Source organism: Williamsia sp. D3 (genome assembly GCF_000506245.1).
In the GTDB taxonomy this organism is placed as follows: Bacteria; Actinomycetota; Actinomycetes; order Mycobacteriales; family Mycobacteriaceae; genus Williamsia; species Williamsia muralis.
The window spans coordinates 56,080-171,422 of sequence record NZ_AYTE01000014.1; the positions used below are offsets into that span (position 1 = coordinate 56,080).

105 protein-coding genes, 7 pseudogenes and 1 riboswitch (2 of these 113 only partly in view) are annotated in these 115,343 nt (G+C 63.1%); of the genes and pseudogenes, 58 read left to right on the forward strand and 54 right to left on the reverse strand.

Translation table 11 applies throughout. From position 1 onward, the window contains the following. Positions 1-206, forward strand: the 3' portion of a protein-coding gene (gene atzF, locus W823_RS39210; RefSeq protein ID WP_038252800.1) for an allophanate hydrolase. 1,546 nt of this gene lie to the left of the window's left edge; only the last 206 of its 1,752 coding nucleotides appear in the window; its start codon lies beyond the left edge, outside the window; its stop codon occupies positions 204-206. A 3-nt stretch (positions 207-209) separates the two neighbouring features. On the opposite strand, the pseudogene W823_RS39215 reads toward atzF, so the two are convergent. After that, positions 210-1,047, reverse strand: a pseudogene (locus W823_RS39215) (alpha/beta fold hydrolase). Between the two features lie 176 nt (positions 1,048-1,223). Here W823_RS39215 and W823_RS39220 point away from each other — a divergent pair. After that, positions 1,224-1,439, forward strand: coding sequence for a zinc-ribbon domain-containing protein (locus W823_RS39220; protein ID WP_023956709.1), 216 nt, complete (start codon positions 1,224-1,226; stop codon positions 1,437-1,439). A 4-nt stretch (positions 1,440-1,443) separates the two neighbouring features. Here the strand turns inward: W823_RS39220 and W823_RS59240 are convergent, their stop codons facing one another. Beyond that, the gene (locus W823_RS59240; RefSeq protein ID WP_369792600.1) at positions 1,444-2,076 is read right to left on the reverse strand and encodes a GyrI-like domain-containing protein; all 633 of its coding nucleotides are present in this window, start codon (positions 2,074-2,076) and stop codon (positions 1,444-1,446) included. Beyond that, a pseudogene (locus W823_RS59245) lies at positions 2,053-2,193 on the reverse strand (MerR family transcriptional regulator); the annotation flags it as partial. The gene W823_RS59240 and the pseudogene W823_RS59245, both read right to left, overlap by 24 nt. A 439-nt stretch (positions 2,194-2,632) precedes the next feature. Here W823_RS59245 and tatA point away from each other — a divergent pair. The 5 genes and pseudogenes from tatA to W823_RS0128620 all read left to right on the forward strand — a co-directional run bounded on the left by tatA (position 2,633) and on the right by W823_RS0128620 (position 7,575). Continuing rightward, positions 2,633-2,896 (forward strand): Sec-independent protein translocase subunit TatA, encoded by a 264-nt coding sequence (gene tatA, locus W823_RS39230; protein ID WP_023956716.1) that lies wholly within the window; start codon positions 2,633-2,635, stop codon positions 2,894-2,896. Positions 2,897-3,379: 483 nt separating this feature from the next. Further along, positions 3,380-4,330, forward strand: a complete 951-nt coding sequence (locus W823_RS39235) for an enoyl-CoA hydratase (protein ID WP_081729687.1) — start codon at positions 3,380-3,382, stop codon at positions 4,328-4,330. Next, positions 4,330-5,505 (forward strand): acyl-CoA dehydrogenase family protein, encoded by a 1,176-nt coding sequence (locus tag W823_RS39240; protein ID WP_023956720.1) that lies wholly within the window; start codon positions 4,330-4,332, stop codon positions 5,503-5,505. Before W823_RS39235 ends, W823_RS39240 begins: the two co-directional genes overlap by 1 nt. Then, positions 5,506-6,481: pseudogene (locus W823_RS57185) on the forward strand (acyl-CoA dehydrogenase family protein). It begins immediately after the preceding gene. Next, positions 6,478-7,575 (forward strand): acyl-CoA dehydrogenase family protein, encoded by a 1,098-nt coding sequence (locus W823_RS0128620; RefSeq protein ID WP_031331872.1) that lies wholly within the window; start codon positions 6,478-6,480, stop codon positions 7,573-7,575. The pseudogene W823_RS57185 and the gene W823_RS0128620 overlap by 4 nt, the downstream one beginning before the upstream one ends. Before the next feature lie 10 nt (positions 7,576-7,585). Here the strand turns inward: W823_RS0128620 and W823_RS39245 are convergent, their stop codons facing one another. Together W823_RS39245 and W823_RS39250 are read right to left on the reverse strand one after the other, a co-directional pair. Further along, positions 7,586-8,326: a GntR family transcriptional regulator gene (locus W823_RS39245; protein ID WP_023956723.1), complete on the reverse strand. Its 741-nt coding sequence runs from the start codon at positions 8,324-8,326 to the stop codon at positions 7,586-7,588. Positions 8,327-8,354: 28 nt separating this feature from the next. Then, positions 8,355-9,509, reverse strand: a complete 1,155-nt coding sequence (locus W823_RS39250; protein WP_023956725.1) for an acyl-CoA dehydrogenase family protein — start codon at positions 9,507-9,509, stop codon at positions 8,355-8,357. A gap of 154 nt (positions 9,510-9,663) precedes the next feature. On the opposite strand from W823_RS39250, the gene W823_RS39255 reads away from it, so the two are divergent. From W823_RS39255 to W823_RS39280, 6 genes are all read left to right on the forward strand, one after another. Next, the gene (locus W823_RS39255; RefSeq protein WP_023956727.1) at positions 9,664-10,698 is read left to right on the forward strand and encodes a MaoC family dehydratase; all 1,035 of its coding nucleotides are present in this window, start codon (positions 9,664-9,666) and stop codon (positions 10,696-10,698) included. Between the two features lie 150 nt (positions 10,699-10,848). Further along, positions 10,849-11,973 carry a VOC family protein gene (locus W823_RS39260; RefSeq protein WP_023956729.1) on the forward strand — a complete coding sequence of 375 codons (1,125 nt, stop codon included), beginning with the start codon at positions 10,849-10,851 and terminating at the stop codon, positions 11,971-11,973. Further along, complete coding sequence (locus tag W823_RS39265; protein WP_023956731.1) at positions 11,970-12,914, forward strand: fumarylacetoacetate hydrolase family protein; 945 nt, start codon at positions 11,970-11,972, stop codon at positions 12,912-12,914. The genes W823_RS39260 and W823_RS39265 overlap by 4 nt, the downstream gene beginning before the upstream one ends. Continuing rightward, entirely contained in the window at positions 12,911-14,476 is a 1,566-nt protein-coding gene (locus W823_RS39270; protein ID WP_023956733.1) for a bifunctional 3-(3-hydroxy-phenyl)propionate/3-hydroxycinnamic acid hydroxylase, read from the forward strand. The genes W823_RS39265 and W823_RS39270 overlap by 4 nt, the downstream gene beginning before the upstream one ends. After that, complete coding sequence (locus W823_RS39275; RefSeq protein ID WP_023956735.1) at positions 14,473-15,642, forward strand: cytochrome P450; 1,170 nt, start codon at positions 14,473-14,475, stop codon at positions 15,640-15,642. Before W823_RS39270 ends, W823_RS39275 begins: the two co-directional genes overlap by 4 nt. Positions 15,643-15,723: 81 nt before the next feature. After that, positions 15,724-16,398 carry a TetR/AcrR family transcriptional regulator gene (locus W823_RS39280; protein WP_023956737.1) on the forward strand — a complete coding sequence of 225 codons (675 nt, stop codon included), beginning with the start codon at positions 15,724-15,726 and terminating at the stop codon, positions 16,396-16,398. Here the strand turns inward: W823_RS39280 and W823_RS39285 are convergent. After that, positions 16,338-17,564: a hypothetical protein gene (locus tag W823_RS39285; protein WP_023956739.1), complete on the reverse strand. Its 1,227-nt coding sequence runs from the start codon at positions 17,562-17,564 to the stop codon at positions 16,338-16,340. The two genes, W823_RS39280 and W823_RS39285, sit on opposite strands and share 61 nt — an antisense overlap. Positions 17,565-17,766: 202 nt before the next feature. Here W823_RS39285 and W823_RS39290 point away from each other — a divergent pair, with 202 nt between their 5' ends. The 3 genes from W823_RS39290 to W823_RS39300 are packed head-to-tail and all read left to right on the forward strand — an operon-like array spanning position 17,767 to position 20,943. Next, positions 17,767-18,822, forward strand: coding sequence for a 2,3-butanediol dehydrogenase (locus W823_RS39290; protein ID WP_023956741.1), 1,056 nt, complete (start codon positions 17,767-17,769; stop codon positions 18,820-18,822). Next, the gene (locus tag W823_RS39295) at positions 18,819-19,586 is read left to right on the forward strand and encodes an acetoin reductase (protein ID WP_023956743.1); all 768 of its coding nucleotides are present in this window, start codon (positions 18,819-18,821) and stop codon (positions 19,584-19,586) included. The genes W823_RS39290 and W823_RS39295 overlap by 4 nt, the downstream gene beginning before the upstream one ends. A gap of 34 nt (positions 19,587-19,620) precedes the next feature. After that, positions 19,621-20,943, forward strand: a complete 1,323-nt coding sequence (locus tag W823_RS39300; protein WP_023956745.1) for a GAF domain-containing protein — start codon at positions 19,621-19,623, stop codon at positions 20,941-20,943. A 40-nt stretch (positions 20,944-20,983) separates the two neighbouring features. Here W823_RS39300 and W823_RS0128625 read toward each other — a convergent pair whose 3' ends face one another. The 4 genes from W823_RS0128625 to W823_RS39310 all read right to left on the reverse strand — a co-directional run bounded on the left by W823_RS0128625 (position 20,984) and on the right by W823_RS39310 (position 23,976). Beyond that, entirely contained in the window at positions 20,984-21,685 is a 702-nt protein-coding gene (locus W823_RS0128625; RefSeq protein WP_031331875.1) for a cation diffusion facilitator family transporter, read from the reverse strand. Then, the gene (locus tag W823_RS0128630) at positions 21,685-22,032 is read right to left on the reverse strand and encodes an ArsR/SmtB family transcription factor (RefSeq protein WP_369792597.1); all 348 of its coding nucleotides are present in this window, start codon (positions 22,030-22,032) and stop codon (positions 21,685-21,687) included. Before W823_RS0128630 ends, W823_RS0128625 begins: the two co-directional genes overlap by 1 nt. Before the next feature lie 55 nt (positions 22,033-22,087). Beyond that, complete coding sequence (locus tag W823_RS39305) at positions 22,088-23,305, reverse strand: Ig-like domain-containing protein (protein ID WP_051406456.1); 1,218 nt, start codon at positions 23,303-23,305, stop codon at positions 22,088-22,090. Positions 23,306-23,433: 128 nt separating this feature from the next. Then, positions 23,434-23,976, reverse strand: coding sequence for a hypothetical protein (locus W823_RS39310; RefSeq protein WP_023956749.1), 543 nt, complete (start codon positions 23,974-23,976; stop codon positions 23,434-23,436). A gap of 154 nt (positions 23,977-24,130) precedes the next feature. Between W823_RS39310 and W823_RS39315 the strand changes: the two genes are divergently transcribed. Then, on the forward strand, positions 24,131-24,559 hold the full coding sequence (locus W823_RS39315; protein WP_023956751.1) for an MmcQ/YjbR family DNA-binding protein: 429 nt from the start codon (positions 24,131-24,133) through the stop codon (positions 24,557-24,559). 36 nt (positions 24,560-24,595) lie between these two features. Here the strand turns inward: W823_RS39315 and W823_RS39320 are convergent, their stop codons facing one another. Then, the gene (locus tag W823_RS39320) at positions 24,596-24,967 is read right to left on the reverse strand and encodes a helix-turn-helix domain-containing protein (RefSeq protein WP_023956753.1); all 372 of its coding nucleotides are present in this window, start codon (positions 24,965-24,967) and stop codon (positions 24,596-24,598) included. Between the two features lie 80 nt (positions 24,968-25,047). Between W823_RS39320 and W823_RS39325 the strand changes: the two genes are divergently transcribed. Next, complete coding sequence (locus W823_RS39325) at positions 25,048-25,458, forward strand: RidA family protein (RefSeq protein WP_023956755.1); 411 nt, start codon at positions 25,048-25,050, stop codon at positions 25,456-25,458. A 31-nt stretch (positions 25,459-25,489) separates the two neighbouring features. Here the strand turns inward: W823_RS39325 and W823_RS39330 are convergent, their stop codons facing one another. Genes W823_RS39330 through W823_RS39340 form a run of 3 tightly spaced genes read right to left on the reverse strand, consistent with a single transcriptional unit; the run spans position 25,490 to position 29,162 of the window. Further along, complete coding sequence (locus W823_RS39330) at positions 25,490-26,707, reverse strand: oxygenase MpaB family protein (RefSeq protein WP_031331880.1); 1,218 nt, start codon at positions 26,705-26,707, stop codon at positions 25,490-25,492. Beyond that, a complete protein-coding gene (locus W823_RS39335) occupies positions 26,658-27,323 on the reverse strand; it encodes a TetR/AcrR family transcriptional regulator (RefSeq protein ID WP_023956759.1) in 666 nt (221 codons plus the stop codon). The genes W823_RS39330 and W823_RS39335 overlap by 50 nt, the downstream gene beginning before the upstream one ends. A 48-nt stretch (positions 27,324-27,371) precedes the next feature. Beyond that, complete coding sequence (locus W823_RS39340) at positions 27,372-29,162, reverse strand: FAD-dependent oxidoreductase (protein ID WP_023956761.1); 1,791 nt, start codon at positions 29,160-29,162, stop codon at positions 27,372-27,374. A gap of 228 nt (positions 29,163-29,390) precedes the next feature. Between W823_RS39340 and W823_RS39345 the strand changes: the two genes are divergently transcribed. Further along, entirely contained in the window at positions 29,391-30,533 is a 1,143-nt protein-coding gene (locus W823_RS39345) for an acyl-CoA dehydrogenase family protein (protein ID WP_023956763.1), read from the forward strand. Between the two features lies 1 nt (position 30,534). On the opposite strand, the gene W823_RS39350 is transcribed toward W823_RS39345, so the two are convergent. The 3 genes from W823_RS39350 to W823_RS39360 form a co-directional block, all read right to left on the reverse strand. Then, positions 30,535-31,914, reverse strand: coding sequence for an FAD-binding oxidoreductase (locus tag W823_RS39350; RefSeq protein WP_023956765.1), 1,380 nt, complete (start codon positions 31,912-31,914; stop codon positions 30,535-30,537). Then, positions 31,911-33,395: an APC family permease gene (locus W823_RS39355; RefSeq protein WP_023956767.1), complete on the reverse strand. Its 1,485-nt coding sequence runs from the start codon at positions 33,393-33,395 to the stop codon at positions 31,911-31,913. The genes W823_RS39350 and W823_RS39355 overlap by 4 nt, the downstream gene beginning before the upstream one ends. 156 nt (positions 33,396-33,551) lie before the next feature. After that, a complete protein-coding gene (locus tag W823_RS39360; RefSeq protein WP_023956770.1) occupies positions 33,552-33,935 on the reverse strand; it encodes a response regulator transcription factor in 384 nt (127 codons plus the stop codon). Positions 33,936-34,352: 417 nt separating this feature from the next. On the opposite strand from W823_RS39360, the gene W823_RS39365 reads away from it, so the two are divergent. Continuing rightward, positions 34,353-34,955: a TetR/AcrR family transcriptional regulator gene (locus tag W823_RS39365; RefSeq protein ID WP_023956772.1), complete on the forward strand. Its 603-nt coding sequence runs from the start codon at positions 34,353-34,355 to the stop codon at positions 34,953-34,955. Between the two features lie 106 nt (positions 34,956-35,061). On the opposite strand, the gene W823_RS39370 is transcribed toward W823_RS39365, so the two are convergent. Beyond that, complete coding sequence (locus tag W823_RS39370) at positions 35,062-35,613, reverse strand: TetR/AcrR family transcriptional regulator (protein ID WP_023956774.1); 552 nt, start codon at positions 35,611-35,613, stop codon at positions 35,062-35,064. A gap of 116 nt (positions 35,614-35,729) precedes the next feature. On the opposite strand from W823_RS39370, the gene W823_RS39375 reads away from it, so the two are divergent. Further along, positions 35,730-36,692, forward strand: coding sequence for an alpha/beta hydrolase (locus W823_RS39375; protein WP_023956776.1), 963 nt, complete (start codon positions 35,730-35,732; stop codon positions 36,690-36,692). 73 nt (positions 36,693-36,765) lie between these two features. On the opposite strand, the gene W823_RS39380 is transcribed toward W823_RS39375, so the two are convergent. Continuing rightward, positions 36,766-37,542: an SDR family oxidoreductase gene (locus tag W823_RS39380; RefSeq protein ID WP_023956778.1), complete on the reverse strand. Its 777-nt coding sequence runs from the start codon at positions 37,540-37,542 to the stop codon at positions 36,766-36,768. Positions 37,543-37,628: 86 nt separating this feature from the next. Here W823_RS39380 and W823_RS59545 point away from each other — a divergent pair, with 86 nt between their 5' ends. The 3 genes from W823_RS59545 to W823_RS39390 all read left to right on the forward strand — a co-directional run bounded on the left by W823_RS59545 (position 37,629) and on the right by W823_RS39390 (position 40,570). Beyond that, on the forward strand, positions 37,629-38,168 hold the full coding sequence (locus tag W823_RS59545; RefSeq protein WP_023956780.1) for a MerR family transcriptional regulator: 540 nt from the start codon (positions 37,629-37,631) through the stop codon (positions 38,166-38,168). Positions 38,169-38,382: 214 nt separating this feature from the next. Next, positions 38,383-39,765 (forward strand): alpha/beta fold hydrolase, encoded by a 1,383-nt coding sequence (locus tag W823_RS39385; protein WP_161633989.1) that lies wholly within the window; start codon positions 38,383-38,385, stop codon positions 39,763-39,765. Positions 39,766-39,847: 82 nt separating this feature from the next. Then, positions 39,848-40,570, forward strand: coding sequence for a Clp protease N-terminal domain-containing protein (locus tag W823_RS39390; protein ID WP_023956784.1), 723 nt, complete (start codon positions 39,848-39,850; stop codon positions 40,568-40,570). A gap of 48 nt (positions 40,571-40,618) precedes the next feature. Here the strand turns inward: W823_RS39390 and W823_RS39395 are convergent, their stop codons facing one another. From W823_RS39395 to W823_RS39405, 3 genes are all read right to left on the reverse strand, one after another. Further along, positions 40,619-40,978: a metalloregulator ArsR/SmtB family transcription factor gene (locus tag W823_RS39395; protein ID WP_023956786.1), complete on the reverse strand. Its 360-nt coding sequence runs from the start codon at positions 40,976-40,978 to the stop codon at positions 40,619-40,621. A 5-nt stretch (positions 40,979-40,983) separates the two neighbouring features. After that, on the reverse strand, positions 40,984-42,213 hold the full coding sequence (locus tag W823_RS39400) for an MFS transporter (RefSeq protein ID WP_023956788.1): 1,230 nt from the start codon (positions 42,211-42,213) through the stop codon (positions 40,984-40,986). An 83-nt stretch (positions 42,214-42,296) separates the two neighbouring features. Next, positions 42,297-44,288 (reverse strand): heavy metal translocating P-type ATPase, encoded by a 1,992-nt coding sequence (locus W823_RS39405; RefSeq protein ID WP_023956790.1) that lies wholly within the window; start codon positions 44,286-44,288, stop codon positions 42,297-42,299. 92 nt (positions 44,289-44,380) lie between these two features. Here W823_RS39405 and W823_RS39410 point away from each other — a divergent pair, with 92 nt between their 5' ends. From W823_RS39410 to W823_RS39445, 9 genes are all read left to right on the forward strand, one after another. Further along, positions 44,381-44,743, forward strand: coding sequence for a helix-turn-helix transcriptional regulator (locus W823_RS39410; RefSeq protein WP_023956792.1), 363 nt, complete (start codon positions 44,381-44,383; stop codon positions 44,741-44,743). A 63-nt stretch (positions 44,744-44,806) separates the two neighbouring features. Then, positions 44,807-48,259 carry an AAA family ATPase gene (locus W823_RS39415; protein WP_023956794.1) on the forward strand — a complete coding sequence of 1,151 codons (3,453 nt, stop codon included), beginning with the start codon at positions 44,807-44,809 and terminating at the stop codon, positions 48,257-48,259. A 279-nt stretch (positions 48,260-48,538) separates the two neighbouring features. Next, the gene (locus tag W823_RS39420; protein WP_235189474.1) at positions 48,539-49,687 is read left to right on the forward strand and encodes an amidohydrolase family protein; all 1,149 of its coding nucleotides are present in this window, start codon (positions 48,539-48,541) and stop codon (positions 49,685-49,687) included. Next, positions 49,684-50,556: an alpha/beta hydrolase gene (locus W823_RS39425; protein ID WP_023956796.1), complete on the forward strand. Its 873-nt coding sequence runs from the start codon at positions 49,684-49,686 to the stop codon at positions 50,554-50,556. Before W823_RS39420 ends, W823_RS39425 begins: the two co-directional genes overlap by 4 nt. A 119-nt stretch (positions 50,557-50,675) precedes the next feature. Then, positions 50,676-51,914 carry a CdaR family transcriptional regulator gene (locus tag W823_RS39430; RefSeq protein WP_023956798.1) on the forward strand — a complete coding sequence of 413 codons (1,239 nt, stop codon included), beginning with the start codon at positions 50,676-50,678 and terminating at the stop codon, positions 51,912-51,914. A gap of 339 nt (positions 51,915-52,253) precedes the next feature. Further along, positions 52,254-53,267, forward strand: a complete 1,014-nt coding sequence (locus W823_RS39435) for an MFS transporter (protein WP_235189475.1) — start codon at positions 52,254-52,256, stop codon at positions 53,265-53,267. A gap of 20 nt (positions 53,268-53,287) precedes the next feature. After that, entirely contained in the window at positions 53,288-53,596 is a 309-nt protein-coding gene (locus tag W823_RS58740) for a hypothetical protein (RefSeq protein ID WP_051406447.1), read from the forward strand. A gap of 189 nt (positions 53,597-53,785) precedes the next feature. Next, positions 53,786-55,093, forward strand: coding sequence for an FAD-binding oxidoreductase (locus W823_RS39440; protein ID WP_023956800.1), 1,308 nt, complete (start codon positions 53,786-53,788; stop codon positions 55,091-55,093). Positions 55,094-55,198: 105 nt separating this feature from the next. Then, positions 55,199-56,575: an FAD-binding oxidoreductase gene (locus tag W823_RS39445; protein ID WP_023956802.1), complete on the forward strand. Its 1,377-nt coding sequence runs from the start codon at positions 55,199-55,201 to the stop codon at positions 56,573-56,575. 10 nt (positions 56,576-56,585) lie between these two features. On the opposite strand, the gene W823_RS39450 is transcribed toward W823_RS39445, so the two are convergent. Then, positions 56,586-57,746, reverse strand: a complete 1,161-nt coding sequence (locus W823_RS39450) for an acyl-CoA dehydrogenase (RefSeq protein WP_023956804.1) — start codon at positions 57,744-57,746, stop codon at positions 56,586-56,588. Between the two features lie 100 nt (positions 57,747-57,846). Here W823_RS39450 and W823_RS39455 point away from each other — a divergent pair, with 100 nt between their 5' ends. After that, on the forward strand, positions 57,847-58,518 hold the full coding sequence (locus tag W823_RS39455) for a TetR/AcrR family transcriptional regulator (protein ID WP_023956806.1): 672 nt from the start codon (positions 57,847-57,849) through the stop codon (positions 58,516-58,518). Positions 58,519-58,606: 88 nt separating this feature from the next. On the opposite strand, the gene W823_RS39460 is transcribed toward W823_RS39455, so the two are convergent. Both W823_RS39460 and W823_RS39465 read right to left on the reverse strand, forming a co-directional pair. Further along, the gene (locus W823_RS39460) at positions 58,607-60,547 is read right to left on the reverse strand and encodes an FAD-dependent oxidoreductase (protein WP_023956808.1); all 1,941 of its coding nucleotides are present in this window, start codon (positions 60,545-60,547) and stop codon (positions 58,607-58,609) included. 35 nt (positions 60,548-60,582) lie between these two features. Continuing rightward, positions 60,583-62,157, reverse strand: coding sequence for an MFS transporter (locus W823_RS39465; protein ID WP_023956810.1), 1,575 nt, complete (start codon positions 62,155-62,157; stop codon positions 60,583-60,585). A gap of 123 nt (positions 62,158-62,280) precedes the next feature. Here W823_RS39465 and W823_RS39470 point away from each other — a divergent pair, with 123 nt between their 5' ends. Then, positions 62,281-63,318 carry an NADP-dependent oxidoreductase gene (locus tag W823_RS39470; protein WP_023956812.1) on the forward strand — a complete coding sequence of 346 codons (1,038 nt, stop codon included), beginning with the start codon at positions 62,281-62,283 and terminating at the stop codon, positions 63,316-63,318. Between the two features lie 18 nt (positions 63,319-63,336). Here the strand turns inward: W823_RS39470 and W823_RS39475 are convergent, their stop codons facing one another. Both W823_RS39475 and W823_RS39480 read right to left on the reverse strand, forming a co-directional pair. Beyond that, the gene (locus W823_RS39475) at positions 63,337-63,663 is read right to left on the reverse strand and encodes a hypothetical protein (protein ID WP_235189491.1); all 327 of its coding nucleotides are present in this window, start codon (positions 63,661-63,663) and stop codon (positions 63,337-63,339) included. Positions 63,664-63,707: 44 nt separating this feature from the next. Further along, complete coding sequence (locus tag W823_RS39480; RefSeq protein ID WP_023956816.1) at positions 63,708-64,091, reverse strand: nuclear transport factor 2 family protein; 384 nt, start codon at positions 64,089-64,091, stop codon at positions 63,708-63,710. 190 nt (positions 64,092-64,281) lie between these two features. Here W823_RS39480 and W823_RS58745 point away from each other — a divergent pair, with 190 nt between their 5' ends. The 15 genes from W823_RS58745 (at position 64,282) to W823_RS39550 (ending at position 77,428) form a co-directional block, all read left to right on the forward strand. Continuing rightward, positions 64,282-64,860 carry an acyl-CoA dehydrogenase family protein gene (locus tag W823_RS58745; protein WP_235189476.1) on the forward strand — a complete coding sequence of 193 codons (579 nt, stop codon included), beginning with the start codon at positions 64,282-64,284 and terminating at the stop codon, positions 64,858-64,860. 80 nt (positions 64,861-64,940) lie between these two features. Then, positions 64,941-65,327: an acyl-CoA dehydrogenase family protein gene (locus W823_RS58750; RefSeq protein ID WP_235189478.1), complete on the forward strand. Its 387-nt coding sequence runs from the start codon at positions 64,941-64,943 to the stop codon at positions 65,325-65,327. 116 nt (positions 65,328-65,443) lie between these two features. Continuing rightward, positions 65,444-66,232, forward strand: a complete 789-nt coding sequence (locus tag W823_RS39490) for an enoyl-CoA hydratase/isomerase family protein (RefSeq protein ID WP_023956818.1) — start codon at positions 65,444-65,446, stop codon at positions 66,230-66,232. Positions 66,233-66,270: 38 nt separating this feature from the next. Further along, positions 66,271-66,648 (forward strand): Zn-ribbon domain-containing OB-fold protein, encoded by a 378-nt coding sequence (locus W823_RS39495; protein ID WP_023956820.1) that lies wholly within the window; start codon positions 66,271-66,273, stop codon positions 66,646-66,648. Further along, on the forward strand, positions 66,645-67,796 hold the full coding sequence (locus W823_RS39500; RefSeq protein WP_023956822.1) for a thiolase family protein: 1,152 nt from the start codon (positions 66,645-66,647) through the stop codon (positions 67,794-67,796). Before W823_RS39495 ends, W823_RS39500 begins: the two co-directional genes overlap by 4 nt. Beyond that, positions 67,793-69,001 (forward strand): acyl-CoA dehydrogenase family protein, encoded by a 1,209-nt coding sequence (locus W823_RS39505; protein ID WP_023956824.1) that lies wholly within the window; start codon positions 67,793-67,795, stop codon positions 68,999-69,001. Before W823_RS39500 ends, W823_RS39505 begins: the two co-directional genes overlap by 4 nt. Further along, positions 68,998-69,966 carry a phosphotransferase family protein gene (locus W823_RS39510; protein WP_031331894.1) on the forward strand — a complete coding sequence of 323 codons (969 nt, stop codon included), beginning with the start codon at positions 68,998-69,000 and terminating at the stop codon, positions 69,964-69,966. The genes W823_RS39505 and W823_RS39510 overlap by 4 nt, the downstream gene beginning before the upstream one ends. 24 nt (positions 69,967-69,990) lie before the next feature. Then, the gene (locus W823_RS39515) at positions 69,991-71,193 is read left to right on the forward strand and encodes an acyl-CoA dehydrogenase family protein (RefSeq protein WP_023956828.1); all 1,203 of its coding nucleotides are present in this window, start codon (positions 69,991-69,993) and stop codon (positions 71,191-71,193) included. Continuing rightward, on the forward strand, positions 71,190-71,948 hold the full coding sequence (locus W823_RS39520) for an SDR family NAD(P)-dependent oxidoreductase (RefSeq protein WP_023956830.1): 759 nt from the start codon (positions 71,190-71,192) through the stop codon (positions 71,946-71,948). Before W823_RS39515 ends, W823_RS39520 begins: the two co-directional genes overlap by 4 nt. A 13-nt stretch (positions 71,949-71,961) precedes the next feature. Continuing rightward, on the forward strand, positions 71,962-72,750 hold the full coding sequence (locus W823_RS39525; RefSeq protein WP_023956832.1) for an SDR family NAD(P)-dependent oxidoreductase: 789 nt from the start codon (positions 71,962-71,964) through the stop codon (positions 72,748-72,750). Continuing rightward, complete coding sequence (locus W823_RS39530) at positions 72,750-73,835, forward strand: NAD(P)-dependent alcohol dehydrogenase (RefSeq protein WP_081729706.1); 1,086 nt, start codon at positions 72,750-72,752, stop codon at positions 73,833-73,835. Before W823_RS39525 ends, W823_RS39530 begins: the two co-directional genes overlap by 1 nt. Before the next feature lie 17 nt (positions 73,836-73,852). Beyond that, on the forward strand, positions 73,853-75,346 hold the full coding sequence (locus tag W823_RS39535) for a class I adenylate-forming enzyme family protein (protein WP_031331897.1): 1,494 nt from the start codon (positions 73,853-73,855) through the stop codon (positions 75,344-75,346). Positions 75,347-75,387: 41 nt separating this feature from the next. Further along, positions 75,388-76,011, forward strand: a complete 624-nt coding sequence (locus W823_RS39540; RefSeq protein WP_023956838.1) for a TetR/AcrR family transcriptional regulator — start codon at positions 75,388-75,390, stop codon at positions 76,009-76,011. A 68-nt stretch (positions 76,012-76,079) separates the two neighbouring features. Continuing rightward, positions 76,080-76,412: an EthD domain-containing protein gene (locus W823_RS39545; RefSeq protein ID WP_023956840.1), complete on the forward strand. Its 333-nt coding sequence runs from the start codon at positions 76,080-76,082 to the stop codon at positions 76,410-76,412. Positions 76,413-76,480: 68 nt separating this feature from the next. Continuing rightward, the gene (locus W823_RS39550) at positions 76,481-77,428 is read left to right on the forward strand and encodes an MBL fold metallo-hydrolase (protein ID WP_051406460.1); all 948 of its coding nucleotides are present in this window, start codon (positions 76,481-76,483) and stop codon (positions 77,426-77,428) included. A gap of 53 nt (positions 77,429-77,481) precedes the next feature. Here the strand turns inward: W823_RS39550 and W823_RS39555 are convergent, their stop codons facing one another. From W823_RS39555 to W823_RS39605, 12 genes and pseudogenes are all read right to left on the reverse strand, one after another. Further along, complete coding sequence (locus tag W823_RS39555) at positions 77,482-78,246, reverse strand: SDR family NAD(P)-dependent oxidoreductase (protein WP_023956845.1); 765 nt, start codon at positions 78,244-78,246, stop codon at positions 77,482-77,484. 24 nt (positions 78,247-78,270) lie between these two features. Further along, entirely contained in the window at positions 78,271-79,998 is a 1,728-nt protein-coding gene (locus W823_RS39560) for an iron ABC transporter permease (protein ID WP_023956847.1), read from the reverse strand. Continuing rightward, positions 79,998-81,160: pseudogene (locus W823_RS39565) on the reverse strand (ABC transporter ATP-binding protein). Before W823_RS39565 ends, W823_RS39560 begins: the two are co-directional and overlap by 1 nt. A gap of 1 nt (position 81,161) precedes the next feature. After that, a pseudogene (locus W823_RS39570) lies at positions 81,162-81,940 on the reverse strand (SDR family NAD(P)-dependent oxidoreductase). Between the two features lie 43 nt (positions 81,941-81,983). Next, positions 81,984-83,020: pseudogene (locus tag W823_RS39575) on the reverse strand (ABC transporter substrate-binding protein). Positions 83,021-83,095: 75 nt separating this feature from the next. Further along, positions 83,096-83,788, reverse strand: a complete 693-nt coding sequence (locus tag W823_RS39580; RefSeq protein ID WP_023956853.1) for an alpha/beta fold hydrolase — start codon at positions 83,786-83,788, stop codon at positions 83,096-83,098. 100 nt (positions 83,789-83,888) lie between these two features. Beyond that, positions 83,889-85,265, reverse strand: coding sequence for an FAD-binding protein (locus tag W823_RS39585; RefSeq protein WP_023956855.1), 1,377 nt, complete (start codon positions 85,263-85,265; stop codon positions 83,889-83,891). 47 nt (positions 85,266-85,312) lie between these two features. Then, positions 85,313-86,353, reverse strand: coding sequence for an extracellular solute-binding protein (locus W823_RS0128670; RefSeq protein ID WP_031331899.1), 1,041 nt, complete (start codon positions 86,351-86,353; stop codon positions 85,313-85,315). 218 nt (positions 86,354-86,571) lie between these two features. Then, positions 86,572-87,459: a DUF5996 family protein gene (locus tag W823_RS39590; RefSeq protein WP_023956857.1), complete on the reverse strand. Its 888-nt coding sequence runs from the start codon at positions 87,457-87,459 to the stop codon at positions 86,572-86,574. Between the two features lie 50 nt (positions 87,460-87,509). Then, positions 87,510-87,893, reverse strand: coding sequence for an ACT domain-containing protein (locus W823_RS39595; protein WP_152538027.1), 384 nt, complete (start codon positions 87,891-87,893; stop codon positions 87,510-87,512). A gap of 122 nt (positions 87,894-88,015) precedes the next feature. Further along, positions 88,016-88,405, reverse strand: a complete 390-nt coding sequence (locus W823_RS39600; RefSeq protein ID WP_023956862.1) for a hypothetical protein — start codon at positions 88,403-88,405, stop codon at positions 88,016-88,018. Positions 88,406-88,451: 46 nt separating this feature from the next. Next, positions 88,452-89,708 (reverse strand): DUF1254 domain-containing protein, encoded by a 1,257-nt coding sequence (locus W823_RS39605; protein ID WP_023956868.1) that lies wholly within the window; start codon positions 89,706-89,708, stop codon positions 88,452-88,454. A 270-nt stretch (positions 89,709-89,978) separates the two neighbouring features. Between W823_RS39605 and W823_RS39610 the strand changes: the two genes are divergently transcribed. Continuing rightward, entirely contained in the window at positions 89,979-91,019 is a 1,041-nt protein-coding gene (locus W823_RS39610) for an ABC transporter substrate-binding protein (protein ID WP_023956870.1), read from the forward strand. 81 nt (positions 91,020-91,100) lie between these two features. On the opposite strand, the gene W823_RS39615 is transcribed toward W823_RS39610, so the two are convergent. Next, positions 91,101-91,487, reverse strand: coding sequence for a DUF202 domain-containing protein (locus W823_RS39615; RefSeq protein ID WP_081729692.1), 387 nt, complete (start codon positions 91,485-91,487; stop codon positions 91,101-91,103). Further along, positions 91,484-91,864 (reverse strand): YidH family protein, encoded by a 381-nt coding sequence (locus W823_RS58755; protein WP_023956874.1) that lies wholly within the window; start codon positions 91,862-91,864, stop codon positions 91,484-91,486. The genes W823_RS39615 and W823_RS58755 overlap by 4 nt, the downstream gene beginning before the upstream one ends. Positions 91,865-91,956: 92 nt before the next feature. Between W823_RS58755 and W823_RS39625 the strand changes: the two genes are divergently transcribed. Then, positions 91,957-93,258, forward strand: coding sequence for a DUF1214 domain-containing protein (locus tag W823_RS39625; RefSeq protein WP_023956876.1), 1,302 nt, complete (start codon positions 91,957-91,959; stop codon positions 93,256-93,258). Here the strand turns inward: W823_RS39625 and W823_RS39630 are convergent. The 4 genes from W823_RS39630 to W823_RS39650 all read right to left on the reverse strand — a co-directional run bounded on the left by W823_RS39630 (position 93,251) and on the right by W823_RS39650 (position 97,000). Further along, positions 93,251-94,057 (reverse strand): amidohydrolase family protein, encoded by an 807-nt coding sequence (locus W823_RS39630; protein WP_235189483.1) that lies wholly within the window; start codon positions 94,055-94,057, stop codon positions 93,251-93,253. The two genes, W823_RS39625 and W823_RS39630, sit on opposite strands and share 8 nt — an antisense overlap. 387 nt (positions 94,058-94,444) lie before the next feature. After that, on the reverse strand, positions 94,445-94,825 hold the full coding sequence (locus tag W823_RS39635) for a hypothetical protein (protein WP_152538029.1): 381 nt from the start codon (positions 94,823-94,825) through the stop codon (positions 94,445-94,447). Positions 94,826-95,014: 189 nt separating this feature from the next. Further along, positions 95,015-95,968 (reverse strand): alcohol dehydrogenase catalytic domain-containing protein, encoded by a 954-nt coding sequence (locus W823_RS39640; RefSeq protein ID WP_081729693.1) that lies wholly within the window; start codon positions 95,966-95,968, stop codon positions 95,015-95,017. A 210-nt stretch (positions 95,969-96,178) separates the two neighbouring features. Next, positions 96,179-97,000, reverse strand: coding sequence for an alpha/beta fold hydrolase (locus W823_RS39650; protein ID WP_235189484.1), 822 nt, complete (start codon positions 96,998-97,000; stop codon positions 96,179-96,181). 422 nt (positions 97,001-97,422) lie between these two features. Here W823_RS39650 and W823_RS39655 point away from each other — a divergent pair, with 422 nt between their 5' ends. Together W823_RS39655 and W823_RS59550 are read left to right on the forward strand one after the other, a co-directional pair. Beyond that, positions 97,423-98,256 carry a mycofactocin-coupled SDR family oxidoreductase gene (locus W823_RS39655; protein WP_023956892.1) on the forward strand — a complete coding sequence of 278 codons (834 nt, stop codon included), beginning with the start codon at positions 97,423-97,425 and terminating at the stop codon, positions 98,254-98,256. Positions 98,257-98,491: 235 nt separating this feature from the next. Continuing rightward, the gene (locus tag W823_RS59550; protein ID WP_369792601.1) at positions 98,492-98,797 is read left to right on the forward strand and encodes a response regulator transcription factor; all 306 of its coding nucleotides are present in this window, start codon (positions 98,492-98,494) and stop codon (positions 98,795-98,797) included. On the opposite strand, the gene W823_RS39665 is transcribed toward W823_RS59550, so the two are convergent. The 9 genes and pseudogenes from W823_RS39665 to gcvP all read right to left on the reverse strand — a co-directional run bounded on the left by W823_RS39665 (position 98,783) and on the right by gcvP (position 110,964). After that, positions 98,783-99,409, reverse strand: a complete 627-nt coding sequence (locus tag W823_RS39665; RefSeq protein ID WP_023956897.1) for a PolC-type DNA polymerase III — start codon at positions 99,407-99,409, stop codon at positions 98,783-98,785. The genes W823_RS59550 and W823_RS39665 overlap by 15 nt on opposite strands. After that, positions 99,409-101,238 carry a putative nucleotidyltransferase substrate binding domain-containing protein gene (locus W823_RS39670; RefSeq protein WP_023956899.1) on the reverse strand — a complete coding sequence of 610 codons (1,830 nt, stop codon included), beginning with the start codon at positions 101,236-101,238 and terminating at the stop codon, positions 99,409-99,411. The genes W823_RS39665 and W823_RS39670 overlap by 1 nt, the downstream gene beginning before the upstream one ends. A gap of 63 nt (positions 101,239-101,301) precedes the next feature. Further along, positions 101,302-102,849, reverse strand: coding sequence for an APC family permease (locus tag W823_RS39675; RefSeq protein WP_023956901.1), 1,548 nt, complete (start codon positions 102,847-102,849; stop codon positions 101,302-101,304). Positions 102,850-103,010: 161 nt separating this feature from the next. Continuing rightward, a complete protein-coding gene (gene rarD / locus W823_RS39680; RefSeq protein WP_038252823.1) occupies positions 103,011-103,943 on the reverse strand; it encodes an EamA family transporter RarD in 933 nt (310 codons plus the stop codon). Beyond that, positions 103,940-105,327, reverse strand: a pseudogene (locus W823_RS39685) (L-serine ammonia-lyase). The gene rarD and the pseudogene W823_RS39685 overlap by 4 nt, the downstream one beginning before the upstream one ends. Beyond that, positions 105,324-106,607, reverse strand: a complete 1,284-nt coding sequence (gene glyA, locus W823_RS39690) for a serine hydroxymethyltransferase (protein ID WP_023956905.1) — start codon at positions 106,605-106,607, stop codon at positions 105,324-105,326. The pseudogene W823_RS39685 and the gene glyA overlap by 4 nt, the downstream one beginning before the upstream one ends. Further along, positions 106,607-107,008, reverse strand: a complete 402-nt coding sequence (gene gcvH / locus W823_RS39695) for a glycine cleavage system protein GcvH (protein ID WP_023956907.1) — start codon at positions 107,006-107,008, stop codon at positions 106,607-106,609. Before gcvH ends, glyA begins: the two co-directional genes overlap by 1 nt. A 33-nt stretch (positions 107,009-107,041) precedes the next feature. Then, positions 107,042-108,148, reverse strand: coding sequence for a glycine cleavage system aminomethyltransferase GcvT (gene gcvT, locus W823_RS39700; RefSeq protein WP_023956909.1), 1,107 nt, complete (start codon positions 108,146-108,148; stop codon positions 107,042-107,044). After that, positions 108,145-110,964 carry an aminomethyl-transferring glycine dehydrogenase gene (gcvP, locus tag W823_RS39705; RefSeq protein ID WP_031331908.1) on the reverse strand — a complete coding sequence of 940 codons (2,820 nt, stop codon included), beginning with the start codon at positions 110,962-110,964 and terminating at the stop codon, positions 108,145-108,147. The genes gcvT and gcvP overlap by 4 nt, the downstream gene beginning before the upstream one ends. Before the next feature lie 127 nt (positions 110,965-111,091). Beyond that, a riboswitch (glycine riboswitch) is annotated at positions 111,092-111,184 on the reverse strand. A gap of 316 nt (positions 111,185-111,500) precedes the next feature. On the opposite strand from gcvP, the gene lipA reads away from it, so the two are divergent. The 4 genes from lipA to W823_RS39725 form a co-directional block, all read left to right on the forward strand. Further along, positions 111,501-112,424 (forward strand): lipoyl synthase, encoded by a 924-nt coding sequence (lipA, locus tag W823_RS39710; RefSeq protein WP_023956913.1) that lies wholly within the window; start codon positions 111,501-111,503, stop codon positions 112,422-112,424. Between the two features lie 104 nt (positions 112,425-112,528). Then, positions 112,529-113,854 (forward strand): Tm-1-like ATP-binding domain-containing protein, encoded by a 1,326-nt coding sequence (locus tag W823_RS39715; protein WP_161633990.1) that lies wholly within the window; start codon positions 112,529-112,531, stop codon positions 113,852-113,854. Positions 113,855-113,921: 67 nt separating this feature from the next. After that, positions 113,922-115,085, forward strand: a complete 1,164-nt coding sequence (gene iolM / locus W823_RS39720; protein ID WP_023956917.1) for a scyllo-inosose 3-dehydrogenase — start codon at positions 113,922-113,924, stop codon at positions 115,083-115,085. A gap of 23 nt (positions 115,086-115,108) precedes the next feature. Continuing rightward, a protein-coding gene (locus tag W823_RS39725) for a creatininase family protein (protein WP_023956919.1) crosses the window boundary here: on the forward strand, positions 115,109-115,343 show its beginning. It continues 623 nt past the right edge of the window; the window shows 235 of its 858 coding nt (coding positions 1-235); its start codon is at positions 115,109-115,111; its stop codon lies off the right edge, out of view.

The following is a 115,343-nucleotide window of genomic DNA, read 5'->3' on the forward strand; positions in this document are numbered from 1 at the left end:
CCACATTGCCCGCGCCGATGATGCTGGGATCGGTGCAGCTCACCGGCGGACGGTCGATGATCGGATTCAGTTGCGAGCGTGCGGCTTTGTGCGACGCTACGGACATCACCCGGTTCGGTGGATGGCTCGCGTACCGGGCAGCGGAACCGGCAACCGCCAGTGCAACATCTCTGAGGAAGGCCTTGGCCGGATTGACGACGAACTGACGATCAGACCGCAAGCATGGCGGAAGCGACTCGGTCGGTGGCCGCATGTGGCAATGCGGTACCCATGTCGTCGAGCACCAGCAGTCGGGCGCCAGGGATTTCGGCAGCGAGGACCTCGCCGTTGCCGACGGGGAAGAACGGGTCCTGGAGACCGTGCACCACGAGGGTGGGCAGGTCGAGTCCACCGAGCCGCTCCCGCCATCGTGGGGCACAGTCGATGTGGGAGAACACCATCCCGAGCTGGTTCGCCTGTTGCACCGGCGGTTCGGTCGACGGAGTCCGATCCCAGATCCGCATCGCCGTGGACCGCGCCTCGGCTGGGTCGTTGCGCAATGACTCGGCACCCTTGGCCGCGAACGTCCCGACGGCCTCCCTGTCACTCCAATCCGGCATCGGGCGAGAGAACAGTTCGGCCATGACCGCTGCGTCGTGTTCGGGCAGATCCTCGTCTGCCGGACCCGGCGCCACCGGTCGGGTGCCGACGAGGGTCAACGCTGAGAACACATCGGGATGGTCGAGCGCGGCGACTTGAGCAACCATGCCCCCGACACCGATTCCGCCGAGATCTGCGCGTTTTCCCGAGCGCCCCTGCCAACGCGGCCGCGTCTGTGGCCAGATCCCGGAGGTTGTAGGCAGGGTTGTCCGGGTCGAGGGTGGTCGACGTCCCTGAGTCACGCAGGTCGTAGCGCACCACGTGCCGACCACCGGTTGCGAGGCGTTCACACAGTGCGTCCGGCCACGACAACATCGTGGTGCCGCCGACCAGGAGGATCAGCGGGTCGGCCTCGCGGCCGAAGCTCTCGACGCCGAGTTGTACACCGTTGGCCTGCACCGAGGTCATGCCGGCGCGCGTTGCACCTGTCATATCTGCATTCCTGCCTGTCGATGTACCCGGAGGGGTAGACCGCGGGTCAAGACAGAAGTCATCGGTTGCGCGACGGCCGGCCATCGGGTCAGCCCGCACCCCGATCGATCTGCAACCACCGCAGACACGCGGCCGGCTTCGAAGGAAGCTATATGCTGGGCTTCGTGTTCTTCATCTTTGGTTTCGGCACCAAGCAGAAACACCTCGGCCCGGGGCAAACCCGCACATGTCCTCACTGCCACAACACCACGCAGTGGGCACGTATCAGGCAGTACCAACAATTCACGTTGTTCTTCATCCCGATCGCGCGCTGGAAGCGGCGCCAATTCGAGCAATGTGGCATCTGCGGCACCGTCGCCGCGGTGTGAATGGTCAAATCCTTGTGCTCGAAGCAGTGATAGGCCAGCCGATCTCGGTTGTCCCGTCTCGTCCGGGAGTGCCGTCGAGGTAGGTTTCTCGCACCGGACCGGCCGCGCCGATACCGTGTTCGTTGACGTAAGCACCGAGGTCTGCGTACACCTCGCCGATGGTCGCATCGTTGCCCCGGTGCGTCGCCACCGCCAGCGTCGCGGCGGGCAGTGATTCCAGTACGACCCGGCCGCCTTCGGGCGGTGCACTCGCGGGCACAACCGGTTGATATAGGGCACATTCGCCGTGTTCGTCCAGGAACAACTCGGTCGACCACAGTCCACCGCGCGGCCCATCGGTGGGGATGCTCGATCGCGTGACAACGTCATCGAGGCCCGCGTTGGCACTTGTGAACCAAGCGCCCAGATCAGCCAGATCGATGGTGTCGCGGATGACCAACGCAGTCATGTTCGCGATGTCACGTCGTTCGATCCGCACCGGCTGTGTGCGGTCCGTCAACAATCGACGTAGCGACTTCACTGCGGACTGTGTGTGCGCCAGCCGTTCTTCCATACGCTGCAGATGGTCGGCGATGATGGCGTTCTTTGCCTCTTCGTCGGATGCCTGCAGCGCTCGGTGGATGTCCTCGACAGGCATGTCGAGCGAGCGGAGATGGTGAATGACCCGTGCATCCTCGATCTGTCCCCGACCGTAGTAGCGGTACTGGTTGTTCGGGTCCACGGCAGCGGGTTCGAGCAGGCCCACACGGTGATAGAACCTGAGCGCGGTTCACGGTGAACAAAGCGAAACAGACCAGTTCCTTGACGATCGAGCCGGCGACGAAAGGCTAGCCCGTCACCCTCGTCCACCAGCTGCTCTTGGCCGGCACCTCATCGGTGGCATCGAGCAGTTGGGTCGGCGTGGCGGGGTTCGGGCGGACGTGGTGGTCCGAAGTCCCGTTCATCGACCGCAAACAGATGACTTTGCAAGCTGCCGCACGGAACGAATCCGGCCGCCTCGGCGCCCGAAAAGACCTGCACTAGTCGCAGCCCTCTGAAAAGGATTCTCACTACATCTTGTGACTGCTGCCACATCGTGCTACTCATGTTACATAGAAACAGTCTGCGTATCACTGAACCAGTCGGGGTGAATGTGTGCACAACTGACAGAATTCCGCATTGGCGCGAAAACTAATCAGTACACAGGGGGATCAATGAACGCTCTTCAACCGTGGCATATCGTCCTCGTCGTTCTTGTTTTCTTGATTCTTTTCGGATCGAGAAAACTACCCGACGCCGCACGCGGACTCGGTCGCTCGATGCGAATCTTCAAGAGCGAGATCAGCGAGATGAACAACGACGACAAAACCGCCGGAGATCCTGCACAACCCAATTCGCATCCCGCCCTGAACAGCGGTGACGCCGTGAGGACAGGTACCGACCCGGAACACACCAGCCGAACGCAACGGCCCGCATAGATCACGAGTTCCCGGCCCAGAAACCTTATCAACTACGAAAGGAGAAACGTGCTGTCAACATTCTTTTACCTCATCGAAGTAATCGGAAACACTTTCGGCGTTATCGCGCAGGCTGTAGCAACCGGAAGCGCCGGATGAGCACGCCCGTATCGCAGGCCGCCACAGATATACGGCGGCCTGCGGTGCGGCCGCAGCCAGAATTACGAGGGCAGGAAATGTCTTCCGCTTTTGAACCCGTCTCGGTGAACACCCCGCCGCCACCGCCAGGCCGGTCGAAGACCGGAGAGCCAAGGATGTACGGCCCCGGCAACCCAGCCGCAGGCGGCCCGTGGAGATCGCTGATGGCCACGCGCCGCAATGTGGCCCACTGGTTGTTTCCCGGACGACTATCCGAGTGACCCTCCGTCCGTGAACCGCCCAGATAGCGGTGATGGTGGAACTTCCTGACTGAATGGCCCGCGCAGAGCGACGACGCGGGCGACCATGCCCGATCTCACAGCGCCATTTACCAACCAAGCACTTGCTAGGTATGGTGTCGAGGTGACTATCCCGAGCCCTCTCACCGCTTCCGAGCTTGGCGTCGACACCTCCCCGGTGGCGTACGAGACCGTGGGCGCTGTCGCGTACGTGACGTTGAACCGTCCCGACTATCGCAACGCGCAGAACTCGGTCATGACGTACTCCCTAGACGCGGCGTTCGTGCGCGCCGTCAACGATGCCGACGTCAAGGTCATCGTCCTGCGTGCAGCGGGCAAACACTTTTCCGCCGGTCACGACATCGGCACGCCTGAACGCGACTTCCACGTCGAATACCCGAACACCGCCACCCTGTATTGGGACCACACCGACCGCACCGGCGGTGACCAGCGCCTGGCCCGCGAAGTCGAGGTGTACATGGGGATGTGTCGCCGCTGGCGGGAGATCCCCAAACCCGTGATCGCACAGGTGCATGGTGCCTGCATCGCCGGCGGGATGATGCTGGCCTGGATCTGCGACTTCATCGTCGCCTCGGACGACGCGTTCTTCTCCGACCCGGTCGCCCGGATGGGCATCCCCGGGGTCGAGTACTTCGCCCACGCATTTGTGCTCGGCCCACGCCGCGCCAAGGAGATCCTCTTCACCGGCCAGCGGTTCGGAGCCAAGGAAGCTCTCGACTGGGGCATGGTCAACCACGTTGTCCCCCGCGACGAACTGGCCGCGAAGGTCGACGAGATCGCCGGGAACATCGCCGAGATGCCCCAGCTGGGACTCGCGCTGTGCAAGAAGGCCGTCAACATCTGTGAAGACCAGATGGGCATGCGAAACGCGATGGACTCGGTCTTCGGCTGGCACCACTTCGCACACAGCGCCAATGCCGAAGCGCCCGAGGGTGACCCCTTGGGCGGCATGGACGCCAAGTCGATGAAGTCCAGCGCTACCAAGCAGGAGTCCTGATGGATCTGCTCTTCGACGACGCGGCGAACACCTTTCGCGACGAGGTCCGGGGCTGGCTGTCCGAGAACGTCCCGGAAAAGCCGCTGCGCTCCATGGACAGCGCCGAAGGCTTCGAACAGCACCGACAGTGGGAGGCCACCATGGCCGATGCCCGCATGTCGGTGGTCAGCTGGCCCGAAGAGTTCGGTGGTCGCGACGCACCGCTGCTGCACTGGCTGATCTTCGAAGAAGAGTATTACCGCAGCGGGGCTCCGGGCCGGGTCAGCCAGAACGGCATCTTCCTGTTGGCACCAACGCTTTTCGAACATGCTCACCCTGATCAGCTGACACGGATCATGCCGCGGATGGCACGGGCCGACGACATCTGGGGTCAGGCATGGAGCGAACCCGAGGCCGGCAGCGACCTCGCGTCGCTGCGATCCACCGCAACTCGTACCGAAGGCGGCTGGCTGCTCAACGGTCAGAAGACCTGGAGCTCACGATCGAGCTTCGCGGACTGGGGTTTCGGCCTGTTCCGTTCCGACCCCGACTCGGTTCGGCACCGCGGGATCACCTACTTCATGTTCGATCTGCGCGCAGAGGGTGTCACCGTCCGGCCCATCAATCAGCTCGACGGCGAGCCAGGATTCGCAGAGCTGTTCCTGGAGAACGTCTTTGTTCCCGACGATCCCGATCAGCCCGGCGAGTCCGGAGTGATCGGCGAGGTGAACAACGGCTGGAAGGTGGCCATGAGCACCGCGGCCAACGAACGTGGACTCTCCCTCCGCTCCCCCGGCCGTTTCCTTGCCACCACCGACCGGCTGCTGAACCTGTGGCGCGACACCGCACCCGAGCTGCGCGCCGGGCTCGGTGACCGCGTGGCCGATGCGTGGATCGGTGCCCGCGCGTATGAGCTGTCCACGTTTGCCACCGTCAGCAGACTGGCCGAGGGCGGACAGCTGGGCATGGAATCATCGATAAACAAGGTGTTCTGGTCACAGTGGGACATCGCAACCCACGAGACAGCGTTGGATCTGTTGGGACCGGAATCCGAAGTTGCGCTCCGGCACCGGTCCGGCGACTGGACCGACGGGTACCTGTTCTCACTGTCGGGGCCGATTTATGCCGGTACCAACGAGATTCAGCGAAACGTGATCGCCGAACGACTGCTCGGACTTCCGCGAGGGGACCGCTAGATGAGATTTCTGCTGGAAGACGAGCACCGCGATCTCGCGTCGTCGATCGACGCCATGCTCGCCAAAAGTGATCTGCCCGCGGTGATTCGCGCGTGGAACACCGGTGACCTCGAACCAGGGCGCAAGGTGTGGTCGAAGCTGGCCGAGACTGGCGTCAACGCACTGCTGATCTCCGACGACAATGGCGGCATGGGCGCCGGCGCCGTCGAGATGGTCGTCGCGGTCGAGACACTCGGCCGTTACGGAGTGCCCGGGCCCGTTGTCGAAACTGTTGCTGCAGTGCCGGTTCTGCTTGCCGATGCCGCCGTGACCGAACCGTTGGCCGCATTGGCAGAAGGTGCACTGGCCACGCTGGCACTGCCTCCCGAGGTTCCTTTCGCCGTCGATGTGGAAGTCGCCGAACAGACCTATCTCGTCGACGGCTCGACCTTGAGCACCGGGGTGGGTACAGACCCGCGCCCGTCGGTGGATCTGGCCCGCACGCTCTCGGTCGTGCAGGCCAGCGAACGGCTGGCCGATGTCGATGCCTCCCGCGCATTCGACTTCGGTGCCCTGGCGACGGCGGCGCAGCTCATCGGCCTCGCGCAGACCATGCTCACCCTCACCAGCGAGTACGCGAAAAACGCGGAAGCAGTTCGGCAGGGAAATCGGTTCATTCCAGGCTGTGAAACACCATCTCGCCGATGTGGCGATCGCCGTCGAGATGGCACGGCCACTCGTGCACGGAGCAGCACTCACCCTGGAAGGACAAGTACCCGAACCACAATTCGCCTCGCGCGATGTGTCAGCTGCGAAAGTCGCCGCGGGAGAGGCCGCCTACCTCGCATCCCGAGTCGGCCTGCAGGTGCTCGGCGCAATCGGCTACACCCAAGAGCACGACCTGTCCCTGTACCTGACGAAGACACGAGCCCTGCTGTCGGCGTGGGGTACGCCGGCCGTTCACCGGTCCCGAGTTCTGGAGTCGATCAGCGCATGAGCATCTACTCCCCCGGAATCGACACCGAAGAGCAGTCCGCGTTACGTGATTCGGTTGCCGCGCTGCTACGCCGCAGTGGCGACTCCGCAAGCGTGCGAGCGGCGATGTCGTCGGAGAACAGGCACGACCAGGCTCTGTGGTCCACCCTGTGCGAACAGATCGGCGTCGCCGCACTGGCGATCCCGGAGCAGTTCGACGGTGTGGGCGCCACGCTCACCGAAACCCATGTGGTTCTCGAAGAACTGGGCAAACACCTCTCCCCTGTTCCGATGCTCGGTTCTGCGGTTCTCGCCACGCAGGCCCTGCTCCTCAGCAGAGACGACGAGGCCTGCGCACGTACCCTTCCTGACCTGGCATCGGGCGAGAAGGTGGCCGCACTGTGCTGGGCAGGCGAATCCGGCTGGAACGAACCCGGAGTGGAGGCGAGCAGCGGGATTCTCTCCGGTACGAGCCACTACGTGCTCGACGGCGAGTATGCCGACGTGTTGCTGGTCCTGGCCCGCTCGGGTGAGCACGTCACGCTGCATCAGGTGGATGCGAACGCCGACGGCATCACTCGAGTAGCCCGTCCCACCATGGACCCCACGAGGCCGCTGACAACCGTCACCTTCGAGGATGTCGATGCCATCGCCATCCCGACGGCCGAGAATCTGGTGGACAACCTCCGCGCGACCGCATTCGTCGCGATCAGCGCCGAACAGGTGGGGGCAGCTCGCGCAGCGCTCGACCTGACCGTCGAATACACGAAGTCGCGCAAACAGTTCGGTCGGGTCATCGGCTCGTTCCAGGCACTCAAGCACCGGATGGCCGACATGTACGCGCTCACCGAGACCGCGCATTCCATCTCCTACGCAGCCGTCGACGCACTCGTCAACGGAACCGACGAAGCGCTCGCGCTCGCCGACGCTGCCCGGGTGTACTGCTCGGACGCGTTCAACCACATTGCCTCCGAGACCATTCAGCTCCATGGCGGAATCGGCATCACGTGGGAGCACGACGCGCATCTGTACTTCAAGCGCGCACATGGGACCGCTCAGCTGATCGGTCAGCCGCACCATTCGCTGGGACGACTGGCACAAGCGGCCGGCCTTTGAGTTTTGCACCTCAGACGCGCTGCAGTGTGACGCGATAGGTGTAATGCTCTGGGAGATAGTGGCTTACAGAGAGTTCGCGGGTGGCACCGGCATCGTCGCTGTAAAGACGGTCGATGCGGAGAACGGGATGGCCGGGGCGACATCCGAGGTGCGCAACATCGAACGAATCGGCGGTGTCCACTGTGATCGACTGCGCGGCCTCAGAGATCGGCGACGATAGATACGGCTCGAGCAGACCGATCACCGTGTACGTACTGACCGCGCCTGTGGCCATCTCGGGTGCATCGAGGATGAGTCTGGCCGTGTCCTCGGGCAGGTGCACCGTCGTCAGCACAAAAGGCACGCCTTCGTGGAAGCGTCGGAACACCACCGAATAGACCACGTCGCTGTCCAGTCGTAGCCGGCTGGCCGCTTCGACGTCGATTCGGCGCTGTAGAGCACTCATGACTTCCATCGTGGTGTCGGTCGATAGGTTCAGCAGGTCCTCGATCGAACCTTGGTGGCGTAGATAGCGCCCACCGGCTTCGTTCACGAAGGTCCCTCTGCCCGGGACGCGGTAGACGATGCCTGCGGCCACCAGGTCGACGAACGCTCGCCGTACCGTCTGCCTACTGACCTCATAGCGTTCAGACAGTTCCAATTCGGTGGGCAGACGAACGCCGTTGTCGTAATTGCCTGCGGCTATGTCCTGGCGCAACTGTCTTGCCAACGCCTGATACGCGGGTTCGGCGTCGCGCCTCTTTCCGGTCATGAAGCCCCGCGATGGTACGGGCGCACCCTCATAACCCGCCCCGCGATACCAACTGAGCGGCAATGACGTTGCGTTGGATCTCGTTGGTGCCCTCTCCGACGATCATCAGCGGTGCGTCACGGAAGTAACGCTCGACGTCATACTCGGTGGAGTAGCCGTAACCGCCATGGATCCGCACCGCGTTCAATGCGATCTCCATGGCCGTCTCCGACGCGAACAGCTTTGCCATACCGGCTTCCATATCGCATCGCTCACCGGAGTCGAACTTCTCAGCGGCGTACCGGGTGAGCTGACGGGCGGCGGTCAGTTTGGTTGCCATGTCTGCCAGGTAGTTACCGATCGACTGGTGTTTCCAGATGGGTTGGCCGAAACTCTCCCGCTGTTGCGCGTATGCCAGCGCATCTTCGAGCGCCGCGGCGCCGACACCCAGTGCGCGCGAGGCAACCTGGATTCGCCCGGTTTCCAGGCCCTTCATCATCTGGGCGAAACCCGCACCGGGTGTGCCTCCGAGGACGGCCGACGCCGAGGCCCGATAGTTGTCGAATGACAGTTCGCATGACTCCACGCCCTTGTAACCGAGCTTGGGTAGGTCCCGCGAAACAACAAGCCCCGGTCCGTGTTCCACCAGAACGATCGACATCCCCCGGTGACGCGGGGTCGCGGCCGGATCGGTTTTGCACAGCAAGGCGATGAGTCCGGAACGTCGCGCGTTGCTGATCCATGTCTTCGACCCGTTGATCACGAGGTCGTCGCCATCGACCTTTGCGACCGTCGCCATTGCTTGGAGATCCGATCCCCCACCCGGTTCGGTCAGGGCCATCGTTGCGCGGAGCTCGCCGGTTGCCATCACCGGGAGGTACCGCCGCTTCTGCTCTTCTGTTCCGAACGTGGACAGCAACTTGGCCACCACGGTGTGCCCACCCATTGCCCCCGCCAGGCTCATCCAACCGCGCGCCAACTCCTCGGTCACCTGGGCGTAGCACGGCATGGACACCGGCGAGCCGCCATGCTCCTCGGCGACGGCTAGCCCATAGATGCCGATCTGCTTCATCTGCTCGATCCACGCCTCGGGGTACTCGTTGGCGTGCTCGACCTCGCGAACCGATGGCTTGACCTCACGATCGACGAAGTCGCGAACCGTCTTCACCAGGAAAGCCTCTTCGTCGTTCAGGTCGTGTTTCATCTGCCCTCCGTCGGCCGAAACTTTGTACGGCCATATTTCGCTGCCACCTTCGCCTTGTCAATCGAATGCTTGACACCGGGCGAGCTTTGCTGCCAGCATCAGCGGTGACTTTGGCCGTACATAGACGCGCGCGCTGGCACAGGAGACCGAGACGATGACGGAGCTCGAGCCCGCCGGCACCATCGCCGTCGGCGGCCCCTACTTCGATGAACTCGCAGTGGGCCAGGTATTCGACACCGCCCCCTCGATGACACTCACCAGCGGCGCCGCGGCGCTACATCGGGCCATCCTCGGCGATCGTTTGAGACTTGCGCTTGACGCCCACCTGTCCGAGAAGGTCACCGGACGGTCAACCCCTCTGGCACATCCCGGGCTCGTCTGTGATGTTGCCATCGGACAATCGACACTCGCCACCCATCACGTGAAGGCGAACCTCTTCTACCGAGGACTGCGTTTCCATTCCTTCCCGCATGTCGGCGACACCCTCAGCACTCGCACTGAAGTGGTTGGGCTACGTGCCAATTCGGCGAAGCCCGGACGACGGCCCACCGGGTTGGCGGCCCTGCGGATCGTGACCACGGATCAAGATGGCCGCAAGGTGCTCGACTTCCACCGGTGCGCGATGATCCCGGTGTCCGATGAGCCGGGAAACGACCGTCCAGTGCCGGCGGACGACCTCGGGCTGATCGGCCCGGACAGCGAGGCGAGCTTGTCTATCCCTGGGTGGTGGAACCTGTCCGCTCTCCCGCCATCGAGTCCAGAATGGACCGCCGCACGTACCGGCATCACGTTCTCCAGTAGCGCTGACGTGGTGTCGAGCGCACCAGAACTCGCCCGGTTGACATTGAACATTGCTGCGACACATCATGATTCCCGCGTGAACGGCGGCCGGCGGCTCGTCTACGGCGGCCATACGATCGGGATCGCGTTGGCCCAGGCGACCCGCGCGCTACCGAATATGGTGACCGTACTCGGCTGGCAGTCCTGCGATCATCTCGGACCCGTGCACGAAGGCGACACCATCACCAGTCAGTTGCAGGTGGAGTCATGCGAATCGATCGGCGGCGCCGCAGTGGTGCGGCTGAGGTCGATTGCCTACGTGGTGCCCGATGACACGGGTGGTGTGTCCGAGCGCCCCAACACGGGTGTGCCGGTGCTCGACTGGCGGTTCACCGTGTTGACAACCTGACCCACTTCGCGCGATCGCTCACCGCTGGCTCGACGGATTGATGAGCTGGCGAAGATCCGTCAGTCCTGACGAAATTCCAACACGTCATACCCCTTGACTGCCGGTTTACTCATAAGTGACGATTTACTCAATTACTTGAGGAGGTCACTTATGACGGTGCCGGCACACACCCCGCATGCCGATCTGCACAGTGGCGACGGCGCTCGCCCTGGCGATCCCGGGGACCGAGCGGCGGCGCCCGTTGTCAAGGTTGTCGACCTCGCCTGGCTCGAGTTCGAGAAACCGAACATCGCGCAGGCGGAACGGTTTGCTCACGACTTCGGTTTCACCACCGTCTCCCGGACCGCTGATCAGCTGTCCCTGCGCGGCACATGGTCCGGAGCGCCCTGCGTCCTGATCCGGCGATCACATCGATCGAAGTTCATCGGACCGGCGTTTCGTGCGTCCGATCGCGATGACCTGCTGCGACTGTCTCGCGAAACCGGGCGGCGCGTCTACCCTCTCGGCGATCTCGGTGGCGCGGCCATCGACCTCACCGACCCGTCCGGGATGCCGATTCGCGTGGTGGCCGGTATGACCGATCTACCGTCACTGCCAGACCAAGATTCTCTGACGTTCAATTTCAGCGGGAAGGTCGAGCGGGTCAACGCGATTCAGCGTCCGCCGCGCGAGCCCGCGCGAGTGCAGCGCCTGGGGCATGTCGTGATCGAGACGCCCCGTTTTCGCGAGAATCTTGCGTGGTACCAAGAGATGCTGGGATTGATCGTCAGCGACTTCCTCTTCTTCCCCGGCCAGCGTGACCGCGGCCCGACCATGGCGTTCATGCGCTGTGATCGTGGTGGTGAGCCTGCCGACCATCACTCTCTGGCAATGACTTTGGGACCGATGTCTCGATATGTGCACTCGGCGTATCAGGTGGCCGATCTTGATGCCGTCGCCGCCGGCGGTGCCTACCTCGCAGATCGCGGCTATCACCACGCGTGGGGAATCGGCCGCCACATCCAGGGCAGTCAACTCTTTGACTACTGGCGGGACCCGGACCGGTTCATGGTCGAACACTTCGCCGACGGAGACATGTTCGACAGCACCATCCAGGCGGGATGGGCACCGATGACCGCAAGCGGCTTGTCGCAATGGGGCCCGCCCGTGACCCGCGATTTCCTCGGCGCCAGCCCTGATCCCGATCTGGTCAAGGGCATGCTCGCCGGCCTTCGCAACGACAACGAGTTCGATATCCACCGCCTCCTCGGCCTACTGAAAGTGGCACGTTCATGACCACAACCGTCCTGCGTACAGACACCGGCTGGTGGGTCCAGCGTGACCAGACCGCCTACCCCATTCGTACGTCCGCGAAGACCACCGGCGAGTTACTGGTCGACCGCGCCGCCATAGACGCGGCAACCGCGGACGGCGAATCCGGCGCAACCCCCGTGGCAGATTTGACTCTGCTCTCCCCGGTGACCGCCCCGTGCCGGGTGGTCGCACAGATGGTCAATTACCGCAGCCACGCAACCGATTCGGGCATCAACCCCGACAGGGTGGCGGCCACCTTCTTCCGCAAATCGTCGGGTTCGATCACCGGCCCGTTCGACGACATCATCAAGCCGGCGCACGTCGCACTACTCGACTACGAGGTGGAGATCGGTCTCGTCGCCGGAGCCTCCATCGACGTCGGCACTTCCGTCACCACCGACACCCTCAACGAGTACTTCGCGGGAGTCGTGATCACCAACGACGTCAGCGCACGAGACATACAGTTACCGAAAACCCAGTTCTACGAATCCAAGTCGTACCCCACCTTCACCCCGGTCGGCCCTCGACTGGTGCTGCTGACGCACGAGGAATGGCGCCGGTTCGACCAGCTTCGCCTGCAACTCTGGGTTAACGGCGAACGCCGGCAGAACGGTCGTGTTGGCGGCGACATGATCATCGATCCGGTGAGCGCGCTCGCCGTGCTCACCGGTTTTCAACGGCTCGACGCCGGAGATCTCCTGCTCACCGGCACTCCCGGTGGCACCGCACTGGCCGCGCCACCCAAACCGATCGAGCTCATCGGTGCACTCATTCCGCCGCATGTGAAATGGAAGACGTTCTTCAAGCGCCAGGCATCAAACCCGAAATACCTCAAAGACGGTGACCTCGTCGAGGTTCGTATCGCGACCGACGACGGTGCCATCGATCTGGGCCGTCAACGCTGCCACGTGACCTACGCATGACCGCCCAGCACCGCCCTGTTGTGATCGTGGGCGCGGGCCCCGTCGGGGTCGCGTGCGCTCTGCTCCTTGCCAAACGCGGTGTTGCCACGGTGATCCTGGAGCGTCACCGCGAACCGTATCCGCTGCCGCGGGCTGTGCACCTCGACGACGAGGTGTTCCGGATACTGCAGGCCGTCGGCGTCGATGAGAAGTTCGCGCCGCACACCCGGGCGATGCCGGGCATGCGGCTGATCAACGGGCGCGGGCGGGTGATGACCGAGTTTACCCGCAACACCGATGACGGCCGGAACGGGTTCCCTCCAGACAGCATGTTCGACCAGCCCGACCTCGAACGTATCCTCTTGGAGGAGGCAGCGGCCGTTGACCTGATCGACCTGCGGCGTGGTTGCCAGGTCACCGATGTGACCGGCGGCGCACGGCCGCAGGTGCGCTACCACAATGACAGTGGCAGCAACGAACTCATAGACGCGGCCGCAGTGATCGGGTGCGATGGCGCCAACAGCCCCGTGCGCCAGAAGCTCGGTATCACCATGCGCGACTTCAACTTCGACGAACAGTGGCTGGTGATCGACGTACTCACTCCGGCGCCGCTGGACGTGTGGAGCGGTGTCCACCAGATCTGCGACCCCGACCGCGCTGCGACGTTCATGCCCGTCACCGGCAACCGATACCGCTGGGAGTTCCGTGTCCACGACGGCGAGGACCTCGATGCACTCCGATCCGAGCAGACCTTGCAGAAGCTGTTGTCGCCGTGGATGACCAAGGCTGAACTCGCCGAATCCGAGATCATGCGCCAGGCTTTCTACACCTTCCGCGCGCGGGTGGCTCACACCTGGCGCAACGGCCGAGTCTTCCTTGCCGGCGACGCCGCCCACCAGACACCACCGTTCGTCGGACAGGGACTCGGCTCTGGACTGCGCGACGCACACAACCTGACCTGGAAGCTGGCCGACGTTCTCGACGGTTCTGCACCTGAGTCGCTGCTCGACACCTACGAATCCGAACGAAAACCGCACGCCACCCGAATCATCCTGATGGCCCTGGCTGTCGGATGGGCTCTCACCGGAGGGCAAGACCACCTTGCCTCTGTCCGCCGGGCACTGGTCACGGCGGCATGCCACATCCCTCGCATCGGCGACGCACTACCCGAGAACAGCCCGTCACTGAACCACGGACCACTGGTCGAGCGCCGCGGTATGCGGTCGCGCCTCAACGGAACCCTGTTCCCGCAACCGTGGGTCCGCACCCCCGACGGCGCCCGCCGGCTCGACGACCTGCTCGGCCGGGGCTACGCAATGATCACTCGGGGCCCACTGCGGGACCACACGGCAGCACGGCTCATGTCGATGGGATTGACGCACATAGACGTCGATGCCCTGACGTGCGTCCCGTCGACGAACCCGTCCCCGTCTGCGGTGATGCGTACTCACCACACGTATGCGGTACTAGTTCGTCCTGACCGTGTCGTGATGGCCTCAGCTCACACCGAATCGGATGTTGGCCAATTGCTTTCCACTCACCGACGTACACCTCGCACCTCGCTCACGCAGGTATCGGCATGAAGGTCCGCCGAAACGCCCCGGTCGTCGATGTCGACTTGTACGGACAGACAGCACTGATCGATCCGCAGCCCGTTTACAGGCAGATCCGCGACGCGGGCTCGGTGGTGTGGCTACCGAAACACAAGGTGTGGGCGATGGGTCGCTTCGTGGACGTTCGGAGCGCACTTCGGGACGATGCCACCTTTCGTAGCGGCTCCGGGGTCGCGGCGAACCCGGTCGCGAATCTACTCGGACGCAAGACCGTATTGTCCAGCGATGATGAACGACATTCGGCCCGTCGTCGAATACTGATGCAGTCGTTGATATCACGCGCAATCCGGCCGTCGTTACCCATCCTCCGCGACGAAGCACGCGCGACCGTGGACCGGCTACTGGAACGGGACTCATTCGACGGAGTTGCGGACTTCGCCTCCCGGCTTCCGATCGCAGCAATTGCAGATCTCGTCGGTGTCGAGGTCGGACCGCAGCAGTTACTCACTTGGGGTGCCGGGACATTCGACATTCTCGGTCCGCTGAACCGACGGGCTATCGACGCGACTCCGACGGCTTTGGGGTTGCTGCTCTACACGATGCGGCTGCGCCGTTCACAGGTCACGCCCGATGGATGGGCGGCCAGTGTCTTCGATGCTGCCGACCGCGGAGAGATCAGCAGGTCCGAGGCGCGAACCATGGTGATCGACTTCGTGGCACCGAGTCTCGACACCACCATCCTCGCGACGGGCCAACTGCTCTGGAGCCTGGGCCGCGATCCGCAGGTCTACGCTCAACTCAGAGCCGACCCCGAATTGATCCCTACCGCTGTGGTCGAGGCGGTACGTGTGGCGTCACCTGTTCGCGGCTTCACTCGAAGGGTGAGTCACGACACGGACATCGACGGTGTCAGGATCCGGGCAGGTGAGCGCGTTGTGCTGCTCTACGCCGCGGCGAACATGGACGAGCGCCACTTCGACGATCCCCAGACGTTCTCACTGCACCGACGAGGCAGCAATCTCGGCTGGGGACACGGGATGCACACGTGTGTCGGTATGCAGCTGTCCAAGCTCGAGATGCAGACCCTGCTGGGCGAATTGATCACGCGGGTCGAGACCATCGAAGTGTCGGATCCGGTTCCGCTCTCGAACAACTGTCTGCAAGGTTTCGCCTCATTCCGCGCCAGGTTCAGCTGAGTCGCAGGCCGTCACACCTGCGGGGCCGCGTCGGTATACTTCCGATGGCCACGATTGACCGTCGAAAGCGCAGGAGCCCGAGTGACGCAGGGTAATCGACTCGAGCGCCGCAAGGCGCGCACCCGGGCGGCGCTTGTCACCGCTGCGCAGGGTTTCATCGCCGACGGCAGAGTCAATGCGCCCGTCCTGGAGATCACGCAAGCCGCCGACGTCGGAATGGGCTCGTTCTACAACCACTTCGAGAGCAAGGAAGACCTGTTCAGCGCCGCAATCGACAGCGCACTCGAATCGGTCGGGGCGTACCTCGACACCTTGACCGAGGGGCTCGACGACCCGGTCGAGATGTTCACTCAATCATTCCGACTGGCCGGACGGCTGTTCCGCCTCGAGCCAGACCTGAGCCGAGTACTCCTGAACTCGGCGATGTCGCCGATCACCTCGGATCTCGGCCTCGCTCCGCGGTCGCGCCGAGACATCCTGGCCGCATCGCAGCAGGGCCGGTTCGACGTCGAAGACGTTGAGCTCGCGTTGGCGCTCGTGGCGGGATCCCTACTCGCACTAGGGCGTCTTTTGCTGGACGACCCTGATCGTGACAGTGAAGCCGCTGTCGACCGAATGGCGACAGACGTTCTGAGAGCGCTCGGGGTGCCGCTGTCCGAGGCCCATGAACTCTGCCACCAGCCCCTGCCCCCGTCCTACGACTCTGCGCTTCGTTCGGTCATCGAACGAGCCATCCCACCGTCAGATCCCGCCTGATCGTTCAGGAGCTCTGCGGTTGTTCCCTCGCCTACGTCAGTCGGACGAGGACTCCATCGCCTCAAACCCAGAGATTCGAAGCCGACGACGTAGATCAGCGTCCACAGTACGAGCCAGTCGATGAATCCCAGGGCGTTACCGTTCGCACCCGTCGCGACTTCGGGCTCGTGCAGAACGTGCTCTGCGAGCACCGAGTAGTAGAGAAGGAACGTGCCGACTGCCAGCACGAAGGTGAGTATGGCGCGCACCGCTGGACCGAACTTGTTGCCGAATCCATTCGCCCAGAAAATCATCCAGAATGCCCAACACACGCCGATCTGAGCCGGGAACTGATGCAAGACGCTCCCCAACTCATCGGATGCCTGCGAACCGAGCAGAACCTCGGCAAGTGGGATCATCAGGAAATAGATTGCGGTGCCGAGGCAGAGGTTGCCCACCGTTGCGGCAGCAGCGGTCCTACCACCGCCCCCGAACAGCTTCCACGGCCAGTTGTCGAGCGTCTGCCCGGTCAGGATCACAGCCACCACGATCGAGTAGAACCAGCCGAGTACGGTGTCGACCGTCATCAACGGATCGGTCGCGGACAACGACACTGACGGCAACCCGAATACAACATAAAGCGCAAGCGTCGGGACAGCGATGAACGCTATCTCGCACAAGCCGATGAGTGGCTGCGTCATCTTCAGTGCGGTCCACGGCCAGTGCTGCCAATTGAGTACAACCATCACCCAGGTCGCGAAACCGAACAGTACGAACAGCGCGCCGGTGAAGTAGCCGAGCCCACCTTCGCGGCTACCGGCGAAATCGGGAGAGATCGAGCCGAGCCCGCTTCCCAGGAGCCAGGTCACCGCGACGGCAAAGACGGACGTCGATCCCAGGATCGCCACCCCGCGCAGCGGTTGGGAGAATTTGTCGAATCCAGCGAAACCGCAATTGAATCCGACGAAGACGATGAACAGGATCGCCCAGAAGAGAGCAGCATTGAACGGCAGCGGGTAGAAGCTCCACGGACTTGTTGTCGGGTCAGCCAGCACATACCAGGTGACCAGCGAAACAGCGACGACGACAATCAGATTCGCCAACCCGAAGGCCAGCCAGCGACGTCGTGGCGACTCGGGTTCGGCGGTCGGTGGGGCGTCCGGTTCGACGCCTGCGGTTGCGGTCATTGTGTCGTCTCCTCGAGGTGTGTGCGGTTGGCGTCGCAACTATGAGCTGGATCACAGGTCGGCGGGAGGGTTGCGAATGGTTGCAAGGTGAGGCTCGGATCCAGGCCCGCTGCAACGTCCTGCAACCCTGTTGGTTGTGCGCCAGGTCACATAGACATAGATGCATCGGACAGAGCCGATGTGACCCGTGAGGAGTAACCCGATGCGCGCAGCTGTGTACTACGGCCCCAACAAGGTGGAAGTCGCCGACGTACCCGAGCCGTCACCTGGCGAGGGGGAGGTGAAGGTCAAGGTGGGGTTCAACGGGATCTGCGGTACCGACCTCCACGAGTACTACGCAGGGCCGATCTTCATTCCCACCGAACCGCACGCACTCACTCACCAGCAGATGCCGCTCGTGCTCGGACACGAGTTCTCCGGCACGGTCGTCGAAATCGGCAAAGGGGTGACCGGAACCAAGGTCGGAGACCGCGTCGCGATCGAGCCCCTGTATCGCTGTGGGCAGTGCGGGCCCTGCCAGTCCGGCAACTACAACATCTGCCAGCAGATAGGTTTTCACGGCTTGATGTCCGACGGCGGCATGGCCGAGTTCACTGTCGTTCCAACGAACATGATTCACCATCTACCTGACAACGTCTCACTCGAACTCGGTGCGCTCGTCGAACCGATGTCGGTCGCGTTCCACGCCGCAACACTCGGAGATCCCGAACCTGGTTACACCGCAATGGTTTTTGGTGCTGGTCCGATCGGTATCGGGCTGTGGTTCGCGCTCCGCGGAAAGGGCCTGAGCGAGATCTACGTCGTCGAACCGTCTGCTACGCGTCGGGCCTCCATCGAAGCACTCGGCGCGACAACACTGGACCCGACAGCGGTCGACGTGCCGGGCTTCATCGCAGATGCGACGGGAGGCCGCGGTGCCGACGCGATCTACGACGCAGCCGGCGTCCAGCCCGCCGTCGAATCCGCTCTGGCGTGTATCGGCGCACGCAAGCCGCTGGTCAGCGTGGCCATTTACGAAAAGCCCCTCACCACACCGTTGCAGCGGATTGTGATGAACGAATCCCGGATTCAGGGGTCGTTGTGCTACACCTCCGCCGACTATGAGTCGGTCATCGAATTGATGTCGCAGGGCAAGTACGACACGACTGGATGGGTCGACAAGATCTCACTCGAGTCGGTGATCGATGACGGCTTCGAGGCGTTACACGCCGGGACGAAGATGAAGGTACTGGTCGACCCCTCGAAAGGACAGTCATGAGCGTCGCTCTCATCACCGGAGGCGGGCAGGGAATCGGACGTGGTGTTGCGCTTCGCCTCGCGAAAGACGGTCATGACATCGCTCTCGTCGATGTCAACATGGAATCGGTCGAGTCCGTCGCCGCGGAGATCCGCGAGATAGGCTGCAAATCAACCACTTTCGTCGCCGACGTCAGTGATCGAGACGCGGTGTTCGCAGCCGTCGACCATACCCACGACTCTCTTGGCGGATTCGACGTCATGATCAACAACGCCGGTATCGCGCAGGTAGCGCCGATCGACGATGTTCGTCCGGCCGACGTTCAGAGGATCTGGGCAGTCAACGTCGATGGCGTGTTGTGGGGAATACAGGCTGCAGCAGCGAAGTTCAGGTCCATCGGCAACAGAGGCAAGATCATCAACGCCTCGTCCATCGCCGGGCACGACGGATTCGCGATGCTCGGCGTCTACAGTGCCACCAAGTTCGCGGTACGCGCCCTGACTCAGGCGGCGGCCAAGGAGTATGCGGCACATGGCATAACCGTCAACGCCTACTGCCCAGGCGTCGTCGGGACCGACATGTGGGTGATCATCGACAAGCGATTCGCCGAACTCACCGGCGCCGCGGAAGGCGCGACGTACAACAAGTTCGTGGATGGTACTGCGCTCGGGCGCGCCCAGACCCCGGAAGATGTCGCCGCATTCGTGTCGTATCTGTCCGGCCCGGACTCGGACTACATGACAGGCCAGGCTGCATTGATCGATGGTGGGCTGGTCTTCCGATAGCCCACCTCCTCGATGGTGTTGGAGCACAACAGAGATGACTCGTTCACCAGACCCTGAACCGGCCTTGTCCGCGGGCGAGGATCCCGTCCGTTACGCACAGATTCTGTCTGCTGTGTATGACGCGACCATGGCCGGAGGGAAATCTCCCGCACGTCCGCGCGAAGTGGTCGGCGCTTCGTGGCGCCGTCTGCGCGGCCTCGGAATCGATCCTGAACAACCCCGTCCGGGCGTTGCGCACATGGACATTGCGGAACTGGAGTTCAGGCGACGCGAATCAGGGTTGTCCGAGATCCTCGGCGACCTGGCGCAAGGGTTGCAATCAGTTGTGCGGGACGGGGAGAACATCCTCGTGGTCGCCGACCACCATGGACGGGTGTTGTGGCGCAGCGGCTCTGCGTCGGTATTGGATCGCGCGAACGCACTGGGCTTCTCCGAAGGAGCGAGTTGGGCAGAAGATGCTGTGGGGACCAACGCCATCGGAACCGCGCTGGTGTCGCGTCGGGCGGTACAGATCTTCTCGGCGGAGCACTATGTCCGCAGCCACCATCCGTGGACATGCGCCGGAGCTCCCATCAAGGACCCCAGGACCGGCCATGTCGTCGGCGCGGTGGACGTCAGCGGCCCGGCCAGAACGGTCCACCCGACCACCTTGGCTTTGGTCGATACCGTCGCTCGACTGGCCGAGTCACGGTTGCGAGAAGTTCATCGGCAGCATCTGGACCGGTTGCGGTCGATCGCCGCGCCGATGCTCGCCCGGTTGCAATCCCCTGCTCTCGCCGTGGACTCCGACGGGTGGATTGCGGCGGTCGAGTCGGTTGCGTTGCGAGACCGCGTCCTGTTGCCGGACGACCTCGCCATCGGCCGGCGCTGGTTGCCCGAACTCGGGGTGTGCGACTTCGAGCCTCTACCCGGCGGCTGGCTTGTCCGTCCGTGCGGTTCAAGACCCGGCGAATCCGCCTCCGGCACCGGGATGGTCACGACCATCAGCATCAATCTGCGTGAGTCCCAACACCCTCGAGTCCACATACGCAGCGAAGTCGGCGAGTGGACGCACGAGCCCACACCCCGCCACACCGAGATCCTCTATCTGCTCGCGGTGCATCGAGAGGGCCGCAGCGCAGCCCAACTGGCTGTCGATCTGTTCGGGACCGGAGGACGCGACATCACCGCCCGGGCCGAGATGTCGCGTCTCAGAAAGCACTTCGCGGGAATCGTGCTGGCGCAGCCTTACCGATTCGACGAGAGAGCCGGAGTCGAACTCTTGCTTCCCGCCGACCTCGAGAACCTCCTGCCATACTCCACCGCTCCCGCGATCGTGCGGGCACGGCGCCCAGGATGGGCCAATACTCGACCGTGAGTGGCGCTCGATGAAGACCGGGCACCGTCCACCGTGTTAGTCAGGTACAGCAGTCGCAGTCGTGGCCCGATGCGCCACCCCTGTCGACTACCTTTGAGGGACAACATGTGTCGCCCTTCCAAGCGTTGACGCCCTCGCGCACTGCAATAACGGCAATGAGCAGGGCGGCGATCGGGTCTGCCCAGGACCAGCCGACGGCGCTGTTGAGCACCAATCCCAGTAGCACTATCGCCGAGAGGTAGGTGCACAGCAACGTCTGTTTGGAGTCGGCAACAGCGGTCAACGAGCCGAGTTCTCGTCCCGCCCGACGTTGCGCCCAGGACAAGATGGGCATGACGAGCACACTGGTGGCCGTCAGAACGATACCGACGACCGAGTGGCGGGCCTCTCCCCCGCCCGCCAAAGCGCGCAGTGCGTCAATGGTCACGTACAACGCGAGAGCAAAAAACGAGAAGGCGATGATGCGTAGGGCAGTCTTCTCGCGGTCCTCTGGTTTCTTGCCGGCGAACTGCCAGGCCACCGCCGCCGCGGACGACACTTCGATGATCGAGTCGAGACCGAAACCGATCAGGGCGACCGACGACACTCGTGCGCCCTCGCTGATCGCAACGATCGACTCGACCACGTTGTAGCCGATGGTGATCGCCACGAACCACTGAATTCTTCTGGCCAGCAACTGCTTACGCGTCACGGATACACCTTCAGCAGCGGCCCGCCCCGGCACACCCAGGTCCTGAGCCATCAGCAGCAGTTCTGTGTTGGAGCAGCGCCGCAGCAGTCGGGGTCCACCGCCAGCACCACACCGAGCAGATCATTCAGCGCCACACCGATTCTGGCGTCGGCCAATTCATAGCGGCTTCGCCGACCTTCCGGCACAGCAACCACCAGACCGCACCCCCGCAGGCACGCCAGATGGTTGGACAGGGTTTGGCGAGAGACGCCGATTCGGTCGGCAAGGTCTGATGGGTAGGCCGGACCATCCCGCAAGATCATCAACACCTCGGTACGGGTCACGTCCGAGAGTGCATAGCCGAATCGGGACAGCGCATCTCGATGCATCGCAGCGGTGGTCACCCACTGATAGTACATAGGATTCTGAATTCAGCGAAGCCTTGATCGATCCGCTCTCGCCGATTCGTATGCCCTACAGCGCGCTGCCGGCCACCCACTGCTCCCAGGGAATGCTCCAGTCACCGTTCTGCCATTGCTCCAACGGCGGGCCGCCGGTGTTGCGCACCTCGACAACATCTCCCGTCACCGACAGGTCGTAGAACCACCTGGCGTTGTCCGGGTTCAGGTTCAGACAGCCCGACGACATGTTCGTGTTGCCTTGTTGGGCGATGGTGTCCTCGAGTTGGTGCAGGTAGATCCCGTCATTGCTGATGCGGGTGGCGTAGTAGATGGTCTCGCGGTAGCCGAGCCGGGAGTTGACCGGAAGGCCATAGGTCGAGGAGTCCATGATCACCGGGTTGGCCTTGCTGAGAACGGTATAGACGCCTGATTGGGTCCAGAAATGGATGGTTTTGCCGTTGACGGTTTCGGTGCCGCCGCGGCCCATCGAGGTGGGCATCGTGCGTGCGAGTTGCCCGTTGACGTACACGCTGACTTGCTTGGTGGTGTCGTCGGCGATGGACACGTGGGAGTCGCCGATCGTGAATGAGCAGGCGGCGTTGTCCTGGCCGTAGAGCCCGTTTCCGAGGTCGATGCCGTACACGTCAGCGCGTGCTGTGACCCGCGTACCCGGCGCGTAATACTCACGAGGGCGCCAATGCACGTTCTGATCATCGAGCCAGCTCCACTGGCCTTCCACGGCGGGCTCGGTCTGGATCGACAAGCACCGTTGAGCGGCTGCCCGGTCGGGCACCGGTTCGTCGAAATGCACCACCGTCACGATGCCGATTCCGAACGTGGCGCCGTCGACCAGCGCATTACCACCGGTGGTGACAAAGGACGGCATGGTCAGATTGTTCGGCGCCAGGGTGCTGAACGAGCTCGAATGAGTACGGGTGCGGCCCTCGTCGTCACGCGTAGTCACCTGCAGTGCATACGTTTTGGTGTACCCCAGCGGCGTCTCGGGTTTCCACGCGGCCCGATCGGGTGTCATCACTCCCGGGACGACGCGGCCCTCGTTGTTCGTCATCACCACATCGACCAGAGTTCCTTGGGTCACCGAGACCAACACCGGACCCAGCGGGTCGAAGTTCGCCGCACCCGCGGCCGGTTCGAAGGTCACCACCGCCTCTGGAGGAGGCGCCGATGCGGACTTTTTCTGTGGGGAAGATCCGCCGTCCGTCGAGCACGCGGCCACCACAGCCGCCAGCGCACCTCCCCCGGCGATGAGCAGCCCGCGCCGACTGATCAGACCACCTTGATCCCGATGGCTTTCGACCACTCGACACACTCCTCCACGACGACTACCTACAGACTGCTGACAGTTTACGGATTCTTTAAGAAAACCGTCATCCGTCCGATCGGGCCCGGGGCCGGCGATCAGCCGAGGAGTCGACGTTTGGCCCGCTCGCGCGAGATCGGGCCGACATCTGGGTGGCGACCGGGGAGCACAGCCGCATGCTGCTGGCCGGGGCCTGGCCCACGCCGAGCTGCGAGGGCGTCTGTGATGACTCCCGTCGTGAAGGCGTAAACGGCTTTGTGGAGGACGTCGATCGCGATCTCTGACCGAGGCCACGTCTCCGGAGGGGCGCCGACACCCGTCGCGTTCTCCAAGATCTGGTCGTTGGTCAGGCGGACGACGGTGAACTTCGCCGACGCCACCGGGCCACGCAGACCGACCTCCGACATCACCGACCGGAGAACGCCCAGCGCCGCGGCCTGGCCGTAATGCATCGCCCAGTTCGCCCACACCGGTTGCTGGCCGGGCTTCTCGCCCAACCCGGTCAACCGTTCGAGCACCTGCGCCGGAACATAGGAACTCGGACGTCCCGTCAGTTTTTGTTCCAACTTCTCCCCGAGCGTCATCACGGCGCCTCCGACGGTGCCGGCGACCAATCCCTCGATCACAGAGTTCTTCAACATGCCCCCACGGGTACCCACTGGGCGCACGGCGAATCGGGCGAGACCACTTCCGCACCACGGTTGATGCCGACGCACAACGGCGAACAAGACTGTCGCGTGGCACGAGCACTCGAAGGGAGGTCGAGCGCGCAGATGCAGAGTTACGGTAGCGGTCGTGAACAGCTCCGAGACCCCGGACGATTCGCCGACACGGACGCCATCGTTCGACGACATCGCAGGGCGGGTCCGTGAGCTTTGCCTGGTCCACCCCGAGGTTCGCGAAGAGCAGGCGTGGGTGGGCCTCCGATGGTGCGTCGGCACCAAGACTTTCGCTCACGTCCTCGACATCGTCGACGGCCATCCTCCGGCTTACGCCACTGCTGCGGACACGGACGGACCCACGTCAGTCCTCATGTTCCGATCGGGCGGCGACGAACTCGAGGCCTTACGTCACGCCGGCGCCCCCTTCTTTGCCACATCATGGCGCCGTGACGAAATCGGGCTGATGCTCGGGCATGAGACGGATTGGGACGAAGTCGCCGAACTGCTGACCGAGAGCTACCTACTGCGCGCACCGCAGAGACTCAGGGGCGGCGGGCAGTAGTTGTCGCGCAACGTATGCCGGGCCGACAATTCATCTTCAGTCATCATCAGCCGCATCGAACTCGGCACGGGCCCTTTCGATGTCGGGCATGTGCGCGGTGGCCCACTGGAGGATGACATCGATGGGCGGGCGGAGCGTCTTTCCCAGCGGGGTGATCCGGTACTCGACCGCGACCGGTCGCGAGCTGAGCAGCACCCGTTCCACGATCCCGTTCCTCTCGAGCTTGCGAAGCGATGCGGTGAGGGACTTCTGGGTGACAACCGGAATCAATCGCCGCAATTCGTTGAAACGACGTGGGCGCTCACAGAGCTCGTTGAGGACCGCCAACGACCACTTGTCGAGCACCTGGTCCAGCAGTTCGCGGTGTGGTGCGTTGACCGTGAGTTCGGCCGCCGAGGTATCCGTCATGAAACCTGGTCTCCTTGAAGTGTCCTTGATGTACCAGGTATCAAATTTATACCCACCCCGACAAGCACCAGGAGGGAAACATGGCCGTCGATTACTCCACCCCCGCAGGCATGACCCAACCGACGCCTTACCACCACGTCGCAGTGGGCACCGGGTCACGGCACGTGCACGTCAGTGGTCAGATCGCCCGCCTCGCCGACGGAACGCCGGTAGCTCCCGACGACCTGGCCGGACAGGTCGAGCAGGCTCTGCGCAACACAGCGACAGGATTGGCTGGTGCCGGTGCCACCTTCTCGGACGTGCTACGGCTGACGTTCTATGTCACGCACTGGACGCCAGAAAAGATCACCGGGTTCATGGCTGGAGTCGAGCGCGTCTCTGCCGAGATCGGATTGCCGCAACCGATGCCGCCCGCCTCACTGATCGGGGTCGACTACCTCTTCGAACCCGGCGTCCTTGTCGAAGTCGAGGCCACCGCCATCCTCGACTGACGGGCGGCACCGATTGCCGATGGTGTGGGTACTAGCCGTTGGCGTGGGCAGCAGACTGCCCGACAACGGCATTGGTGTCACCGATCAGTCGGCGTAAGAACGCTTCCTGCTCCTGCCTCCCATGCCTCGCGGCGCGCTCGGTGCCGCCCGGAATCAGCCTGAACCATGCAGTGCGTGCAAGATTGATCGGTATTCTCACGGCCGGGTACCACGGAGGGACCCAGGCAGGCAGCCCAAGGCGTTTCATCGCCGCCGGTCCCAGAAACGCGCTGGTCACCGACAGGTGCTGGGCGCGGGCAATGCGGCCGCGCACGCCCGGCAGGTTCGGGTAGTTCCAGGACAACGGATCGTTCATCATCGGTAGCGCCATCTGTCGGCTGGTGTCATCGGGATTGGTGATCGCGGCGAGGCAGTGATGCAACAGCGCCACCCCATCGTGGAAGCTGCGTGGCAGCCAGTGCTCCTCTACCCCGATCAACCACCCGACGTACCGGGTCAGGTGGGCCGCAGCTTCCATATCGCTGCGCGAGGGAATGAGACCGAAGGCCATGCCACCTGCGATCGGCGCCAGCAATGCGCCCAAAAGAGTTGCGGCCATGTCGGTTTGGTTGATAGGGATACCCCACTCATCGGTGCACCAATCGGGCATCGCACCCACGTGCCTGCGCACGACGGAGTGGATGAGGCGCACGTGCACAGTGGATTGATAGCCCTGCCCGAACTTGGCCATGCCGTGGTCGCCCGAAATGTCCATGGCCCACTGGAGTGTCTCTGCGAAACGTCGGGCAGGGCCGGTTTCGAGCGCACCGGTACGAATGAGCGTCTTGTTGAATCCGGACGCGAGGTAGCCCCCTAAGAACGACACGTCTCGCGAGAAGTACAGCGAATCAGTACCACCTGAGCGATAAACCCTCTCTCCGTGCCGCAGGAGACCGTCGTCAACCCAGTCAGGCGTGTCTTCGACCATCTCGAAAAAGAGCCGAAGGGGCGGCGGCGCATCCGGCATGGTGTCGATCCCGGTACGCAGGGCCTGGTCGAAGAGTGGCCGCGTGTCCGCCATGCCGTCGGCGTACATCCAGTCGACGAGACGGTCCATCGGGTCATCACCGATCAGCAACGATTCGCCCAACGCGCCCCACCTTTGGGGAGTGGGGCTCCCTATCCTCAGCAAGCGGGCGAACGGGCCGAGTCCCGGGCCTTTACGGGGCTTGCGGGGATGCCGGGTGGGTACTGCTGCTGATGGTGTCATCGGAATTGTCCTCCGGTGATGCGGCGATGCCGTACTTGATGAGGGGCACGAGAGTTGTGCGAACGAACCGACGGGCTTGCTCGTGGTCGGTGAAGTCGACGCTCCCCCCGCTTCCGGGAGTGAGCATCAGTGAATGTGAGAGTCGGGCAACCAGTTCGGCGATCGGCCTCGGGTCGTAGCGGGCAATGACCCCAGCCTGTTGGGCGTGGTCGAGGAGCCCGACGATGTAGTCGATGCCGATACCGACGAGCCGCTCGCCCTGCACGGTGTAAAAGGTGAGGGCTTCTTCGGGCGCGACACGAAGGAGCTGTGTCACCAACGTGTGGATGCGGGTCTGCAGCAGCACGTGAAGCACTGTCTCTTCGATCTGGGCGTCGACCCCTGGCGCAGTCGTCGCGATTGCCGTGACCTCGGCCAACATTCGGCGCGTCTCGCGCTCGAGCACCGCCTCGATCAGATTGTCTTTGCCCACGAACCGGCGGTGAATCGTGGCCCTGTTCATCCCGATTCGGCGGGCAATGTCTTCCAGACTCGCCCGACGAATCCCTACCTGGAGGATCCGGTCGAGCGTGGCGTCCATGATCTTCTCGTCGACTTCGTCGGGCTCTACCGTCATGTAACGACTCTACAAACCGTGTTGCATTGCGTCGACTACCCGGAGACGTCACGGGATGTCCAATACGTTCGGCAACCCCGCGCGCCATCGGTCGCGATCCAGTTGACGCGCGCCGTCGAACTCGGCGATCGTGCTGTGCTGCCACAGCCGTGCCCGTGAGGCGTTTGATCCCGACGCATCGAGCACTGCGTTCGCCGCATTGCGGCCGCCCTCGTTCGCGCTTTCCATTGTCGCGAGATCGATCTGGCTGCGGCAATAGTCACCGGCCAGGAACAGGTTCGGTATCCCGGTGCCCGCATTGGGCCGGTTGTCCCAGGAGCCGGCCGTGTTGATCAGCAACGGGTCCTCGTTCGTCAGTGCACGGGTCTGTGGATTCCAACCGATACCCGGATCGAGGAACCAGCCCTTCAAGTTTGCGTCGGTCAATTTGTCTGGCAACAACAATCGACCCGACTGCGTGGTCACGACCTGGTGCCAGGTCTCCCGGGCTATCTCTTCTGGGCTGCACTGTTTGGCGGTCTTGCCGGTCAACGATCCTGGCGTGTTCCACTCGGAGATGTCCACCGACAAGATGTCGCGGACCGTGCCGTCCCCGTAGTCGCGGGCGATGTTGCGGCCATGCCAGAACTGGCCCTGCTGAATGCCGGTCAGCCGCCACGGCGATTCGATGAACCCTATGTGCCCCGGAGCGATGGACTCATTGATGTCGAGGTAGAACTGGATGCCGGTCATCCAGTCGGAGAACAACTTCGAGATCCGCTCGAGCGAGGGATCAAGATTCAGCACGTCCGGCGCCAAGAGAGGAACCACCTTCTCGGGCGGCACTGCCAACACGAACCAATCTGCGGGCACCTCTGTCGGACGGCCGCTTGCGTCGGTCATCCGAGCCGATGCGATTCGTCCGTCCGCGGTGGTCAGCGACCGCAGTGTGCTACCCATTTCGAACCGAACGCCCATACCGCGCAGGTGCGCCACCCATGGGTCGATCCACGCCTCGTTCGTGGGCGCATTCAAGACCATGTCCGGGTAGCCCTGCGACCCGCGGTTGATGATGTTCAGGAGGAATGCTTCGGCCATGTTGCAGATGGTTCGGGCGCTGGCAATGTTCTCCTTCGCCGCAACCAGAGTCCTGGTGACAGTGGAGATCACCCACAGATAGTTCGGATGGGCGTTCTCGGCGCGGGCGAAATGGGCAAATGTCTGGTACTCATATTGACCGAACCGCCGCTCGTCGCAGCTGGTGAAGTACACCAGCAACCTCTGTGCCAGACCCAGCAGGTCCAGATAGGGCAGCCGCGGCGCGTAGATCAACCCGCCGAGCAGCGACTTGACCAACCGTTCCGGGTGAGCAGCCAGACCGATCGCGTTGAAGTCCAAAGCGAACGGCGCAGTGATCTCAGGGCCGTTGTACGCCCCCGTGGCGGTCAGGGCCGGCACCAGATTGTCGCGAACCCCGTTTGGATTGCCACGGAACGGTATTCGCCGCATCGTGTCCGGAACAGCCTGATAGAAGCCAGGAAAGAAGCGAAACCCGTGCTCACCGGGCAGGGGTTTTCGCCCACCACCGAACGGCATCGTGGTGGCATCCATGCTGCGAGCTTTGCCGCCGAGCGCGCGCCGTTCGTACACGGTGACCTCGTAGCCGCGTTCGGCCAGTTCATGGGCCGCGGTCAACCCCGCGATACCTCCACCGAGAACGGCCACCCGGCGATCGGTGGGCGGAGTGGCCCACGCCTGCCCCAGGCCCAGATGTCCAGCCGCAGCCGTGCCCGCCACAGCCGCGGACCCCATCGCCATCCCGCGCAACACCGCGCGGCGAGAAACCCCCGAATTGTCCATGTCATACGCCTTCGTAGGCCAGGGACACGCGGACCATGCATCTAGATCCAACACATCCATGGGAAGTCAATGCCACAACTATAGATACACTGTTGCATCGTTCAGTACTGGGAATTGCCCGAACACCGAAAATCAGCCCACCGGCGCGACCGCCACCTCACCGCACGATAGTGCCATTCATGATTGTTACAATTGCTACTGACATGGTCTGGCCGATGAAAGGTACCGATGACCCACACCTCACCCTGGATGACTCCTGATCTCGAAGCTTTGCGTGGACTGATCAAGTCGTTCCTCGACAAGCACGTCATCCCGAACACCGAGAAGTACACGTCGCAACACCATGTGGATCGCGATCTGTGGAACCAGGCCGGCGAATTGGGCCTGCTGTGCATGTCGATTCCAGAGGAGTACGGCGGCGGCGGCGGGACGTTCGCGCACGAGGCGGTGTTGATCGAAGAGCAAGCGCGAGCGGGTGATTCGTCGTGGGGCGTGAGCTTGCACAACGGGATCGTCGCCCATTACCTGCTCGAGTACGGATCAGAGGAGCAGAAGCAACGGTGGTTGCCGAAGATGGCAACGGGCGAGGTTGTCGGCGCCATCGCGATGACAGAACCCGGCACGGGCTCCGATCTGCAGAACATCTCGACCAAAGCGATCCGCGACGCAGACGAATACGTGATCGACGGGTCCAAGACGTTCATCACAAACGGATCGCAGGCCGACCTCATCATCGTGGTGGCCAAGACCGACACCAGCAAAGGCGCAGACGGCATCTCCTTGATTCTCGTCGAGGGTGACCGGCAGGGTTTCCGCCGCGGCCGGATTCTGGACAAGATCGGGCAGCGCGGACAGGACACGTCGGAATTGTTCTTCGACAGCGTCCGGGTACCGACCGCGAACCTCCTGGGGACCGATGAAGGATTGGGCTTTGTCCAACTGATGCAGCAGTTACCTCAGGAGCGGTTGATCATCGCAGTGGCGTCGGTCGCCGGGATGGAGTCTGCCGTCGCCCAGACACTGGCCTACACCAAAGAGCGGACGGCGTTCGGCCGCCCAATTTTCGGGTTCCAGAACACCAAGTTCAAACTCGCCGAAGCCGCGACGGAGACAACGATTGCCCGCGTCTTCATCGACGACTGCATCTGCAAACACCTCGCCGGCAACCTCGACATCCCCACAGTGGCCATGGCCAAGTGGTGGACCTCGGACCGCGCGATGACAGTGCTCGACGACTGCATGCAACTCTTCGGTGGATACGGCTACATGAGCGAGTACCCCATCGGCCGCATGTGGGCAGATGGGCGGGTTCAGAAGATCTACGCCGGCACCAACGAGATCATGAAGGAGATCATCGCGCGCTCACTATGATTCAGCTCTCGGCTTGTGAAAGTCCTTGTTCGAAGCTGAACACGCCGGTCGGGTCGTACTGCGCTTTGATCGCCTTCAATCGTTCGACGCCGGATCCCCAGTAGGCGGTTTGCCAGTCGGCCATGTCGGCGTTCGGGACGTTGCTGTACGCCCCGGAAACGTAGGGTGCCAACGCTTTCGTGAAGTCGTCCACCCACGACAAGCACACTGTCGTCAAAGAATCCGCCGACGCGGCCTCTGCTCCCCTAGTTCCCCACCCGGCACCGGGCTCGGCGTAGAAGATCGCGTTGCGATGCGCGAATACCGACCCACCGGACGGCTCGGTCTGGGTCACCGCGCCCCCGAAGGCGTTGGTGAAGTAGTTGCACTCTGCAGTCGGAGCAGTCGCGATGTACTGACAGACCAGGTCGATCGCTTCCGGCGGAAACGGTTCTGAGATGAACTGGGACTGGAACTTCCAGTTGGCCGGCTCGTCCTCGGTCGGAATCTGGAATGCCGTGTAGGTGTCGACCCAACTCGCGTCCGACGTTGTCACCTCTGGCGCACCGACGGACAGGATCGGACCGAGCAGTTCCAACGCCTCGTGTGGTGTCCCCGATGCCAGAACACCCAAGAGTTGGACCTGTTCGCTGTTGATCTCGATCTGACTGGTGAGCCGGTTGTCTGTCGTCGGGGCCGAGCGCTGCCACGCATCGAACACAGCGTGCAGGTGGTCGAGACCAGACCATGTGGCGGTGACGTAGATCGTCTGCGTCAGCGGATGGACGCGGTAGGTCAACGACGTCACGATCCCGAAGTTGCCGTTGCCTGCACCACGTAGCGCCCAGAGCAGATCCGGGTTACTCGTCTCGTCGACCGTGATGACCTCTGCACCTCGGTCATTGTCAGCGACGACTATCTCGGCTGCCAACAAGTTGTCCGATGCCATGCCGAGGTAGCGCGTCAACAGACCGAAACCGCCTCCGAGCGTGGCGCCGACCAGTCCGACCGTGCCCTCGGTTCCCGTCGGTGCCGCAAAACCCGCACGCCCCAATGCAGTCACGGCTTCGAGTTGGTTGAGCCCGGCGCCCACCGTCGCCGTCTGTGATTCCGCGTTCAGCGACACCGATTTCATCTCGCTGACATCGATCACGATGCCGTCGTCGACGCTCGACCAACCCTCGAGGCAATGTCCCCCGCTACGTACCCGAAGCGAAACAGCGTTCTGCCGTGCCCATGTGAGCGCATTGACGACGTCGTCGGTCACCTGCGGATACACGACAACCTGGGGCGTTTGGGTGAACAGCAGGTTCCATCCGGAACTCGCCTCTTGATACTGCGGGTCCCCGGGGCGCACGATTCGGCCGGTCAGTTCCGCCGGCCCGGACACCCGTTTGCTCACTCGGTCACCTCGACAACCGCGTCGACAGCGTCGCCACCGGCAGGTTCGGTCTCGAGCACCTCACGGTTGAAGATCATCATCTTGGCGAAGTACACGCCACCCAACAGGATCAGGCCGGCGACGATCACGTTCGACGAGGTGGAGTCACCTGGAGTGACCAACACGAACAGCGCGAAGGCGACCCAGATCAAGGCTGCCACGGCAATCGGTAGTTCGAAGCGGCCGAGGCTGAACCCGTCCTCTTTTCTATCCAGCCGCTTGCGCACCACCAGATAGAGCACAACGATGGCGCCGTAGATGAGCGCAGGCAGAAGTGTCGAGGCGGTGATCAGCTTGATCAGCGCGTCTCCGGGCAGCACGACCAACAAGACGACACCGACGACCAGGATGAGGAGGGTGGCCGGTACCGGGGTCTGGGTGCGGGGATTGACCTTACGCATCAGTCCATGTGCCGGGAACCGTTCATCACGGGCCATCGCGAACACCTGACGTGAGCACGCCGCCATCACCACCATTCCGGCGCCGAAGATCGCAAAGACGATGGCAGCCAGCAGGATCCGTTCCATCACCGGACCGAGTTGGTCTCGGATGATCGCTGCGACCGGCGACCCACTCTTACTGATCGCGTCCACATCGTCGATCGCTACGGTCAGCGCGAGCAAGAACAAGAACCCTGCCACCCCGGCGGCGAGCACGGAGGCAACGATCGCGCGCGGCACACTTCGGAACGGATCCTTGGCCTCCTCGGCGAGATTCGCCGCCGAATCGAATCCCACCAGCGTGGTGAGTCCCATCAGCATTCCGGCCATCAGTCCGCCGCCGATGGCGAAGTAGTTGCTGTCGCCTTCGGTGATTCCCCGCGACGTCAGGTTGCTGACCTCACCGCTACCGGTGAACACCACCACCGCTGCCAGTGCGACAACGAGTATCGCGACGATCGCGAGCTCGACACCGACAGCACCCGAGGTGATCAAGCCCAGCAAGCGGGTTGAGGCAATCACCAAGACAGCTTGAATCATCATGATGATCACCGTGATGATGCGGGCCGTGTCCTCGTTCGGCTCCATCCCCACCAGCGGCATGAACGCCTGACTGGCCAGCGCACTGTCCATTGCGACGACTGCCGTCGCCAGGTACCAGAAGGTCAACCAGCCGAACAGCCAACCGACCTTCGGGTTCGCCAGCCTCGATGCCCACTGGTAGGACGAGCCGCTCAACGCGATCCTGGCCGCGAATTGAGCGACCACGAGGGCAACCAATGTCTGGCCGACTGCCGCGATCAGCCACAGCCAGATTCCAACCGGGCCAGCGGTGACCAGCACTTCTCCGTACGTTGCAAAGACTCCCACCGCCACGGAGATGAACGCGAAGGAGATCGCGAACACCTGGAATCCGCCAAGAGTCCGCTGCAACTCGGGACCGGAATCCTGTGGGGGCAAAGAGCTGTCGGCCGATGATTCATCTGTGAGGGGTGTGGGCACGCGAAATACCTCGATCGTTGTACGGAGGGCATCCCGTGCCTGCTGGTCGGAACGTCGGAACAACGCTAACCCGGATTAAGCAGCCTCGCGCTGAAACTTGCAGTAATGGGTATCTCTGTCTCAAACGACGTGTGTCTTGCCCGGTCGACCCAGGACTCAAAGATCGTCGATCAAAACGATTCCATCCTGGATGGCGCGTGCCACCAGAGCCGCTTTGGTGGGTGCACTTCGTCCGACGTCTCTGTACTTGACTCGAATGCGGGTGAGGTGTGTGTTGACCGTACCGAGCGAGATGCACAACCTCTGTGCAACAGACGATTTGGAGTCGAGTGCCAGCCACGCTCGCAGCACTTGAACCTCTCGATCGGACAGGCCAGGCGAGGGATAGGTGGGGGCAACGGGCATGGCTCGCGCGGTCACGGCCCGGTCCGGCAGAGGCATCTGACGCTGCCGAAGGCGCGCCAGCGCCTCTTCACGGGTCGGGCGATGCCCCGCTCTGGGCCGACCGGGGTTACCAAAGTGGTTGCGCGGTAACGTCATCTGACACTCCCTTCCGTACGTGGCGCCGATCTTCGACGACCACCACGGACGAGTACACCCGGACCATCCCGCTACCGATCCCAACAAATCAGACGGCTCTGCCGGCTGCCTAAGCGCCGCCTGGACGACAGATACTGCACAGCTGTGCAGTATAGGATAGGTTGGCATCCGACCGAACCGAACCATGGCCGCGGACAGGACAAAGCGTGAACACCGTTTCTTCGTTTCGCGCACGCGAATCTGCACGAACCATTCACAGTGTCGACGACACACCGTCGACCCAACGCACAACACTCTCTTGCGAACATCGAGCAATGCTGTTGGTACTGCCCGTCGTCGTGGGATGCGTCATTGTTCTCATCGCATTGGCACACTGACGATCGGTACCTGGCGGTGGAGACAGAGAGAGTGGGATAGGTGAACTCAGGCGCTGCCGATTCGCCGCGACGACGCGGAGCCGGCAAACAAGCACTGATGACTGCAACACTGCAGTTGATCGGCGAGCGAGGCCTCAACGGCTTCACCTTGCGCGATGTCGCCGAGCGGGTCCACATGTCCGTCGGCTCCACCACCTACCACTTCACCGATCGCGACCAGCTGCTCCGGGCCACCTTGCATCAGTTCTCGAGTTCTGTGGTCGAACGATGTGAGACCCTCATCGCGCAGTGGGACAGCGAGCAATTCACTCCGGAGCAACTTCTCGAGTCGATGCTCGGTGAACTGACCAACCTCTTCGCCGACACCGGTGCCTCGCTCGCGCAGCTCGAGCTCTACGTCGCCGCCTCACGGCGTCCCCACCTGGCAACTGCCGCAGCCGACTGCATCGCCGCATATTGCAATCTCATCGAGCACGCGCTCACCGCTGCAGGGGTCGATCCCGCGGCGGCGTCCGCCAGAGCACCTCGAATCGTCTGCTACCTCGACGGTCTCACCCTGCAGAGTGCCGCCACCGGAACACCTATGACGCTGCCGGCCCACGCCGAGACCACTCTCTGGATTCTCGCCACCACAGACGCATGAACCCCACCAACTTCATCCCCGGCACAGTCGCGGAGGGCACATAGCCACCCACCACCCCCGACGGGGACGATCCTGGTGCAGATGGGCCGGCGGCCCGCCACGATCCCTAGCGCTTTGGCAGGTCGACCATCCGCAGGAGTACGTCGACCGTTGCCCGGTTCTCGTCCTCACTGCTGGGATGGCTGAGCATGCTCTCGATGACAAAGACGATCACACGGGTCATCGCCTCCACGTCGGCGCCGGGTGCTCCTGACTGGGTCAGCTCGGACGCAATCCACCCTTCCCATGTCGAGTGAAAACCGCTGTGCCAGCTGTCGATATCGACTGAATGAGATGTGCGCACATGGACGGTGTCCACCAGCCGGTGGTATCGGGTGAGCTCTCGGACCGCCCAGAGGATGCGGTCGCCGAGCGGCCGCCGGCTCAAGGCCGCAAAGCGGGTGAGGGTCTCGGCGTGCACTTCGTCGAGAACCGCGATCAGCAGCTGGTCCTTGTCCCGGAAGTACCAATAGATGGTGTTCGCTGTCACGCCCGCCGCGGTCGCGATCTTTCCCATCGTTGTGTTGTCGTAGCCCTCGTCGACGAACAGTGACGTGGCCGCAGCGATGATCTCGGCCCGCTTCTCAGCCCGGTCAACAGGCGCACGGTTCCGGGGCATGCCGGAATCCTATCTTGATTACCGTTCAAGGCGTTGCTACCGTCTTCTTGAACGCTGATCAAGAATGCGGTCGGTGTGTTCTACACACAGCCGCATCCCCACCCGAAGGACTTGCCATGCCTACTGATGCGTCCACCGCGGGTTTCGGCTACTCGCGCACCGACGAATGGTTCGACTCCGAGGGCGTGCGATGCGCGGCGGCCGTTTTCCGTCCGGCTGCTGCCACCGCCGAGACGCCTGCAGTGGTGATGGCTCACGGATTCGGCACTCCCCGCGCCGTGCGGCTTTTCAACTATGCGGACGTCTTCGCCCGCGCCGGATACGTGGTTGTCGTGTTCGACTACCGGCACTTCGGAGACAGCGAGGGCGAGCCCCGCCAGCTCCTCGACATCACCAAGCAGCATCAGGACTACCGCAACGCCATCGCCTACGCTCGGTCGCTCGACGGTGCCCGTGCCCGGCGGATTGTCGGTTGGGGGACCTCGTTCGCAGGGGGCCACGTGCTCTCACTTGCGGGCAACGGCGAGGACTTCGCGGCCGCTATCGCACAGGTTCCCCACGTCAGCGGCCCCGCGGCGGTGCGGGCAACCGGTCTGCGCAACACTCTCCGAGTCCTCCCGTCCGCCGTCATCGACCAGACGCGGGCGCTGCTGAAGCGGTCACCGCGCTACATCAATTCAGTCGGTCGACCCGGCGACGTCGCCGTCATGACATCGCCTGACGCGATGGACGCACGAGACCGACTCATTGTTGAGTCGGGACTGAACATCAGCGATTATCCCGAAACCGTGGCCGCCCGAATACTTCTCAAGATCGGCCTCTATTCCCCGGGGCGCACAGCTGCTGCGATCACATGCCCCACGCTGATCCAGATCATGTCCGATGACGCCGTCACCCCGGCCTCTATCGCCCAGAAAGTGGCGTCAAAGATCCCGCGCGCAACAGTTCACGTGCATCGCGGCGGTCACTTCGACCCCTACGTGGAGCCGCTGTTCCCGACTGTGGTCGACGAGCAACTCTCGTTCCTGAAGACGGCGGTGCCCCTCGCGCACCCGAAAAGTGAAGGCGCCACAAACTGAGCATGGTCTACCTCCCGGTTACTGACTGACCACCGGGAGGTGACAACACGGCATTGCCGCCGACGGCGGCTGCTCAGCCGGCGCCCAGGAGCTGGCTCATCTGCGAGTAGAACGCGGCCGGGTCTCCGGCCAGTGATGCCTTCACCATTGCGGTCCAGTCGTCGACGATCACCTCGATCAACCCGTCGGTCAGTCCGTCGAGTGAGCGGCGCGGCACGTCGCGGGGATCGATCTTGGGCCCGTCATACCCGGCGGCGATGTCCGTGTCGGCTGCGCCCAAAAGGACACCTTGAACAAACGTCCCTTGCGATGAAAGCTCGAGCCGCACACCGTTTGTCATGTTCCATTCAGCCGACTTGGCAGCAGAATACGACCCGCTGCCGGGAGCGGTGAACCACGACAGGGCAGACAAGACGTTGACGACCGCACCACCTCCCTGCGCGGCCAGCACGGGGGCGAACTCCCGGATCACGTCCAGCGTGCCCCAAAAGTGCGTGTCCATCTCGCGGCGGATCTCGGCCAGGTCACCGGTCACCAGAGGCGCGCCGGTGGAGATCCCCGCGTTGTTGACGAGCACCGTGACATCGTTCGCGGCCGCTGCCGCGGCGACGACGGACTGGTGGTCGAGCAGGTCGAGCCGCAACGGCACCACCCGATCGTCGGCGAACTCCAAGGTCTCGGGGCGGCGGGCCGTCGCGTACACCTTGCCCGCTCCACGATCGAGGAGTTCGAGTACGTACTGACGGCCGATTCCGCGATTTGCGCCGGTGACGAGTGCGATCTGGTTGGTGATGTCCATGGGGACCATGCCTTCTACGAGAAGTTCTTTGTTCTTGGGATCGGGCCACATCTGCCCGACATCGGGTACTGTAAAACTTCACGTTGACGTCAAGGGCAAGTCTGTTCGCTGATAGCTCGATCACAGGAGGCGAAGGTATGCGAATCGGAGATGTCGCAGTCCGCGCAGGAGTGAGCACCCGAGCGCTGCGCTATTACGAAGAGCAGGGACTGCTCGAGTCCGAGCGCACCGCGAGTGGTCAACGCACCTACCCGGAGTCCGCCATCGAGCGCGTGAAGCTGATCCAGCAGTTCTTCACCGCCGGCCTGTCCAGCCGAGTGGTCCTGCAATTGCTGCCGTGCGTCGACAGCGGCACGGCCTCCCCCGAAATCTTCGATGTCTTGGCATCCGAACGCGACCGCATCACCGCAGCCATGGCAGACCTGGCCGCCGCCCGCGACGCCCTCGACCAGATGATCCACATTGCCCACCACCCGACGCCTGAGCACTGTCCGGGCCTACGTGAAACCCCATGGGAGCCTACGATTCCAGCGGCAACGGCGGCGCCCCAGTTCGCTAGTACACGCCGCGCACGGCTTTGTGCCTCGCGCCCGTGTTCAAACACGGGCGCGAGGCGCAAGAACGTGCGGGAGCTGCATACTGGGGGAATCCGGAGGGTCACTCGAATGCTTCCCTGACGACGCACACATCATCGGCGAATAACAATACTTCGCGCGCCGAATACGCCAACGCGGCATTTCCACGACGTCAACTACTGTTCCCCGTGCGTCCTCTCGTCGTATTCGCATTTGCGCCGGTTAAAGACACTGGCGGTGCTAATCTCCGGCCATGAATGTACGCGGTGTCCAAACACCCAAAGGTTCTCTCTGGCAAAGAAAATCAGCTATCGCGATGTCGCTGCTGGTCAGTATTTCCGTAGTGGCGGCCGGCTGCAGTAACAGCGACTCGGCGAGCGAGACGTCGTCGACCACCACTGCACCCAGTTCGACAGGCGAAAGCAGCGGCGACATCGACGGCCAATTCGGCATTCCGGAGTTCTATGAACCCCCGTCCCCGCTGCCCAGCGGCGAGCACGGTGAGCTGATTCGCAAAGAGGAGGTCGATGCGCCCGAAGGGGCACGGGCCTGGCGCATCCTCTACCTGTCCGAGCTGCACGACGGCACACCCGTTGCGGTATCAGGTTTTGTGGTCGCACCGGAGGGCGCCGCGCCCGAGGGTGGACGAAAGGTTGTCGCCTGGGCGCACGGCACCGAGGGCGGCGGCCGCAACTGTGCCCCGTCACTGGCGCCCAAGCCGGCCGTCGACCTGACCGACTACTTCACGTACACCAGCACGTTGCAGCAGGATGCGGGCGTGCCCGCACTCTCCGAAATGCTCGCCGCCGGATACGTCGTCGTGGCAACCGACTACCAGGGGCTGGGCACTCCGGGCATCCAGCAGTACACGGTGCTCGAATCGGAATCGAACAACGTCTGGGACTCGGTCAAAGCCGCGCAGAAGATCGACGAGACCGGCGCCGGCGACGACATGGTGGTTCTCGGCTGGTCGCAAGGCGGCGGAGCATCGGTGTGGATGTCACAGAACCAGGACTACGGCGCCCCGTTGCGATTGCTCGGCACCGCGGGCCTGGCCCCCGCGGCCGACAACGGCCCTCAGTTCGCCAGACAGGTCCCACCGGGACCGAGCAACGCGACATCGCCCGCGCACGCAGTTGCACTGCAGTTGAACGTCTTCCGCGGTCTGGCTGCTGCCTACCCTGAACTGAAGGTGTCCGACGTGGTGACCAAGGCCGGCGAAGAGGCCATGGTCGGTGCAGCGCAGCAGTGCATCAACCATCTCGCCTACGTCATCAACTCGAACCTCACAACGCCGCCAGGCGAGACTCTCCTCAACCCCAACATCCCGGCAGATTGGCAGCAGCGCCTCAACGAGAACACCGCCGGCTACAGCGCACCCAAGGTTCCGGTACTGGTGATGCAAGGCACCGCGGACACCGTGGTCAACCCCAACGGCACCACGCAATACATCGCGCGCGCATGTGGATTCGGCCAGCCGGTCGAATACACGATGTACGAGGGTGCCACGCACCAGACCATTCCGAACGACTCGAAGTCCGAGTACCTGACATGGTTCGCCGACCGGTTCAACGGTGATCCGGCACCGTCGAACTGCGCGCCCCCCGGAAGTCCGCAGACTGCGCCGTCGCCGATCCCGACGCCGGCGCCGCTCATCCCGGCACCGACGGCCCCCTCGGCACCGGCACCAACTCCGTAGCCAGAACCGGCAGTTGCCGGCTTCTCCGGGGTCCGTCAACCTACGGTTGACGATTCCAAGCCGTCAACCTACGGTTGACGACATGACTACTCCAGCTCCCGTAAAACAAGTTCGCCTCGACGACCTGATCGAGGCCATCACCAAGGTGCACAGCGACACCCTCGAGCAACTGTCCACCGCAGTACTCACTGCCGATCATCTCGGAGATGTCGCCGACCACCTGATCGGGCACTTCGTCGACCAGGCGCGGAGATCGGGCGCGTCCTGGACCGACATCGGCGCCAGCATGGGCGTCAGCAAACAGGCAGCGCAAAAGCGCTTCGTGCCCAAGCCCGCATCAACGCCCGCCCTCGACCCCAGCCAGGGGTTCAACCGATTCACACTGCATGCCCGAAATGTCGTGGTCAGCTCGCAGGAAGAAGCGCGCGCTCTCAATCACGCCGAAATCACTACGCATCACCTGGTTTTGGGTCTCGTCGGCGACTCCGACTCGATGGCTGCGAGAACCCTCACCGGAGTCGGTGTATCGCTGGATGCCGTGCGCGCGACCGTGATGGGCACACTTCCCGATACATCGTCGGACTTACCGGCCCTCATACCGTTCGACACGTCGGCCAAGAAGGTTCTCGAACTGACGTTCCGGGAAGCGCTGCGCTTGGGCGCCGACAATGTCGGGACCGAGCACATTCTGCTCGCACTGTTGGAGCACGAGAACGGCGACGGCCCCCTGTCCGGACTCGAGCTGACGAAGGTCGCTGTGGAGACGCAACTGACGACACTCTTGTCGGTGTCGGAGAACGAATGACCTTATAGCGCAACCATTCTGGGTGACCGGACTGGCGACTCCGCGCATCTACTCGTGGGGTGGCTCGCCGGTCACCATGTGGTCGGCGTGATTGATTCCTTCGAGAATCAGTCGGGTCAGGTGCCCGTCGACGATCCGGTAGATGACCCGGCGGCCTTCCTTACGGGTACTGACCAGGCCGCTGAAGCGCAGCTTGGCCAGATGTTGGCTCACAGACGTCTTGGAGCTTCCGGTCTGTTCGATGAGAGCGGCGACATCAGCCTCACCGCGGGTCAGGATCCACAAGATATGCAGGCGAGTCGGATCGGCCAGCATGCGAAAGGTGGCGGTCGCAGAGTCCAGGCGCTGACGATCGGGCGCTCCGGGATGGACCAGGCTGGCGGTAGATGCTTTGGTCACCGGCTTCATCACATCTACCTTCCTGCAGACACCACCTCGAGTCGCGCCGGCCAGATCCGGGCAGCGACCAATGCTGCGAGTGTAGCGAGCACCGTTGATGCCAGCGATGCGCTGACCTGTCCGATGTGCGCACCGACCCACCCGGCCAGCGGGTAGGTCAGAATGAAACAGGCATGTGACAGCGAGAATTGCGCAGTGAACACCGACGACCGATTCTGCTCGTCGGAGTAACCACGCAACAGGCGCGCAGACGGCGTCGTGATCAGCGAGGTCCCCGCACCCAGCACGATCCAGACTGCGCCCAGCACAATCCATCCCGCTGTCGTGGGGGGTGCAATCACCAGAACCAGCGTCGTGACCGCCAACCCCGCAGCCACCGTCGCCGATCCGGTCATCATCACCCGGCGATCAGACAACGAGGCGAGCAGTCGAGGCAGCACCAGCGCCATCGCCATGGAGCCGGCACCAAAACACCCCAGCGCCAACGCAACTCCGATGTTCGACCCGCCCAGCAGGTCGCGCACGTACATCACCGTGTTGACCACCACCAGCGCGGTCGCCGCAGCGACCACCATGTTCAGAGCCAACAACCCGCGCAAGACCGGGCTCGCAGACATCACCCGCGCACCGAGTGTCATCCGGTCGACCAGCCGCAGCGATCGATCAGCCGGGATCGTCCGCGGCACCACCGTCGAGATCACCAACAACGCCGACGCGACGAACCCAGCAACAGTGCCCAGGAACAGGAAGTTGTAGCTGACCACCGTCAGCAGCGCTGCCGCCAGCACCGGGCTGACCAGCGATTCGAGGTCGTAGGCGAGCCGCGACAACGACAAGCCTCGTGCGTAGTCGTCTTCTTTGACCAGGACGGCCGGAATGATCGACTGAAAAGCCGGCGTGAACGTCGCCGACGCGGCTTGCAACACAAAAATCAGCACATACACCTGCCACGTCTGATCGACGAGCGGCAACAGTACGGCCACCGCGGCCCTGACCACATCCGCTCCAACCAGCAACACTGTGCGGGGCACACGATCGGTGAGTGCGGAAATAACCGGTGCCACAGCAACATACGCCACCATCTTGACCGCCAGCGCAGTCCCCAGCACCGCACCGGCTCGAGAACCGGCCAGGTCGTACGCCAACAGTCCCAACGCCACGGTCAGTAACCCTGTCCCCACGAGTGCCACCACCTGAGCTGCGAACAACCGGCCGAACGTCCGGTTACGCATGATCTCCAGCATCGCCCGCGACCCCTTCATCTCGTGCCTGCGGCCACTCGAGACCAATCTTAGTCGCATAGGTGCGCAACTGCGCAACTGCGCAACTATTGGACATGCGCGGCGCTCCGCAATCGACAGCGGTTGCGCAGTCCCCATGATCGTTGAGACAGCAGACGCATCCCATTGAGTGCAACGATGACCGTGGAACCCTCGTGGCCGGCCACGCCCAGCGGCAACGGCAGCGTGGCGGCCAGGTCCCAGATCACCAGGGTGACGATGAACGCTGCGGCGATGGCGAGGTTGGCAACGACGATTCGGTGCGCTCGTTGCGAGAGCCTGATGACGTTCGCGAGCGCAGAGAGATCGTCTCCGATCAGAACCGCGTCTGCGGTATCGAGAGCGAGATCGGATCCCTTGCGGCCCATGGCAACACCCGCGTGAGCTGTCGCGAGAGCCGGCGCATCGTTGACTCCGTCTCCGACGACCAGCACGGTACGGCCTTGGTGCTGCAGCTCTCGCACGGCGGCGGCTTTGTCCTGTGGCAGCAATTCGGCGCGGATGTCAGTGATGCCTATCCGTCCGGCGATGGCGTCCGCCACCCGCGGATTGTCTCCGCTCAAGAGAATGGGAGTCCGTCCGGTCAGTGTCGTGAGCGCTGCGACAGTCTCCGAGCTCTCGGCCCGGATGGTGTCGCGTAGACCGAGCAGTCCCACGGGCTTGTCGTCGACACTGACAACAACAACGGTGAGTCCGGTTTGTTCGAGCTCCACCACGAGAGTGTCGAGTCCGGACTCTTCCGAGGTGCCAGGGCCGTGTGCCCGCGGCCGGCTGACGTCGATGCGCTGCCCGTCAATCGTGCCGAATACCCCTGCGCCCGGGGTGGATCCGAACTCGATTGCATGCTGCCGTGGATGTCCGGAGTGGTCGGCCGCCGCAGTGATGGCTGCGGCGAGAGGGTGTTCGCTGTGCCGTTCGACTGCTGCAGCCATCGCAAGGATCGCCTGGTTGTCCACCGTGGCACCTGGCACAGCGCGGATCGTCTCGAGGCGTGGGGTTCCCAAGGTGACTGTGCCGGTCTTGTCGAATGCCACCAAGTCGATTGCCCGGAGTTGCTCCATCACCACAGCTGACTTGACCAGCACACCGTTGCGGGCCGCGGTGGCCATGGCTGCGAGCAGAGGTGGCATGGTCGCCAGCACCACCGCACATGGTGATGCGACGATCATGAACGTCATCGCCCGTAGCAACGCGGAGTCGAGCTCGGCTCCGAAAAGCAAAGGTGCAGCGAAAATTAAGAGCGTGGCCGCCACCACGATGGAGGAGTAATACTGTTCCACCCGCTCGATGAACAGTTGAGTTGCGGCTTTGGTCGACGACGCATCTTCGACCATCGTCACGATCCGCGAAATGACGGTATCCGAGGGTTCTCGGTCGACCCGGATGGTCAAGGCGCCCGTGCCGTTCATGGTCCCCGCGAACGCCTCGGCCCCGGGCATCTTCTCGGCTGGCATCGACTCACCGGTGATCGTCGACTGGTCGACCTCGCTTGCGCCCGAGATCACCGTCCCATCGCCGGCGATACGTTCACCCGGACGGACCATGATGATGTCGCCGATGGCGAGGTCAGCCGCGTGCACCGTTGTCTCGTCGCCTCGTTCGTCGACCCGGCATGCTTGTTCGGGCGCCAGGTCCAACAATCCCCGAACCGAATCGGCCGTGCGTCGGGTCAAGACCGCTTCGAGCGCGCCCGAGGTGGCGAAGATGACGATGAGCAGGGCACCGTCGAAGATCTGGCCGATCGCCGCCGCACCGATGGCGGCCACAATCATGAGCAAGTCAACGTCCAGGGTTCGCTCGCGCAACGCCCGTAGCCCGTCGATGGCCGGTTCCCACCCGCCGGCCACGTAGCACGCCAGATACGCCGCCCAGAACGTCCATGAAGGTAGCGGCGACAGTTGCAGAATCAAGCCGAAGGCGAACAGCGCCAACGCAAGCGAAGCCCAGCGGACCTCATCGATGAACAACAACCGGGTACCGCGCTTGGCGTGCGCAACGCCACCGGCGGCCGTGACCGGAGTAGGTGTTTCTGTCGTCATGCCAGCTTCCACACTCGGGAACGTCGTTTCACCGGACCATACACGTACGCATGAAGAGGTGTACATGCGTGCACATTGACTATGATCAGTGCATGGGTCACGGAGTCGAGGGCAGAACAGCGCCGCCGGCGCATCTTGATGCCGAGTCCGCCGCAACCGTTGCCGCAACGTTGCAGGCATTGGCCACCCCGAGCCGGTTGCGGATCCTCACCGAGCTACGACACAGCCCTCTCGGAGTCACCGCCCTGGCCGAATCCGTCGACATGGAGCAGTCCGCGGTCTCGCATCAGCTGCGCCTACTTCGGGCGTTGGGGTTGGTCACCGGCACCAGGGCGGGACGCAACGTCACCTACCGGCTCTACGACAATCACGTCGCGATGCTGCTCGATGAGGCTATCTACCACATCGAACACCTGGGCCTGGCCGATCGCGATGCATCGAGCGACACCGCGTGAGAAGAACATCTGACACACCGCCGAAGTCCGGCATTTGCGCTCCCGCTGGATAGACTTCGGGGTGTGACAGCCGACGCGGAGCTCGTGTTTCGCCTCACCGGCGGGGTGACTGTCGCTTTCAGTGGTCGAGAAGCCGATCCCCGCATTGTCGGCGGACCGAGATGTGCGTTGGTCCTCGGGTTCCTCGTGGTCAACCGTCACCGCGATGTGTCGTTGGAAGAACTCGCAGAGGCCGTGTGGCCGGCTGACCGCCCGCAGTCGTGGAACGCGGCACTTCGCATTCTCTTCTCACGGATCAGGGACACGTTTCGCCTCGTCGGATTGCCCGCGGACGGCCTCCGTTCGCGAAGCGGCGGTGTTCGCTTGACGCTGCCCGCCTCGCTGCGATCCGATCTGGAACTCGCCGAGATGTACTGCGACACCTCAGTCGGCGATCCTCAAGCGGTACTGCAGAACGCTCGAAAAGCACTGGGACTGCTCGTATCTGCACCCTTGGACGGCATCACTGGGTCGTGGGCAGACCATGTCCGTGCCGAGGCGACGCGCATTCGGATCAAGGCGCTCGAGATCGACGCCGAGGGGTCACTGAGGGCGAGGGAGTATGCGCGCGCCACGCACTCGGCCCAGTCCATCATCGCCATCGATCCCTTCCGTGAGAAGGCCTATCGGATCGCCATGCGCGGGTACATGGCCCTGGGTGAACGGGGCCAGGCGTTGGCTGCGGCCGCCAGGTGCCGGCAGGCGCTGGCCGAAGAGTTGGGCACGACGCCTTCTGCGGAGACCGAGAACCTCTATCTCGAGATACTGCGCAGCGACGACCACCCGACGCGGGTCACCGTGGCGGCCGCCACGCCATCGATAGAGAACAACACGGTCAGGATCGAACGCACGGCCGAACGGGTCACCATCGACGAGGCCGTGATCGGTGCCGCTCACGGACGCGGCCAGTTCATCGCGGTCGTGGGCGAAGCCGGCACCGGCAAAACCACCCTCGTTCTCGAAGCAATGGACCGCGCACGCGCGGCGGGAACAACGGTCTTGTTCGGTCGGTGCAGCGAGGAATCGCTGGTCTCCTTCGAACCGTTTGTCGAGGCGATCGGTCGTGAACTCGACGATTTGGACCCGGTGACTGTGCAGGAGCGGCTCCGTAGCGCCGGCCCGGGACTTGTGAAGTTGGTCCCGCAGAGAATGTGGGAAACCAGTGACATCCTGGTCTCCTCAGTCGAGGACGACGACCGGGCATTGACCATGTCGGCCGTCCTCGAGTGGCTCACCTCGCCCATGCGGCGCGCCCCCACGATGCTGGTGGTCGACGACCTGCACTGGGCGTCGACTGCCACTCTGGACGTGCTGCGATTCGTCATCCATGGATCCGAATCTGCCGGTCTCACAATCATTGTGACCGTACGCGAGGAGTTCACCGACCGCGCAGATCTTCGCTCGGTGTTGATCAGTCCGTCCAGAACTCGCGGTGTGCAGCGCATCGAACTGGGTGCGTTCGACGTTGCACAGGTGGCGGCCCTGGTCGAGGCGTCGGGCAGCGACCTCGATCCGGCGGCTCTGCACGACCGGACGAACGGGTTGCCATTCTTTGTCTCGTCACTGCTTGCGAGCGATGCCCTCCGGTCACAACAACAACTTCCGACATCCGTTGCGGAGTCGGTTGCCCATCGGATCAGAGTCCTCGGTGCCGATGCGTTGGAGCTGCTGGAGGTCTGTTCGGTCATCGGCCTGGTGTCACCGCGTGGTGTACTGCGATCAGCGGTGGAGCCCATGGACGACGGCGCTTTCGCGGCCGCGATCGACGAGCTCTCCCAAGCACGCTTGATCACAGAGTTCGTCTCATCCAGCGAGGTGATGATCCGCCACGCACTGGTTCAAGAGTCCGTCTACGTCCAGATGCCGGGCGTTCGTCGCGTCCACGCGCATTCCCGAGTCGCCCGCGCTTTCGAGGACCACGGAGTCGATCACGAGCCAGATGGGTTCGCGCGGATGGCGTATCACCTGAGTCACGGGCTGGACTCCGACCGCCCCCGCTCAGTGGAATACTCCATCCGAGCCGGCGATGCGGCCAACTCGATCGGCGCCTACGAAGACGCTGTATCGCTGTACCAATTCGCCGCTGAGCGCCTCACCCCACGCGGCGATTCGTCTGCGCGGTGCCGGCTCCTCATCAAATTGGGACGGGCACAGCGCAAAGCACGGAATTCGGCGTTTCGTTCGACTCTGCTCGGCGCTGCAGCGATGGGACGCCGACTCGGCGATGTCGACCTGCACGTGTCCGCGACACTGGCGAACAACTTGTACGGAATCCTTTACGTGCACATACACATCGACCACGAACGCATCGCCAGTCTCAACGATACCCTGCACGCGCTCGAGGCGACCGGCCGCGACGACGGCTCGTCGACGGCCCACTTGCTGGCGCAACTGGCCATCGAGCAGATCTGGACCACCGACCACCACACCAGGCGTGACCTTCTCGTCCGAGCAATCGACGCGGCCCGAGCAGCCGACGACACCGATGCACTCATCGCAGCGCTGTCAGCGGTATTGGTTTCGTTGCGTACACCGCATATGGCCACCATCCGCCAAGACGCCTACGAAGAGCTGGAAAAGATCAGCAGCATCGCGCCGACGCGCACGCTCGACCCCATGCTGACCGTGTGGTTGGCGCGCGCGCAGGTGGTGAACGGCGAACTGGCAAAGGCGCAGCACACAATCGGCAGAGTGTCCGCCGCCCACACGAGCCGCGATCGCGAACTGGCATGGCTCGTTTCGAGTATCGACTTCGGCATAGCCGTTGCCGCCGGGCGTCTTTCCCAGTGCGACCAGCAACTCGAAGAAATTCGGAGCATTCCTGCCTCACCGATCGAGACCTACTCCTTCGGTCGTCTTCTCGCATTCGTATGCGGGCTGCGGACTCTGCGAGGCGACATGCGCGAGATCGTCGACGCTGCAGACGACATGACCGAACGGTTCGACCTCGTCAGCTCATACCGGCCCATTCTGGCCCTGGCGATGGCAGATGTCGGCGACGTCGAATCCGCGGCCCGCCTATTGTCCTGGTACGACAAGCCACGCGTCGCGGCCATCGAGGTGAATCATGTGTGGGCCAGCTCGATAGCCGTTCTGGGTCGGGTGGCCGCGCAGATCGGCAACACCATCGTCTGCGAGGCGGTCTACGACCTGATGGTCGATCACGCCGACGAAACGATCAGTGCGGTGGCTGTCGTGTACGGCGTCACCCACCATCATTTGGCGGACCTGTCGATTGCGCTGGGGCAGTACGATCGGGCAAGGCGACACCTCGACGATGCGCTGCGCGTGCACCGAGCCCGTGGATTCGACGCCTGGTACGCCGAAACCCTCTATCTCGGCGCACTTCTGGCCGCAAAGTCATCTGGCCGACAACCGACAGATTCGATCGAGCGCGCGCGTCGTGCCGCGGACGACACCGGGGCCACCGCAGTGCGCAGACGTATCGACGCACTGGCCGGTCGATGGAAGGCGTAACACGACATTTGTCGATGCCCGCTCGATGAAGTCGCAACACGCGACCACTGCCCGCGGCGACAGAGAGGCGCCATGCTGTATCAAACGGCCCACTGGGCGGGACCACCCTCCCGGTTCAGCAGGCTGACAGACGTCAGACCCGATCCTCGATCTTCATCGACCCAAGGGGATAACGAATGCACCGCGGAACAGACCAGGAGGTCATGTGACGGAGACATGGTATGCGGGCGGTAGGGTCGCGGACGGTTCTGGCGCAGAGCCCTCGGTTGCGACGTCTGTGTGACGGATGGCGTCATCACAGCCATCGGCAGTGCGCCTGCGGGCGCGACGACGGTGGATCTTGACGGCAGGCTCCTCACCCCCGGCCTGATCGATGCTCACGTTCACCTGGGCCTGTCCAGCCCCATCAGGGCGCAGTTCGGATTCGAACTGTCGGTTGCCGAGATCGCGGCCGACATCTTCACGTCGGCGGCATTCGCGCTCGACGCCGGCTTCACGACGGTTCGCGACACCGGCGGCATCGACCGCGGTGTCGTCGACGTCCTCGCGAAAGGAAAGATGCGAGGTCCGCACGTGCTTTCTTGCGGCCCTGTCCAGTGCCAGATCGGCGGGCACGGCTACTACGGTGCGGATTGGGAGCCGACGGAGCTGTGGACCGAACACCACATTCCCGGACTCTGCGCACTGTCACTGATGTCGGGCAACGCCGGCGAACTCCGTAGGAACGTCCGCGAGACGTTCCGCCGGGGCGCCACCTTTCTCAAGTTGTGCGTCACAGGTGGTGTCGTCGGGGGGCACGATCGCCTCGCCGACACACAGTTCACCGTCGAGGAGATCGCGGTGGCTGTGCAGGAAGCCGCAGCGCGTGGCACCTACGTGACGGTCCATGCACACGGCAGTGCCGGAATCCGCAACGCCGTACGGGCGGGCGTGCGGTGCGTCGAACACGGCACCGACATCGACGAGCCGACCGCATCTCTGATGCACGAACATGACGTGGCCTTGGTCCCCACCTTTTCTGTACTCGATCAGCTCTTGAGCGATGGAGTGACGGATGTGAACCCCACGACCGTCGACCGAGCGACCGGAGTCCGGCAGCGGATGGCGTCTGCCCTCGAGATAGCGCGCTCGACCGGACTGAGAATTGGTCTGGGTTCTGACCTGATCGGTCCGAACCAGCGACGAAGGGGTGAAGAACTGCGAGTGCGCTCAGAGCTGGAATCACCGATGCAGGCGCTGGTGTCTGCGACGAGTGTCAACGCGGACATCCTCGGCGTGGGCGAAACCGTCGGAACGGTGCGTGCCGGAATGCGAGCCGACCTCGTCGTGTGGCAGAAAGACCCCCTCGAAGATGCCAGTGTCTTCGCCAACCCAGAGATGGCCGTTCTCGTGGTCAAAAGCGGTGCGACAGTGAAGGATATTCGATGAGCACGATGTTGCATGGTTGTCTTGCCGACACTGAGTACCTCGAAGTGACGTCCCGGTTGGGGCACCGCTTCGGTGTCTGGGTCACCACCCCGCCCGACTACGAAGATTCCGCTGAAACGATGCCTCTGATCTACGTGTTGGACGGGAACTGGACGGTCGGTTACACGGCGCCACTCGTCGTCGCACAACAAGATCCGTTTCTGAACATTGCGCCCTACATCCAGGTCAGCGTCGGATATGCCGCCGAAGAAGCGTCGGACTGGTCGCGGCTTCGCAACCGTGACCTCGTCCCGGCCGGGGAACCGGTCGGCGATGAGGTGGTCGCTGCATTGGCGTCGGCTCGCGAGACGGGCACGATGAGCCAAGAAGACATAGACGCTTATCTGGAGCGACTATCGGACTGCGATGCGGACGCATTTCTCGACTTCCTGGTCAAAGAGCTTCACCCTCAGTTGCAATCGCGGCTGCGTGTCAGCGATACCGGCCACGGTCTTTTCGGGTACTCGTACGGAGGTCTTTTCGCTCTGTATGCGTGGCTTCGTGGCGAGACACCCTTCGCCACGGTTGGCGCCGGCACTCCTGGGATCAGCAGTTCCGACAGTCAGTTGTTCGACCTGATCCGTACTCTCCCGGAACGCGACAACGGCGAGTCGGTCACTCCTCGACTCCACGTCACCCTGAACAAAGTCGAGGTCTTGGGCGATATGCCCGTGTACCGCGGCATCGCCCGCAATGTCCTGAGGGCACTGGAAGAGTTGCGAGCCAGCGGTCGCTCAGACTCGTTCACGACCTCGATCCTCGATGAGACGCACGCCACCGGGGTACAGGCATCGTTCTTGAGTTATCTGAAGCAATGTCACGTCCGGTGATGGTGGCCGTGCGTGCTCGTTGTTGGAGGCGCATACCCGGCCGAAGGAAGCAGCAGCACAACTGATACGACTGCACTGATGTGCGGGAGCGCCTGTCGCGTGCTGTGAGGAGAGTGCACATGTCCACCAACGACCTGCAGTCGCTCGTTGACGATCTGGCCGGGCGGCTCCGCCGTTCTGTGGCCATTGATGATCCCTCGATCCGACTTCTCGCCGCCAGCCGACACTTTGGCGACGAGGACTCCCTGCGGATAACCTCCATCCTGAATCGTTCGGTACCCGACGACGTGACCCGCCCCCTCTTCGCTCTCGGCATCGGCACGTGGGTCAAGGCGGGCCGCGCCCATCTCGATGTGCCCGGAAGCAAAAAACGGCTTTGTGTACCCGTTCGCTGCAAAAGTCTGCTGCTCGGCTTCCTCTGGCTGATCGACAACGAGGAGAATCCGCTTACCGAGTCCGATGTCGAGATGGCGGAGGATACTGCCGCGCGGGCGGGCGTAATCCTCTATGCACGCCTATTGCTCCGTGAACGTTCGAACCTTCGCCGCGAGGCAATCCTCCGGAACCTCGTCACCTCAGCCGAAGACACCAGGAGGCAGGCAGTAGCGGACGTACTCGCCGAGCAGTTGCTCGTTGAGCACGCGTCGTACTACCAGGTCATCGCAGTTCAGCGAGAAATTGCGCACCCGGTCGAAACCTCGGACGACATAGCAGTAGAGGTAGCGGTGCAGGAAGGGCTGCACACTCTGCCGGACGGCGCCGGCCTGATGGTCGCGGATAGATCCCGAGCCTGGCTATTACTTGCCCTCACTGAAGCATTGACAAAACAGCAACTGGACTCGATCACTCAGCGTATGACTTCCCGCTTCCACCAGCTGAGTGGTAACGACAGTCGATTCGTGGTTGGTGTCAGCGACACGGTAAGCGCTCTGGATCAGGTATACCGCGCCTATCGACAGGCTGTCATCGCGGTTCGCGCTGCGTTGCTGGTTCCTACATTGGGGAACGTGGCGAAATGGGGACGCCTCGGCCCTTACGACACTCTGCTACGACTACCGAACGATGAAATAGCCAGCGCTGCACGGTCATCACCCCTGCAGAGACTCGAAGCCGCTGACAGGCAGCAGGTTCTCGAAACCACGCTCCACGCGTTCTTCGACAACGCATGCGACATTCGACGCACTGCGAACCTACTCTGCATCCATCGAGCAACGCTCTACCAGCGCCTCAAACGCATCGAGCAGCTCACGGACTGCAATCTCGACAGCGGCGACGACCGCCTCACCCTGCATCTGGGACTGAAGATGAAAGCGCTGGCGGCGGCCAACTCCGTGTCAACCACCAGCTGGCCCCTCTAGCAGTCCGACGTCGGGACGAAAACTGCTTGCTGGCAGTAGGTCTGGCGCCTGCTCGACCTCCGGCCTATAGACACGCGTTGAATCGCGCCTCAACGCGACAATTGCGCAATACACAGGCTCCATGGTTGAACAATTGCCCATGACGCAGGTCACGTTCTGAGGCTAGTGTTGTCCACGATGCAGGGCCGCGGCACAGAGTGGTAAGCACCTCGTGTGACCGCCTGTCGAACTTCCAGCTCCCGGGAGTCTCATCACTTCAGTTGATCGATAACGCTTTTCACGTCGGCAACAGGAACAGCCGCGCATCAACCATCCCCCGTCCAATCCGAAAGGGCCCCGATGTCGAGCAATGTGGAAGATTCGGCCGAACACGTCCGGGTGCAGGATTCGCGCCAACTGACACGTACTCGGCGGCGAGCTCTGCTCGCCGCGTCGACCGGCAACTTTGTCGAATGGTTCGATTTCACGATCTATGGCTTCATGGCTGTGACCCTCGCGGACATCTTCTTTCCGCCGGACTCCGGCGGCTCCGCACTGCTGGCCGTCTTCGCCGTCTACGGAAGCGCGTTCCTCGCCAGACCTGCCGGAGCGCTGTTCTTCGGAACCATGGGCGATCGTCTCGGCCGGCGCGGTTCTCTGTCCTTGGCAATCGGATTGATGGGTGTGGCTACGGCCGCAATAGGCCTACTGCCGAGCTACGCAACGATCGGGGCCGCCGCTCCCGCACTTCTTCTTGCCTGCCGACTGATCCAAGGTTTCTCTGCCGGTGGCGAATTCGCCGGTGCCGCGACCTTTGCCGTCGAACACGCGCCACCCGGACGACGGCCGCTCTATCTCGCCATATTCGCCGGATCCACGTCGCTCGGACTCGTCGGCGCAACCGTGACGATTCTGGCCTACCGGTCGATGGGCGCTGAAGCGTTCGATGGTGGCGGATGGCGATGGCCATTCCTCATCGGCGGCGCACTCGCCATTGCGGGGCTGCTTCTGCGCCTGGGTGTCGAGGAGACACCCGTGTTCGAGGCTGTCGCTGCGCAGGACCAGAAGACAACGCGACGATTTCCTCTGCGGGAGCTGCTGATTCAACAGCGCCGCAACCTGATGACCCTGTTCGCGTTCTTTGCGTGCCTCGGGGTGCTGAACCACATGATGCTCGGCTACATGCCCACCTATCTGGTCAAGTCCGCAGGGATCTCCACCAACACCGCGCTTGTGTTGACCACGATCGCGATGGTCATCCCGGTGCCGGTGGTCATCGCCTTGAGCGGACTGATCGAGAACGTGGGGCGCCGCCCGTTTGTCCGTCTCGGAGCGGTGGGTACGGCGATCGCCTCATTCCTTGCTATCTCCTGATCAGCACAGGCAATCTCTTTGTGATCGGCACCGCGTTGGCCATCCTGATGATGGGTGCAAGCATGCTGACCACCGGTTTGCTTCCGATCTTGGAACTCCTCCCCGGGAAAGTGCGGTACGTCGGAACCGCTGTCCCGTACAACGTTGCATACGCAATCTTCGCCGGCACGGCGCCACTGGTCTGCCAGGCACTGGTCGACAGCACCGGTAGTAACCTTGCGCCCGCGTTCTACGGAACTGCAATTGCTCTGATCGCGTGTCCCTTCATCTTCCGCGGCATCCCCGAGACCAAGGGCGCCGATCTTCAAACGGGTCTCATCAAGAGATGACCGCGCGGTTCGCTCCGGACTCATACGCGTGACCAATCCTGAGCGGACAAAATCCGTGGGCGCTACAAACCCGGTGTTGCATATGGCCGAAGTGTCCACATATGTAGATAGCTTTGCTCGCCGGTCTTGGCGAAGGTTGTGCTGTAGCGACTTTCGCGTTCTCGACGCGATGAATCATTTGGAGGAACGATGCCCAAAGGGACCGACGCGGTGGTTGTGGGAGCTGGGGTCATAGGCAACTCCATTGCATATGAACTCGCTGCCCGCGGCTATCGAGTGATGGTGATCGACAAGGAGGGTGGGTCTGGCTTCGGATCCACCAGCGCCTCGAGCGCGGTCATCCGATTCAATTACTCCACCTTCGACGGGATGGCCGCAGCTTGGGAGGCGGCACATTGCTGGAGGACCTGGCCCGAGCATCTGGGCGGTGTGGACACAACGGATCTGGCCCGTTTCCATGAATGCGGCATGGTATTCCTCGATGTGGACATCGCCCCGCGTGAACGCACAGTCCGGCTCTTCGACAAGATCGGCGTGAAGTACGAACTGTGGGACTCGGACACATTGGCGAATCAGATTCCGGGAATCGACGTCGGCTCCTACTACCCACCGAAACCTGTTGACTCGGAGTCTTTTTACGCTGACACCGACTCTTCTCTCGGAGCGGTCTACACCCCAGAGGCCGGCTTCGTCGACGATCCCCAACTCGCCGCCGCCAACCTCGGAGCTACCGCAGTTGCGAACGGGGCCGTCCACTTATTCCGTACCAAAGTCACTCACATCGAACAACAGCCGTCTGACCGGTGGATTCTTCACCTGGACAACGGCGACACTGTCGAGGCGCCGATAGTTGTCAACGCCGCCGGCCCGTGGTCGGGCGCCCTCAACGCGATGGCAGGGGTGGGGGCCGACTTCACGGTCACCGTGCGCCCCCTTCGGCAGGAGGTCCATCACGTCACGGCGCCCAAGGACTTCAACCAGGATGTTCGACTCGGCCCGATGATTGCTGATCTCGACCTGGGAACCTACATGCGACCGGAACACGGCGGAGGATTCTTGATCGGGGGCACCGAACCTGAATGCGACCCACTGGAATGGATCGATGACCCCGACAGCGCCAACCCGAACCGCACTGCTGCCCGCTTCCAGGCACAAGTATTGCGAGCTGCCCGGCGGCTTCCCCACTTGTCGGTCCCGTTCCAGCCCAAAGGAATCGCCGGCGTGTACGACGCCGCTTCGGACTGGACCCCGATCTACGACAAGACCGATCGTCCCGGCTTCTATGTCGCGATGGGCACCAGTGGAAATCAGTTCAAGAACGCGCCCGTTGCAGGCCGATTCCTGGCGACCCTAATCGAGGAGGTCGAGAAGGGGCGTGATCACGATGCCGATCCAGTGGTCTATACGGGCCCGCATACAGGTTTGACGATCAATCTGGGATCTTTCTCTCGTCGACGTGATTTCAACACCGAGTCGACCGGGACCGTCTTGGGTTAGGCGCCGGGAGCCTCCACCCACAGCACATCATCGGTACACGACCCGTCGATTCGAAAGGCCGATCGGATTACTTTGAGCGCTACGCCTGTTGACGTCAGTACCCGTATGACCGAGCTCGCCGACGAGCTGACCACGGCAGTTCCCGCAGATCGCCTCGTCACCGACCCCGACGTGGTCGCGACGTATTTGCACGACGAAGCCGAATGGGCGCCTTACGGCGCGCCGCTGCTCGTCGTCCGGCCACGCACCGCCGAGGAGGTGCAATCCGTCGTTCGGGCCTGCATCGTGCGACGCGTCCCCGTTGTCAGTCGCGGCGCGGGCACCGGACTGTCCGGCGGCGCCAACGCCATCGACGGTTGTGTCATCGTCTCCTTCGACAAGATGAACACCATCAAGGAGATCAACGCCCTCGAACGCCTCGCCGTCGTCGAACCGGGCGTTGTCAACGACGATCTCCGCGCTGCCTGCGCCGAGGAAGGGCTCTGGTACCCGCCGGATCCGTCCAGCGCCGCCTGGTCCACCATCGGCGGCAACGTCGCAACCAACGCCGGCGGCCTGTGCTGCGTCAAATACGGAGTCACCCGGGACTACGTCCTCGGCATGCAGGTCGTCACCGGCACCGGCGAGCTTGTACGGCTCGGCCGCCGCACAGCCAAGGGCGTTGCCGGCTACGACCTCGCCGGGCTGATGGTCGGCTCCGAGGGCACCCTCGGTGTCATCACCGAGATCACAGTGAAGCTGCGCCCGCTGCAGGAACCGCAGCGCACCATCGTCGGATACTTCGACTCCACCGTCGACGCTGGGCACGCGGTACGAGCGGTCGCCGAAGACGGACTCACACCGTCTGCACTCGAGCTGATCGATCGGCAATGCCTTGTGGCAGTGGACGCCTGGAAGAACATGGGCCTGTCCGCCGACGCGAACGTCCTGTTGCTGGGCCGCATCGACACTCCAGGTGCAGTCGGGGACATCGAGGCCGAGCGGATGCTCGCGTGCTTCGGACGCGCGGGTGCCACGTGGAGCGCCCAATCCACGAACCAGCAGGAGGCCGATTCGCTGTTCCTTGCCCGCCGCCTGGCCTATCCAGCGATGGAACGCCTCGGGCCCGTCCTCACCGAGGACATCTGCGTTCCGAAAGCCGTTGTCCCCGAGATGCTTGCGCGGATCGAGGAAATCGGCCTGCGGCACGACACGCACATCGCGTCCATTGCGCACGCCGGTGACGGCAACCTGCACCCGCTGCTCATCACGCCGAACGACGACGAGGACGCCCGGATACGAGCGCAAGCCGCGTTCGCAGAGATCATCGACGCTGCGATTCGATACGGCGGCACCGTCACCGGCGAGCACGGCATCGGTTTGCTCAAGGTGGACGGCCTCGCACAGGAACTTATTCCACCGGTAATGGACATGCACCGGGCGATCAAGAGTGCCCTCGATCCGCACGGGATCATGAACCCCGGCAAAGTGTTTCAGCCATGATGTTGGTGGGTCAGCGCAGTAGTGCGCGTGACATCACCACTCGCTGGATCTGGTTGGTGCCCTCGTAGATCTGGGTGATCTTGGCGTCGCGCATCATGCGCTCGACGGGGAAGTCGCGCGTGTACCCGTACCCACCGAACAACTGCACCGCGTCGGTGGTGACCTGCATGGCCACATCAGAGGCAAAGCACTTCGACGCCGCGGAAATGAACCCCAAGTTCTTCTCCCCACGCTCAGCCCGAGCGGCCGAGGTGTACACCATCAAACGGGCAGCCTCGATCTTCATCGCCATGTCCGCCAGCATGAACTCCACACCCTGGAACGAGCTGATCGACTTACCGAACTGCTTACGCTCCTTCACATACGCAATCGTCTGATCCAGAGCACCCTGCGCGATACCCAACGCCTGCGCACCGATCGTCGGACGCGTGTGATCCAACGTCTCCAGCGCGGTCTTGAACCCCGTACCCGGCGCCCCGATGATCCGATCACCCGGAATGGTGCAGTCCTCGAAATACAACTCCGCCGTCGGTGAACCCTTGATACCGAGCTTCTTCTCCAACGGACCCACGGTGAACCCGGGATCATCCTTGTGGACCATGAACGAGGAAATACCGTTGGCACCCTTGTCCGGATCAGTCACCGCCATCACCGTGTACCAGGTGGACTTACCACCATTGGTGATCCAACACTTCGACCCGTTGAGCACCCAGTTGTCGCCCTCTTCCCGCGCCCGGGTCTTCATCGCCGCCGCATCCGAACCGGCCTCACGCTCGGACAACGCATACGAGGCCATCGCCTCACCCGACGCGATCGACGGCAACACCTGCGCCTTGAGCTCCTCTGAACCCTTCAAGATCAAGCCCATCGTGCCCAACTTGTTCACCGCCGGAATCAACGACGCCGACGCATCCACCCGCGCAACCTCTTCGATCACAATGCACGCAGCCACCGAATCCCCACCCTGACCCTCGTACTCCTCAGGCACATGGATCGCGTTGAACCCTGACGCCGTCAACGCCGCCAACGCCTCCTCCGGGAACCGCGAGTTCTCATCGACATCAGCAGCGTGGGGCTCGATCTCCTTCTCGGACAGAGCGCGGATCGCCGCACGCAGCTCGTCATGCTCTTCACCGAGCTTGAACAGACCAAAATCAGGGTTGCCGGCCATCAGAACACTCCTCGTGATCACTGTGCGCGCGAACCTCGGGCGCCTTCTACGGTACTTAGTACCATAACTGTGGTACCAAGTACCAGTGGTAGGAAAGGGCATGCCCGCAGCGATATCGACCCGCCAACGCCTTGCACGGGCGGCCTTTGCACTGTTCGAAGAGCACGGGTACGACGCGACCAGCGTCGACGACATCGCCGCACGCGCGAAAGTTGGCCGGACAACGCTGTTCCGCCACTTCGGGTCCAAAGAAGCCATCGTGTTCCCCGACCACGACTCACTGCTGCAGAGCGCCCACAGCCACCTCGCCGGAACCGACCCCGAGACGATGCCGTCCGCGGTCATCGACGTTGCGCGTTCGGTCTTCGACAGCTACCTCACCGAAGGCGAACTGGCGCAGGCGCGCTACCGCCTCACCCGAACTGTTCCGGCGTTGCGCGACTACGAGGTCGCCACCGTCTCCAAATATGTCCGACTGTTCAACCGGCACCTGCAACCGACAACAAACGACTCCACCGCACAGCTGCGCCATGAGATCTTTGCGCACGCAGTTGTAGCCGCCCACAACCACGTACTGCGCCGCTGGCTACGAGGCGACATCACCGACGCGCACCAAGAGTTCACCGACGCAATGGCCACTGCCCGAACAGTTCTTCAGAACGCCACCGACACAACCACATCCGCCGTTGTGATCCTGTCCACCAACCAGCCACTAGACTCCATAGTCCCCCGTCTACGCAACGCGATCGGTGATCTGGGGTCGCCTCTCTGACAGCACGTTCGAGTAGCTGCCCAGGCGAACGCGCCATGACATGCTTCGATGTCGCCCCAGGCAGTGAGCAGACGTGGGTAACCCGGCCTCAGGCTCCTATTTCGGCACCCAGGCGGTAGCCTTCGGCGATGGCATGACTCAGACGGCGAGGCGTGACCGAGTCACCGATGATGCTGACCGACGGTCCGGCCTCGAGTCCCAGCGTCGACACCGGTACCCGCGGTTGATGCCACACCGTGAGGACGTCGTCGAACTCGATGTCGGCGCCTCCGAAGACCGGTCGCAGGCGCAACGCCCCCGACGCCTTGTCAGGAACCAACAGGGTGTGCCCCACCTTGAACTCGGTCCCCGACGTCCCGAGACGGCGCAGTAATGGTCCCGCGCTCTCGGCCGGCACGCGTGAGGCCAGTCCGGTCAGCGGGGTCGCAAAGGTGACGTGCCATCCCTGCCGCACGAGCGCCTCCGCCGCGCTGTAGGCGGGCCAGAATCCATCCCCCTCGTCGAAGACGACCGCTCGGCGACTCATCACATCGGGAAGTCGCCCCAACAGCACGTCGTCCACTGTCGCCGCTGGTCGCCCGTGCAGACCGACTGGCAGGTCTGCGGGCCGGGATCCAGTGGCCACGACGATGTGGTCTGCCACCTCGAGGAGGTCTTCCACATCGTCGACTTCGATACCGGCAGAGAGATTCACATCAACCTTCAGCCGGCGGAGCTCTCGCTGGAGGTAGTCGATGACATCCCCAAGAGCTGCCCGGTGGGGCGCTGCCGCGGCGACGCGGACGGCACCTCCCAGAACCGTGCGCTGCTCGAAGACGGTGACGTGATGACCGCGACCGGCGGCGACACGCGCCAGCTCGAGTCCACCAGGGCCCCCGCCGATCACGTAGACCTCTTTCGGCTTCTGTACCTTCACACCGATCTGCGGGTGGCGACCGCGACCGATCTCTGCGTTGACCGCGCAGTGGAGGTGGGGATCGAACGCCCTGCAGTCTTGGTTGATCCCCAGGCATCCCCGGATCTCGTCCAGCCTGCCGCTCTCCGACTTGATCGGTAGATCGGGGTCGGCGATGAGTGCACGTGCCATCCCCACCATGTCGACGTGGCCGGACTTGATGGCGTGATCCGCGGTGGCCGCGTCCCGAATACGTTGTCCGACAAGGGTCGCAACTCCGGTCGCCGCGCGCACCCTCGATGCAGACGGAATGGCCACCGCGTCCTCGTTTGCCGAGTCCTTCACATACTTCCCGCGGGTGCCATGAGTGATGCTGAAGTAGTCGATCCCGAGGTCGGTCAGGTCCTCTGCGATGCGCACGCAATCATCGATGTTCATCCCGCCGGGTATTTCTTCTTCACCGCTGAGACGAACGCCGACAACAAAACCCGTTGGGACCACCGAGCGCATTGCCTCGATCACCAGCCTGGAGAAGCGCATTCGATTCGCGAAAGAGCCACCGAAACTGTCGGTGCGTTTGTTGGTCAGTGGCGACATGAACTGAGCCGGCAGGTACCCGTGCGCCGCATGCAGTTCGACTCCGTCAGCGCCCGCCTTCACCACGTTCTGCGTGGAGATCCGCCAGCCTTCGATGATGTCGTCGATCTCGGCAAACGTGAGCTCGTGGGGTGGGTAGGCGTCGCGAGCGGTCTTGATCGATGAAGGCGCCGACGGTGGCGCGTCTGATTCTCCGCCGATGAACTCCCGACCGAGGTGACACAGTTGAACCACGAAGCGGGCGCCGTGCCGATGGATCACCCTCGCCTTCGCCGCCGTGGCGGGCACATAGTCGTCGATGTATGCCTCGATCAGCTTGCGCGAACGCAGGGTGGTCGTGGAATGCACCACGGTGGCCCCGCCGACGATCAGACCGACACCGCCTGCTGCCAACCGCTCGAAATGCTCGGTGTCGCCGTGAGTGGGGACACCCCGCTCGGCCATGCTCGTTCCGGCCGGCAGCGCCACCAGCCGGTTCTTCACGGTCATTTCGCCGAGCTCAATCGGGGAGAACAGATGAGGGAACTCAGGTGACATCGGACCTCTTCTTTCAATCAAATTGGCTGACATGCTCATTCGGGTGCAACGAGTACTCGCGTCACCGGTTCGGACCGCAGCGTTGCCTCTACACGCCGCCGTAAGCGCTGCTCCGGCACGGTCAGTCGTACCGTCTCCTGGGAGACGTAGTCGGCCCAGTGGTTGAACGTGCAGTACTCGACGTACGTGTCGGAGAGGTCGGCCGCTTGCATGATCCTGCATCTCAGCGCTCCTAGCCGCAGCCGTGAGCGCCGCACTTCGTCGAAGTCCTGCAGGAAGGCCGAAACTCTGTTTGCCGTAACGAAGTAGGTGGTTTCGATCGTCACCGGCCGGTCGCCGTAACCGTCGGTCGGTGGATCGGACCACGTCACGTCAGCCGGATCCGGGGCGATGGCTTCACTGGGGAAGATCCCGTTCCGCAGGACGCCGACCGCGGCCACGACCATGAGCACCGTTGCGGTGGAAACGGCCGGGACCAGACCGACGGCATCGGCGAGCACACCCCAGATGATTGCTCCGACAGCCTGACTGCCCTGGAACATCAGCATGATGAACGCGATGATGCGCGCCTTGATCCAGGGCGGGACCACACGGTGGGCCGCGATCATCCAAGTGCTCTGGACACCCACCCAGGAGGCGCCGACGACCACCATCAGCACCAGCATCACGTCGAGGCGGGTCACAAACGCCATACCTGCGAGAACGACCGCGTAAGCGCCCGAGCCCATTGCGACAAATCGGTTCCAACTCATCCGAGCCCGCAGGGGCATCAGCGCAACCGTGCCCGCCACAGCCCCGATACCGATGGCTCCGGACATCACCCCGAACTCGAACGTGCTGGTGTGGAGGCGATCATGTGCGACGAGCGGCAACAGCGCCCACAGGCAGCTGGCCGGCACTCCAAAGATGGTCAGCCGCAGGAGTAATCGCCGCGTCCACCGGGAGTGACGAATGAAGCGCAGGCCGCCAGACACTGCCTTGCCGATAGGGCTGGGTGCCGCACCGGCACCGGCCGCGGCCGGCACCTGCCAGGCCGCTATCAAGGCGCAGCCTGCGAACAGGACACCAACCGAAGCGAATGCCCACGTGGAGCCGAGACCGGCGAGGATCGCTCCACCGATCAGCGGGCCGATCGCCCGCGCCCCGTTGAACACGGCGCCGTCGATCGCGGGAACGACCGTCATCATGTCTCGACTGACGACGTGCGGTAGCAGCGCCTGCCAGACGATGGCGACGATCGCCAGCCCCGTCCCGGCAACGAAGACACTGCCCATCAGCACGCCGACGCCGACATTGCCGAGTACATCGAGGACGACCAGGGCAGCGGAAGCGATGAGCAGCACCACGGAGGTCGACACGAGGAGCCGACGATGGCTCGTGTACTCGGCTATTGCCCCGATCGGCAGCGCGAAGAGGAAGAACGGGATGCTGATCGCGAACTGAACGGCCGAGACCGTGGTCGCGGACTCCCCTGCTTCGGCGAGGATCCATTGGGCCGCGAGTACAAGGATCCATACCCCTACGCTGGCGCCGAGCTCCACGAGCAGCAGCAGGCGCAGGCGCCGAACGCGAAGAGGTGCGAAGAACCCCATCTGCGTCGCACCGGTCATTGTTCGCCTCCTCACTAAAACTGAACTTAGTTCAGCAAACGTGACCGCGGGTAAGAATTGCAAGATATCCTGAACTGAAGTCATGTCATTTGGCCGTTGGTAGCCGGAACAGGAGACCCCTCGATGCCGTCGCACAACCGTCTGCTGTGCCTGAGCTCCAGACCAGAAGGACCTCTACAGACCGGTGACCTGGTGATCACCGACGCACCACTGCCCGATTTGGCCGCCGGCGAGGTCCTGATTCGCAACACTTGGCTCTCGATCGACCCGTCGATCCGAATTAGGCTTGGATCGCCGACCCCGAACGGATACCTCCCGCCCTTCGAACCCGGCGAACCCCTGGTCGGGCTGGCTCTGGGTGTGGTCGAAAGATCTGAGAACAGCGGCTTTGCGCCCGGGGACATCGTGTCGCACATGTATGGATACCGCGATTACGCAGTCATCGGCACCGACGGAAGCACCATCGGCGGCTACGGGGGTCTGACTTCTCTCGACCCTGAAGACCTACCATTGCAGTGGTTTCTAGGGCCGTTGGGCAGTTCGGGACTGACGGCGTACGCCGGACTCATCGCGGTCGCCGACCTACAGCCGGGCGACACAGTGTGGGTGTCGGCCGCGGCGGGAGCCGTCGGCAGCATTGCGGCGCAACTCGCCAAACAGCGTGGCGCGGTGGTGATCGGATCTGCCGGCAGCAGTGAGAAGGCGAACTACTTGGAACGAACACTCGGGCTCGACGCCGCGTTCGACTATCACGCGGGTCCGATCACCGAACTCGTAGAGCGAGCGGCGCCCGGAGGGATCGACGTCTACTTCGACAGTGTCGGATCCGATCACCTCGCCGCAGCACTCGACAACATGCGTCCCGGGGGCCGGGTCGCCATGTGTGGCGCATTGGCCGACTACGACAACACCACGCCGTCGCCCGGACCATCGAACCTCTTCCAACTCGTCTCGAAAGGTATTCGGATCGAGGGATTTCGTGCGGGCTCGTTCAATCACCTCGCGGCCGACATGCGATCAGAGATCGCCGGCTACCTGCGCCATGGCCGAATGAAGTACAGCGAATTGGTTTTTCATGGCCTCGAGGAAGCGCCATCGGCGCTCATCGCAATGCTGCGCGGCGACAACACCGGCAAGACCCTGTGTCGGCTCGGTGAGTGAACGGCGTGAGGGCCGCGCTCAGCCGAATGCAACCTCTGGAGTTCGCGCGATGAGCAACCGGCGGACCTTGCCGGCCGCATCGAGCTGAGCGGTTGCGTTGAACGACGCCTCGAAATCGCCGTTGCGGGTGGTGCGCCCCAGGACGAGTTCGACATCAGAAACCACAGCGCCGCTGTCGATGTGATGTACCAGCGTGCTCTTTTCACGCTGGGCGAGATACGCGATGAGTCCGTCGCGATCTCCGACGAACTCCGCAGACTGACCGCCGCCCTTGGAGAACTGCACCGACATCATGAAGTCGTCGGTGATCATCGTCAGCACGCGGTCGGGGTCATCGGAGTCCATGTACTCGAACCAGCGAGCCAGCACGGGTGTCGGGATCGACGCGCTCACGAGGATGCTCCTTCAGCAGTGGCAACGTCGGACAGCAGCCCGAACTCGGGGTCGAACGACACCTGGTAGCGGTCTATGCCGCCGTTGGCGTCGACATGCATCACGCCGACGAAGTAGCCGGTTGTGGTGGTGTCGTTTTCCGTCACCGCGCCGTGCGCGAAGAGCACATCTTCGTCTGCGGCCACGCGAAGCAGCTTGTGTTTGCGGTTGACCTTCGGCCGGTTTCGCAGATAGTCGAGCATGGCCTCACGCCCGGAGCCGCGATTTGTCCCCGAAGGCAACACCATGGCGAACCGAACGTCTTCGGACAGCAGCGAGACCGCTTCCTCGAGCGCCCCGCTGTCCACCGCGGCGTAGTAGTCCTCGATCAAAATGCTCATGAAATGAACTTAGTTCAGTAAAACCCTTCTTGTCGAGACCTTCCCGGGTTAGTCTCAGGTCACCAAACTGAACTCAACTCGACTGGACCGACATGACTTACCAACCTCGTCGACCGCCGCAGATCCCTGGCCCCGCTCGGAACCGCCGGCTCTGACGCCCGGCGCAGAACAGCGGGAACTGCGTTCGGCCGTGCGCGGCCTGTTGACCAAACACAGCGATGTCGCTTCGACCCGCGATATCGCCGAGACCGAGCCCGGCTTCTCCCGGGACCTGTGGGGACGACTGGTGGACGAGATGTCGGTCGCAGCCCTTGCCGTACCGGAGTCGAACGGCGGATTAGGCTATGGGACTGTCGAATTGGGCATCATTCTCGAAGAATGTGGCCGCGCCCTCATATCTGAGCCGGTGTTGTCATCGGCCATCGTGGGAACCCAGGCACTGTTGCTCGGCGCCGCAGACGGCGCCGTTGCCCCACTTCTTGCCCAAGTCGTGGACGACGGACTCGTCGTCGCCGTGAGCACGCTTGATCCCGTGCACGACGGGGTGCGTGCCGAGAAGACCGACGGCCAGTGGTCGCTGGTGGGCCGCGCAACGCATGTTGTCGCCGGCAATGCGGCGGACGTGGTCGTCGTGTCGGCCGAAGCCCCTGACGGGCGTCGAATCTTCGCCGCCGGCGCGAGACCACGTCTCGGATCGACCGTAAGGTCATCGACCCCACCCGGCGGCAGACCGACATCGTCTTCGAAGGCGTCTCGGCCCTTCCGCTGATCGGTACCGCGGACGTCGAGACCTTCCGCACCCGGATCGCTGACCTCACAACACTTGCACTGGCTTGCGAGAACACCGGGATGACCGATCGGTTGCTCGAATTGACCCTCGACCACGTTGCGACGCGAGAACAGTTCGGTCGCCCGATCGGCTCCTTCCAGGCCATCAAACACCGACTAGCAGACCTGCTCATGACGCTGGAAAGCGCCAGATCGGCCTCGCGCTACGCCGCGGCGGTGTACGCCGACGATCCGGACGATGCACGGTTGGCCGTCGCAGTAGCCGGTGCGGTGTGTACCGACGCTGCCATCGAGGCCGCGAGCGAGGCCATCCAGCTCCACGGCGGCGTCGGTTTCACGTGGGAGCATCCCGTCCACTCCTACTTCCGGCGAGCGCTGGGAAACGAGGCGCTGCAAGGTGATTCGCGCTCACATCGCGCGCGCATAGCGGAGTTGATCGGCATCTGATCGTCGACAGGCCCGCTCAATCGGGTTTCCGTGGCCAAGGCTATTGACGCTGTCGCGTCTAGCGAGTAAAACTGAAGTGAATCCAGTTCAATTTGAAGTCAAACGAAAGGTACAAGATGGTTGACACCGACCACATCCTGTTGGAGAAAGACGGAGACGTCGCCCGTGTGTGGCTGAACCGACCGCACAAGAAGAACGCGGTGACTCCTGAGCTGCTGTACCGGCTCGACGAGATCATCGCCGAGGTCGACGCCGATCCGAACCTGAAGGTCCTCGTTCTTCGCGGGGTGAACAACACCTTCTGCTCGGGATTCGACCTGGACATCCTGCTGTCCGACTACGTCGGCAGCACCAACGCGATGGACGTCGCGGTCCTCTCGGCCAAGGTCTGCGACCGCCTGTACTCGATGAACACCCCGTCGGTCGCAGTGCTCGAGGGCTACGTCACCGCGGGCGGCTTCGAACTCATGATCTCGTGCGACTTCGCGATCTCCGCGGACGATGCCAAGATCGGCGACTTCCACATCCGACGCGCACTGTTCGGTGGTGCCGGTCCGATCTACCGTCTGCCCCGCATGATCGGCATCCGCAAGACCAAGGAACTGATGCTCACGGGCAAGCTCCTCTCCGGCATCGAGGCGGCCGACTTCGACCTCATCAACGCCTCGGCCCCGGCCGACAAACTCGACCAGACGGTCGAAGAGTTCATCGCCCAGCTCACCGACAAGAGCCCCTTCATGATGAAGCTCACGAAGATGACCATCGACCGCGGCCTGGACGCCGATATCCAGTCCCTCATGGTCATGGAGCATTTGGCGGTCGGCAACGCGCTGCAGTCCGAGGACGGCCGTGAAGGTGTCACCGCATTCCTCGAAAAGCGCGAGCCGAAATGGGTCGGCCGCTGATCGGCTGACAATCACCACCACTTCGGAGAGGACAGGAAATGGGCGAGACGCGAAACGCGGTGCTCGACGGCAGCAAGTGCACCGCCTGTGGGACAGTGGCATTCCCGGTCAACGACATGTGCAGCCGATGTGCCACGCGAACCACGACCGCAGTGGAGCTGAGCACGCACGGCAGAGTCTGGGCGTACACGATTCAGCGCTTCCCGCCCAAATCCCCACCCTATATCCCACCCGCCGAGGGCTTTTCGCCCTTCGCGGTGGGATATGTGGAACTCCCCGAGGGAATCAAGATCCAAGCAATCCTCGATTGTGACGACTTCACGGAACTGGACCGCGCACCGGTGAGCCTGGTTTCCACCTCACCGGTGCCCCGGTTCGTCGTCGGCACCACGCCACCGTCTGGAGCCCGCCAGTGACGCAGACTGTTTCGATCATCGGTGCCGGGCTGTCACAGTTCGGTCGGCAGCCGGGCATCACCGGCCGCCAGATGGCGGTCACCGCGATCGGTAACGCCCTGGACGACGCCGGGCTCACGTGGCCCGATGTCCAGGTGGCCTTCGGCGGCAGCGACGGGTCGGGCTTGGCCGATACGCTCGTCGCTGAGCTGGGCTTCACCGGCATCCCGTTCACCAATGTGAAGAACGGTTGCGCCACCGGCGGTAGCGCACTGTTCTCCGCGGTCAACGCGGTCCGCGCCGGAGCTGCGGATATCGCTCTCGCCGTGGGATTCGACAAACATCCGCGCGGCGCCTTCGACCCCAAGCCGGCCGAATGGGGCCTGCCAGACGGATACGGTGAAGCCGGTCTCATGGTGACAACCCAATTCTTCGGGTCGAAGATTCTTCGATACATGCACCAGCACAACATTTCCCGGGACACCCTGGCCCGGGTGGCCGCAAAAGCCTATCGCAACGGTGCGCTCAACCCGAACGCCTGGCGGCGCGAAGCAATGAGCGTGGAAGCGATCGCGACAGCAGACATGGTCAACGATCCCCTCACCCGCTACATGTTCTGTTCGCCCGGCGAGGGCGGCGCTGCGGTGATCGTCGCCAGCGATGCGGCCGTGCGCAGGTTGGGCGGTCGTCCCGTTCAGCTCCGCGCGATCTCCCACCGCACCAGACGTTTTGGCTCCTTCGAGGTCTTCAGCCCGGCAGTCCAGGGTGACGGTGAGCCCACCAGCGTCAGCGCCGACGCCGCGCACGCCGCCTTCGAGCAAGCCGGTATCGGGCCGTCCGACATCGACGTCGCGCAGCTGCAAGACACCGAGAGCGGCGCGGAGATCATGCACATGGCCGAGTGCGGCTTCTGCGAACCTGGTGAGCAAGAGAGTTTGATCGCCGCCGGTGCCACCGAGATCCAAGGCCGCATACCGGTCAACACCGATGGCGGGTGCATCGCCAACGGTGAGCCCATCGGTGCATCAGGGCTTCGGCAGGTCCACGAGATCGTCACCCAGCTACGCAGGGAAGCCGGCGCGCGCCAAGTATTCGGTACTCCGAAGGCCGGCTTCACCCATGTCTACGGTGCCCCCGGGATCAGCGCATGCACGGTGTTGACGGTATGAGCGCGCAGCAGACTCTCCCTGACCTCGGTCAGTTCACCGAGCAGGCCAAGGCATGGCTGCACAGCGTCGCCGCACCTCGCACCGAGGCCCCTTGGGGCGTGGGCGATGATTCGGTCGCGGTCTTCGAGAGCTGGACCGCGGCCGAGGAGAAGGCTCACACCGATCAGATTTCACAGTACGAACGGGCCAAGTTCGACGCCGGCTGGGGCGCACTGTCATCCCCGACCGAATATGGCGGCCACAACCTACCGCTCTCGTACACGCTGGCGTTTCGCCGCGCCGAAGAGGGCTTCGACGTCCCCAAACGCACTGAGATGTTCTCGGTGACACAGCAACTCGTGGCTCCCACCATCGCTCAGTGGGGAACGCCTCACCAGCGAGACCAGTACGTCCGAGCTATGTTGCGCACCGATCTGATCGCCTGCCAGCTGTTCTCCGAGACCGAGGCCGGCTCAGATCTCGCCGCCGTCCGAACCCGCGCCGTCGAGTCGGACGGCACCTGGACCATCGACGGCCACAAGGTCTGGACCTCCGGCGCGGCAGTCGCCGACATCGGAGTCGCAGTGTGTCGAACCGATCCAGACGTCCCGAAACACCACGGCCTCACGGTCTTTCTCATTCCGATGAACTCCCCCGGTGTCACGGTGCGCCCGATCCGCCAGATGACCGGTGGCGCCTCGTTCAACGAGGTCTACCTCGAAGGGGTGCAACTCGACGACACCCACCGGCTCGGCCCGGTGGGCAAAGGCTGGCAGGTGGCCCTCACCGTCTTGGCCGCAGAGCGCCTCGACGGCGGAAACCTCGGACTCGCCAACGCCGACCAGGCCGTCGAGTTGGCCCGCAACCTGGGCCGCCAGCTCAGTGACCTGGAAAAGGACCGTGTCGCCGATCTCGTGACCCGCAGCTACGTGCAGCGCATCAGCAACATGAGGGTCGCGGGAGCCGTGGTCGCAGGTGAGGATCCAGGGCCCGAGGCGTCGCTGGGCAAATTGCTGGCCACCGACACCATGGCCCGTACCTCCGAGGTCGTCCGTCTGCTGCTCAGCCGTGACCTGACGTCCGACTCCGGGGCATGGGGCACGTACGCATGGTCCGAGCACGTTCTCGGCGCTCCCGGATACAGGATCGCCGGTGGCACAGACGAAATCCAGCACAACATCATCGCCGAGCGTGTACTCGGCCTACCCCGGGAGCCACGCCCATGACCGCGCCGACCTCACCGTCCCTTCGAGATCGCGTCGCCGAGAGACTCATGACCGACTGCGGTCTGGTCATGACGGGGTTCGAGACCTTGCCCGGCGGCCACTCTGGATTGACGTACCGGGTGTCGACCGATGGTGGCGACGTCGTGATCAAGGCAGTCCCGGAAGGCCAGCGCTCGATCGGCCGACACGACATGTTGCGACAGGCCACCATCCTGCAGGCGCTGGTGGACACAGACGTCCCGGTTCCGCGCGTCGTGGCCGTCGACCGCACCGAACCGGCATGGTTTGCCATGGAGTTCGTTGCGGGCGAGTCGCTCGAGCCGGTGCTCGACGATCCCGAGGTCGAGCCGGCACTTGCGGCGAGCCGGATGCGAAGGGCCGCCGAGATCCTGCCGCGGCTGCACCACATCGACGTCACCGTGATCGAAGGCATCAACGAGCCGTTGACCCCCGCCGCCGAACTCGAGCGATGGGCGCGCACCCTGGCCGCAGTGCCGCCCGAACTGGTGGTCGGCGGGGACGCGCTCCTGGAGCTGCTGAAGAGCGGCGTACCCGGACCGATCAAACCCGCACTGGTACACGGGGACTACCGACTGGGCAACATCCTGTCGCAGGGGACCGAACCGGTGGCGCTGATCGATTGGGAGATCTGGAGTGCGGGCGACCCCCGAGTGGAACTGGGTTGGTTCTTTGTCTTCGCCGACGGGAGCAACTTTCCAGGCGTCGGCCGTGAGGTCTCCGGACTGCCCTCGACCGACGAGCTCATCGAGCTCTACACCGATGGCGGCCGACCGCTACCCGAACTCACATGGTTCGACGCCCTCGGACGCCTCAAGATGGCGGCCATCATGGGACACAATCTGCGGCGGCACCGTGAGGGTCGGCATCACGACCCTGATCAGGAGAAGCTGCCGGCCACCATCAACCGCCTGATCGACACCGGCACCGCACTACTCATTCGCTGACCTTCAACCCACAGGAGTTTCACCGTGGATTTCTCCTATTCGCCTCGCACCGAGGAACTGCTCGTCACGCTGGAGAGCTTCATGGACCAGTACGTGTACCCCGCCGAAAAGGTGTACGACGCGCAGATTGCCGCAAACGACAACCCCCACGAGCAACCGCAGGTCATGCGGGATCTACAGGCGAAGGCGCGTGAACTCGGCTTGTGGAATCTGTTCATGACACACGACGGCCTCGGCGCCGGTCTCACAAATCTCGAGTACGCCCCCCTGGCGGAGGTCGTCGGCCGCTCGATCATCGGTAACGAGGCGATCAATTGCTCGGCGCCCGATACCGGGAACATGGAGATCCTCGCCATGTTCGGTACCGATGCGCAGAAGGAGCAGTGGCTCAAACCCCTGCTGGACTGCAGCATTCGATCAGCTTTTGCGATGACCGAGCCCGATGTCGCCAGCTCCGATGCCACGAACATCACGTCGACCATCCTGCGTGATGGCGATGAGTACGTGCTCAACGGCCGGAAGTGGTACACGTCCGGTGTCCTCGATCCGGATTGCAAACTGATCATCTTCATGGGCAAGTCCGATCCCGTCGGGCCGACGTATCGGCAGCAGAGCATGATCCTGGTCCCCGCCGATGCCCCCGGCGTCGAGGTGCTGCGTGACCTCCCGATGTTCGGATTCAAAGACCGTCTGGGACACGGCGAAGTTCAGTTCACCGACGTCCGGGTGCCTGCGGCGAACATGCTCGGAGGCGAGGGCGACGGGTTCGCCATCGCGCAGGGACGCCTTGGGCCGGGCCGGATGCACTACGCCATGCGCGCGATCGGTATGGCCGAACGTGCCCTCGAGATGATGTGCCGCCGGTCGCTGCAGCGCGTCGCTTTCGGCGGACCGCTGTCGAACCAGGGAGTCGTTCGCGAGTGGATTGCCCGCAGCCGCATAGAGATCGATCAGATCCGGCTCCTGGTTCTCAAGTCGTCCTGGCTGATGGACACCAAGGGCAACGCCTCGGCACGCTCCGAAGTCGCTGCCATCAAGGTCGCAGCCATGGAGGTCGCCCACAACGTGGTCAACCGCGCCGTGCAGACCTACGGCGCCGCTGGGGTGAGCGACGATACGATCCTCGCCCGGTTGCATGCCATCACGCGTGCCCTGCAGATCGCTGACGGCCCCAACGAGGTGCACCTGCGCACCATCGCCCGCCTCGAGGTGAAGAAATACAAATGAGCACACCATATTTGGGCGGCAAGATCGCTTTGGTGACCGGAGCCAGCCGCGGCCTCGGACTGGCCATCGCCCGCGGCCTGCGCGACGCGGGAGCCACGGTCATCGTCTCCAGCCGCAAACTCGAGGCATGTGAGGCCGCCGTCGCGAGCCTCGGCGACTCGGGACCCGGAAGCGCCCACCCGTTCGCGCTCCACGTCGGACAGTGGGACTCGATCGAACCCGCCGTGGACCAGATCATCGCCGAGTACGGCAGTCTCGACATCGTCGTGAACAACGCCGGCATCGCCCCACTCGCCGAGAATCTAGTGTCGGTGACGGAGTCGCTGTGGGACAAGACGATCGAGGTCAACCTCAAGGGACCGTTCCGGCTCATGGCCGTGGCCGGGGCGAGGATGGTCGACAACGGAGGCGGATCGATCATCAACATCTCGAGCATCGGTGCTGTGCGTCCGAGCCCTCCGGAGGCCATGTATGCGGCCGCCAAGAACGGACTCAACGCCCTCACGATGGCGTTCGCACAAGAGTACGGCCCGACAGTGCGGGTCAACTGCATCATGCCCGGCGGATTCGCCACCGACATGGCGGAGAATTGGGACGATGAGTTCATCGGCAAGATCATCGACCGGCTCCCGGCGGGGCGCCTCGGGTATCCCCATGAGATCGCCGGCCTCGTGACGCATCTCGCGGGTGACGCTGCGGGCTACACCACCGGCGCCGTGATCCCGGTCGACGGCGGCCGGACCGCGGTCTACTGAAACGACGGGAACAATGACAGCAAACACCTTTTTCCCCGCTGCGACACCCGGTGAACTGTTCGACCTGAGCGGTCGCACGGCAATTGTGACCGGCGCTTCGTCAGGTCTCGGGCTGGGATTCGCTCGTACTCTCGCGGCTGCGGGCGCGACCGTGTATGCCGCCGCGCGACGGCTCGATCGACTCGAAGAGCTGGCCGCGGCGGACCATCGCATCGTCCCGTTCCGGTGCGATGTCACGGTCGACGCCGAGCGGCGGGCACTGGTCGATCGCGCTCATCGCGACTCAGGCCACCTCCACATCCTGGTCAACAACGCAGGGCGTCCCGGACCGCCGAACGCGGAGGACGAAACCGTCGACGGGTTCAACTCGATCCTCGAACTCAACCTGGTCGCAGGATTCCATCTCGCCACCTACGCCGCCACACAGATGGCCGAGGGTGACCGCGCTTCGTTCATCAACATCTCCTCGGTCATCGGCCTGGTGTCCACCGCACCGATCGGTGGGGCGAGTTACGCGGCCTCCAAAGCCGGGACCCTTGGTGTGACACGGGAACTCGCCGGGCAGTGGGGTCGCCGAGGCATCCGGGTCAACGCCGTGGTCCCTGGTTGGTTCGACACCGAGATGACAGACGGACTCTTCGAGAACGAGAAGTCGGCCGGCTGGGTTCGCCGCAACACGATGCTCGGACGCGGCGGAACCGACGGAGAGATCGATGGCGCGATACTCTTCCTCGCGTCGGACGCCTCGTCCTACATGACCGGTCAGGCCCTGGTCGTCGACGGCGGATGGACCGCTCGCTGATGTTGGCTGTTCAACTCATGGCGTGGGGCCAATCCCCGGAGCTCAGAGAGGTTCCTACCCCCGAACCCACCGGGGAGGAACTGCTCCTCGAGGTGGGCGCCGTCGGACTGTGCCGTTCCGACCTGCATGTGATGGACGCGCCGACCGACCGGTTCGACTATCCCCTTCCGTTGACGCTCGGCCACGAAGTCGCGGGCACGGTGATCGCGGCCGGACCTGCCGCGGACTCCACCTGGGTCGGGCAGTCGGTTGTGGTCCAGGGGATCTGGGCGTGTCAGCGTTGCCGTAACTGCATACGAGGCCGCGAGAACTACTGCCTGGAACTGGCGCCACGACACGACGGAAAGCTTGCACCGATCGGCAGCGGTCTCGGTCATCCCGGCGGACTCGCCGAGTTCATGGTGGTGCCCTCTGCCGGCGTGCTGGTGCCCATCGGCTCGCTCGATCACTCCGAAGCAGCACCCCTTGCCGACGCCGGATTGACCGCTTACCACGCGATAAGGAGCAATTCCGATCTCATCGACGAGCACACCGTCGCCGTGGTGATCGGCATCGGCGGGCTCGGCCATCTGGCCCTGCAATTCCTCCGCGAGGAAGGGGTGACCCAGATCGTCGCAGTCGACACCCGCCCCGAATCACAAGCGTTGGCAACGACGTTGGGGGCGCACACGGCGCACCCGACCCTGGATGCCGCCTCGGACGCGATCACCGGACTCGGCGGCGCGGACGTGGTGTTCGACTTCGCCGGGGCCCCGACCACCGTGGAACCGGCGACTCGACTGCTGGCGCCCGGTGGCCGGGTTGTCATGGTGGGCAGCGGAGGCGGCCGGGTCACGGTCGGCAAAGACGTCGGCCTGGTCAACGGGTGGCAGGTGCGCGCCCCCTTCTGGGGTAGCAAGTCCGACCTCGCTGCCGTCGTGGACCTCGCCGCCAGAGGTCGCCTACACGCAGAGACATCAACCTACCCATTGAGTGAGGCCCCTGACGTGTATCAGCTGTTACGAGCCGGCTCGGTCGCCGGGCGCGCAGTGATCATCCCGTCGGCCGCCTCATACCAACGCCTCGACAGAAAGACAGCGCAGTGAAGCTACTCGCACAGGAAATGCTCGCCAGGGCTGCGTCGACTCCGGAATCCATCGCAGTCGTCGACGAGTTGGGCAGCCACACCATAGGCAAGATCGTCGGTGCCGCCCAGGATCTTGCGGATCGGCTCGAGGCCATCGACCCGGGCGCTCCGACCGCTCTGATCCAGGCCGACAACACCTGGCACACCGTGGCAGCGGCGCTGGCAGTCGGCCTGCGTGGTGGTGTGGTCGCCGTCTTCAGTCCGCACGCCACCGAGTCCGAGTTCGAGCTGGCGATAGAAGACATCGATCCCGATCTGGTTGTTGCCGAACCACAGTCGTTGACTCACTGGGCCGTATCGCACACCGCCTTTCCGGTGCTCGACGACGCCTTCGACACCCGACATATCCGATCACGCGAAACCTTCCGAGACGTCGAACGGTGGCGCGGCGGTACGGCGATCGCGATGACCTCGGGGTCAACCGGACGCCCCAAATGTGTTGTGCAGTCCGAAGAAGCAATCCGCTATGCATCACAGAGCACGATCGACACTGTCGGCCTGCAGGCCGGGGAATCGATCGGCGCATTCGTGCCTCTGTCGTCGGTGGCCGCGTTCTGCTTCGGCATGTATCTGCCCGCCTACCTCGGCGGAACCATGGTCGCGGTCAGCAAGTGGTCGCCCGCTGTCGCGCTCGAGGTGATGGCCCGCGAACGCGTGGCTTGGACGATGCTCGTGCCGACGATGGCGCTGCAGCTCTCCGTGGTCGAGAGCGCCGCGGGTGCACTGTCCTCGATGCGCGCGATGACGGTAGGCGGCGGGCCGATGAACGAGCGAGCTTTGCTGCAGGCGGAAACACACCTGGGTACCACCTTTCTGCGGGTGTTCGGAATGTCGGAGTGCCTCGGGCACACCACCCCTGAACTCGACGACCCGCCGGCGATCCGCCTTGGCCGCGACGGCCGCCCCTTCCCCGGGACCATCGTGCGGGCAGTTGATGCGACCGGGGTTCCGGTGGCGCCAGGCGAGATCGGCGACGCCCAGGTCAAGGGACCTTCACTGTTCGTCGGCTACGCCCGCGGCGGCATCCCGACACCGCCCGAACTGACGGCAGACGGTTTTCTGCCCACCGGGGACCTCGTCGAGGTAGCCGAGGACGGTTCGATCCGGGTGATGGGCCGGCAGAAGCAGATCATCATCCGCGGGGGCCGCAACATCGACATCAACGAGCTCGAAGCGGCGATCGCGTCCATTCCGCAGGTGGTCCAGGTCTGCGTGGTGCCCGTTCCAGATGACCTGCTCGGCGAGAGGGCCGCAGCGCTGGTGGTCACCGGTGGCCCACAGTTGACCCTCGAGGAAGTCACCGACCAATTGGCCCGGTCCGACTTCCCCAAGTTCAAATGGCCTGAATACCTGTTCACGGTCGAGGATCTGCCGCAGAATCGGGTGGGCAAGCTGTCGCGGCCCGACGCGGTCGGACTGGCCTCCAAACTGGTCGCACAAGCCGACCCGAGTTCAAGTCAACTGCGGTAACGTGAACAAACACATTCCTGACAACGTCCCGGGGGTCCACGATGACGGTTGATGCCACTGTGCGACGCGAGAGCCCGCGGTCCAAACGCAGCCGCATCCTCGCGGTTGCGATCGACCAGTTCGGCAAGGTCGGTTACGAGCACACCAAGTGGGCGTCCATCGCCGACGTCGTCGGCATCGGGCAGACGGCGCTATACCACTACTTCGAGTCGAAGGCGCATTGCCTGCTCACGATCATGCGCCTCGAGCTGGCTGATTCGGTCGAGCGTTTCGACGCGGCCACCGCGTCCGAATCCGACCCCGAGGCTGCGCTGAGGGCTGCGATCACGGCAGCATTGGAAGCATCCCCGACCGACGCCTTACAGCGTCGAATCCTGCAGAATCACATGGACTTACTCGCGACGCCGCGGCAGTCGGAGAAGGAAGAAGCCGAGCGGATCCGGTGCCGCGAACTCGTTCACGAGATCGAGGTGAAGTGGACTGCGCTGATCGCGTCGGGCATCAAGAGCGGGGCGTTCATCGATGAAGACCCTCGCATGCTCGGGCGACTCGTTCTGCCGCTGATCATCAGCGTGTGGCGCTGGTACCGACCCGAGGGCAAACTCACCCTCGAACAGATCAACACGACGGTCACCGATGCCGCACTGAGGATCGTGCGGCCCTGATACTCACGCAAGCCCGTCGGCTCTTGGGGCGGCCATCAAAAATGAACAGAATTCAGTTAGGAGCAATCGTGTACAACCTGATCGTCCTGGGAACGCGCCCAAGTGCCTGGTCTCATGAACAGTTCATTGACTGGTGGCGCGGCGAGCATGCCGAACCAACTTACAAGTTGCCCGGGCTGCTGCGTTGGCAACACACGGACCTGCAGGAGACCTTCGACGACAAGTCGGCAGGCTGGGATGGACTGTCGGTCTTGAGCTTTGAATCCCCCGAGGCACTCAAAGCCGCACTGGCAAGTCCGGAATGGAAAGCGGCTGTGGCGAACGTCGGCGACATGGGCGGCCGAAGGATGATCTGGTATGGCGAAGAGAAGACCCTGGTTCCCCTCGTCGCCACGTCGTGACCCCTGCGCCGTGGTCCGAGCCCGGCTGCTTCCCCGTGGCCGATGGCATCCATCGAATCCCACTGCAGATGCCCGGAGACGGCCTGCGGGCGATCAATGTCTATGCGCTGGAGACGAACAGTGGCCTTGCCCTCATCGACGGCGGTTGGCATCGCGAGGACACCTACGACGAACTGACGCGGGCGCTCTCGGCAATCGGGCGCGCCCCGGACGACATCCACGACATCTACGTGACGCACGTGCACCGTGATCACTACACGTTTGCCGTCGAACTGCGACGCAGGCACGGATGCCGAGTCCATCTGGGGAGCGGCGAAATGGTCGGCATCGAGGCAATCGCCCGACTCGGAACGAACGTCCCGGAGAGTTCACTGCGCGAATTGAATCGTGCAGGGGCACGTCGGATCGCCGAACGGGCGTACAACGACTCCGTCGATGAGCCATTCGCGGCCGCGGACTGGGAACCGCCCGACACCTGGCTGACCGAAGGACCGCTGCTCCTGGCCGGCCACTCGTTGACTGCGGTTCACACTCCCGGACACACCATGGGGCACATGGTGTTCCACGATACGGATCGCGGCGTCAGCTACACCGGCGACCATGTGTTGCCGACGATCACCCCGTCCATCGGCTTCGAGCTCGGCGAGTGGGACCTACCCCTCGCCAAGTACATCCGGTCACTCGAGTTGATGCTCGACAATCATGACCACATCATGTTGCCGTCCCACGGGAACACCGGATCGGGTGTGCACGCGCGGGTGCATGAACTCCTCGCGCACCACGAGCGACGGTTCGCGGCCACCATCAACGCTGTCGAGAGCCTGAACAGGCCAACGGGACTCGCGGTCGCACAGGCACTCACCTGGACTCGCCGCGAGCGACCGTTCGACACCCTCGACAACTTCAACCAGATGGTCGCCACGTGCGAAACCATGGCACACCTCGATGTACTCGCCGAGCGCGGCAGGCTGAACGTCGAACACCGAGAAGGAGTGGATGTCTTCACCGTGCGGTGACGGCACGCAATCCATCCACCCTGCTGCCGGCCCGATCTTCCTCACAGGCGCAGTCAGGCGGCGGTCCAGCCACCGTCGACATTCAGCTCGCTACCGGTGATGAACGTGGCGTCGTCGCCGGCCAGGAAGGCGACCGCTGCCGCGACCTCGGTCGCCCGCCCGAGCCGGCCCATCGGTGTATTGGCGAGCATCGCGCGATGACGTTCGGTGCCCTCATACCGATCGAGCAACTGCTGGGTCTCGATGAACCCCGGATGGATCGAATTGACGCGCACACCTTTGGTCGCCCAGTACAGAGCGGCGTTCTTCGTCATGGTCCTGACCGCTCCCTTGGCTGCGGCATAGGCAAAGCTGTTCCCCATCCCACCAACTGTGCCCAGGATCGAGCAGATGTTGACTATCGAGCCACCACCGGACTGCTCGACCAATGCTCCCGCGTGCTTCATCCCGAGCCACGTACCGGTCTGACTGACCTCGATGACCCTGTTGTACCGGTCCAGACTCTCATCGACAACAGATTCGAGGCTTCCGATGGCACCGTTGTTGACAACCGCATCGAGTCGCGAAAAGCGTTCAGATACTTGATCTACAGCGTAGATCCACTGCTGCTCGGACGCGATGTCGAGGCCGAGCGCCTGATGGTTCTGTGGAGAATCCAGCCCTGCGACCAGCTTCTCGCAACCGTCGAGCGCAAGATCGGTCACCACCAGGGTCGCGCCCTCGGAGGCGAGTCGGCGCACGATCTCGACGCCGATCCCTCCAGTTGCTCCGGTGACCAACACGACCTTGCCCTGCAAACGCGTTCTGCCATCAGTCATTTACTCTTCGCCTTCTGTGTCGGCTCAGAGCTTGCTGAGCACGTTGCGGCCACCGATCAGCATGGCAATTGCCACACCGCCGGTCGTCACCGCCGTCATGAGTAGAGCCATGGCTGCGACCAGCGGGTAGGTGCCGTTCTGCCACATGTCGAACAAGAGCGTTCCCATCACCTGCGTCGTGGAAGCACGGACCAGCAGCGATGCAGCGAACTCGTGGGTGAGCAGGATGAACATCAGCGCAACCGCACTGAGGATCGTAGGACGCATGAGCGGCAGCATGATTCGCATGTTCGTCACGAAGGGTGAGGCACCACTGGTTGCCGATGCTTCGGTGTAGGTGTTGCCCAGTGCCAGCATCGCTGTCATCTGCATGCGGGTCGCGAACGGAAGCATCAGCACGATGTACACCAGGATGATGACCGTCCGGGTGCCGTACAGGATGAACGGCGGCTCGGTGTAGGTCAGCAGGAATCCGACGCCGAAGATCACTGCCGGAATGCCCAGCGGCAGGGCGGTCATCAGGTCGCCGATCAGCGCCAGGATCTTGAATCGCCGGCCTCGGACCAAGAGGTTGGCCATCAGATAGCCGATGGGAACCACGATCACGACCGCACCGAGCGACGTGACAACGCTGGTGATGACGGACTCGACGATGGCATCGGTACGCAGCAGCTCTCGGAAATTGTCGAGGGTGAACAGGCTCCAGGACAGCGATCCGGACCAGTAGGGGGTCAGCGAGACGATGATCAGCCCTACGAGCGGGATCACCAGCGCGAACAGAGCGAACAGCGAGATGGTGACCGTTGCCCATGTTCCCTTTCCCGTGGGCGGCGCGAAGGCTTTGCCGCCGTGGGTGACGAAGCGGGTCTGGTTGCCCAGCATCAACTTTTGGGCCAGGACCAGAGCGATACCGAAGATGACCAGCGGTGAGCCGGCGGCCGCGGCTGCGGCAAAGTCCGACGGCGACTCCGACACACGTCGGTACATCTCCGTGGTGAGCACCTTGACTCCGCTGTTCTGGCCGAGCAGCAACGGCCCGGTGAACTGACCGAGCCCCAGCAGGAAAGCGATGCCGCCGCCGTAGATGAGAGACGGCCGGAGCAGTGGCAGTACCACCTTGAAGAACACACCGAATGTTGACGACCCGCTCACCTGGGCGGCCTCCAGATGCTCGGAGCTGATGTTCTGCATACCCGAGCTGACGAACAGATAGACAAACGAGGTCAGCCCGAATCCGGTGAGGATGATGATCCACGGCACGGTGTACACGTCGATCGGCCCGGTGTCGGACCCGCTCCACCAGGGCAACTTTCGCAGGAGAACGTTCAGGTATCCCGGTCCCGGAGAGAGCAGGAACGCCCAGCCGACGATGTTGGCGACGGCCGGCATGACGATGGGGAGAATCGGAATGATGCGCAGGAAGCCCAGTTTCGCCGGTAGCCTACTCGCAGCGAAGGCGAGCAGGGTTCCGAGCACCATCGCGATCACGAGGGATCCGAGTGCCAGTGCGATCGTCGTCCAGATCGTCTCGGCTATGTCGAAGCGACCGTAGGTGGTGCGGTAACCCTGGCCACCGTTCTCGAATGCCAAGAGTTGCAGCCGGATCATCGGCAGGAGCACCAGATATGCGAGTATCGCCAACAGTGCGCCGTACCAGATCCTTCCGCGCCACTGTGCGGGAATGACCGACCGTGATGACGGGCGTGGCCGCGGAGACGGCGGCGATTGGGGTTCGGCTGTGAGTGTGGCCATCAGACCGTCTCCTTGGCTCGGCTGGTCGCCAAGTCCGCTGCCGCCGCGCGATCTGCCTCGTCACCGGCGAACACCCGAAGGCTCGACGGTGAGAAGCTCACGACCATCGGCGCACCTGGCTTGCTGCGGCGAAGGGCGGCGCTGTGTTCGGAGGCATTGGCACGCAGCGTCAGCTCCTCGCTTCCGCTCTTGACGGTGACATCGAAGTGGCGTCCGCCGTACTCATACGTCACCAATTCGGCGTGCAGCGCAACGTTTCCGGCGGGCACCTCGGCCATCGACTGGTGTAGGTGCAGATCGTCCGCCCGGAAGCGGGCGACTGCCGATGTCCCTTCGTCGGCAACGCCGCGGACCACGGAATGGCGCAGATCGATCGAGTCGCCTCCCGAGGTGATCCACCCGTCGTGGCCGCGTCGCAATTCCAGGCGGTTCCCCATTCCGATGAATGCCGCCACATATTCCGAAACCGGGTTCTCGAAGACGTGCTCCGGAGCATCGTACTGCTCGATCTTTCCGGACTTCATGATTGCGAGCCGGTCGCGAGTGCAAACGCCTCGGCCTGATCGTGCGTGACGAAAACCGCGGTGAAGCCCAGGTTTTGGTGCAACTGGTGAATCTGCGAACGGACCTGGTCGCGCAACCTCGCATCGAGATTGCTCAGTGGCTCGTCGAAGAGGATGAGGTCGGGCTGAGAGACGAGGCCACGGGCAACTGCGACGCGCTGTTGCTGCCCGCCACTGAGCTGTGACGGGTACCGGTCGAGCAGTTGGCCGCAGTCGACCATGTCGGCCGCTGCCTCGACGGCGCCGTCGGCCATTGCCTGCTTCATCTTTCGCACCTTGAGCGGATACTGGATGTTCTTCCGCACCGTCATGTGCGGCCAGAGCGCGTAGGACTGAAAGACCATTCCGATGTTCCGCTTGTGCGCGGGCACATTGAGATGTTCCTTGCCGTCGAACACGGTCCGGTCCTTGAATGCGATCGTGCCGTCCTGGGGGGTCTCGAGTCCAGCCAGACACCGCAGGGTCGTCGTCTTGCCACAGCCACTGGGACCGAGTAAGACCAGGAACTCGCCCTCCTCGATCGTCAGGTCGAGTTGGTCGACGACCGTGTTCGATCCGTAGGTCTTGGTCAGACCGGAAACTCTAAATTCTGAGGTCATCTCATACCTTCTGCGTTGATTTCTTCGGAGTGCGGACACCGGCGGCGGTGCCACCATCCACGAGCATGTCGGTGCCGGTGACGTAACTGCTGTCGTCTCCGGCCAGGAACGCGATGACCTTCGCGACTTCGGCAGGAGTGCCGCGGCGTTGCATCGGGATGCTTTTCACGTAAGCCTCCACGTCGTCGGCCGCCAAGCCCGCCGAGACGTGATCGCGGTGTCGATACTGCCCGGGCATACTGCGTTGACCCGGATCCCGCGGTCTGCGAGTTCGAGCGCTGCCACCTTGGTCAGGGCGCGGACACCGAATTTCGACGCACCGTAGGCCCCGAGTTCGGCGGTCGCGAGTACGCCGCGCAGCGATGCGAGGTTGATGATGGAGCCGCCTTGCGACATCGCCGAGGCGGCTGCCTTGATCCCCAGGAATGTGCCGATCAAGTTGAGATCGATCATCACGCGAAACTGGTCAAGCGAGGTTTCTGCCAGCGGGGCCTTCATTGCCGCGCCGGCGCTGTTGACCAGGACATCAAGGGGCGCCTGACGCGATATCTCGGCAGTCGCTGTAGCCCAATCGATTTCTGAGGTCACGTCGAGATGGAGGTAGTGGGCGTCGGCGCCCAATTCGTCGGCCAGATCCCGGCCCGCCGCGTCGTCGACGTCGGACAGCCAGACGGTTGCCCCTCGCCGCGCGAACTCCCGGGCACACGCACCCCCGATCCCTTTCGACGCGCCGGTGATCAACACGTTGGTCCCGCGGAACTGTGGTGACGAGCTGTTCATGGCGTCCTTTCGACTCGGAATCGGGGGTTCGTGCGGTGTTGGGTCAGCTCTGGAAGAGCTTTTGCCATTCTTCGGAGTATTGCTCGACCTTCTCGGGTGTCAGCTCGGCAATGTCTGGCGACGCGATGTCCTGCGCTCTGGCCACCGCGCCAGGGATGTCCGGCAGCGCAGCGGCGTAGCCCGGGTTCAGCGCTGTCTGACCCTCCGTGGTGACCATGAAGTCGGCGAGTACCTGCGCAGCGTTCGGATGGGGTGCGACGCCGACGACCTGGCTGTACCAGGGTGTGCCCCAAGGGGTCGGGGGAAGCTTCCAGTTGACGGGTGCGCCGGCCTCGACTTCGGTGACCAGTGGTTGCACCGACGGAGAGACCACGACTTCGCCTGAAGTCAACGCCTGCGCCACACCGAGCGCGCTGGGGTACACACGAGGCTCAAGTGCAGCGAGCTGCTCCCAGTAGTCTTCGCCGTAGGTCTTGGCGTAGTAGCGATAAAGGTCGACGTACGAAGCGATCCCGGTCGGATTGACGATGCCGATCTTTCCCTTGTATGCCGGGTTCAAGATGTCCTGCGGTGTATTGAGCCCTCCGGGTACCGCGCCTGTGTTCCAGCCGAGGGCGAACACGGCTGCGCTGGTGAGGAAGAACCGGTCGTTGATGACACTCTTGTCCGGTTCGTATGCCGGCGCGTCCAGTGCGGGGCCGACGAGATCGGCCGAGTACGAGCCCGAGTCGGCCGCGTTCTGAATCCACGCGGCGTCGGTGAGCATGTGTACGTCGCGATGCCCTTTCCGGTCTTGTTCTCGGTCTCGATTCGCGGATTGATCTCCGCGTCGGTACCGCGAACGAAATCCATTGCTATGTCCGGGTATTTCGAATTGAACGCCGCTTTGAGCGCCTCGAGGTTCGCCGGCTTCTGGCTGGAGTACAGCATCACGCTGCCCTCCTTGTTGGCGGCCGCGACGACGTCGTCCCAGCTACCCTCCACGGGACCGGAGGAAGACGAGCTACCCCCGCACGCGGCCAGACCGAACGTGGACGCTGCTATGGCAACTGCCGCAATCGCTTTCGAGATGGGTCTCATTGTTAACAATGCTTTCTCTTCCGGACCTCTCGAGCGAGGTTCCCACTGATGGAGGTCGAGCAGTCGAACTGGTTGTCAGCCGATGTGATTCAGCGTCTTCGCGAGTACCTCCGGAATGGAGATCATCGCCATGTGGCCCGACTCGAGGTACAAGGTCTGTCCTCCCACCAGAGCCGCCGACCTGGCTTGAAGCTCTGGGGTGTAGCAGGCGTCCCGGGACAGCCGGATGTAAGTTCGTGGCACGTCTACTTTCAGACCAGAGAGGTCAACCGGCTCGGAGAGCAATGCGGCCGCATCGTCCACCAGTTGGGCAAGCGTCCACTCCGTCTGCTCCTCGGTCATGTCGTTGCACAGCATCCCCGGCACAGCTGCCGGGTTCTGCTGGTACAGGCCCCCATCGATGGATTGCTGAACCGCCTCGCGCACACCGGGATCGATGCCGTCGATCACACGCGTCCCGTCGGCGGGCACCACCGCCGACAAGAAGACGACATGCCTGATCCTGTCGGCCAACTGCGCGAGGACTCGCGGGACGGAGACGCCGGCGAACGAGTGTGCGACGACGGTGATGTCCTCCAGGTCGGCGTTGCGGACGTCGTCGATGATCGCTGCCGCGCAGTCGTCGAGGGTCACCGCGCGGAGATCCTGGTCGGCGCGTGTGCCACGACCGGGTAGATCAACGGCGACAACGCGCCCCGCAAGCAGTGGGGCGAGGCGGTCCCAGCACGTCGCGCTCATACCTGCGCCGTGCACCAAGAGGAAGGACATTACTTGCCTTTCACCAAACTGAACTGATGTCAGTTTGAACTTAAACTGCTTGCGCTGTGATGTCAATCACCGGCGAGATTTTATTTGAACTGAATACACTTCAGTTTCTGCGGTCGTCTGACCAGCACGTACTCGGCTGGGTCACTGATCCCGGTGACGCCAGCACGGTCTCACCAGCCGCAAGCCCGAACACGAGTGCCGTGGCCAGACCACCCGCGTAAGCGCGGTTCCACAGACCCCCCGTATCCGAACCGGCTGCGAGCAGCCCACCGACAGGTGTGCCGCTCGGGTCGAGCACACGAGCCCGGGCGTCGATATTCACCCCGTAGAAAGGGAACGTGATCGCCGGTGCCGCCTCGATCAGGTAGTACGGCGGTTCGTCGAGAGGCAGTGCGTGGTGCGATCTGCCGGGGATCAGAGGGTCTTGGTTCCTGGCTCGGTTATTGAAGTCGGCGATCTGCTCGGCGATGGCCAGACCGTCGTAACCCCACTCGTCGGGCAGGTACTCGAATTCCGACAGGTCCTCGGCCACACCCACACGACCACCACGCTTGCTCGCCAAGGTGAACTTGTCGACGGCCACGGCGCCCTCCACGTACGAGGCCACCATCCACTCCCGGTGGACCCGGGCATCGGCAACGAGCAGACCACGGCCGCCCGGTTGTTCCAGCAGGGCCATCGTCGTGAGGTGGTCGCCCAGGGTCTCGTCGACGAAACGGTGGCCGGCAGTGTTGAACAACAGAGCGTGTTCGCTGTAATACAACGACAGGTCAACGAAGTCGCCGGAGTCTCTGAACTCGACACCGGCCGGGATCAGATGTCCGTAGAACCCCGCGCCGTCGGCACCCGTTGCGGCGCCGATCTGCTGCGCCAGACGCAGGCCGGCGCCAACACTGTTGGGGTTTGATCTCAGCGGCATACTGCCGGCCTCCGGGTGGACATACCTTGCCAGGAGGTCTTTGCTGCCCTGGAACCCACCGGTGGCCAGCAGCGTGTTCTTCGTCCGAATGTCCGCTGCGCCGCCTGGACCGCGCACTCGTATGCCCACGACCTGGCCCCCCTCGGTCAGCAGCTCCTCGGTCTCGGTGCGCAGCAACAGTTTCCCCCTGTTCTCGAGCACAAGCCGTTTACACGTGTCGAGGTAGTGATTGGTGTCGAACTTGTGCCCCTGACCGAAACCGAGAATCGGTTGCGCTGGACCGACCGTCACGCCGACGGAGCGGATCCAGTCGACGCCCCCGGCGAATCCGTCGACGAGTGCTTCACGCAAAGCCGGATCGCCATGCGGATTGTGTCGCGCCATGACCTCTCGGTCGGGCGCGGTCCAGGCGTAACCGGCAAACCTGGCCGATCCACCGACGTCGTCACCGACTTCAACGACAGTCACCGACTTTCCCGCGAGGGCGACTCTGGCCGCCGCGGTCAGCCCTGCCATCCCCGCGCCGATCACCAGCAGGTCACAAGAGGTCCCTGGCATCGATCAAAGTCCTTCCGGTGAAGCTCATGTGGGAACCTAGGTGCGCACTAGCCGAGGAATGATTTTTCCCACTGCTCCTGGAACTGGGCGATCTTTTCCGGCGACAGTGCCGCGATGTCGGGGAGAGGGATGTCCTGGGCCCGTGCCACCGAGTCGGGTATGTCTGGCAGAGCACTGCCGTAACCGAATGACAGCGCCGTCTGCCCCTCGACCGTCACCATGAAGTCCGCCAGCACCTGGGCGGCATTGGGGTGCGGCGCCGACGAGAGCACGTGCGAGTACCAGGGTGTGCCCCACGCGGGATCGGGCAGCGCCCAGTTCACCGGCGCACCGGCAGCCACCTCGCGCAACAGCGGCTGGACCATCGGCGTGGCAGAGATCTCGCCTGAACTCAAGGCCTGCGCGATACCCAGTGCGCTCGGGTACACCCGAGGATCCATCTGAGCGAGTCGCTGGTTGAAATCATCCGGCCCCCAATTCTTCTCGAAGAACTGATACTCGTCGACCACGGCCGCAAAGCCGGCGGGGTTGACCACGCCGATCCGTCCTTTGAGCACCGGGTCGAACAGATCGTCCGGAGATGCGAGGCCGCCCGGCAGCGCATTGGTGTTCCAGCCAAGTGCGAAGACTGCTGCGCTCGTCAAGAAGAAGCGGTCGTTGATGACGCTCCGGTCTCGTTCGTACTCCGGATTGTCGAATGCCGGTCCCACGATCTCGGTGGAGTACGAACCCGAGTCGGCCGCATTGGTGATCCACGCCGGATCCGACACCATGTGGACATCCGCGGTCCCTTTGCCGGTCCGATTCTCGGTCTCCACACGCGGGTTCATCTCCACGTCGGTGCCACGCACGAACTCCAGGGCGATGTCCGGATACTTTTGCTGGAAAGCGACTTTGAGCTTCTCGAGGTTCTCGGGATGCTGTGTCGAATAGAGCACCACCGATCCCTCCTCCTTCGCCGCGGCGACGACCTCGTCCCAATTCCCTTCAACAGGTCCGGATGGAGACGAGCCGCCACAAGCCGAGGCGAACATGGTCAGCGTCGCGCCCAACGCGACAGCCACCACTTTGAGTGTTCTCAAGGTCATACCCTTCGTCGGAAACTGAACCGATCTTGGTTCAGGAGCTTAGGGCCGTGCTTGAGGTGATGTCAATCACTCATCGGGTTCCGGCAATCTGGGCGCAGGGTGGCGCGGCGGTATCCCCTCCGGCTTCGTGTACTTCCTCCGGTTGCAGTCGGAGGGAGTGGCTCAAACCGGAGGGAGTGCACTGCTCAGGACCAGGAGGGCTGCAGACCGATCACCCGCTACGTCCAGCCCGCCGTTTCCGTGGCCGCCTGATGGGTTTGCTCGAGGAACTTCAGAACCATGGCTTCGGGATCGGGTGACTGACGCACGAGGTGGTACGGAAGCACGTACTCCCCCAGCGCGGCGTCCCAGGACGCAGGAGCTTCGACGGCCGGATGGGTGTCGTATCCGTCGGGGTGGGGGTACGCGTAGGCGTAGAAGACGCCTTCCTCGGCACCACCGGGCCAGTAGCCTGCGCTCGAGACCTCGTCACTGTAAGCCTCGTGCATGACCCAGTCGGGGCAGTTCGGAATGCCGCCAGGATGCCTGGGGGCCGGTCGTCCCGAGAACCGTGTGACGGCGAGATCGAATGCACCCCAAAAGAAATGGACAGGTGACGACTTTCCCCGAAACTCACCACGGAACCTCGACAAGACACCATGCGCACTGACCAGGGACCGCCAGAAGCGAGACATGGCGTCCGCGTCGTACGACGCATGCACGGTGTCCTCAGCGAACGGAGTCGCATCAGGCAGTTCGACGGGGGTGCCGACCAGCTTGACGTCGAAACCGAGAGCGTCGAGGTGACCGATGTACTCGGCGTAGAAGTCGGCGACGGTCCGCGGTTCGAGCTTCATCCGGCGGGTGCTGCCGTCGGTGACCAGGAACAGCAACTCGTGCTCGATGAAGTCGAAGCGAATCTCGAGGCCGCGGTTGCCGACGACCATCAGCGACGTGGTGAGTCCGCGCGCGTCCACGTACAGCGCGACGCCCCACCAGTGGTTGAGTTCCGGCCCGAGAGCCATCCGGGTCTTACCGACGATCTGGGTCCACAACTGAACGGTGTCCCTGGTGTCGATCCACGAGTCCACCGGCAGGGCGGGCCAAGAGTCGTCTCTGGTGCTCATGGGCCCATGATTCCCGAGGCTCACGCGACTCGCGCAACCGGGATGAAGGTCTACACCGAGACGATGTGCCCGACCGATCGGAGTGCAGCGCAGGCATTGCCCAGATGAACGCGCGGGACCAGAACAACATCTGCGACGGCCGTGGAAACAACAAAGATCGGACAACCCGACGCCGACAGCGGCGCAGCAATCGACACCGTCATCCCAGGCTCATCGAGCCCGTGTGCCGATCCACCCGAGTAGAAGGCGAGCCAGCGATCTGCCTCGTCCGGTTCAGCTCGGCGAACCCGTGTTGTCCCCTCAGGAGACGTTGCCACCATCAGGCCGTCAGGCGCACCAGGCATTTCGACACCCGGCGGCGTGTGCTCGATCTTGAACTCGCCGTCGAGTAGCGCGATGCGCTGCGGAACTATGTCAATGGTCAACGACGTCACGACAACACCGTAACCAACCACCTGAGGGCGGCGTGGACGCGAGAAGTCCGACACCGACGAACTCTCGACGATCGCGCGCCGACCCTCGAGGCGCTCCGATGCTGAAACAGTGGCCTACCGAGTCAGCTCTCGGAGTCGTAACGGGTGCAGATTTCGATCGCCTCATCCAGTGCGCCGGCGCTACCCATGGCGTCTTCGAGTTCGGAGCGTTCCAGGATCACCGGGACCGGCTCAGCGGCTACGGTCACCGTGATCGTCATGCTGAATGGGCGGCGTGCGAGCCGGTTCACCAATCCGACAGGAATACCGAGGTCGCGCGCCACCTGCTTCTGGGTGCCCGGGGATTGTGTCAGTCGACGTTTGATCTCGACCTGCCAGACGAAATCCTGAACCGCCTCTCTGCGAACCGCATCCGAGAGAACCGAGGGGCGAGCCAGGCTCGCGATGTCGGCGCGTGGGCCGAGCTTGTTGAGTTGGCGCCGTTGTCTCCAACGCCGAAACCGCGTCTGCATCGGACCAGAGTAGGACTCACTTCCGTCCTCTGGGTTGCGATGTCCGCTATGAGTAGATTTGAACCGGACGCACTGGAGGCGGCGTCCACGCCTCTGACAAGGCTTCTTCACGTGGCTGGTAAATCCTCAAGACCAGAAAGAACTTGCCGGCAGGGCTGGGAAGCCAGTCCTCGTGGGTTCCGTCGGGCGGTCGCTGCCTACTGATGTAGATCGCACGCGATAGCAGGCGGTCGGCTCCCCCATGGCCCGTGGCGGACCCAACCGAATGTTTGTGTTCCGGAGCGTCATAGAGCCACCCACTGTCTGCCTCGTAGAGAGTGATGCTCCAAAATGCTTTTGCCGGAGGTGGTTCTGTGATCTCGATTCGGTAGACCCCAATCGATCCGTCCAGTGCCCCGCCGGTGGAGTCGACGTAGGTGTTGTAGGAGCAATTCTCTTCGACGACGTTTGCGCCCAGGCCCACGAAGTTCATGACCGCGCGCGCAAGGAAGTTGGTGCCGTGCGCACCTTTGTCGAGTACGCGTGTCCAACCAACCGGGAGTCGCCTACCCAGTAGCGGGCGCGACTGTTCGATCATCGTCATCGCGCTCGCAAAGCCATCCAGGGCACCTTCCGCGACTGCGGGGTCCAAAGTTTCCGGATCGCAACCGAATTGGCCTCCGACACCCAGGAGCCGGAACTGCGACGCGAGGCTGTAGTCCTCGACGGGGACCCCGTTGATGCGCAACGATGCATCGAGCGCTACCAAGAACGGTTTCCAGGCGGACTCCACCTCGTGCTGAGACACCACCGGCCACGTTCGTGATTCCTCACTCGCGCCGGAAATGGTCACCGAGTCCTGCAGTTCGTGCACGACGGGCAGATCAGCCTTTCCGAACACCTGAATTCTCATCAGTAGCCACATCATTGGTGTTGCCACCCGGAAGACCTCCGCACCATGGGGCGGCAGGCCCTCCCAGTCCGTGGTTGCGACGAGGACCCGTCGAGGGGTGTTCGGATGAGTTCGGTGGCTGATGTTGCTTGCGTTGCTGTACGCATCGAGAAAGTTCAGGGTGTAGTAACGGCCGTCGAACCGGGGGAGCTCGAGCACTACCGGACCGTCGGTGAGGTCGATCCAGGCGTTCGAGTACAGCGTGTCCACGTTCGGCACCCGAAACGGCTGGTACCCGGCGCCGGCGATGTCGCGCTCGTGGTTGAGAAGGTTGAGTCTCCAGGCTCCGCGACCTCCTTCTGGAGCGCAGGCTGCACACATGCTCGCGAACTGGTACACCGACGGAAGCCCGTACATCACTGCCAGCTGCATCAACGACGAAGCCAAAGCTGTCTTCGACTTGTCGCTTAGCGGCACAATATCTTTCGCAGTAGACGAGGCCAGCTGGGCCGCGCGCATGGGGTGGTACCGGGCGAAACCTGCACGACCACATCCACTGCCTTCGTCACTCACGATGCGCAACCCCCTTCCCCGAACCGAGTCGCCATGCCGCCATGCGTCCGCCGATACAACGTGATTGACATCACCCGATCTTAGGTGGTGAACTGATCTCAGTTCAAGTACCTAAGGAGAACTCAGACCATGAACAAAACGTGGACTACGCGCGGCCTGTTTGGGCGCAGCCTTGTACTGGGCACGGTGATCACCGCTTGCGGGGGCGGTTCGGGAAACACGGCGTCGGTCGAAGGCAATTGGGACGAAGTCGTTGCCGCCGCGAAAAAGGAGGGTTCCGTGATGCTCTACTCGAGTCAGAACATCGCGATACTCGAGAGTCTGAAAGAAGCTTGGAGCAAACAGTATCCAGAGATCAAGCTCGAGTTCGTCCGGGGAACGGATGCAGATCTGAACCCCCGCATCGAGACCGAGAACCGGACAGGAAAGGGAACTGCCGACGTTCATGTCGTCACCGATACGGCTTGGATTGCCGCGGCATCTGACTCCGGCGCCTACTCCCAGGACCTTCGCGGGCCCAGCTTCGACAATCCCGAGTATCAGCCCGACGCAAGCATCAAGAACGGCAAGTTCTTCCTCGACGTGGCGGCAACCTTCGGCATGGGCTGGAACACCAACACGGTTCCCGAGGGCTTGTCGAACCCCGCGGATGTCCTGAACCCCGAGTATGCGGGCAAGATCGGAATCGTCAACCCCGTCGGAATCGCCTCATACGTGGACCTTTACGACTTTTACACCAAGAACTTCGGCGCCGACTACGAGAAGAAGCTGGCGGCTCTCGAACCGAGAATCTACCCGAGTGCACTCGGTGTTGCACAGGCGCTCACCTCCGGCGAGATCGTGGTCGCCCCGATGGTGCAACCGCTGATACGCGAGGTCGCGTCTGGCGCCCCCGTCAACTGGGCCCTTCCTAAGCCTTCATGGGGGACACCGTTCTTCGGCCACGTGACCTCCGTCGCCACACATCCCAACGCGGCACAGGTACTTGCGGACTTCATGGTCAGCCGCGAGGGTCAAACCGCACAAGCCATCGGTGTGGCGACCGCCCTCCCGGGCATTCCCGGGGCGACTGCGGACGCACATTCCATTCAGACCCCCGATCCCGGCCAGTTGACGCCGCAGTACGTCGACAAGAAATCCCAGGAATGGGAGCAGCTCTTCACTCGCTGAGCACGACGACCGGTCGCCGCGTATCTCACATCGCGTGAGATACGCGGCGGCACAGTGTATTCGCGGTAAGAAAGCCTTGGATCACCGAAGTGGGCTCATCGACATCACCACGACGAGCGCTGTCAGCCCCATCATCGACACGATCACGGTCAGCATAAGCATGGGCACCCCGGCACTGTGGGTCAGATGAACTCGGCCCGTCTGCGATATGGCCAGGTCTCGGTGAGTCGATGCCGGCCGGCAAATGCAGCGAACGAAAAGCGCTGCGGCACTGAGCGCGATGACACTTTCCAATGCGACGAGTAGCCACTGGTTGGTCATCGCGCTGAATCTGATGCCGACCACCGCGATGACAACCAACGCGCAACTGGTTCGCTGCCACGACAGCGCCGTACGCTCCAGCTGCAGCCCGCCATCAAGGAGCATCACTCGTTCGGCAGCCGGTGAATGCTCTGGCGCGTCCGTCATAGCAGCACCGACCACAGCACGAGGACAGCCGCGACCGACAGGACCAATGCGAGCGGCGCAGCAAACCGGGGCGACGGCAGCGAACCTTCACTTCGCAAGCTGCTCTCGGTTCGCGCCCACGACCACCACGCTTGCAGTGGCAACAGGATCGATGCGCCGATCATCAACACCGACGCAGCGGTACTCGGAATCGATCCCCTGCCAACCCCGAACGCCTGTAGCGCAACCCCAGCCGCCATGAGCGCCAGGGACGTTCGTATCCAAGCGAGGTAGGTTCGTTCGTTCGCGAGGCTGAATCGAGCATCCGGCTCACTGCCCCGCTCGTACACCCACCGCGGGAATCGTCTCTGTTGGCCACCTTTCTTCCCGTATTGCACGTCGCCTCCACCTCGGTAGAACGGCCCCGATCATCACGGGCCCACTCGCTATACTCTAGTTGAGTTCAGTTCAATTATGAAGGCGGGAAGTAGTGCAGCAACACCAAGCATCCCTGGCCGATGTCGCTCGCGATCTGCAGATCTGGGGGTTCCCGGTGGTGTTTGCCCAACGCCTCAGGCTGCGGTTCACTCTGCCTTTGGACCCGGAGGCCCCCCGGCCTGCGACCTCAGCTGGGGCCCGCCTCAACAACCTCGGCCACCAACGACGACTTTCGGACCCCACACTGACCGCGGGAGTGGCACCGAACGTCGACACGCTCTACTCGCTGGCGTTCCTGGATCTCGATCAGGGAGAGTTCGAGCTTCGCCTCCCTGATTTCGCAGATCGGTACTACAGCGTGCAGATCGGTGAAGCCGATTCATCCACCACAGCTGTTCTCGGACAACGCAATGTCGGACCGACGCTGCCGCGTCTGTTCATCCGGCGGTACAACGCCGGCGCACACGACTCGGCTGCCGGTGAGATCATCGAATGCCGGTCCCGTTTTGTCATGGTGGCCATCCGGATACTCGTGGATCCATCCGATCCCGATGACGTGGCGCTCGTCATGGGTCTCCAAGACGAGATCGAGCTAGTCGGCCCACCGAGCCCACCCGTGGAGACGGCAGCGGATGCGGTTCGCCTGGCGAGTCGTGATCGTGAGGCCGAGGTGAGCGAACCCGAGTCCTTCGTCCACTCCGTAGGCCACGCCATCGACGGGCTTGCCGCTGACGACATCCCGTCGTGGGTCGCTTCGGCCCATCATCGGCTACAGGAAGCGATCACGGACACGGCCGACCCCCCGGCTCGCGACTCGATCGCAAGCGGATTGGCGCAGGGGATGAGCGACATCGCGAGTCATGTCAAGACATTGGGCCGCGCCGTCAACGGCTGGGCAATCAACGACGTTGGTACAGCCTTTGGAGAGAACTATCTCCTTCGCGCGGCGGTTGCATACTCCCAGATCTTCATCAACCCGGCGGCCGAAGCCCTCTACCCGGTGTGCGAGGTCGACGACACCCAGAGCCAGCTCAATGGAGCCCACGCCTACACACTGACCTTTGCCAACGGTGATCGCCCGCCCGCCGCCTTCTTCTGGTCGCTGACCGTGTACCACTCGAAAGGTCTTCTCTACGAGAACGAGATCTGCCGTTACGCGATCACCGATCGAACCCCCGGCTTACAGATCGGTCCTGATGGATCACTGACGATCCACCTCCAGAACAAGGCACCTTCAGAGGGGCGCTCATCCAATTGGCTTCCCTGTCCCCCAGGCGATTTCCGTCTCATGTTGCGGCTGTACGGACCGACCAACCCAGGCTGGAACCCACCAGTGGTGAAAAATGTCAACTGAACCACAATTCGCCAGCGGTATCTGTTGCAACGGCTTGGGCGACCGACCCAGGAAGAGCCCTCAGTAGCTGGTCGATCTGCGTAGCGCGATCCGAGATGGTGTTCGGGTCGGCCACGCTGTCCGAACCTACAACGATCCGGTCAGCGAACTTGCATATCAAGGTGCGCCAGTCGGGATGCACGCCGCCGTCGCCGTGGACCACAGAATCAAGAAGAACCCACGACAATTCAACAGTCAGATTGTGGTGCCGCGACAAGAGCCTCTCGACGAGCTCGATCTGGCCATCGGGATGCACTCGACGCGAGACCCCCGCGTGGCACCACACGATGCGGGTGGTGCGGTGTCGCCGTATCGCGTTCTCGAACGGTTCGACGTACTCCTGCTCAGATGGCCGCCCCGCCGAGCTGGAATCGTGGTGCACCGAGATAGGAACCTTCTTATCGGCGCAAAAACCGAAGACGTTGTCCATGGCCAGGTGGTCCGCGACGGGGGTTTCGCCCCGCGTCAGGTTGGTCAGGTCGTCGTGCCGAAGCAACACCTCCCCGATGCCTGCCCATCGGTCAGACCTGGCCCACACTGCTTCGAGATGGTCGACCGCCAAACGGTCTGTCGGATCAAAACCGCAGATGAGCGGCGCCACAGTGAAACCGGGCGCCTCATCGAAAGTCGCAAGAGAGTCAAGTACGAGCACGTCGGTCAGCGAATGGTAGTGACACGGCGCATTGTCATCGAGGTAGTAACTGGGCTTGAGAGGTTCGGCAGTCGACCACTTCTTCTTCACCGGCAAGCCAAAGACCACGGCACGTTCAGCACCACTGTCTCGGAGAGACCTGATCAACCCGGCAGAGTCTGCCGGACGCTGCAAGAAATCGACAACATGCACGTGTGTGTCTGTCCACTGCATAGGCACATTCTTACCGCACCCCACGAGCCTCATCGCCACCAGGCGATGACCGCAGACTCGACACCGCCGACGTCCTCACATCGGTTGCCTCGCAGCCCTGTATGACCCGACATAGCCGCTAGGCTCGTCTCTGCGGCTCCAAATTACTCGCCGAATCTGGTTTAGCAGCGACAACTTTGCGACGAAAAGGGGGGTCTCCGAGTGCACGCTGAAACGGACGTCATCGCAATCACTCCGCGGGCTTCGTGACGAATGGCCAGCGTGACGCACGCGGAGTCCGCGCTAAAGCTGATTAGCGCGGACGATGCAGAAACAGGCCGGCGAGAGGCCGTGTATCGAGGTTGCCATCAGGGAGACGGTGGCGCGGGTTGATGACATGGAGACATAGGTACGGTGGCCGCGGCTCTGTCCGGCCGCGATCGAGTCGGCCGCCACCAGCGTGCTCTCGTCCAAGTTCCATACCAGCCGGATATTGGCTGCGCTCAACACCTTTGGCAAGGCCAGCCGGAGGGCAACGGCGGCATTGGTGGTATTGGTGGCGTGCATCAAACCCACTTCTACGTCACGGTCATCAAAACAGTTCGCGGCCCCGACGTCGAGAACTAGGCGAAGATGCCGGACGCCCCCTCGGTGTTGACGGATAGCGGCGAACCACGGCGTCATCGAGTGAACGTACGAGACCCCAGCCGCTGCATGACGCATGGTCTCCTTGGTGATTGGTACCTGGCCGGTGGCCGCGGCAAGGCCTATCGGTGGCCACCCGGCAAGCGAATCACCGGGCGCCCGTGGGAAGTAACGGTCCAACAACTTGATGGACACGAGCCCGCGCGCCGTTCCCGCACTTGGTCTCGCTCATCTCTGCTCCTCTAACACGTAGTGGACTTTCACGATGTCGGACGATCCGTGCTGCAGGGCGTTAAAGGAGCTAGTGGCCTCGTGAAGTGGGATTGACGTCACCCAACTCCAGTCCCAGTCCGCCGATAAACCAACTGCCGTCTCGAATTCGCTGTCGCTGTACGCGAACGAACCAATCACGTCTCGTTCAGCGACGACGATGCTGTAGGCGCCATATGGGATGCATACATCGTCGCCGTGAATACCTACCCATACCGCGCGACCACCGGGTCGCAGAGCAGAGATCGACATGGCCTGCGTCGCCTGTGCTCCCGCAGCGTCAATACAGATATCGAAGCTGTCTGGTTCCAGGGCGCTGACCACGTAGCCGACCTCGAGTGATTTGAGCACCGCCTGCCGAGTCGGCGACACCTCGGAGAGGACGACCTCACCCGCGCCCGCGCGCCACGCGCAAAGTGCAGCGGCGATACCGATTGGGCCGCCGCCGACGATACCTATCCTTTTCCCGTGAACGTCGCCGGCCCGGTTGATGGCGTGCAGTGCCGTCGCTGTCACCTCCGACATGGCCGCAGCGGTCCACGACGCGTGGTCGGGCAGCGTGACTAGGCGTCCCTCGGGCACCGAGACTCTTTCCGCAATTCCACCCGGTCGGGAGATTCCGATGATGGTGTTACGACTGCACAGGTGCGACCGTCCTGAGGTACACAGATCGCATGCATCGCAGGGCATTTGCGGATTGACTGCCACACGACGACCGTCGTCGGTGACGCCGCCGAATTCGTGGCCAATGGTCAGCGCAGGCAGATACAGACCGTCCGCTACGCCGTGCAGATCGGATCCACAGACGCCAGCAGCACGCACGTTGATCAGAACTTCCCCCTGCGTGGGGACAGGCTCGTCCACATCGACAATCTCCACGCGTCCCGCGCCGACGTTCTGTAGAGCTTTCACGTGCTCACGCGCTCCTTTTGTCTAGTTCATTGCTTGGCCTCATCGAGCCGGATCGTGCTGTTCTCGTCGGGTTGCGAGCTACGACCGAAGGCGATCGAGGTCTTCGCCGAAGACATCTATTGTTGCGGCATGCGCAGTCGGCCCAAGTCCGACGCGGCGTCGCGGGCTGCATCGACGTTCACATCAGCGATCACGACCTGCACGTGCCGATCAATCATTGTCCGGCGTTTTGATCTCGGCGTTGATCGAAAACCGTTCTCGCTGACTGACAATCTCCTCGACAACGTCCTCGGGTGCGTGTTCTGGAATCCAATGCGAAATACCCGCCAACTCCACAAGACGGTACTCGCCCGTCACATACACCCGCGAACGCTCTATACCGGCTCGTCCGACGGCCATGTCCCCATCGCCCCAGATCAAGGTCGTCGGCGTCGAGACGCAGATCTGCGGCGGATCATCACGAGCCGCGCGATACCAGTTGATGGCCGCATCGAGGGCGCCTGGCTGCAGCAAGACCTTCAGGTGGCGTTGTGCGGTGTCCTCGTCAACCACATCGCCGTACCCAGCTCGAAGTCCGGCGCCATCATTGTCCGTGAGGAGGGCCACCGCCGATGGGTCGTCCTTCAAGAAATCCATGTACCAGGACCGTTCGATCTGGTCTGCGTCGTGAGTTATCGCCCATGCAAAGGCATTCGGATGCGGCACCGCCACTGCGATCAGAGAATGTACTAGGTCCGGGTGTCGCGCAGCGACCTGCCAGGCAACGGTCGCGCCCCAGTCGTGACCGACAAGTTGTATGCGGTCGTAACCGTAACCTCGACAGACTTCGACTACGTCGTCGATGAGATGTTCAATGCGGTATTCGTCGACTCCCGAGGGCCGCGCCCCCGGGGAGTACCCGCGCTGGTCGAAAGACAGTGCGGGAACGTCGACCTGGTCGAGATGACGCATGACTTCATCCCAGGAGGCACGTGATTGAGGAAACCCATGTAGCAAAACGACTGGCGGCTGCTCGCATTCGCTCTGCGCCACCGAGTTCCGAGTCGTGTCAAAGCGCAGGTGTCCGACGCGGATCTCACCCGCAACCAGCTCAGCATCTGACAACACGGCGCTCCTTCGGCAAACGGGCGAAACTGTGACTGCGCGAGATTAGACTGCCGTCTAGACACATGTCAACATTCGCCCGCCCGCGCAGTAGGCCGGCAGATCAGTAGTAATGCTCCGCGCGAGAATCGCCTCGATCACGAGGTGAGAATGCCCAGACCTCGACGGCCGCCGCTTAAAGGCCCTCACGTGAGTTTCAAACATGAGATGCGATCGGTGAACCGATCACTTATGATGATTAAGGCGGCGTTTCGATCGCCAAACCGGTACAGCAGCTCGGATACTATCGTTTACTCGCGCTCCGCGCGGTGTGACACCGATTGCCTGCTCAGGAATGAAAGGCCGCTGAAATGGGCCAACTGGACGGTCAAGTTGTCTTTATCTCGGGCGTGGCTCGCGGCCAGGGGCGTTCACACGCACTGACTCTCGCCGAGGAGGGCGCCTCCATCATCGGCTTCGACCTATGCGACGAACTCGCCTCGACGGCTTATCCCGGCGCCACCGATGCCGACCTGGAAGAGACCCGGCGGCTGCTTCACGAGGTCGGCGCGCCAACGGTGTTGTCCCACGGCGATGTCCGCGATTTCGCGCAGGTCGAGGCAGCTTTTCAGCGCGGGCTCGATGAGTTCGGTCGGGTTGACATCGTCATTCCGAATGCCGGTCTGTGCTCCGGGGGTAAAACATGGGAGATCTCTGAAGAGGCCTGGCGCGAGACCATTGACATCAACCTCACCGGGGTGTGGCACACGGTGAAGGCCGCGGTCCCGACTTTGATCAAACAGGGCGAGGGCGGGTCGGTGGTGTTCATTGGTTCGACCGAGGCGCTCAAGGGCGCCGAGAACATGTCCTCATACGCGGCATCGAAGCACGGTGTCACCGGAATGATGACGAGCCTGGCGCGCGAGTTGGGCGAGTACGGCATCCGCGTCAACTCCGTAAATCCCACCTGCGTCGACACGAACATGATCCAAAATCCGTACGTCTGGGGGTTGTTCCAGCCCGACAACCCCTCACCCACCCGCGAGTCCGTCGAATCTGCTTTCACAGGTACCCACATCTTGCCCGTGCCGTGGATGGAGCCGATCGATGTCAGCCGCGCGATACTTTATCTGGTCAGCGAGGCGGGCCGGTACATCACCGCATCCACGCTGACAATCGACGCGGGCTTCATCGTCAAGTCGTGATGTCATGAACGCGCCTGCGGCCTCGCCGCGTCCGAGTCCGAACGTCGCGCCCCAACCCGAACATCAAATAAGTTGGGGCGCTGCAGATTCGGTGCAGACTGCTATTGGGATGGAGTGCTCGAGCACCCCTGAACTGGTCGGGCGGCTGCAAGAAGTATATCGGCACTTGGAGGCGGCCACGGGTTCGTCGCATCCGCATGCCGCACTGGCACAGTGTCGCCGGCTCGTCGCGGACATGATCGTCGGCCTCGAGCAATCCGCCTCGAACTCGGACCGAACCCGGGTAGAAAAGCTTCTGACAAGCCGCGAGATCGATGTTGCCAGAGCAGTCGGCGCGGGAATGAGAAATCGGGCAATCGGACAAGATCTCATAATCTCTGAGACCACCGTCAAGTTCCACGTGCGCAACATAATGCGAAAGCTCGGCGCCCAGAACCGAAGTGAGGTTGCGGCGTGGATGGCACGTGTGGAAGTACGAGGGCGGCAGCCGGTCACCGACACTCGGGCATCACGAGCATCACGAGCATCACGAGCATCGTGAGAGCAGACTGACCGCTCCCGCGTTCCCCGATTCCTCCAGCTTGGTGGCCAGCGCAGTGAACACGATTGCCGTGGTCATGGCGTCACCCAGCGCGTGGTGGGGAGTATGGATCGGCAGATTCATCTGCTCGGCAACGAATTCCAGAGAAATGCTCTGGTGCGGTTCCATGTCCACGTCAAGGTAATCCCGTGCCAGCACTGCCGTGTCGATGAATGACTGCGCGAACTCTCTGTGAGTGTGACGGAAGGCCCTGCGCAGAAATGCGCGTTCGATATGCGCGCCGTGGGCGACGAGTACACGTCCCCGCATCAAGTTGTCGAAACGGTCGACGCAATCGGCCAATGACGGTGCAGCGGCGGTATCTTCGCTGCGGATGCCATGAATCTTGACTGCCTCTTCCGAGATTCGTCGGGAGCTGTGCACGAGCGAATAATGTGCGGCAGAACTCATGATTCGGCCACCATCGATGGGCACCGCACCGATCGAATTGATCTGGTCGGCAACGGGATCGAAACCACTGGTCTCCAAGTCGATGACCAGGTAGTTCCAGCTCTTCCACGACGCCGGTGACACGGAGGCGTCCGCGTCGGACGTTCGGCGACGAAAGCGCATCAGAGCACTGCCTTGTCATATCGGTCGGAAGCGATCCGATCCTGCACGGACTTGATGGCGCGGAACGCGTCTCGTAACTGACGGCGTTCCGGCCCGGTGATCGTGGCTGGGTCCAGACACGAGGAAATCTGCCGGTGCTCGCGCAACGCCAAGATCTGATGCTCGGCCACGAGACCAAAACAGTGCTGATAAGCACTCGATAGATCGTCGGCCTCGGGATGGCTGAGCAGTCCCGAGTCGCGAGCCGTCGTTATCCGTTTGAGGGTCGACCCAGATGCGTCGCCTGCCCGAAAGGCGAGAGCACGCGCTAATGATGCAGCGGGACGTAGTGCAGCCTTTTTCAGGTTCAAACTCCGGCGACGACCCATGTGCTCGACGACGAACTCGCGAACGAAGCCGGCGGGCGGGCGCTGGCGTAGGGCATTCATCGTGAGGGTCCGTGCATACGCATCGCGCCCGGGCGTCGCAGACAAGGCCGACTGGAGTGGTTGGGTGAGCCGGGCGTAGGTCAACGGGCGCGCATCGAGCATGGTCGAGACCATCATCACCGATTCATCGTCTTCGGGCTCGGTGCGCCACGAGCGAGCGGCTTCAGCCCACCCGGGCGCGGATCTGTTGAACAGGTCGTTGGACGGGTTCAGTCCTTGCTGACATGGTCGCAGCCCGCACCGTTTTGTGGCCTCGACGATTGCACGCGATGCCGCCTTGAGGACTGCCGCATCCATGACCTGCTCATCCCCCTCTGTCGACCAGGCAACCGCGGTGTCGAGATCGGAGTTCGGAAGCGGTTCTCGTCGCCCGAGCGAACCCAGGAGCATCCATGAGGGGTTGATCGATTGCCACAGTTCGTCGTTCGCAGTGTGGAGCTCGACTACTCGCCGGAACAGGGCCTCGTTCATGGTGGACAAGACTGCGGCGAGATGCATCGGCGGAACTCCGGCATCCCAGAGCTCGACGAGTGTCGGATTCAACAGGCGCGCAGCGTCGGCCAGCTGCTCGATCGTGTCGGCCTTGGCTGCCGCGCTCCGGATGACCAGAGGATGACTGACGTCGGTCGCCGCGATGTCGACGACTCGAGCGATTCCCATCGGACGTCCTCGGGCATCGGTCACCACGAGGTGATGTATGCCGAACTCGACCATGCGTAAATAGGCTGCGCTGACGGTGTAGTCACCTGAGACCGACAGGGCGGGGATGCTGGCAATGGTGTCAACCGGCTGGTCCACCGGAATCTCACCTGTGGCCACGCGCCGCCGGAAATCATCGTCGGTGACGATGCCTATTTCGTCACCGCGGACAAAGATCGCGCACGACTGTCCTGTTTCGGTGATCTCACGTGCCACGGCCCGGATACTGTCCGTTGGCTCGCACCACAGAACGCCCTTGGTGACTTCGCTCAGTGGGCGTTCGAGCCGATCGACCGCTCCTCCCACCGAGATCAGCCGGTCTCGAGCAGTGACCGAGCCATAGTGGCTGTACTGCAGCACCTCTGGATGCACCAGTCGGTTCCGCGGATCGGGTAGTTGATAGCAGACGGTGTCTTCTACAGCGCGGACCGACATCGACGGCGCCAGTCCGGAGAGGACGGAGACATGGCCGAATGTATCTCCCGCAGTGAGCAGGTCGACTTCACGACCGCGGTCGAGTATCTGCACCGAACCGGTGCGGATGACACTCATCTCGTGCAACGGCTCAGCCCCTTCGGGCACGATCATCGTGCCCGAGGCGAAGAATTCGACGTCGACCGTCTCGGCCAGTGATCGCAGATCTGCGGAGTCAAGCCGGTCATATGGGGAATGGGCTCCGAGGAATTCCATGTACTCACGCACCGTCGGCCTCCCCAGAACTGGAGCGACCGACGGTACACGACACATCGAGGCAGCGGGCCATGATTACCGATTGCGTGCGCTGCTGAGGCGTTCCGCGACCTCGATGGCATCACCCTCGGGGGCGGTGGAATTACGTTCGGGCTTGGCGATGAACAGGTAGGCGAGGCCGACGCCGAGCACCACCAGGAATCCGATCAGCGCGATCCACCTGTCGTAGAAGGCCAGGCCGGGTTCGGAGCTCGGCTTCGCCAATACGATCATTGCCAGGACCCCGAAGATCAGGGCGCCGATGTTGACGACGAACCCGAACCGTCCGAGCGACCACGGACCGCCCGGACGCCAGCCCTTCAGTCGCATGCGCAGGGCCGCGAACACCACCATCTGGAACGCGAAATACCCGGCGAGTACCTGGAATGCGGCAATTCGGAACTGCGAACCCGGCTCGAAGAACACGAACACCACCAGGGCCACCGGAATGATGTTGATGGCGATCAGCGCGTTGCTCGGGACGTGGCGCTTAGATGTCTTGGCGAAGAACGCAGCTCCGGGGAACATGTTGTCTCGGCCGAACGAGAACACCAGTCTGCTCACCGCGGCCTGCTGCCCCATCACGCCGGCCAGGAAGGCCGTGAGAACCGAGACCAAGAAGAGTTTCGTACCGATGATGCCAATGCTGTCTTGCAGGATCGACGGGATGGGATTGCTGTCCTCACCATCGACGATGGCTTGCAGGTTCGGTGCTGCCAGGACGTAACCGGCAAAAGCCACAACCGCGAAGAAGCCGCCGAGCACCACCGTCATGATCATCGCCTTGGGGATGGCTCGTGCGGGGTTGGGCGTCTCTTCCGCGACCTCTCCACACGATTCGAACCCATAGAACATGTACAGACCCACCAGGGATGCGCCGAGGAAGGCATAGAAGTAGGGACTGTCACCGTCACCGGCGCCGAGGGTGTCGAAGAAGACTCCGAAGTCGTTCTTGCGCTCGAAGATCAGCAGGTATACGCCGACGATGACGATGCCGGCGACTTCGCAAGCCAGACCGATCTGGGATAGCCGTGCCAATGTCTTGGTTCCGGTGAGGTTGAACGCAAGGCAGATCGCAAGTACCGCGAGCGTGATCCCGAGGCGTTGGCCGTCGCTGGGTGTGACCGACGGTTCGGACTCGGTGCCCCCGAAGAGGCTGGCAATGAAGTCTGAGCTGAACAGCGCGGTGGTAGTGATTCCGATGGTGATGCAGCAGATGTAAGTCCACGACATCGCCCACGAATATCGTCCTCCCCACAGGCGTCTGGCCCACTGGTAAAGACCACCTGCTACCGGATACTGCGACACGATCTCACCGAAGACGAATGCAACGAGCAACTGTCCGCCACCGATCAGAACGATCCACCAGATCGCCGGGGGGCCGGCTTCCGACAGCCCCAACGCGAAGATGGAGACCACGCTGACCATCGGCGAGAGATAGACGAATCCAAGGGCAAAGTTTGCCCACAAGCTCATCTTGCGTTCGAACTGGTTCTCGTAACCCAGTGCCTCGAGATGGGCATCGTCGTCGCTGCGGGTGTCGAGTGCGGGACGCTTCCGGCGCTCGGGTTTTTCGATTGACATTTGGTTTCCTTCCGGCGGTCCCGGGGGGGAGCGATTGCTCGCAACGCTACTTCACTGTGATCGGTCTTGCAGTACATTCACGCGATTTATTGCTGATTTTGATCGGTTTGCCGCGCATAGTTCGAATTTTTCGTCGGCTGTGTCCGACAAGGGGGCGCAATCTACTTCGTCTCAGTGCCGCGGACGCGCGTTCTGGCGTTTCGGCTCTGTCGCAAACTGTCGGAGCTGAAGATGACAAGAGCCACCCAGACGAATGCGAATCCGCACCACCGCATCGGGGACATGTACTCGTGGGCCACTGCAACTCCCCACACCATCTGCATGGTCGGCGTCAGATACTGCAGAAGACCAAGGCTCACGAGGGGCAACCGTTGGGCGGCAACACCGAACAGCAGCAGAGGCACCGCCGTGATCGGGCCCAACAGCAGCATCAGCGCGGTATTCGACCATCCGTGACTGGCTGCGCTCGGCACACCGGCGTGCGCGAGAACCAGCAGGTATGTGAGCGCGAACGGCCAACTGATCAGCCCCTCGGAGGCCAGGCTCACCGATGGGCGCAACGGGATGACCTTTTTCACCACCCCGTAAGCGGCAAAAGATCCAGCGAGGAGCAGCGCCACCCACGGAGGCGATCCGTAGTCGACGGTCAGGACGACGACCGCGACAGCTGCTATCACAATCGCCAAAACTTGCGCACGACTGAGCTTCTCGTGAAAGAAGACGACCGCGAGGAGGACACTGATCAACGGGTTGATGAAGTAGCCGAGAGCCGCCCCGACCACCTGGTTGCTCTCAACGGCGTAGACGTACACTCCCCAGTTCAGCGATATCAGTGCTGCACCGATGGCGACGAGCGCCCAACCGCGGGCACCGATCGCCCGTAGCTCGGGCAATTGCCGAAAGACGATGAGTACCAAAAACATAACTACCGCGGTGGCGATCACCCGGAAGGCAACCACCTGCCCGGCGTCGGTAAAACCCAGCAGACCAAAGTATGCGGGGAAGAGCCCCCAGATTCCGTAGGCGCCGACGCCTGCGGCCAGGCCACCCGCGCTCTGACGGGTGTTCGCTCGAGAAGAAGTTTCGTTTGTCAACACTCGATGATGTTGACAGCAACGTTGACCGCCAGCCCGCCGGTCGAGGTCTCTTTGTACTTGCTGTGCATGTCCAGCCCGGTGGTGCGCATGGTCGCTATCACCTCGTCCAGGGTCACTCGGTGGGTGCCGTCACCTCGGAGGGCCATCCGCGCAGCGTGATCGCCTTGTTCGCCGATATCGCGTTCCGCTCGATGCACGGGATCTGCACCAGCCCGCCGATGGGATCGCAGGTCAAGCCCAGGCAGTGCTCCATCGCTATCTCTGCAGCATTCTCCACCTGCGGTGGTGTACCACCCATGACCTCTGCCAGTGCACCGGCCGCCATCGATGCGGCCGAACCCACCTCGCCCTGGCAGCCGACCTCGGCGCCCGAGATGGAGGCGTGCTGTTTGTACAGCGACCCGATCGCACTCGCGGTGAGAAGGAAGTCGATGGCCACCCCATCAGGGTCTGACCGTCCCCGCTGCGTGTAGTGCTCGGCATAGTGCAGTACTGCCGGAATGATTCCTGCCGCACCGTTGGTGGGCGCCGTGACCACTCGACCACCCGACGCATTTTCCTCGTTGACCGCCAGGGCCACCAAGTTCACCCAGGCCTCGGCGTGTTCGTGACTGCGATCGGGGTCCTCGTCAACCAGCCTGGTGTACCAGGTGTTGGCGCGACGCTGCACGTTCAAACCACCCGGCAGCATCCCGGTACGAGCCACACCGTTGCGTTGACACTCCTGCATGACATCGCGGATGTGTAGAAGTCGCTTTTCCACTTCATCCGCCGGCCGCTGGTACTGCTCGTGGCGCATCATGATCTCGCTGATGTCGATGCCGTGGCGGGCGGCGAGCGCCAGGAGGTCCGCGGCGGAGTCAAAGGCCCACGGCGACCATCCGTCGCCCGCAACATTGCCGTCGTCGTCCTTCCCCTCGGGGACGACGAACCCCCCGCCCACCGAATAGAAGGTGCTCGACAGCAGCTCACCGTGGCGGTCCGACTCGGCGACGAAGGTCATCGCGTTGGGATGTGCATCCAGCACGACACCCGGTCGCTGGATGATGTCAGTGACCCGGAATTGAATCTGGCGCACGCCGCCGAGACGAACGTATCCGGATTCTTCCTGGCGAGAGAGTGCTGCTTCCTTGGCCTCGACGCTGATCGTCTCCGGATCGAAACCCTCGAGTCCGAGCATGATCGCGTCGAAGGTTCCGTGACCTCGTCCGGTGGCCGCCAGCGAACCGAACACCGTGACGGCAACTTTGTCGAGTTGGTCGAGAATGCGCTCAGCACGAAGCTGTTCCGCGAACGCTGCTGCCGCACGCATCGGGCCAACGGTGTGCGAACTCGACGGCCCGATGCCGACGGAAAACAGGTCGAAAGTACTGACGGTCACGTCGACAACTCCGGGTAGAGCGGATGCCGGCGGGCGAGGAGTCGCACTCGATCCCGGAGAGCAGGCAGCAGCGAATCGAGCTGGTCGGCCTCTGCAGCCAATGTGACGGCGATGATGTCGGCGACCTCGATGAAGTCGACATCGCCAAAGCCGCGGGAGGCCAGTGCCGGCGTGCCGATCCGCAGGCCAGAGGTGACCATCGGCGGACGGGGGTCGAAGGGAACTGCGTTCCGGTTGACTGTGATGTCGACTGCGGCCAGACGGTCCTCGGCTTCTTTACCGTCGATGTCCGCATTGCGAAGGTCGACGAGAACCAGGTGCACATCGGTACCTCCGGTGACCACGCTGATGCCGCGGCCGGCAACATCCTCACGGCCCAGGCGTTCAGCCAGGATCGTTGCACCACTGAGGGTCTGGCGCTGTCTCACGGCGAAGTCCGGTTCGAGCGCCATCTTGAACGCTGCAGCCTTGGCGGCGATGACGTGCTCGAGCGGGCCGCCCTGCTGGCCCGGGAAGACGGCCGAGTTGACCTTTTTCGCGACGTCGGCGTCGTTGGTCAAGATGATTCCGCCGCGTGGCCCGCCGAGCGTCTTGTGTGTGGTGGATGTGACCACGTGCGCGTGGGGAATGGGTGAAGGATGCAGCCCTGCCGCCACCAGGCCGGCGAAGTGCGCCATATCGACCATCAGTAGCGCGCCCACCTCATCGGCGATCTCACGGAATGCCTTGAAGTCAAGGCTCCTCGGGTAAGCGGACCACCCGGCGATGATCAGCTTGGGCCGATGCTCCCGTGCAGCTGTCGCGACTGCCTCCATGTCGATACGGTGGTCCTCCGCCGACACCTCATACGCGGCGACGTTGTACAGCCGTCCGGAGAAGTTGATCCGCATGCCGTGGGTCAGATGCCCGCCGTGCGCCAGCGCCAGTCCGAGGATGGTGTCCCCTGGCCTGATCAGAGCGTGCATCACCGCCGCATTGGCCGTTGCCCCCGAGTGCGGCTGCACATTGGCGTACGCGGCGCCGAACAGAGTCTTGACCCGATCAATCGCGATCTGCTCGATCCCGTCGACGAACTGGCAGCCACCGTAGTAGCGACGCCCGGGGTAGCCCTCCGCGTATTTGTTGGTCAACACCGAACCCTGGGCCTGCATCACCGAAATCGGCGCGTAGTTCTCCGAAGCGATCATTTCCAGACCTTCTTGCTGTCGGCGCAACTCGTCGTCGATCAGCGCGGACACCTCCGGGTCGAACTCGGCCAGCGATTGCGACAGCATCGTCATCACTGAATCCCGTTCTCGGTCGCGTACTTCTGTGCGGTCCACAGTTCGCCGACCCCGTCCGGGATGATTGCGAACAGCCATCCCTCTCCGTAGGGGTCGGCGGTGACCAGCTCAGGATTCTCGACTGCCTTCGTGTTGATTATCGACACCGTTCCGGTGACCGGCGGGAAGAGCTCAGACACCGTTTTGGTTGATTCGATCTCCCCGCACGACTCGCCGACGGTGACCGTCGAGCCGACTTCGGGGAGCTCCAGGTAGACCAGGTCGCCGAGGTTCTCCACGGCGAGCGAGGTGATGCCGACGCGGACGGGATCACCGCTCGGTTCGTCACCGGGGGCCAGGGCGACCCATTCGTGCTCGGCGGTGTACGAGATGTTGTCCGGAAGTGCGGAATTGCTCATGATGAGGGTCCTTTGTCGTCAGGGGGTGGGGAATCAGCGCCGCGGCCGCTTGTAGAAGGGCAGGGCAGCGACTGTGAACTCGTGTGGGGTGCCACGAACGTCGACCTCGATCGCTGTTCCGACCTCGGAGAACTCGGTGTCGACGTAGCCCATCGCGATGGGATGACCGAGAGTCGGCGAAAACGAACCCGAGGTGATGACGCCGATGTGGCGTCTATCGGTCGGCGAACTGATGGCGTAGCCGGATCGCGCGGCCCGTTTTCCGGCACCTGTGAGCCCGACAAGCACCCGTTGCTGTGGCTCCTCGGCGATCCGACGCAGCGAAGCTGCACCGATGAAGTCCTTGTGCAGACGGACAACTCGGCCCAGATTCGCTTCGTACGGCGTGGTCGAGCTGTCCAGTTCGTGGCCATAGAGCGCCATTCCGGCTTCCAGCCGCAGAGTGTCCCGCGCCGCCAGGCCCGCCGGTTGAGCCCCGAGGGGCAGGCCGGCGTCCAGGAGTGCACGCCAGACGTGCGCACAGTGGTCGGTGTGGACATAGATTTCGAAGCCGTCCTCCCCTGTGTACCCGGTCCGAGCCACGAGCACACTGACATCGCTCACGTCGGCGGCGGCGATGGCGTAGTACTTGAGGTCGCGTACGGCCTCTTGCTGCGCGGTGGCGACGAGCGGTAAGAGAATTTCCGCGGCGCGAGGACCTTGCACGGCGATCAGCGCGGTCTCGTCGGACTGGTCTGTCACCGATACATCAAAATCCTCTGAGCGAGAGAAGAACTCGGCGACGACGGTTTCCCGGTTGGATGCGTTTGCCACGACCAGGAAGTCTTCGGCTGCAAGTCGATAGACCACCAGGTCGTCGAGCACATACCCGCTGTCGTTGCACAGCAGTGAGTACTTGGCCCGGCCGTCGTCGATCGCACTCATCTCACCGACGAGAGCGTGGTCGAGAAATGCTCCGGCGTGCGGCCCACGGACGGCGATCTCGGCCATGTGCGAGAGGTCGAAGAGGCCGGCGGCGGTTCGTACCGCGTGGTGCTCCTCGCTGTGACCGCGGTACTTCAGCGGCATACTCCATCCGGCGAAGTCGGTCATCTGCGCATCAAGCCGCTGGTGTTCGGCGTCAAGTGGGGTGGATTTCATGCCGAAACCTCTTCTCTCTGTGTGTCTTCGATGGCGAACGCCTCGGGTGGTGGGCACGAACACACGAGGTTGCGATCGCCGAATACGCCGTCGATGCGTCGCACCGGTGGGAAATATTTGTCGGCCACCGACGAAGCCAGCGGGTAGGCGGCTTGCCTCCGGCTGTACGGATGGGGCCACGCGTCCTCGAGAAGACACTCGGCGGTATGGGGCGCCTGGCGCAACGGACTGTCCGCCAGCGGCCACTGTCCGTCTGCGACGGCTTGGATCTCGGCTCGGATGGCCTTCATAGCGGCGACGAACCGGTCGAGTTCAGCGATGTCTTCCGATTCGGTGGGCTCGACCATCAAGGTTCCGTTCACCGGGAAGGACAGCGTCGGCGCATGGAACCCGAAGTCGATGAGTCGCTTGGCGACATCCTCGGCGGTCACACCCGTGGCTTTGGTCAGCGCCCGCAGGTCGAGAATGCACTCGTGCGCGACCAGCCCGGTCGATCCGGAGAAAAGAGTCGGATAGCAGTCGGCGAGCTCGTTGGCCAGGTAGTTGGCCGCGAGGACAGCGGTTCGTGTTGCAGCAGTGAGACCTTCGGGCCCCATCAGGGCGATGTACGCCCAGGTGATCGGCAAGATGCCTGCTGATCCGTGAGGCGCCGCGGCGACCGGACCTGTGATGCCGTCGGTGTCCAGAGGGTGGGAGGGCAGGAACGGAGCCAGGTGCTGCCGTACGGCAACGGGACCGACTCCGGGTCCACCCCCTCCGTGCGGGATGCAGAACGTCTTGTGCAGGTTCAGGTGTGAGACGTCGCCGCCGAATTCGCCGGGTCGCGCCAGGCCGACAAGGGCGTTCAGATTCGCGCCATCGACATACACCTGCCCGCCGGCATCGTGGACGAGATCGCATATCTGCCGCACGTTGGTTTCGTAGACGCCGTGGGTGGAGGGGTAGGTGAGCATGATGGCTGCGACACGGTCGCCGTTCCCATCGAGTTTGCTCTGCAGATCGTCGAGGTCGATGTCGCCGGTGTCTGCGGTGGCGACCACGACCACTTTCAGACCCGCCAACACCGCTGACGCGGCGTTGGTTCCGTGCGCCGACTGAGGGATGAGGCAGATGTCGCGCCTGTCGTCACCACCGCTCCGGTGGAAGTTGCGGATAGCCAGCAGACCGGCCAGCTCCCCCTGGGATCCGGCATTGGGTTGCAGTGAGACCCGGTCGTAGCCGGTGATGTCTGCTAGCCAAGTCTCCAAGTCGGCGATCAATTCGCGGTATCCCCGGGTCTGCTCAGTTGGGGCGTATGGATGGATGCCGGCGAACCCTGGCCAACTGATCGGCTCCATCTCGACCGCGGAGTTGAGCTTCATCGTGCAGGAACCCAGCGGGATCATGGTTCGGTCAAGAGCAAGATCCTTGTCTGAGAGCCGCCGCAGATACCGCTGCATCGCTGCCTCCGACCGATACCGGTGGAACACATCGGCAGTCATGAATGACGAGGTACGAGCCAGGTCGGGTTTGACCCAGCTGGACGTGTGCGAATTGCCGCTGTCCCCCTCGGTTCCGACGGGTTCGGCATGGATGCCAAAGGCTTTCAAGACGTCGGCGACGATCGCGTCGGTTGTCATCTCGTCGCAGGCGATGCCGACGGTGTCTTCATCGATCAATCGCAGATTGATTCCCAGGCGATCGGCCGCGAGCACGATCGCGCGGGCCCGTCCGCTGCCGACCCCAGCCACCACCGTGTCGAAGAAGTCGGCGTGCATCGTCGTCACGCCACCGGCCCGAAGACCGGCGTTGATGGTCGTCGCGTGCCCGTGTACACGCGCAGCGATCGCGCGCAAACCACTCGCGCCGTGATAGGCGGCGTACATCCCGGCGACGTTGGCCAGCAGCGCCTGGGCCGTGCAGATGTTGCTCGTTGCCTTGTCACGGCGAATGTGTTGTTCCCGAGTTTGCAGGGCCAGTCGGTATGCCACCGCACCGTCGACGTCTCGGGAGACGCCGACGAGGCGACCGGGAAGCATTCGTTCCAAGCCTTGTCGTACCGCCATGAACCCGGCGTGCGGGCCTCCGAAGAACAGGGGTACACCGAAGCGCTGCGCCGACCCGACCGCGATGTCGGCGTGCTGCGCGCCTGGTTCTTTGAACACGGTCAACGCAAGCAGGTCGGTGGCGACGGTGACCAGCGCCCCCTGCTGATGGGCCCGACTGATGATGTCCGAGAGATCACGAACACATCCCGTGCTGCCGGGATTCTGTATGACGACTCCGAAGAAATCTCCATCCGGGAGACCCGATGTGGTGTCGTGCTCAACCAGTTCGATCCCCACCGCCTCTGCGCGTGCACGGGCGACCGCCAGGGTCTGCGGGAAACAGTTCGAATCGATGACCACGTTTGCTGCGGCGGATTTGTTCGCGCGACGCATCAGCAGAATTGCCTCGACAACTGCTGTCGCCTCATCGAGCAGGGAGGCGCCTGCCACCGGCAAGCCGGTGAGATCCTCGACCATGGTCTGGAAATTGAGCAGCGCCTCCAGGCGCCCCTGGGATATCTCGGGTTGATAGGGCGTGTAGCTGGTGTACCACCCCGGCGCCTCGAGCATGTTGCGGCGCAGGACAGCCGGCGTGACGGTGTCGTAGTACCCGAGTCCGATCATCTGCACTCGTTGTTCGTTGCGTTCTGCCATCGAACGCAAGGCACCCAGCACTTCGCTCTCGGTGCGGGCCGCTGGGGTATGCAGCGGCGCGTGGGTACGGATGGAATCCGGTACCGCGGAGTCGATGAGTTCCTCGAGGCCGCTGTACCCCAGCGTCTGCAGCATATGGGCGACGCCGGACTCGTCTGGACCGATGTGACGAGAAGTGAAGTCATCACGTAACGAATTGTGGGACAAAGGATCTCCGAAACTTTACGACCACGCCATACGGCGCGATCAGCGGATGCTGGCCCTCCCCGTCTCTGTCCTTGCACCTGAGAGTTCCGGCCCGGCGAGGGGCCATACACCTTCGGTAAGCGCGGCGGCTTTCTCCAGAGTTGCCTCTGCGCGATCAGTGCGGGGCCTGAGAGATTCCCGGGGAGGAACTTGCTCCTACGGCTCTCCGGGGGATACTCCCGGAGTTCTCCTGATGCGCATCAAGCGGCGATCGTTCAGTTGTGTGATATCACCGTAGCCCACCGATCGGCATACCGCACGATAAACCTAGATATATCGGGATTCGTTCGGTTATCCGTGCAATAGTTGGTCCGTAAAGGGCTCAACCCCACGCCCAGCCAAGTCCCCCGATCTCGCCGTCACCCGTCCGGTTCGACAGACAGGTCATGGGCGACTGTCGAGGTCACTGACATCAGCGAGGAAGCATGCCCGCAAATGAAGGACGTCGACTTCTGCGCCTCGAGGTACGCAACAGTGCGTCGCCCGTTGAGCGCAAGCCGTCGTGGATGAAGAAGCCGGTCAGCATCGGGCCGGTGTTCCAGGAGGTCTCGGCAATCGTCTCCGACCACGAATTGAACACAGTATGCCGCTCGGCCGGCTGCCCCAACATCTTTGAATGTTGGAATGACCGCGAAGCCACCTTTCTCATAGGCGGCGAACAGTGCACACGCCGATGCGACTTCTGCCAGATCGACACCGGACGGCCCGCCGACCTCGACCGCGACGAACCGCGCCGGGTTGCCGAATCAGTCGCCGCAATGAGTCTGCGGTACGCGACAGTGACGGGGGTTGCTCGCGACGACCTCGACGATGGAGGGGCCTGGCTGTATGCCGAGACCGTTCGCGCGATCCGCGCCGTGTGCCCGTCTACCGGTGTCGAACTTCTGATCCCAGACTTCACCGGCAATCACTCCCAGCTCAACGAGGTCTTCTCGTCGAAACCATCCGTTCTGGCGCACAACGTGGAAACCGTTCCTCGCCTTTTTCGACGCGTGCGACCCGCTTTTGACTATCGGCGCTCCCTCGCCGTGCTGACTGCCGCCAAGACGGCCGGCCTCATCACCAAGTCGAACCTCATCCTGGGGATGGGCGAAACCGACTCGGAGGTGTACGACACGCTTGCCGACCTGCGTGCCGCCGGTTGCGACCTTGTGACCATCACCCAATATTTACGTCCGAGCTCTCGGCACCTGCCAGTGGACCGATGGGTTCATCCCGACCGCTTTGACGAGTTCGCCGCCGCCGCCGAAGCCCTCGGATTCCTGGGGGTCCTCTCCGGACCGTTGGTCCGATCGTCCTATCAAGCGGGGCGGCTCCACGCAGCGGCTGTACAAATTTTTAACAATTAATGAGGCGCGCTGCCCTGGCATTTTGGCCTCGCGTACCGGTATGCCGAACGTTTATGGCATCAAAAGCCTTGCAGCGTTCGGTTCTCCGAACTATGATTCAACTCATGCACAGTCCAGAGCCAACCGGCGCGGAGCCGCAGTCACCGCTCCCGACCATCGCGGTGATCGGCACCTTCGACACCAAGGCCGCCGAGCTGGCCAACGTGGCCGACCACGTCGAAGACCTGGGCGGGCGAGTTGTCTTCGTCGACACATCGGCGAGACTGGCTCCGCCCCCGGACAAAACAGTAATCGGGGCCAGGCGCTTCGTTGACCAAAATGCAGTAGCCGGGGCCGCAGGCCGAACGATGCCGGAGATCGATTCACTGCCGCGCGGCGAAGCCGTCACAGCTCTGCGAGACGGAGTGACCCGACTGCTCGTGGACATGGTCGCCAGGCACGACATCGACGGCGCGGTGTGCATGGGTGGGGCAGGAACGCACATCGCCGGGCCGGCATTGCAGCAGCTCCCTTTCGGATTCCCGAAGCTGATCGTGTCGCCGCTCGCCTCGGGCCGACGGACTTTCGAGCCCTACGTCGGCATTCAAGACGTCGCCGTTCTCCACTCTGTCGCCGACATCAGCGGAATCAACTCGCTGACCTCAGTCGTTTACCGTAACGCCGCAGGCTTCATCGTCGGCGCGGCAATGGCCGCCCTGCGCCAAGGTGCGGTTGCCGACCCCGAGCGTCCGTTGACCGTCGCGGTGTCCATGAACGGCAACACCACGCCGACCGTGGATCGTATCCATGACCACATCAGTTCCGCGGGAATGGCATTCGTTGCTTTTCACGCCAACGGCACCGGTGGAAGGGCGCTCGAGGCGGCCGTGGAGAACGGACAGGTCGATGTCGTAATCGACGTCACCACAACAGAACTCAGCGGACACCTGATCGGCGGGTTGATGGACCCTGGTCCGGCGAGGATGGAGACCGCGGGGCGAGTCGGACTTCCCCAGATCCTCGTACCCGGCTGTGTCGACCTGATCACCTGCGGCAAACCCGAAGACGCCGAACGAGAATTCCCAGGACGGACATACTTCGGACACAACCCCGAACTCACTCTTGTCCGCCTCACCGCCGGCGAGATGGAGGCGGTGGCCAAAGAGTTCGCCCGCAAAGCAAACTCGGCTACCGGACCAGTCCACATCGTTGTTCCCACACAGGGACTGTCAGTTCCGAATGCTCCGGGCGGATCGTTCTGGGACCCTGAGGCCGACGAAGCATTCCGTCGTGTTCTGCGCGCCGAACTCGATGGACATGTGCAGCTGAGCGAGATCGACGCACACATCAACGACCCGACATTCTCCGCAGCCGTGACCGCCGCGTTCGATGCCGTGTCGGCCGCAAGTGCACGCCACGAGACCGCCAACGCGTCTGCCACGACGGCATGACGAACCCCACCCCTCGTCTGAGCCAGCCGGCCACACCCTCAACCAAACGAACGAACGGAGATGTGCGATGAAAGCAGTTGTATTAGAGGCCGAGTGGTCACCCCGCGCAGGCGTGCACATTCCCGAACAGGACGCCGCACGTCAGTGGGCCGTCAACGCCAGCCAGGTGTACCGGAACCCGGTGATGGAGTTGCGAACCGTCGCCGACCCCGGCGAGCCCGGACCCACCGAAGTGATCTTGCAGGTGGGTGCATGCGGATTGTGCGGCACCGATGTCCACATGTACGAGACAGACGACGAAGGCTACGTCCTTTCTCCCTATCACCTCAAAGCACCGGTGATCACCGGCCACGAGTTCTCCGGCAGGATAGTCGCCGCAGGCTCCGCAGTCAGCGAACTCCGTGTGGGTCAGCTGGTGGCTGCTGAGGAGATCCAATGGTGCGGCACCTGCCGCGAATGCCGCGGTGGATACTGGAACCAGTGTCGCAACATCGAAGATCTGGGAATCACCATCGACGGCGGCTTCGCCGAGTTCGTTCGAGTCGATGCGCGGTACTGCTGGCCCCTCGACGCCGTCGCCGAGCGCTACGGTTCTGAAGACCTCGCTCTCGAAGTCGGCGCGCTCACCGAGCCCACCAGCGTCGCGTACGAGGGAATGTTCACCCGCGCAGGAGGATTCAAACCGGGAAGCGCGGTGGCGGTCTACGGACTCGGCCCGATCGGGCTGGCCTCGGTGGCGTTGGCGCAGGCAGCGGGAGCATCACAGATTTTCGCGGTCGAGCCGATCGCCGAAAGGCGTAGCCTCGCTGCAGAAATGGGCGCAACTCACCTGATCGACCCGCTGGCCGACAATGCTGTGGAGGCCATCGCCGAAGCCACCAACGGTAACGGCGCCGCGATGATCGTCGAGGCGAGCGGCAACAGCAAAGCTGTTATGGGTCCGATCGAAGACACCCTCGGCATCGGCGGCAAGCTCGTGCTCGCGGGCATGGATGCCAAACCTGCCTCGATCAACACCATCAAGATCCAGCTCAGAGCTGGTCAGATCTTCGGGACCGTCGGCCACTCCGGCAGCTGGGACTTCCCCAACGTCATCGCGTTGATGGCCTCCGGCCGAATCTCGATGGACAAGGCCATCACTCGTCGATTCCCGCTCGGCGGACTCATCGACGCGCTCGAAGAAACAAAAGAGCGCGGAAACGGCAAGATCCTCGTCAAACCCCAGTCGTAACAACAACACAGGAGAAGAACACGATGTCAGAGCTGCACTCAAGACTGATCACCGACCTGGCCCCGCCGGACATCCAGGAGTACCTGAAAACCGACGACACCATCATCATCCCGATGGGTGCAGTCGAAATGCACGGCTACCACCTGCCCATCGGAACCGACATCTACAACGCGCAGGAGGTGTGCCGTCGCGCCGCTGACAAGGCAAAGGTGCTGTACGGGCCGCCGATCTGGACCGGCTACAGCCCCCACCACCTTC

What these genes read in the sequence shown, in the direction of transcription:
- W823_RS39370 (WP_023956774.1), bottom strand. Translation starts at nt 35,613, where the DNA reads ATGCCCCGGAACCGTGCGCCTGTTGACCGGGCTGAGAAGCGGGCCGAG.
- W823_RS39260 (WP_023956729.1), top strand. Translation starts at nt 10,849, where the DNA reads ATGACGGTGCCGGCACACACCCCGCATGCCGATCTGCACAGTGGCGAC.
- W823_RS0128620 (WP_031331872.1), top strand. Translation starts at nt 6,478, where the DNA reads ATGAGCATCTACTCCCCCGGAATCGACACCGAAGAGCAGTCCGCGTTA.
- W823_RS39450 (WP_023956804.1), bottom strand. Translation starts at nt 57,746, where the DNA reads ATGGCCGGCAACCCTGATTTTGGTCTGTTCAAGCTCGGTGAAGAGCAT.
- W823_RS39245 (WP_023956723.1), bottom strand. Translation starts at nt 8,326, where the DNA reads ATGACCGGAAAGAGGCGCGACGCCGAACCCGCGTATCAGGCGTTGGCA.
- W823_RS0128670 (WP_031331899.1), bottom strand. Translation starts at nt 86,353, where the DNA reads ATGACCTTGAGAACACTCAAAGTGGTGGCTGTCGCGTTGGGCGCGACG.
- W823_RS39510 (WP_031331894.1), top strand. Translation starts at nt 68,998, where the DNA reads ATGACCGCGCCGACCTCACCGTCCCTTCGAGATCGCGTCGCCGAGAGA.
- W823_RS39395 (WP_023956786.1), bottom strand. Translation starts at nt 40,978, where the DNA reads ATGAAGCCGGTGACCAAAGCATCTACCGCCAGCCTGGTCCATCCCGGA.
- W823_RS39275 (WP_023956735.1), top strand. Translation starts at nt 14,473, where the DNA reads ATGAAGGTCCGCCGAAACGCCCCGGTCGTCGATGTCGACTTGTACGGA.
- W823_RS58750 (WP_235189478.1), top strand. Translation starts at nt 64,941, where the DNA reads ATGACCGATCGGTTGCTCGAATTGACCCTCGACCACGTTGCGACGCGA.
- W823_RS39525 (WP_023956832.1), top strand. Translation starts at nt 71,962, where the DNA reads ATGACAGCAAACACCTTTTTCCCCGCTGCGACACCCGGTGAACTGTTC.
- W823_RS39310 (WP_023956749.1), bottom strand. Translation starts at nt 23,976, where the DNA reads ATGTTGAAGAACTCTGTGATCGAGGGATTGGTCGCCGGCACCGTCGGA.
- W823_RS39540 (WP_023956838.1), top strand. Translation starts at nt 75,388, where the DNA reads ATGACGGTTGATGCCACTGTGCGACGCGAGAGCCCGCGGTCCAAACGC.
- W823_RS39475 (WP_235189491.1), bottom strand. Translation starts at nt 63,663, where the DNA reads ATGGACTCCGATGACCCCGACCGCGTGCTGACGATGATCACCGACGAC.
- gcvP (WP_031331908.1), bottom strand. Translation starts at nt 110,964, where the DNA reads ATGCTGCAGACGCTGGGGTACAGCGGCCTCGAGGAACTCATCGACTCC.
- W823_RS39520 (WP_023956830.1), top strand. Translation starts at nt 71,190, where the DNA reads ATGAGCACACCATATTTGGGCGGCAAGATCGCTTTGGTGACCGGAGCC.
- W823_RS39220 (WP_023956709.1), top strand. Translation starts at nt 1,224, where the DNA reads ATGCTGGGCTTCGTGTTCTTCATCTTTGGTTTCGGCACCAAGCAGAAA.
- W823_RS39400 (WP_023956788.1), bottom strand. Translation starts at nt 42,213, where the DNA reads ATGCTGGAGATCATGCGTAACCGGACGTTCGGCCGGTTGTTCGCAGCT.
- W823_RS39250 (WP_023956725.1), bottom strand. Translation starts at nt 9,509, where the DNA reads ATGAAACACGACCTGAACGACGAAGAGGCTTTCCTGGTGAAGACGGTT.
- W823_RS39435 (WP_235189475.1), top strand. Translation starts at nt 52,254, where the DNA reads ATGTCGAGCAATGTGGAAGATTCGGCCGAACACGTCCGGGTGCAGGAT.
- W823_RS39235 (WP_081729687.1), top strand. Translation starts at nt 3,380, where the DNA reads ATGCCCGATCTCACAGCGCCATTTACCAACCAAGCACTTGCTAGGTAT.
- W823_RS39345 (WP_023956763.1), top strand. Translation starts at nt 29,391, where the DNA reads ATGACCCACACCTCACCCTGGATGACTCCTGATCTCGAAGCTTTGCGT.
- W823_RS39440 (WP_023956800.1), top strand. Translation starts at nt 53,786, where the DNA reads ATGCCCAAAGGGACCGACGCGGTGGTTGTGGGAGCTGGGGTCATAGGC.
- W823_RS39495 (WP_023956820.1), top strand. Translation starts at nt 66,271, where the DNA reads ATGGGCGAGACGCGAAACGCGGTGCTCGACGGCAGCAAGTGCACCGCC.
- gcvT (WP_023956909.1), bottom strand. Translation starts at nt 108,148, where the DNA reads ATGAAATCCACCCCACTTGACGCCGAACACCAGCGGCTTGATGCGCAG.
- W823_RS39610 (WP_023956870.1), top strand. Translation starts at nt 89,979, where the DNA reads ATGAACAAAACGTGGACTACGCGCGGCCTGTTTGGGCGCAGCCTTGTA.
- W823_RS39580 (WP_023956853.1), bottom strand. Translation starts at nt 83,788, where the DNA reads ATGTCCTTCCTCTTGGTGCACGGCGCAGGTATGAGCGCGACGTGCTGG.
- W823_RS39665 (WP_023956897.1), bottom strand. Translation starts at nt 99,409, where the DNA reads ATGCGCTTTCGTCGCCGAACGTCCGACGCGGACGCCTCCGTGTCACCG.
- W823_RS39410 (WP_023956792.1), top strand. Translation starts at nt 44,381, where the DNA reads ATGGGTCACGGAGTCGAGGGCAGAACAGCGCCGCCGGCGCATCTTGAT.
- iolM (WP_023956917.1), top strand. Translation starts at nt 113,922, where the DNA reads ATGAAAGCAGTTGTATTAGAGGCCGAGTGGTCACCCCGCGCAGGCGTG.
- W823_RS39455 (WP_023956806.1), top strand. Translation starts at nt 57,847, where the DNA reads ATGCCCGCAGCGATATCGACCCGCCAACGCCTTGCACGGGCGGCCTTT.
- W823_RS39375 (WP_023956776.1), top strand. Translation starts at nt 35,730, where the DNA reads ATGCCTACTGATGCGTCCACCGCGGGTTTCGGCTACTCGCGCACCGAC.
- W823_RS39300 (WP_023956745.1), top strand. Translation starts at nt 19,621, where the DNA reads ATGACTCGTTCACCAGACCCTGAACCGGCCTTGTCCGCGGGCGAGGAT.
- W823_RS39550 (WP_051406460.1), top strand. Translation starts at nt 76,481, where the DNA reads ATGCCCGGAGACGGCCTGCGGGCGATCAATGTCTATGCGCTGGAGACG.
- W823_RS39635 (WP_152538029.1), bottom strand. Translation starts at nt 94,825, where the DNA reads ATGACGCCGTGGTTCGCCGCTATCCGTCAACACCGAGGGGGCGTCCGG.
- W823_RS59545 (WP_023956780.1), top strand. Translation starts at nt 37,629, where the DNA reads ATGCGAATCGGAGATGTCGCAGTCCGCGCAGGAGTGAGCACCCGAGCG.
- W823_RS39560 (WP_023956847.1), bottom strand. Translation starts at nt 79,998, where the DNA reads ATGGCCACACTCACAGCCGAACCCCAATCGCCGCCGTCTCCGCGGCCA.
- W823_RS39405 (WP_023956790.1), bottom strand. Translation starts at nt 44,288, where the DNA reads ATGACGACAGAAACACCTACTCCGGTCACGGCCGCCGGTGGCGTTGCG.
- W823_RS39330 (WP_031331880.1), bottom strand. Translation starts at nt 26,707, where the DNA reads ATGACACCATCAGCAGCAGTACCCACCCGGCATCCCCGCAAGCCCCGT.
- W823_RS39480 (WP_023956816.1), bottom strand. Translation starts at nt 64,091, where the DNA reads ATGAGCATTTTGATCGAGGACTACTACGCCGCGGTGGACAGCGGGGCG.
- W823_RS59550 (WP_369792601.1), top strand. Translation starts at nt 98,492, where the DNA reads ATGATCGTCGGCCTCGAGCAATCCGCCTCGAACTCGGACCGAACCCGG.
- glyA (WP_023956905.1), bottom strand. Translation starts at nt 106,607, where the DNA reads ATGACGATGCTGTCGCAATCGCTGGCCGAGTTCGACCCGGAGGTGTCC.
- W823_RS39445 (WP_023956802.1), top strand. Translation starts at nt 55,199, where the DNA reads ATGACCGAGCTCGCCGACGAGCTGACCACGGCAGTTCCCGCAGATCGC.
- W823_RS39530 (WP_081729706.1), top strand. Translation starts at nt 72,750, where the DNA reads ATGTTGGCTGTTCAACTCATGGCGTGGGGCCAATCCCCGGAGCTCAGA.
- W823_RS0128630 (WP_369792597.1), bottom strand. Translation starts at nt 22,032, where the DNA reads ATGTACTATCAGTGGGTGACCACCGCTGCGATGCATCGAGATGCGCTG.
- W823_RS39390 (WP_023956784.1), top strand. Translation starts at nt 39,848, where the DNA reads ATGACTACTCCAGCTCCCGTAAAACAAGTTCGCCTCGACGACCTGATC.
- W823_RS39675 (WP_023956901.1), bottom strand. Translation starts at nt 102,849, where the DNA reads ATGTCAATCGAAAAACCCGAGCGCCGGAAGCGTCCCGCACTCGACACC.
- W823_RS39535 (WP_031331897.1), top strand. Translation starts at nt 73,853, where the DNA reads ATGCTCGCCAGGGCTGCGTCGACTCCGGAATCCATCGCAGTCGTCGAC.
- W823_RS39490 (WP_023956818.1), top strand. Translation starts at nt 65,444, where the DNA reads ATGGTTGACACCGACCACATCCTGTTGGAGAAAGACGGAGACGTCGCC.
- W823_RS39590 (WP_023956857.1), bottom strand. Translation starts at nt 87,459, where the DNA reads ATGAGCACCAGAGACGACTCTTGGCCCGCCCTGCCGGTGGACTCGTGG.
- W823_RS39600 (WP_023956862.1), bottom strand. Translation starts at nt 88,405, where the DNA reads ATGCAGACGCGGTTTCGGCGTTGGAGACAACGGCGCCAACTCAACAAG.
- W823_RS39240 (WP_023956720.1), top strand. Translation starts at nt 4,330, where the DNA reads ATGGATCTGCTCTTCGACGACGCGGCGAACACCTTTCGCGACGAGGTC.
- W823_RS39615 (WP_081729692.1), bottom strand. Translation starts at nt 91,487, where the DNA reads ATGACGGACGCGCCAGAGCATTCACCGGCTGCCGAACGAGTGATGCTC.
- W823_RS39605 (WP_023956868.1), bottom strand. Translation starts at nt 89,708, where the DNA reads ATGCAGCTGGCAGTGATGTACGGGCTTCCGTCGGTGTACCAGTTCGCG.
- W823_RS39255 (WP_023956727.1), top strand. Translation starts at nt 9,664, where the DNA reads ATGACGGAGCTCGAGCCCGCCGGCACCATCGCCGTCGGCGGCCCCTAC.
- W823_RS39460 (WP_023956808.1), bottom strand. Translation starts at nt 60,547, where the DNA reads ATGTCACCTGAGTTCCCTCATCTGTTCTCCCCGATTGAGCTCGGCGAA.
- W823_RS39585 (WP_023956855.1), bottom strand. Translation starts at nt 85,265, where the DNA reads ATGCCAGGGACCTCTTGTGACCTGCTGGTGATCGGCGCGGGGATGGCA.
- W823_RS39285 (WP_023956739.1), bottom strand. Translation starts at nt 17,564, where the DNA reads ATGACCGCAACCGCAGGCGTCGAACCGGACGCCCCACCGACCGCCGAA.
- W823_RS39425 (WP_023956796.1), top strand. Translation starts at nt 49,684, where the DNA reads ATGAGCACGATGTTGCATGGTTGTCTTGCCGACACTGAGTACCTCGAA.
- W823_RS39265 (WP_023956731.1), top strand. Translation starts at nt 11,970, where the DNA reads ATGACCACAACCGTCCTGCGTACAGACACCGGCTGGTGGGTCCAGCGT.
- W823_RS39505 (WP_023956824.1), top strand. Translation starts at nt 67,793, where the DNA reads ATGAGCGCGCAGCAGACTCTCCCTGACCTCGGTCAGTTCACCGAGCAG.
- W823_RS39295 (WP_023956743.1), top strand. Translation starts at nt 18,819, where the DNA reads ATGAGCGTCGCTCTCATCACCGGAGGCGGGCAGGGAATCGGACGTGGT.
- W823_RS39360 (WP_023956770.1), bottom strand. Translation starts at nt 33,935, where the DNA reads ATGACGTTACCGCGCAACCACTTTGGTAACCCCGGTCGGCCCAGAGCG.
- W823_RS39340 (WP_023956761.1), bottom strand. Translation starts at nt 29,162, where the DNA reads ATGGACAATTCGGGGGTTTCTCGCCGCGCGGTGTTGCGCGGGATGGCG.
- W823_RS39290 (WP_023956741.1), top strand. Translation starts at nt 17,767, where the DNA reads ATGCGCGCAGCTGTGTACTACGGCCCCAACAAGGTGGAAGTCGCCGAC.
- W823_RS39655 (WP_023956892.1), top strand. Translation starts at nt 97,423, where the DNA reads ATGGGCCAACTGGACGGTCAAGTTGTCTTTATCTCGGGCGTGGCTCGC.
- W823_RS39385 (WP_161633989.1), top strand. Translation starts at nt 38,383, where the DNA reads ATGTCGCTGCTGGTCAGTATTTCCGTAGTGGCGGCCGGCTGCAGTAAC.
- W823_RS39430 (WP_023956798.1), top strand. Translation starts at nt 50,676, where the DNA reads ATGTCCACCAACGACCTGCAGTCGCTCGTTGACGATCTGGCCGGGCGG.
- W823_RS39325 (WP_023956755.1), top strand. Translation starts at nt 25,048, where the DNA reads ATGGCCGTCGATTACTCCACCCCCGCAGGCATGACCCAACCGACGCCT.
- W823_RS39715 (WP_161633990.1), top strand. Translation starts at nt 112,529, where the DNA reads ATGCACAGTCCAGAGCCAACCGGCGCGGAGCCGCAGTCACCGCTCCCG.
- W823_RS59240 (WP_369792600.1), bottom strand. Translation starts at nt 2,076, where the DNA reads ATGCCTGTCGAGGACATCCACCGAGCGCTGCAGGCATCCGACGAAGAG.
- tatA (WP_023956716.1), top strand. Translation starts at nt 2,633, where the DNA reads ATGAACGCTCTTCAACCGTGGCATATCGTCCTCGTCGTTCTTGTTTTC.
- W823_RS39470 (WP_023956812.1), top strand. Translation starts at nt 62,281, where the DNA reads ATGCCGTCGCACAACCGTCTGCTGTGCCTGAGCTCCAGACCAGAAGGA.
- lipA (WP_023956913.1), top strand. Translation starts at nt 111,501, where the DNA reads ATGCCCGCAAATGAAGGACGTCGACTTCTGCGCCTCGAGGTACGCAAC.
- W823_RS39270 (WP_023956733.1), top strand. Translation starts at nt 12,911, where the DNA reads ATGACCGCCCAGCACCGCCCTGTTGTGATCGTGGGCGCGGGCCCCGTC.
- W823_RS0128625 (WP_031331875.1), bottom strand. Translation starts at nt 21,685, where the DNA reads ATGGCTCAGGACCTGGGTGTGCCGGGGCGGGCCGCTGCTGAAGGTGTA.
- gcvH (WP_023956907.1), bottom strand. Translation starts at nt 107,008, where the DNA reads ATGAGCAATTCCGCACTTCCGGACAACATCTCGTACACCGCCGAGCAC.
- W823_RS39320 (WP_023956753.1), bottom strand. Translation starts at nt 24,967, where the DNA reads ATGACGGATACCTCGGCGGCCGAACTCACGGTCAACGCACCACACCGC.
- W823_RS39335 (WP_023956759.1), bottom strand. Translation starts at nt 27,323, where the DNA reads ATGACGGTAGAGCCCGACGAAGTCGACGAGAAGATCATGGACGCCACG.
- W823_RS39465 (WP_023956810.1), bottom strand. Translation starts at nt 62,157, where the DNA reads ATGACCGGTGCGACGCAGATGGGGTTCTTCGCACCTCTTCGCGTTCGG.
- W823_RS39555 (WP_023956845.1), bottom strand. Translation starts at nt 78,246, where the DNA reads ATGACTGATGGCAGAACGCGTTTGCAGGGCAAGGTCGTGTTGGTCACC.
- W823_RS39380 (WP_023956778.1), bottom strand. Translation starts at nt 37,542, where the DNA reads ATGTGGCCCGATCCCAAGAACAAAGAACTTCTCGTAGAAGGCATGGTC.